The organism is Clostridium sp. CM038 (genome assembly GCF_055081105.1).
The window spans coordinates 2,771,317-2,886,659 of sequence record NZ_CM143651.1; the positions used below are offsets into that span (position 1 = coordinate 2,771,317).

Below are 115,343 nucleotides of genomic sequence, written 5' to 3' on the forward strand. Positions count from 1 at the left end.
CGGTAGTTTAAACAAATCTATACATACTGCCTTAGTTTTTGATTTTGCATTTTCTATATTAATAGCAGCTTTAGTATTTATTTTTTCACCTTTTATTAGTACATATATAATAAAAGATCAAAGAACATTATACTCCCTTTGGGTTATTTGCCCGGCTTTAATCTTTGTTGCTCTTTCATCTATATATAAGGGTTATTTCTACGGTATTTCCAATGTTAAAGTACCTGCAATCATAGATATTGTTGAAAAGACCGTAAGAATGGGCATAATACTTGGAATTATAAATTTTTTCGCATTAAAAAATGTAACTACTACCGTAACTGCTACATATATCGCCTTATCCATTGGGGAACTTATAAGTTTTATTCTACTCTTTATCTTCTATGAAAAAAGTAAAACCAAATTTAAGAATTACAATAAAAAAACTGAAGGAAGGGCCCAACTTTTATTTAATGTCCTTGTTGTTTCATTCCCATTATGTTTAAATGGCTTTTTAAACACTGTAATTTCCGCGCTATCAACATTGATTGTCCCTGGGCGACTAGTTTCTGCAGGCATAGAGTATACGCAGAGTTTATCCTTAATAGGTAAATTTTCAGGTATGGCTATGAGCATTGTGTTCTTTCCTTTTATTATTGTAATATCCATGTCAACCATCTTAACTCCAGATATTTCTAAAAGTATTAGTAAAAATGATTATAACGGTTTGGAGCGTAGAGTCCGCGAAGTTATAAAAGTTTCGTTTTTACTAGGACTTTCAACTATGATAATATGTTTATGTACTGGAGACTCCCTTGGAAAATTATTTTTCGACAGATATGACTTAGGTGTTTACATACGGCTTGCTTCCTTAAGTGCGCCATTCATGTATATGTCTGGTTCAACCTTTGGAATTTTAAACGGACTTGGCAAACAAAAATCTCTTTTAATAAATTCTATAGTAACCTCTATTCTTGAACTTGTTTTACTATATGTATTATTAGGTATCCCAAAATTAAACATTCTAGGTTACGGCATAGCTCTCATTATAAGCTCTATTATAAGCTTTATATTAAATATTATTGCAATAAAAAAAAGCTGCTATATACAGTTTTCAGTAGGCGAAATTTTAACTGATGTCTGTCTTAGCATACTCTTATACTTTGTATTAAAAATTTTAAATACTACGTTGCCAAATTCTATCTTTGTTACTAAAAACATAATAATTATTGCTACTGGCTTCTCCCTTTTACTATTTTCTATCCTGCTTACAAAAAAAAGAAAATAATGCAGATATTTTTTTGTGTATTGAGAGATGAATGAAAAAAAGTATATATTACGTATAATGCATTAAATCATCTCCTGCGGAGCTGCAATATCAACGACTTCAGAAGGAGATTTAGAACTTCTCATCGAAGTGAATGCATTAATAGTAATATATACTTTATTATTTAATTCTTTGTAAAATATACTTAGGTATAAGTTTCTTAATCTTTCTTGGAAATACATCCAAATCATCTTTAGTTACTCCACCTATAATCACTAATGCGAATAAATAAGTTAACATTGCTAAGCACATAGTAGATAATATAGCCATAGCATTAGCAAAATATCCTTGTTTAATATAACTGAATATAAAATTAAAGATAGTATACATGAACCCTGCAACTACAGCCATAACCCCTGATGCTATTATGGGTTTTATTGCATGACTAGATAGTTTAACTTTTGTCCCTAGCGCTTTGTTCATAGTATTATAGTTCAACATCAAAATTATAGCAAAGCTTACTCCATTGGCCATAACAGCACCTAATATATTAAAGCTTGGAATTGCTACAAAAATATAATTAACAATTATTTTTCCTATTAAACCAAAAACTGCATAAATCGTAACTAAGTAAAGTTTTCCAAGTCCTTGAAGAATTGAAGTTTGAATACTAACCACGGCCATAAGTACTATTACAACTGATCCATATATTAGTAATCTTGAAACCTCTGAATCATATTGGATAAAATATATTATTGGTTTGGCTAAAACTGCAAGTCCAACTGCAGACGGTACCGCCACTAAAAAGCATAACCTAAAAGCATAATTCACTTTATCTCTTACAGCTTTTTTGTCCTTAAGTGCCATTAAACTAGAAATAGACGGCAGAATAGTTATAGCTAATGATGAAATAATAGCTATAGGCACATTTATTAATGTTGTATATTGAAATAATACACCCCATAAAATAGTAACTTGTTTTTCAATAATCCCAGAAGCTAGCATTCTTGATTGAACAAGTCCTAAATCAATTAATAAACCTGCTTGTTGTATTCCTAAGCAAATTGTCATTGGCACTGCAACACCTAATAGCTTTTTTATTATTTTTTTAGTAGTAAATCTTTTTATATTTAACTTACTATATCCTTTTGGAACTATAAAAATTCTATTTTTTTTATAAGCATAAATCATATATATTACTGCAACTAGTGCTCCTACAGATGTTCCTATTGTTCCACCCGCCGCACCTGCTGCTACTCCATATTTTATAAAATATGCTGCAAAAACTAAACTAAATATAGTATTTGCAATTTGTTCTAATACCTGTGATACAGCAGTGGGGGTCATATTCCCTCTTCCTTGGAAATAACCTCTATAAGCTGATAACACAGAAGATAATAGAATAGTTGGAGCAAGAGCCATAATTGCTAATCTTGCAGTATCACTATTAGTTCTATTAGCTATAGGTACTGCAAAAATAAGCATTAAAAGTGACATAATTATACCTAATATCAAAAGCGAAAATCTAGCTATTTTAAAAGTCTTTACAGCATCCTTATAATTTCCTACTGCTATAAGCTCCGATACCATCTTAGAAATAGCCACAGGAATACCAGCATTTGTCAAGATATACATGTATACAAATATAGGATATGCAGAAGCATATACACCATACCCTTCAGCTCCTAATATCTTTCTTAAAAAAGGTACATAGAGCAAAGATAAGAACTTAACCATAAAACTTGCTGCAGATAATATGGCAAAACCTTTTGTTGTAGATTGTTTATTTGAATTTGCTTGTTCACTCATTAAATCATCTCCTGGGTCGTTAAATCATCACCTGCGGTGCTGCAACATCTTCACAGAAGATGCATTGACGACTTCAGAAGGAGATTTATACTCCCCCTGAAGTTTTCTATTTGTTAGGGCAAGTAACGCCTACTTATAGTAGGTAACTCTCACTTATAGAAGTGGGAGACTTTCCTTCTGAAATGTCGTTAAACTCATCCTCTAAAATTTAAATACATCCTTTTTAATCTTTTTTAATATTGGTGGTAAACTCTCTGCAATAGTTTTATTCTCCATATAAGATAAATCATCCGGGCAATTCTTAAACATTGCCTTATACGCATATAAATATTGGTAATCTAAACCATATTTGTTGTTAAAGAAACTATTCATTTTTTTATCTCCATATTTTGAATCACCAACAATAGAATTACCCAAATGGCTTAAATGCGCTCTAAGTTGATGGCTTCTTCCTGTTAAAAGATTAATATCTATTAAAGAAAATGTACCACAACTTTGCAACGTTTTAACTTCCATTGCTATTTTTTTTGTATCTGGCATCTCGGTGTCAAATACCTGTGATATATTTGCATCCTCATTTTTATATATATATCCCTCGTAAACCCCATCTTTAATTCTGTTTCTTACTAAAGCCATATAATATTTTTCAACATTTCTTTCTCTTACCATTTCATTTAAAAGTTTAAGAGATTTAAAGTTCTTACCAAACATAACTATACCTGAAGTATTTCTATCTAATCTATTACAAGGTGCTGGTTTAAATGTTATTTCATTTTCTGGCTGATAATCTCCCTTATCATATAAATAAGAAAGCACATAATCTATTAAAGTAGCTTCGCCATCTTTTTTATCAGAATGAACTAAAACTCCCGGCCATTTTTCAACCATTAATATATTAGCATCCTCAAATGTAATTTTTAAATTGTTTTCAATTCTTTTAAACTCTTCTTTTTTAAACTCACTTGTAATATATTTTGTTTCAACAATATCTCCTTGTACTAAAGAATGTTTTTCCTTGATTTTGTTACCATTAACCCTAATATCACCTTTTCTAAAAGCTTTATATATTTTACTTAACGGCACATCACCAAGTACTTTTCTCATGAATTTATCCGTTCTTTGTCCCGCTTCATTCGCTCCAATTTCTATCCTCATATAATCCTCCTATTTCTTTTATCTCTTGTTATCTATTGACGAATTCTATATATAATCTAATTTATTTTATAAAAAATCACCCTTTTATTTTGTAATAAATTATAATACATTTAAAAAAATCACATCAAATATCAATTATATACTAATATGTGTTATGAATTCAATAAAAATTCATAAGCTAATGTACATTGCATAGCTACACCTATTGATATACAACTCTCATCTATATCAAATAAACTACCATGAGCCGGGTTTACTATACCTTTTTCTTTATTACCACTTCCTAAAAAATAAAATAGTGCTGGCCTTTCCATAGAGAAATAAGCAAAACTTTCCACCCCCATAGTAGGCTGATCTAATTTATAAACATTACTCTCAGAAATAACTTGACTTGCTTTACTTTCAAACATCTCTGCAAGCTTATCATTATTATAAAGACAAGGATAACTTTCCTCAATACTAATTTCACATTCCCCTCTCATAGCGGTAACGATGCCTTCCACTACCTGAACTAATCTGGTCTTTATATATTCTCTATGTTCACTCTTCATAGTTCTAATAATTCCCGATATTGTAACCTCTTCGGGTATAATATTTTGAGCTGTACCTCCATGAATTGATCCTATAGTAATTACTGCAGGATCTGTAGGTGGAATTTCGCGGCTTACAATGTTTTGAAGTGAAATAATAACATTGCTAGCTATTACAATGGGATCAACCGTCATATGTGGGCTTGCACCATGTCCTCCTTTACCTACTACTTTTATAGTAAATGGATTTGATGCTGCATAAGCTACGCCTCTTTTTAAACCAACGGTTCCAGCCTCTAAAAATTCTTCTACATGAAGCCCAATAATAGCATCCACATTAGGATTTTCTAGTACTCCTTCTTTAATCATTAAAGGTGAACCACCAGTTGTTTCTTCTGCTGGTTCAAATAAAAGTTTAACATTTCCTGGAATTTTATCCTTCATGCTATTTAATATCTTAGCTGCACCCAAAAGTATAGTGGTATGAGCATCATGTCCACAAGCATGCATTTTACCATTAATTTTAGAGGAGTAATCACATATTTTCTTATCTTGCAATGGAAGTGCATCCATATCTGCCCTTAAAGCAATAGTTTTTTCACCTTTGCCTCTAATAATAGCACAGATTCCCGTTTGTGCTACCTCATAAAACTCAATGCCTTCCTTTAATAAAAAATCTTTTACCTTCTGGGAGGTTTTAAATAAATCAAACCCTAATTCAGGGTTTTCATGAAAGCCTCTTCTTATGTCTATTAATTCACTTTCAATATTTTTTGCCATATCTAAAAAATTCACTATATACACCCCTTTACGCTATTTTTCCCAATATATTTCAATTACATTCCTATTATTCCCATCACTGTAAATTAAATTATTAAGCTCATATTCATAGAATATGAGCTTAATAAAATTATATTGTAACATTCAATAAAACTACTGTAATAACTTAATTACACCGGAACTTTCTGATACATAAGGTAATTTTTTTATAATAGTATAAATGTATTTTGGTTTTGATTTATCATCTTTTAAAGCCTGTTCCAATGATAATTCATTATAGTACAATAGCTTGCACCAAAAATCCACGAAGTCATCTCTTGTAATAAAAATTATATTACCTCTCTCTTTAACTGTAAATCCACAGTTAAATCTCTCCACAATTTCTATATCTGAGTGCTTTCCATTTGACAAAATTAACCTTACATCATCCCACATTTGCTTAAAGGCAACCATTAAATACCCTCCTTAATACACAATTCATTTTTCAGTATACCATATTTACATACTTTGTCAATTGTTGTTATGTATTGCATTACATTTGCTATACTTTTGAAATTAAAGAGTTATTATACAATACATTGACGTCAAATTTTCTTATAATTTCTCCCTCAAACTTAATCTCTAACTCTTTACTAGTAATTGCAATTACGACTCCACTCCCAAAACTTTTATGCATCACCGCGTCGCCTTCTTTAAAAGGCAAATCCGAATCGCTTGATCCTAAAATATTGCACTCTCTAATAAATCGTGAGGTTTCTTTCGCTTTTCCTTTTACACTTTTACTAATGCAAAGCCAAACATTGTTTATAGCTCTTGTAATTCCAACATAAAATAGTCTTCTTTCTTCCTCTAGGTTATTATCTATACTATTTACATGGGGGATATTTTCCTCATTGCAATTTATTAAGTATACATTTTCAAACTCCATACCTTTAACACCGTGAATTGTACTAAGTATTACTGCATCCTCATCTATATTTTTCTTATGCTTACTAATTTCCTCTTTAACCTGGTCCACATGGGCTAGAAAAGTTATTATAGAGTTATATCCTTCTGCTGATTGTCTAAACTCGTCAATAACATCCTCCATCTCACCTAAATCTATCTTAAATTTAGTGCAATACCCTTTAATATAATCATGATATCCTATACTTAAGACTAAATTATCTATAGCGTTTTCTAATGAAATTTTATTTAAAAAATGTATATCCTTTTTTAACTTATCTAGCATCTTCATTTGAAATACCGGTATTTCTTCAATATCTTTTAGCATTTCAAAACAGTCTTCTTTTACGGGATTTCTTTTTAATTTATCTAAGTTTAGTTTACTTATATATCTAAAGGGCTTATTAATTATTCTGACAAAACTCTCTCTATCACTTTTATCAATACTTAATTTAAAATATGCAATTATATCTTTACAAATGAAATGTTGAAAAAAGTCATACTCCTTGTCTAAAAGCTTAAAAGGTATTCTTTTTTTGATAAAGACATCTATTAGACTTCTGCACTCTACGTTTGTTCTGTACAATATGGCATTATCTCTATAATTTTTTTCATTATTTTTCTTATATTTTTGAATAATACAGCTAATTTCCTCTGCCTGTGAGTTCTCATTCACATTGTTAAGTACTGCAACGATGCCATCATACTGCTTAAATGCTGTTATATCCTTTTCATTTCTCAAGTCGTTATTTTTTATAATGTTCATGGATATTTCTACTATATTCTTTGGACATCTATAGTTAGTAGACAAGGGTAATTTCCCTCCACCTACAAAATGCTCTGAAAACTTAACCATGCACTCAGGATTCGACCCTCTAAAACCATAAATACATTGGTCCTCGTCTCCTACTGCAAAAATAGAATTTTCTTCATTTAAAAGCTTTAGTATCTCAACTTGCATAGAATCACAATCTTGAAATTCATCTACTAAAATATGTTTAAATAAACTTCTATACCCCTTAAGTATTGTGTAATTTTTTATAAACAGATCTCTGCACCCTATTTGAAGATCATCAAAATCAAATAAGTTTTTTTCTTTTCTATACTGCTCATAAATGTTATAGGCCGCTATAAAGATTCCTTTATCAATACTTGGAGAGAAATTTTCCATTAGCTTTCCACTTGTTTTGAATACTGAAATATTATTTATAACTTCCTTTACTTTTTCATCACCTACCTCATCCAAATATGACATAAGTACATTTTTTATGAGTTTATATACCTCTAGTGTATCTACTATGTTTATCTGTCCGTAATAGTTCTTAAGAATCTTATATAACAAACCATGAAATGTTCCAAAAAACGGAACCCTCTCCTTTCCATTAATAGCAACATATCTACTTTTCATATTAATAGCCGCAGCTCTTGTAAAAGTAATGACAATAATGTTTTTTGGTTTAACATTTTTCTCATTTATTAAATGAACAATCCTATTAACAATAACTACTGTTTTACCACTACCCGGTCCTGCTGTTACTAATAAATTTCTGTTAACAGAATAAACAGCATCCTTTTGCTCTTTACTTAATTTCGAATTTATTTTCTTGCTTACTATTTTATTATCCATATTATGTTTTGTCTCCACTTTCATCCACCTACTTTAAATTGCTCATATATTATGCTTATACCCAATTTACTATTTTAATAATCTTATCTAAACATTAATATATAATTATGTTATAATTTCATTATATACTTTTATTAAATTTCAAAGGGGAAAAATTATGAAACACTCAAAAGATTTTAATGTGAGGAACGAAAGAAACCTAACAATGCTGGTAGACTTTTACGAATTAACTATGGCAAACGGTTATTTAGATAATAATGTTCAAGATAAAATTGCCTACTTTGATATGTTTTTTAGACGAATACCTGACGGTGGTGGATATTGTATTATGGCCGGGGTACAACAATTACTTGAATATCTTTCTAATTTGAAATTTTCAAATGATGATATATCCTATCTAAAAAGCAAAAATGATTTTTCAGATGATTTTATAGATTATTTAAAGGATTTTAAATTTTCTTGTGATGTCTGGGCGGTGCCAGAAGGTTATCCTGTTTTTCCTGGTGAACCCTTGGTTATAGTTAAAGGACCTATTATACAAGCTCAATTTGTTGAGACAATGATACTACTCACAATAAATCATCAAACTTTAATAGCTACAAAAGCGAGTAGAATATGTAGAGCCGCAAAGGGTAGACCTGTTATGGAATTTGGTTCTAGGCGTGCTCAAGGCTATGATGGCGCTATATATGGAGCACGTGCCGCCGTTATTGGTGGTTGTGTTGGTACTGCTTGCACTATCGCTGAAGAAATGTTTGATATCCCAGCCATTGGAACTATGGCTCATAGTTGGGTACAGCTTTTTGATACTGAATATGATGCCTTTAAATCTTGGACTATAACCTACCCCGATAACTGTGTACTTCTTATAGATACTTATAACGTACTACGCTCTGGGATTCTAAATGCCATAAAAGTATTTAATGATGTACTTAAACCTATGGGTAAAAGACCTAAAGGAATACGAATTGATAGTGGTGATATTACCTATCTAACTAAAAAAGTTAGAGTAATTTTAGATGAAGCTGGATACTCAGATGTAAAGATTACGGTTTCTAACTCACTGGATGAATATATTATAAGCGGTGTTTTGGAAAATGGGGCACAAATTGATAACTTTGGTGTTGGTGAGAGACTTATTACTGCAAGATCGGAACCAGTGTTTGGCGGTGTTTATAAACTCGTTGCAGTTGAGAATGATGGAGAAATAATACCAAAAATTAAGATTAGTGAGAATGCAGAAAAAATCATCAATCCTGCTTTTAAAAAATTATATAGAATTTTCGATAAAACATCACACAAGGCCATTGCAGATTTTATTACCTTACATGATGAGAAAATCGATGAAAGTAGACCACTTGAAATATTTAATCCAGTTTATACCTGGAAAAAGAAAAATCTTAAACATTACTATGTAAAAGAACTTATGGTTAAACTATTTGAAAATGGACAGCAGATTTATGAATCTCCGTCTGTTATGGAAATAAAAGCATTTTCTGAACAAGAAGTATCTAAGTTATGGACAGAAGTTTTAAGATTTGATAATCCTCATGCATATTATGTGGATCTTTCTTGGAATTTATGGAACCTAAAGCAAGGTCTATTAACTCATTATTCTGAAACCCTCGAGGAGTAACAGAAATATATTTGTTATCCCTAAGAGTTATACTAGGAGGACTTATGGCACAACCTTTAAAAATCAAGCTTTCAAAAATTGCTCTTGATAATCTTATGGAAATGATTAAACTTGACGATGCTTATGATAGTGTGCGATTTGTATACGTCAGCGGTTGTTGCAAAACTGCAAAAGTTGATATTTACTTAGATAATTTTAAAACTGGAGACATAAAAAATAATATTGATAATTTACCAATATTATATGATGAAACTCTTTTAGAAAACATAAATGAACTCACAGTAGCCTATAAAGATTCTAGATTTTGGATTAAGACATTATTGCCGAAAGATGCCAAGAGCCATTGTTCTAGTGCTGGCAAACAATCCTGTAATGGTTGCGGTGGACATTGTGGTTCTCATTAACCACATGTAATATGTGATTAATATGGAAATACTTAAAAAGGCTAGCCAATATTATTGGTTAGCCTTTTAGTTAAAATTATACATTTATTGATAGACCATCTGTTTTTGAAAACAAATCAACAGTTCCCTTATACTGATCTTGGTATGTAAGCTTTTGAAGGCTCGCAAGCTCCGGAAACCATAACGCAATCTCATGTTCTGCACTTTCAATGCTATCAGAGGCGTGAACTAAATTTTTAGTTTTATCCAAAGTGAATTTCCCTCTTATACTGCCAAGTTCCGCTTTTACAGGATCCTTATCTCCATTGATTTTACGCACTACATCAACAGCTTTTTCACCCATTAAAATAATTGCACATATTTTACCTTCAGTAATATAATTTATTAACGCATCAAAAAATTTCTTTCCTGCGTGTTCACTATAATGTTTTTTAGCAATGTCCTTTGTAGCAGTAATCATTTTGAGCGACACAATTTCTAATGATTTCTCTTCATATTGATTAAGAATTTTCCCAATAAGTCCTCGTTTAACTCCATCTGGTTTAATTAAAACCAAAGTTCTTTCCATTTAAATTCACTCCCCCGCATTGTATATTTATAAACTAAATTATATCCTATTATTAGATATTATACACAAACTTTCATTAATATTCCTACTAGTATTCTTTGTATAGTAATCTAAGTGGTGAAGTTTTATCATCACTAAATAAATCATAATCAGAAATATTTTTAATATCAAATGGTTTATAATTTCTCAATTCATCAAACGGGCATTTCCCTCCATTATCTACCCATTTATGTAATGCACACTCCTTAAAGCAGTCTACTTCTTCTTCTATAGTTGTCAGAAAATCACACTGTAACATTTCATCACCTCGTCCCATATTTTGTTATTTAAGTAACATCATTACTCTCATAACATTATAAGACATTCTAGTGATAATTTGAAGTGCTTTTTTAAATTTTACATATAAATATATAGACAAAAATATACAAATTATCTTCCCTTCTGAGATGTCATTAAATCATCACCTGCGGTGCTGAAATATCGTTAAAAACCGAAGTCCTCACCAATTACAACTACAGTAATATCAGTTCTCATAGGCTTTCTTTTAATTACAGAATAGATCCTACAGATTCTAGTATCTGTTTTGCAGTCATTGCAAACTCCCGTCTTAGTACAAGGATTGGGCATATTTAGTCTCATATTATTCTTTGGTGCCGCAATTTGTTCTATTCGTTCAAAAGCTGAAGCTTCATTTTTACAAATTTTATTAACCCCTACTACAACAATGACTTTTTTAGGTCCAAAGCTCATTGCTGCCACTCTATTTCCTGCCCCATCAACGTTAACAAGCTCTCCATCTAAAGTTACAGCATTAGAACTACATAAATAAACATCACTAAGGAGCTCACCCCTCATAGTCTCCACTTTTTCGTAAGGTGTTAAAGTTGGATCACCATGATCTAACACAACTCCTCCCATGGCCTTTACCTTTTCTTGTATACCAAGTTCACTTATAGTCATTGATCCTCCAAAACCTACTCTGTCACCCTTGTGTACATTACTCATTATAAATTCTGAGGCTTCCTCACCTTTTTCTAAATAAACTGCTGAAAAACCATTTTTTTTAAGAACCTCTACTACTTTTGACCCAATAGTCTCTTTATGCCATGTATGAATTTCTTTCATTTCTTTCCCTCCTTTTTTAAGGAGGATTATATCATTGTATATAAAATATATCAATGATATAATTGTATATACCAAAGGTTTTTTAATCAAGTACTCACTTATAAGTTACTTAGTATACTAAGAACTGTTACCACTCGAACTAACACTAGGAGGTATTATGAGCGATAAAATTATGAAAATAAATAATAAAGAATATAGTTGTGCCATAGAGTTAACACTAGATATAATAGGTGGTAAGTGGAAGCCAATTATTCTTTGGAAATTAGCCCAAAACGGTGTATTAAGATTTAGCGAATTGAAACGCTCCATGGGTGGAATAACACAAAAAATGTTAACACAACAGCTTAGAGAATTAGAATCATATGAAATGGTTCATAGAAAAGTTTATGCAGAAGTTCCTCCTAAGGTAGAATACTCTTTAACAAAACAAGGCAAAAGTGTAATGCCTATATTAGACGTTATGTGTAAGTGGGGAACTGATTATTATGAAGGCATCGTCTCTGACAACAAAGAATAGTGATTTTTAAAGGGTGGACTTTTCCACTCTTTTTTTGATATGTTCAAATTAAGTATGCTAATCATCAGCTAACTAAACATATTTTTTAACTTTTAGGGCATATTAATTGCTAAAAGGAGTGATTTTTTTGAATGTAACCAGTACTTCATTATCATATATGTTTTTTGCAATTTCTATAGTATCATTTATATTTTTCTTGTATTACAAATTTCTAGTAATTAACACAGGTGATAAAAGTAAAAGACGAGATAAAATCATTGGATCAATGAAAGACCCTGAGCATTGGAGACACGGAAATAATATCATGGCTTTTATTTCTCTATTTTGGGCCTTAATATCGCAAAGTGCGTTTATTTATCTAAAATTTTTCTATAAATCAGGATTAGTTTCAATTATATATGTTTTTATCTATTTGGTTCTTATCTCACTAAGTGTTTTATTATTCATTAAGAAAAACAAAGTCGCACGCAGTAAATAATATAACTACAAAACAGTAATAATCTATTTCTTATTACTGTTTTGTAAAATTTCAATAAAACTTTTAATAATCTGCCCTGTAAAACCCCATATCTTATAGTTATTATATTCATAAAAATGCTCATCTAGATACCCTTTTCTAAACTTATAGTCTTTTCCTCCATTTATTAAATGAAAAGGAAAACCCTCTTGGTTTATGGGACCTATCTCCATTCTATAAAGCAGTGGTTCATTTTCCAAAAAGAATTTTAGTGGAACTTTAAAAACGTGATCTACTTCATCCTCATTAGGATTTATTTCACCATATTTTAGTTTGCCTACAAAAGCATATAGCAAGTTACCATAAGGGCTTATATAATAATCCATATCCCCTATAATTTCAATTTGATCGATTTTCAAATTTAATTCTTCCATAGTTTCTCTTATAGAAGTTTCCCTTGGATTTTCATCTAGTTCCACCTTTCCACCTGGAAGACAAACATCGCCTGGCTGGCTTCTTAATTTGTGTGCACGCACTTCAAATACAATAGATAATCCCTCTGCATCCTCCGTAAGTAATATCATAACTGCACTCTCTTTAAATTCTCCAATAACCTTAGAATCTCTATTTTTAAATATTTTTTCTAGCTTATTTACCATACCTATTACCTCCTGATTCAACCTACTTATATAATATACCAAGATACTCAAATAATAAACCAAACCTTTCATTATTTTGGTTCTCACATATCAAACATAAATATATTGTATTAACTTCATCCTAAATACATCTTCATTAATCAATGTACCTTGTTCTTAATATCTTAAAATGATATACTTGCTTTATAATTATCAATAGATAAAGATAAAATTCAATACAAATGGAGAGATGAAAATTGAAAAGAAAAAATCGGCTTTTATTATTTACACTAGTGTTTACTTTAATATTTTCTACAACTGTTTTAGCTGCTGTTAACCCACCAGAATTAATTGGTAAAGCTGCCATTTCTGTAGATATGGATACTAACGAAATTATTTACACCAAAAACATTGATAATAAGATGTACCCAGCAAGTATTACAAAGCTTATTACAGCTTTACTACTAGCTGAAAATAAAAAATCAACAGATAATTTAAATTATACAAAAACTGCAAAAGAACAACCATCTTACTCTTATAATCTAAATGTACAGCCTGTAGCAATTGGAGATACAATGTCCGCTGACAACGTAATGGATGGACTTCTTCTTTATTCGGGAAATGATATAGCCTATATGATTGCCGATAACGTTGGTCAAAATCCAACTAATTTTGCTAAAATGATGAATGACAAGGCTACGAATCTAGGAATGAAAGGCTCTCATTTTATCACACCTAATGGTTTGGATGATAAAAATGATCAACATTATACAACTGCTTATGACCTAACTCTTTTAGGTAGAGCTGCTTATAAAAATGATTGGGTAAAAAAGTCTATGGGTAAAAAAACAAGTATAATAAAATCTGCTAATGGGGTCGAAGCTACTGTTCAGAATAGAAATAAACTTCTTGGCATAGAAGGCAACATAGGTGGTAAAACTGGCTATACAGAAAAGGCTGGAAGATGCTTAGTTTCTATATATGAACGTAACGGTCGCCATATCATAGGCGTTGTTATGAATTCTGAGAATGATGCAAAAGATACAAAGGTATTTGAAGATATGAAAAAACTAATTGACTTTAGTTATGACGCTAAAAAAGAAGTGCTTAATAAAAAAGCTACTGAAATCAAAACAATTTCTGTACCCTATAAGGTTATTCCATTCATAGGACCAGAAAAAACAATTGATGTGCCATTAGAGTCAAAGGAAGATGTGACTTTTTATAAAAATGATGTCGCACCACAAACTTCCTCTAAAGTTTCCCTCACGAATGCATGGAAACTTAATAAAAAGACTTCTGTTGGGACATTACTTTTCAAACAAAAAGATGCTGAAAAAAGCTATAAATTATATCCAATGATTTCAAAATCTGCTCTTATTAAAGATAATATAATTATCTATGCTGCAGCTGCCATTGTACTAATCGTAGTTTTAGCATTAATTGTATTATTAATTTCTTCTATCAATCGACGTAAAAATCGTCATAGTAGAGGAATGAGATTCAAATAGGTATTTGCGAGTTTAAGGACTATATTAATTCAAAAATTAATATAGTCCTTTTTTAGGCTTTTCAAATAATTTTTTTGCGAGTATATTGACATTTATATCGTAATATACTAATATAAGAATATTAATATATTATAAGTTGTTATATTTTTCATTACATATAATGTATAAAACAAATCTAAGATAAAATTTATTGATTTTTAAAAGGAGATTTTTTATGAATGCGAATTTTGAACAATATACAGAAATTGCTGATTTATTAAAAGCTATTGCTCACCCTGCACGAATATGTATTATTAGAGGACTTATGAACAAAGGACGCTGCAATGTTAGCTATATGCAGAACTGTTTAAACCTTCCTCAATCCACCGTCTCTCAGCATCTTCAAAAACTAAAATCTTTTGGAATTATCAAAGGTGAAAGAAATGGTCTACAAATTAATTATAAAATTTGTAATGAAACCATCATAAACGTTATAAATGCGATATTTCCTGATGAACATTAGTTGTCTTTTCAAAAAATTAGCGCTATGCGCTTTTTCTAATAGTAGGTTATAATAATTACCCCTACATAATTTCATAAGTATTTATAGTTATAACTTTATAATTCCCTTTAAAACTACTACAAACAATGTTGTAAATCATCCAAGAAAATACTGCTCCAAGAGTCATCAAGTCTCCTATTCTCAAATATAAAATATAGTGTTACTCCAAAGAGACCACCCAAGGCAAATTTAAACTTCTCCTCTTTTAAAACTTTTTCCTTATGGAATTTCACTTTTAATGTTATAAATAAAATTATTGCAGCTAACATAACTCTATAAAATGCCGATAATGTTGGCTCTACCTCTTCTGATATAACCTTTATGCTTAAATATGATAAGCTCCACATAAACATTAAGATAGTTGCCAATATCTAGTTACTCTAATATATTATTATTATAAAGCACATTTTAAAAATAACAATTCAGTATCCTAGTATGTCTATATCCCTATATATTTTCATGTGCATAATATATTAAAATATGATTTATGCAATTTAGGTGTTGTTAATATTTCATTTTTGCAGTATTATATTATAGTATTCAAGTTTCAACCGCCACTTATGAAATGTTTTTTTATATTAATTTCATTTCGTTAAAACGCAAAAATTATCTACTCACATATGGAGGTGCCAATTTGAAAAAAGAATTTTCTTTAAGTAACGATAAAGTAATGATAAATTTCACTGCAAAATACTGTAATAGTCCTGAAACCCTATTAGAAAGTGCTGGCTTTCGACGGGTTTTCAACGCATATCTCAAAAAAATAAAAAAGAAAAAATCGAATATATATAAATATTTAATCCAAAATGCACACACAGACAATGAGAATTTAGATGTCTTCATTGTACATTTATTTAAACTCTTATCTGTATTAAATGTACATGAGATTACAAATTTAAACACTAAATATAGTTCCCTTATAAGTAGCAAGGATACTTTTATTGATTTTATAGAAGATTTCTATGGCTTTTGGAGAAAACTTGAAAGATACACTGTAATTCACAACAATAAAATCAATGATGGCCTTGAGAAAACAAGCTTTGTTGAAGCTAACAATGATTTTTCAATGCTTATACTTAATTTATACAGAAAAATTGAAGAGAATGTTGTTGGCTATAAACCTAAGGTTTACAGGCAACTGCCCGCAGGTGGCAATGCTGGTCTAATTGTTAATAATTCATATTGGCCAATGCCTTCTGGATATGAGCTATTAAAAGACGTTCCATTTATTGATTCAATAATATTAGATTTACCTTATATAAGCTACCCTAAAAAGAATACTCGTAATGGAATTTTTAATGAATGCTTTGAAAACCCATTGAAAAATTGTACTATAAGCACAGACCATTGGTTTTGTTATCCAGCTAAAGTAGGCACTTTACTTGCATTCATTTATATTCACAGAGATTTTATGGCCCATGCAATAACGCTATGTAACCTCTTTGAAATGGCAAGTGAAAGCGAATATAGGGGCATTAAGCCAGATATAGTTTTTGTTTTTGGTGGTAAAGATTCTTCTAATATTAAAAATTCCTCTTCTAAAGGCAGCACAGTATTTTATGATGATGTAGCAAATAATATCATGCTTGGCTATATAAGTTATGGCGATGAAATTGATTATTTCGGATATGTAAAAAAGATGACCTTAACACTTCATAACTTAATAATGATTAAACGCGGTTCTCTGCCAATTCATGGCGCAATGGTAAACATTATTATGAATAATGGTAACAGCGCAAATATTGTTATCATGGGTGATAGCGGTGCGGGTAAGTCTGAATGCTTAGAAGCCTTTAGAAGTTTAAGTGAAGATTATATCAGTGACATGACCATAGTCTTTGATGACATGGGCGTTCTTACTCTAAACGAAGGTGCTAAACCATTAGCCTTTGGAACTGAAATTGGTGCTTTCGTAAGACTCGATGATTTAGATGCAGGTTATGCCTTTAAAGAAATTGATAGAAGCATATTTATGAATCCTGATAAAATTAATGCAAGACTTGTTATGCCAGTAGCAAGCTATAAAGATATTATTAAGGGTTATCCCATAGATTTATTTCTCTATGCAAATAATTATGAAGAAGTAACCTGTGATATTGAAGAAATTAATTTCTTTACGAATCCTGCGGACGCTATTGATGTTTGCAAAAGAGGGTCAAGGATGGCAAAAGGTACTACTACTGAATTAGGTCTTGTAACCTCTTATTTTGCAAACCCTTTTGGTCCTGTTCAAAAACAAGAACTAGTAGATGTACTTCTAGTGAACTATTTTGACGAATTCTTCAAAACAGGGGTAAAAGTTGGACAAATCAGAACTTCCTTGGGTGTAAAAGGACAAGAAAAAGATGGTCCTAAAAAGGCAGCTAAAAAACTATTTGAATTAATTATAAAATAAGAGTGCAATCCGTATGAAGTTTCTCCTGCGTGACTCCAAATAAGAGCTTGAAAAGTGAAGTTCCATACTATTGTGCATCTCCATATTCAAAGATGGAGCTCTTGCGCGACCATGGAAGAGAACGGTCTGGCGGCTAACAACGATAGGTGGGACAGACCCGCGACCTATCGGAAAAGGCCACTGAAATATGTATAAATATTTCAGTGGCCTTTTCATTATTGCTTGAATTCTTTTTCAATAACATCGGTTAATTTTTTACATGGGATAACCTTTAATTTCTTAAATTTAACCCCTGCTTTTAAACAATTTTGAGGTATATAAGCCTTTTTAAACCCCATCCTGTCTACTTCTTTTAGTCTTTGCTCTAAAGATGGGACTTTTTTTAATTCACCAGTAAGACCCAGTTCTCCAATAAATACTGTATCTGTAGCTATCCCATGATTAAGCGTAGAAGATGCGATGCTCATAACTACAGCAAGATTCACCGATGTTTCAGTTAATTTAAGACCCCCTGTTGCTTTTATAATAACATTCTTATCATAAAGCCCTATCCCTCCCCTTTCTTCAAGAATAGAAATAAGGGTTCCCAGTTGTTCCTTCCTTGAAAAACACTCACTTAACCTACTCGGGTAAGGAGTAAAAGATTTAGATACAAGACTTTCTATTTCTATAACAATGGGTCTTGTTCCATCCTTTATAACAGCTAAGGCACTTCCTGGAACCAACTCATTTCTTTTGGTCATAAAAAACTCAGAAGGATCAGTAATCTCTTCCATTCCTATGTCCGAAAGCCTAAACATACCACTCTCTTCCGTATTTCCGAAACGATTCTTCTTACTTACCAAGTGTTTTAGCTCTTCTCCATCTTCTCCTTCAATATATAATACAGTGTCTACTAAATGCTCTAATATGCGCGGTCCTGCCATCTCGTCTGCCTTTGTCATTTGCCCAACCAGAAAAACAGCTCTTGGCCTCTCTGGATTTTTTGCTTTATCCTTTAAAGCTGTGGCGCATTCAATTACTTGAGTAGGAGAACCAGCCCTCGAACTTGAATATTCCTCCAAAGTGAATGTTTGAATACTGTCAAGTATTATCAAATCAGCATCGACAGCTTCTATATGTTGTAATATTTCATCTAACTTTGTATCTGAAACAACCCAAAAATTATCAGCGATCTCTTTTACTGTTCTGTCAGCTCTATTTTTAATTTGGCTATTACTTTCCTCTCCAGACGCATATAAAACTTTATATCCTTTTAATGACAGTGAATTTGCGAGTTGTAGCAAAAGTGTAGACTTTCCCGCCCCTGGGGGAGCAGATATAATAGTCACACTATCTCTAACTATTCCTCCACCCATAACCCTATCAAACTCTGAAACTCCAGTAATTATTCTATCACTGTTCGCCTGTACAACCGCCTTTAGTTTTGTAGGTTTAGTTGTTGTTCCCATACTATTTAAAGTATTTGATTTAGCAGAGCCCGCCTTAACCACTTTCTCTTCATATGAATTCCATGCACCGCAATCATTACATTTACCCATCCATTTTGGAGCATGTGACCCACACTCTTTACAAACATAGATTATTTTATCTTTTGCCAATTAGAGCCATCTCCCTTTAATTATAATATCAGTGAAATTCAGAAAAAAGATAAGCAGAAGATATATTTTACGTTCTGCTTATCTTTTCTATTATTCCACCTTAGCTTTTGAATTTTTGTAAAACCCACTTACCATATCAAAATTGTTTTTAAGCCTTTGTCCATTATTCAGTTTAAGTACCCTATCATTATTTTTAATAATATAATTTTCAAGCTTTTCCATGTACAAATCTCCAGCTATTTCTTTTTGAGTAACCATGGTTAATCCTTTTTCCCAACTAGCTGTTAACTCTGGATTTAAAAGCGTGGGGATAGAATTTTTCACCACATCATAGATAATTTCTCCAAGTAGAGTAGGCATAACTACTTGTGTTTTATTATTAGATTTAATGTATTCTATTTTTTCAAGCTTCGTTAAAATCCCTGAACGAGTGGCACTTGTACCAATACCTGACCCTTTTATATGTTCTCTTAGTTCTTCATCTTCAATTAGCTTACCTGCATTTTCCATAGCTATAATAATTGAACCTGTGGTAAACCTTTTAGGGGGAGAAGTTTTACCTTCTTTTACAACTAAATCTTCAATTTCTACACTTTGACCTTTTTTTAATGTACTCAAAAATTTCATATTTGTGCTTTCACTATCATTGCTATCCCTATCCGGTTTTAAAACCTCCAAATATCCAAGTTCAACGCACACCTTGTCTGAGGTGAAAAATCTTTCTTTGTCAATCTTTGTTATAACAGAGACCTTACTATACACAGCAGGCGGATAAAAAATCGCCAAAAACCGTCGTAACACTAAGTCATAAATTTTCTTTTGTATATCCTTTAATGATGAATAGTTTTGAAGCCCTTCACCTGTTGGAATAATAGCATAATGATCTGTTACCTTGCTATCATCAACATATTTTGTTTTAGCTATATTACTATACCATTTTTTCCCTAAAATAGTCTGAGCTATATTATTTATCTCAGCATTTCCATTTAACTTCGTTAATTTTTTTATATTCTCATCTATTTCTTTTGCTATCGCTGTAGTCAATACCCTAGCATCCGTTCTTGGATATGTAAGCATTTTCTTCTCATATAATGCTTGAATGTGACTAAGCGTTTGCTCTGGATTTATTTTAAATTTCTTAGAACACTCATTTTGTATTTCTGCTAAATTAAAAAGCAGCGGAGCATTTTTGTTTTCTTTTTTCTTAGTAATATTTTCAACGAAAACTTTACCATCTATACTTGAATCCCTTAGTTCTCCCATCAACTTTTCCGCCGTTTCCTTGGTTTTGAACCCACCCTCATTATAAAGCATAGGTGAATCAAAATACTTAGAACCTTCTACGGCTTTCCATTCTCCCTCATAATTACAACCTTCATCTACCTTAAAACTGACCATAATCTTATAAAAAGGAGTAACAACAAACTCGCGAACTTCTCTTTCCCTTTGAACTACCATTCCAAGCACACAAGACATTACTCGTCCCACAGCAATAACTATATAATTTTTTCCAAGATAATTGCTTACAGTTTTTCCATATACTAAACTTAAAAGCCTTGAGAAATTAATTCCCATTAGATAATCCTCTTTTGCTCTTAAATAGGCCGCTTCAGATAAATTATCATATTCACTCAAATCCTTTGCTTCTTTAACTCCTCGAATAATCTCAGCTTCCGTTTGTGAATCTATCCACACTCTTCGTTTTTGCTTATTAGGAGTCGCCGCCATTTCATCTACTAATCTATATATGTACTCCCCTTCTCGCCCCGAATCTGTACAAACATAAATTCTATCAATATCTTCACGTATTAGTTGGCTTTTAACTATATTAAATTGTTTTTTCACTCCATCTATAACTTCATATTTATACTTTTTAGGTAAAAATGGCAAAGTATCTAAAGACCACTTTTTAAGTTTTGCATCATATTTTTCTGGGTAACTCATAGTAACAAGATGTCCCACGCACCATGTAACAACAGCTTTATCAGACTCTATATATCCATCAAACTTTCTACCATTTATTTTTAAGACTTTGGCAAATTCCGCAGCAACACTTGGTTTCTCTGTAATAAATAACGCCTTACTAATAATTACCACTTCACTTTCCATTAAATCATCTCCTGCGGAGCTGAAGTATTAACAAACTCTATAATACATGCTCTAATAATTGTATTAAGCAATCTATTATACCATTTTTTACGCACCTATTTCAAAGGAAATGCACTTATAGTTCTTTTAGATATTTTTTCAAATCTCCCCCTGTGCTTTTTTCAAACTTACCCTTGTCTAATTTGAAATATTGTGCCTGCTTCTCTAGATCATTTATTAACTCTACTAAAGTTGCATGACAGGTAAGTACAAAAATCTGATGAGTTTTTGAAAGCTGTACTAATGCCTTAACTGTATTTTTCGTATGTGCAATATCAAAGTTAACAAAGGAATCGTCTAAAATCACTGGTAAACTTGGCTTAATTTCTTTTATTCTGCTTATACGAACTGCCAAAAATAATTGTTCTTTTGTGCCCCTGCTTAACTCTCTTGAACTCTCCTTAACACTCTCATCTCGTAATACAGTTTTAAAGTCTCCCTGCATTAAATCTTCCATAGGCACAATATCTTTGTATTCCCCAGAGGTTATTTCACTTAGAATATCACTAGCTCCTTTTAATAACTTATCCTTAGTACTTTCTAAAAACTTTTCTCTGATTTTTTCGAGTAATAAAGCTGCTGTATTATAAACAGCATATTTTTCTGCAAGGGGCCGCAAGTGGCCTCTTGCCTGTCTAATTTCTTTATCGTATTGCACTAACATCTCATCAGAATTTAAGGCTAGGAGTTCATCTTTTAAAGTTTGTTTTTCATTCTTTAAAATATCCAATTGCCCTATCAATTCTTTAATTTCAGCATTTAATCCCTCATATTCATAAGTGAGTTCATCTATATTGATATACTCCCTATATAAATTTTCAAGGATTTTTAATAGATTTGCATCATCACTGGGCGCAGCTTCTACTTTCCCATCATATAATATTTTTTTTATACGCTGGCTTTTTACCGATTGCAATAACTTCTCCTGAATAATTTTTAATTCGTTCTGCATATTTAAATATTTTATATACTTTTCTATATTTAATATTATATCCTCTAAGTAATTGCTTCCAAGGAGCCCCAATATTTCATGCTCTACCATGTTTAATTTTAAGTAACTTTCATGGGCTTTTTCCACCAGTATCAAATACTTATATAACTCCTCTAACTTTAGCAGTATGTCGCTACAAATATTTTCAATATTATCTAAATTTATTTCCTCTGGATTTTTAGACTTAAACTCAGTAAATCTTTTAAGCACCTCATCAATACCACTTAAAGATTCATTAAGGGTATTAAAGTGACTGCTTAGTTTTTTCTTTAATAAATAGTACTCCGATATTTCATCCTTTAAATAAGACACGGTTTTAAAATAATCCTTGATACCTTCTACTGAGACTCTTCCATCAAGCTTTAGAATGTCCCTATACTCGTCCATTATGTTGTTTAGTTCTCTTAAATCCTCATCTAAGCTTATTATTTCCTGGGAATTATTACTGATATCACCTGATCTATTGTCTATCTGAGTTTTAATTTCTATATTTCTATTTATAATTAGTTTGCTATTTGAGTAATTTATAAACAAATATAGGGCTGATCCTATTGCCCCAATTATTATTAGTGAACACCCAATCAATTTATCAATAAAAAATAATGCCAAGCCTAAAATCATAAAAGATATTGTAAGATAAAAATACTTTTTCATATAAGTTGCAGAATCGCAGGTTACTATTTGTTTTTCTAAGATCTCCCTTTGGATTTTGAGGTCTCCACTTCTTTTATCACAAAGTACTCTATCGTATTCTGCCTTTTTAAATTTTTCAATATTCTGTATTAAAATGCATTGTTGCACCTCATCACAATTAATCTCTGAAATATCTTTAAAACTAGACCAGTTATCATTTGATTTTTTAATTTTATTCATTAATAACTGTGTTTTCTCATAATACTCATTTTTTTCACTTAGTAGGTTCTTGTTCATTTCCTTAATGCCTGATATTCCATTATAAAAATCACTAATTAAATCCTTGCTACCTAAAAGTAATTCTTTCATAGGTTTCTCTGTGATTATTTCCCTTTGAAATTCATTGTTGTCATTATTGTACTGTTCTAACTCTTTAATATATTGAGTTTTTAGAGTCTTTGCTTTTTCTATATTATATTCCTTTATATGGCTATGACTAAAAAAATATGTTTGAAGCTCACCCTCAATATTTTTTCTGTCTTGGTTAAGCTCATAATTGTGCCTTAAAATGTCTAATTTAATTATATTATTATTGCTAATCTCAAGCTGCTTCTCCTTTGAAATTATGGTAGCCTGAAGACGGGACAATCTATTTTTTTTTTCAGCAAAAGTATCTAACATGGATATGGATTTTTCCCTTCCCTCTACGCCTTTTTTAATATTCTCCGTGAAGGGCTTAAACATTTTAGTTGATGGATTTCCACGAGTTCCACCGATTGTATTAGCTTTTTCCCTTAACTCTTTAGCAACTCCAGGAATTTTTGCAATATGCTTAAAACCTGCACCCAGTAGCATAGACTGTAGGTTACTATCTTCCTTGCCAGAGCTTTTATTGAGTTCATCAAGACTTATGGTAAAGAGTTCTCTGTAGGCTGATTTATCTATATTATATAACCCTTTATTAGCTTTATTGTCTGTAGCATTATTATAAACTATCTCCGGATTACTAAATCCTTTTAAAAGTACATTTACGCCATTTCCATCATCTAATAATAAATCACATCGTACATTGTATTGGAATTTAGCTGGGGGTATACCGCTATTCTTTGAAAACCCAAAGGGGATATTTCTAAGTACCTGCATTAAGGTAGTTTTACCAGATCTATTTGCACCACCAATAACTATTATGCCGCTACCCAAGTCTTCCAGTTTTTCACCTTGAAACACGCCAAAATCTCTAATATCTAGCTGTGTTATTTTCAAATTCTCACCACCCCTACATTATTTCTAAAGCTTCTGCCAATTTTTCAATAAGCAATTCTCTAGCTTGTGATATAATATCCTGCATAATCTCTTCATCAAAATCAAATTTATCTTCATCTATATTTTCTGTATAAATTTGTTTTTTCCAAATGGATCCCCAATTTTTCGCAAGTTGGTTTTTATGCTCAGGGTCCTCAGTATATAAGCTAATTATTTCATCTAAATCCTTAAAAATAGAGTTTTGCATTTTTAGACTTTCAAAATCCTGCATAAGTGGTTTGGTTCTAAATATTATGGAATCTATCCACAGAAAATATTTTTGGGCGACCAGTTCTTCATTTATATCCTCTATAAACTGCTTATAATCATCTTCCGTCATGTTATTTATATCACCGTGCATATCTGTTCTTCCTTTTATTATAAGCTTCACAATATAGCCTTTAAATTCATCCAATAGATCTTCGTTTAAAGGCGTACTTTCCTTAGAATATGTATCTTCATTTAAAGGAACAATCTCGCTATAAATTTCAGGAAGGCTATATGTTAAACTACTTATCTTATCGTAAATTACTCGAAGTAAATCACTATAATTTTCTATTTCATTCTCATCACCTATTATTACTTCTACCCTTTTATACATAACTGTTGCTACAGGTATGAATTCCATATGGGCAATTTCTTTCTTGCATGCTGTAACTAAGAAAACTCCCCCTACTCCCTGTTCCCCCATATCACGCCCTTGAGGAATCCCTGGGAAAGCTATAATAGGTTTCATAGTGCTTAAAATACTTAGTTTATGAATATGACCTAGAGCCCAATAATCTATATTAGGCACCACCTTAAGTTCCTCCAAAGTGCAAGGAACATAATTTTTATTATCCCCTTCTAAAGCAGTATGTAGCATTGCAATATTAAAAACATCATTATCCAATAAATAATTCTCATATATTTTTTCTCTTTCGGATCGATGCTTATAAGATTTCCCAATAATTTTTGCTATAACTTTCCCTTCTTTGTATACCACAAAACTCTCTGCTTTATCAGCGCTTAATATATGAACATTTTGTGGCATAGCAAATAATTCCTGTGCATCATTTATAGCATCGTGATTACCGTAAATAGCATATACACTTATATCTTTTTCATTTAGTCTTTCGCATTGATTAATAAAAAAACTATTTCCTCTTACTGATCTTAAATAGCTATCATAAACGTCTCCACAAAGTAATATAAAATCTACCTTGTATGAAATAGCTTTATTACATATCCTTTCAAAGGCATCATAGACAGCGTCTTTACACAAGCCTTGAATTTCCTCCTGTGGTTTCCCATTTATATTAAGAAAGGAACCTAAATGCAAGTCTGCAGCATGAATAAATCGAAATGTTCCACTCATTACTTTACCACCCCCTAATATAGATTTTACCATAAAAACCAAAAGTAATATTACTACTACTCCATTAAGATTTTATTATTCCCTACAATATAAAAAAATTTAAGTTATAATAGTATCTATAAATATTTTAGGGAGGTTATTAAAATGAAATTTATAGATTTAAGAAGTGATACAGTAACGCAGCCTACACAAAATATGAGACAAGCTATGTTCACAGCTGAAGTTGGAGATGATGTTTATGGAGATGATCCAACTGTAAAAACACTAGAAGAGTATGCTGCTAAACTTGTTGGCAAAGAAGCTGCGCTATTTGTACCAAGTGGTACAATGGGTAATCAACTAGCACTTTTTACTCATTGCACTAGGGGTAATGAAGTAATTCTTGGTGATGATTGCCATATAGTAATGCATGAAGTTGCTGGTGCATCAATAATTGCTGGGGTTCAGCTTAGAACTCTAATGAGCAATAAGGGTGAATTAGATCCTAAAGAAATTGAATCTAAAATCAGAAAAGAGGAAGAAGACATTCATTATCCTAGTACAGGCCTTATATGCATAGAAAATGCTCATTCCTTCGGTACAGTAATACCTCTAAGTACAATGAAAAAAATTTACACCTTGGCAAAAGGGCATGAAGTACCTGTTCACTTAGATGGAGCAAGGCTTTTTAATGCTTCTGCTTACTTAGATGTGGATGCAAAAGAAATTACTAAGTATTGTGATTCTGTTATGTTTTGCCTATCCAAAGCTCTTTGTGCACCTATAGGTTCTATGCTTGCGGGCAGTAAAATTTTTATTGATAAGGCAAGAAAGAAAAGAAAAGTTTTAGGTGGAGGTTTAAGGCAATCCGGTATTCTAGCTGCAGCAGGCCTTGTAGCACTTTGTGAGATGATTCCACAACTTAAAATAGATCATAAAAATGCTATAGTTCTAGGCGAAGAATTGTCAAAAATCCCTGGCATAGTAGTCAATAAGGAATATATCCATATTAATATGGTATTCTTTGATATGAGGAGTACTGGATTTAGTAGCGATAAATTAGTAGAGAAATTCTACAATAGAGGAATAAAAATTAATGGAGAAGAAGATGGATTAATGCGTTTTGTTACTCACAATTGGGTTTCTGATAAAGATGTTGAATTTGTTATATCCTCTCTGAAAGAAATTCTTACTCTTGGCTAATTTTTATAATTTTTTTATTATGCCTTATAGTATAATAAATAAAAAAAAGCATACAATAATCTTAGTAGATGATTTATTATGGTTGAGTCTAGAGTGCTCGTAGGCTGGAAATGGCTTTAGAGTATTCGGCCAAAGGTGTATGCGAGATCTGCTAAGGTTTTGTATATGCTGGAGGGAAGATTATTATGGGTTCTTAACAGCTGGATATGTGCCTAACCGTATATATATGGTTCTCCCGGATGTGTAATATTCGAGCTAAGATGATATAGGTTGCCGCAGGTTTTATTAACTTATAACTAGGGGTTATTCTTAATCGAGAGATTGTTTTTGGCTCCCAAGGTGTTCTATATTGTCGAGCAAAGATGTATATATGTGCTGTAATGCTTGTATGTTGTTGAAAGATTACAAATAGGTGTGTAGGTATGTATATGGGTTGTAGCGAAGACTGTTCTAAGTTGTCAAATAATCCCTAGGGTTAAAAGGCAAGTTATTAGGTACATGAAAATAAATAACAAGTCAAATAGGCTAGCATATTGACTTGTTATTTGTTTAAATGTATTTATAATAAACTTGCCTTTTTGTTTTTCAGTAATCTATAAATCTGAAACCTTGTGGGTATTATTTTTTTATCATTTCTTTATTTTCACTCATAGGTTTACTAACATCATAATGGCCTTTGATAGTATCTACCTTTTTCCCGTCAACAAGAAATTGAACCTTTGTTATTCCTAATTCCTTATCTAAAACCAATGTGTTTATTATTGAAAATAAAGCCATTCCCTCACCTGCAGAGCCACCCTGCATTTTCTCACTTAAGTTACCTTTAAAATCAACATAAGCTATATGTTCTTTAATCTGCACATCTAGTACTTGTGCTCTAACAGGCAATGTTGCATACAATTTTCCTGCTCCTTCGCTCATTGCACTAGGTCCTTTTACTAATTCCTCTACGATAGATTTAGCTGTAGGCTTTGTTATATTTCTTTTCTCTCCTACTAAGTACATAGCTTGATCATCACTAAAATACAGCAGCACTTCACTACTTTTCACTTCTTCTTTAGGCTCTGATTTAGTTTCTTCTTTAGTTTCTGATTTAGTTTCTACTTTAGTAACTGCTTTTGGCTCCTCTTTTTTTACCTCAGATTTCCCACAAGCGACCAATGTAAATATTACCACACTACATAATATTACTGAAAGAATCCTCTTCATTTTTGTCACCTTCCTATTTACATCTCATGTAGCACATGCTACACGTATTGATTTTGATATTATATTAATCGTTGACAAAATATAAAAACATCTTAATTTCGTTAGCAATTATTTCTAATTATATCATAAATTATGATGTTATGTGACAATCTTTTTTAAAAATTAAGTTTCTCTAATTGTACATACCATTTAGAATATGCATTTCCATATCCATCTCTATAAGTGCCTTTTGAATCCTTCACCATAACTATTGCTCTTTTATTTATTTTATAAATGAACCCACTATATTTTTTACCTGCATTCACAAAACTCACCTTTTGTCCTGTTATTAAACCGTATTTTTGTGAAATTATCTCCTTTTGACTTGGCAATTGGTGATACACATCCGTATGGGCAAATAAGTTATTAACCATAGTTTTAAACCTAAGTTTTTTACAACTAGATTCTTTATAAATATGTAGTTCAATTAAATGGCATAATTCATGTTCTAATACTATTTGGAATGCCTCTAAGGAATCTTTTGTATTTATACCAGATACTATTTTGTCTCTGTCTACCTTATAATACTGAAAAAAGAATTTTATTCCCATCCTGATTTCATAACTTTCTTCTGCTTCCTGCAATAGTTTTATCTTTCTACTATACATAGTTTTTCCTGCAGCAGAAGTCATCCTAGTGGATAATGAAAAAATTAAGCTCCCTTTGAATCTTTTACTAAAGTAACCATAAAAAAATTCTTCATCATACAAATAGAATAAAATTTTCAAATCCTCATTTGACATGCATTGTATATTTCCATTTTTTACATTAATAGATCTTACTATAAATTTCTTTCTTATGCTATTTCTTTTTTCAATTATTTCTGACCTGCCATACTCTAAATCTTTTATATTTTCATTTATCATTGCCTTACTTCCTTATTCTTAGGTTGATTCATAAAAATAAGTAGTCAGTATATCCTGACTACTTATTTATTTCCATGTGCCTAATACTTAAAAACTCTAGTGAATTTTAAACAGTTTTTAAAATAGCGGTGTCAATTATAAAATTAAGTGTGTCTTTAGGCTCATTAGAACTTTCCCTTAACCTATTAATAAATTCATCTTGCATTTCAATTACATCAACATTCTGCAATTCAAATTTTTCTTTGATTTCATTAATTTTCTTATCAATATTTTCTTTGTGAAAAGATAGTGCTATATTCTTTTTAATAGCCAGTTTAAAAACTAACAATAAATTTAGGTATTCTTCTTTGTTTATTTCTAAATCATTCTTTCCTAATGCTCCATTTAAAAATTCTATAGATTTATTTAATTGATTAGTATACTTCTTAGTGTCTTCGCGGCCTATGATAAATGCTAATATAGCTTTTACAGTGTATTTTATATTTTTTTCTAATTTATCTTCCACATTAATACCAAAAGCTCCGCTGGCAAATTGGTTCGACGCCAAAATCCTTAATAACTCATTTCTTTGAAAATTAGAATATTTATCATTGCCTTCTTTTAGTTTTAATAAATCTTTATAATAAAATGCTGTTGATTCAGAGTCTTCATCTAAACTTTCACAGGAAATCCCTAATTTTTTCGTTGTTTTAACTGGTAAAATCTCTCTTATTCTTATTCCTATTATTGGATCTTCCATCTCTTCATAAAGAATAAAAGAAGTTTCTTTGCAAATTATACCAACCTTTTTAGAAATTTCAACAATTTTATTGCTCATTGCATCACGAAGTTCCCCTCGTTCATACTTGACTCTGTGTTGAAGAGATTCTATACGTTTTTTGTACCACATTTTTTCAATTAAATTCACATTTTCTTCTAGTTCAAGTTCATTAAGCATAATTATTCTTTGAATTCTATTGTTACCAACTTTTCCTTTTAAAGTTACAACACCGCCCACTTCTCCTTTAATTTTAGCAAAAATTGAAAATGGTTCTTTATCATACATATATTCAATAGTTCTTGGGAATGTTGTTTCCACATTCATTTTACCCCAATCAATTTCAATGTCAGTAATTTGAGGATTTTTGATTCTATTAAATTGTCTAAGCACCTTATCTTCAATTCTCTCATCTGAGGAAATAACTTCTGCAGCACCATAGCTAATACGAGCTAATTTATTTATGAAATAACTGTTTACTGAAGTATCTATTCCAAAAGTAAATATTCGGCTTTCTTTAATGTTCTCTTCCACAAAATTCAATATTTCTTTTTCATTTTCAACCACATCATCTGTAAATAAGAATATTATATTTTCTTCTTTTTCACTTTTCCCAAGTAGTGCATATTTTATTGCATCAAAAATTGCTGCATCTTTTTCTGTTGTAAGTTCTTCAATCCACTTGCTAGCACTGCTTAAATTTTCTTCGTTAAACTCAACCCTCATCTCTTTAGAGAAGTAATTAAGCTTATCTCCAAACGCTGCAATATTAAAGGTATCTCCTAGTGTTAAATTTCTTAAACATAGTTGAAGCGCATTTTTACCTTCTATTAACTTATCTTCATCCATTGATATATCCAACAGCAATATATAATTTTCTCCAGTCGGTTTTTGTTCTATTTCAATCTCTGGTATAAACCTTAAATATAAAATCCCCTTATCATCTCTCGGATAATCATATATCATTCCTGTAGTTTCTAATTTTTCTTGCTCTTCTAGTATTATTTCTAAATCTTGATCCATTTTTTGATTTTTTCCATCTAACGTTACTTTATATAAATTATTTTCTTCATATTCAACCTTGAGTTTATGCGAAGAACATTTAAATTTTAATTTTGTTAAGGATTCAACTAATAGGCTTAAAGTGAACTTATAATTTTCATTGGTGCTACTATCTTTATTAGATAGTAAATTATTATTAGTAGAAAGATTTATTGGAGTTATTATAGTTGGAATAATTAATTTTAAGTTTCTATTTTCATAACTAAGTTCTTCTATATAAGACACTTTAATTTTCACAACTTCATTAGGAATTATCTTGCCAATAAATATTCTAACTATATTATCTTTAAATTCTTCCAGCATAAAAGTGTTATTATCTTTTCCCTTAAGATTTTCGTATAGTTTATTTGCTTCTTCCTTATCTTGTATTAATCCCTTTATAGTCCTACCGCCAAGCACTGCTTCAAAACCAGATATTACAGCTCCATCTGGAATTGGGAAAGTATAAATTGCTTCTACATTATTGCTTCCTTTATTCTCATATACATGGTCAATAGTATACTCCGCAAATTCCCCACATAAATTTCCTCTTATATTAACTTCTTTTAAAATTATATTATTTTTCAATTCTTTTTTATGTTTATTTTTATTAATCGACATTGTATCCCTCCTGATTTTAATACCAAAAACTTCACAGAATTTTTAAAATATTATATATATATTTTATCATTAATTTCAAAATTAGTCTTCGAATTTTTGCAACAATTTTATTATTAAACGAAACTTCTAATAGTTCTATAGATTTTCGTCTTTTTTTTTAACATCACCTGTTACGCTATAATACTGGCTTGTTATTTGTTTTTATGTGCATTATAATAAATAGGTATGTGCTATAAGAACATACTATTAATTTAAGTTCTATTGAAAGGGGAGATTCTCTAATGAAAAATTGTATCGTAGCGCAATCAGGAGGTCCAACTTCCGTAATAAATGCTAGTGCTATAGGATTACTAGACGCAAATATAAATTCTCACTATTATGATAATGTTTATGCTGGTATATATGGAATACAAGGTATTTTAGACAACCACATTGTAAACCTATCCACCATTAACTATGATGATGTTAAAGGATTAAAATACACGCCTTCCTCTGGTCTTGGTTCTTGCAGATATAAATTAAAACCATTTGAAAAAAGCACCGAGGAATACATAAAACTCTTTGAAATATTAGAAGAATATGAAATAAAAACATTCTTCTATATCGGGGGGAATGATTCACAAGATACTGTTCATAAATTTAGCGTTTACGCAACTGAGCATAATAAGGATATAAAATTTATTGGCATTCCTAAAACAATAGATAATGATCTACCAATTATGGATCATACCCCAGGCTTTGGAAGCGCAGCTAAACTAATTGCCACTCAAGTTCTTGAAAACTTCCTAGATGCCAGTGTTTATCCTGCAAAAGGGGTTTTCATACTTGAAACTATGGGACGTGATACTGGGTGGCTCGCTGCTAGTGCTTGCCTTGCAACTATTAACGGTAAACCTGCCGCGGATTTTATATATCTACCAGAAGTAGCTTTTGATGTAGAGAAATTTTTGAAAGATGTCAGTAAAAAACTTACTGAAAAAAATCATGTTTTCGTAGTAGTATCTGAGGGCATCCGAACTAAAGAAGGTAAATTCTTAGGTGAAATGGGAGCAACATGCCTCGATAAATTTGGTCATGTTCAATTAGGTGGTGTTTGTGCCTACCTTAAGGATTTAATTTTAACTACGAGTACCGCTGAAAAAGTTAGAGTTTTAGAACTTTCTACAACTCAACGTTGTTCAATGCACTGTGCATCTCAAACAGATATTGATGAAGCATATGAAGTAGGAAAAGCCGCTGCTATTTATTCTATAGATGGAATAAGCGGAAATATGATAGGTATAAGAAGACTTTCAAACGATCCTTACACCTCTGCAACTTTTGCGCTCGATACTGTACATGTTGCAAATAACATAAAATACTTCCCTTTGGAATGGATAAATTCGGAAGGTAATAATGTTACGCGCGACGCATACGAATACACCTTGCCATTAATAATGGGGGAACCAAAAATATCAATAGAAAATGGTCTTCCTAAATATACATTTTTAGAAGAATCCTTTAAATTTTAAAACAAAACCGTAACAAGGTTAGTTTAATATTTCCTAAAGGTAATAAAAAAGGTAGATATTTTTGCTGTTGCAGAAATATCTACCTTTTTAGCTTTTAACTATCCTATGATAACGGGTTCTCATTACCATATTTAAAATAAATTAATGAATTTAAAAATCTCTGGTATTTATTAATTTCAGAACTAACTTCGCGTCCTCTAAATATTACTATTGAAATAACTTCCCATAAAAATACCCAGCCGCCTATGTTAAATCCTTGTTGCAATGTTTCTAAGATTATGTTTTCACCAACTATTGTACCTAAAAAAATAGACATTGCTAGTAAACTAAATGATGAAACTAAATATTTGAATAACCTACTATAATTCCCCTTTAAAACTCTAATTTCTTGATGCAAATAAAAGGAATAATAAGTTTTAATACCTGCAATTAACAATTCTTCTCTGGTTACATCTTTTCCCTCTTTAGGTAAGTAGAAACATATATCTACTCCATGTTTAGCCGGAATATCTTCAAAACAGTTTTCAAGAAAAAGTGCTAAATCCGGATCCATATCTCTTTTTCTAAAAGGAGCACGATCCCATTCATTAAATATGTCAGTGTATTTATCTATAGCTACCTGTATAACATAATTTCCTGTACTAGTATTTTTCTCGTAAATTTTTTGAAGATAATCACTTTTTTTAGCTTTCATGGGTTTTTCCTTTCCTCTATTATTCATGTTCTGCAAAATGTTTTGCATATTATCAACCTTCCATAACCGATTCAGTTATGACTTATTATACAACTTTTATTCACAAGAGCCAAAGGTCGCCATTCTAGGTAGTTTAGCGATTACCTAAACTATTCGAGTAATCCTCTAGTTTTCATTAAAGTCCTTATGTTTAGACTGTCATTTGCAAATATTTGAAATTTTACAGTTAATTATAAAATTAAATTCAAGTACCAGTTTAAAATTTTATCACCCCAAATTATCATTAAAAAAGCGGCTATTATAATAGATGGAGCAAAGGGCATTTCTGCTCTACCATTCTTTTTCTTGAATCTCATTAAATAAACACCAATGATTCCCCCAATTATAAAAGAAAAGAACATCATCGCAATGGTTAGTTTAAACCCTAAAAACAAACCACAAAGCCCGCAAATCTCTGCATCTCCCCAACCCATACCCTCTGTCCCAAGAATAAGTTTTGACAATAATATAATAAAGGTAATTGTACCTGCTCCGAGTATCCCTCCATAAATGTAGGTAACTATTGATTGTCCCATGTAGATATTCACTCCTAGTAAAACAATACCCATAGCAACAGCCAACCATGTTGTAGTGGTATATACTTCCATAGTATCATAATCTATCATAGCTATAACTATTAAAAAAGGTATAAGTATTAAATACCGTGCTAGATAAATACTGGCTCCATATTGAAAATAAGTTAATAAAAAAAATATAGCTGTTGTAATTTCTACCAGTGCATATCTGCTAGATATCCTCTCTCCGCAATTTCTACATTTGCCCCTTAAAAAAATCCAACTGAATACTGGTATAAGATCATAAGGTTTAATATCACTGCCACAAGAAGTACAGTGCGATGCTGGGTATGCTATATTTTCTCCTTTTGGAATTCTATATATACATACATTTAAAAAACTTCCTATTAATAATCCTAAGATAAAAATAATTATTCCGAAAATACTTTCCATAGGTAGAACCTCCTTGAATTTGCTTTTATATTTAAATACAAAGAAGCATTTATATTAATCTATTTTAATATAAGTTTTTAACTCTATTGTATTTATTTTCATTATTACTTTAACATATATAAGCAAATAATAACATTCAAAATATAAATTAATGATAATTAAATCCACAAAATAAGATGTTTTAGGAGGATTACTTTAATATAAAGTTTTTTCAAATATTAATGCAACGTAATCTTGTGAATGTCTAATAATTCAAAGTCCAAAGTCATTAAAACTTTGGACAAATAAATAAGACTACAGATATGCTTATTATTTTGCGGGAGGATAAACTCCCTTTTGTTTAGGATACAACTGGGCGCCGCCAACTGTAACAAAAACATTGTCATTACCATCGATTTCAACAAAAAACTCACCATCAGTAACTGCCTTAACATCAGGCTCTACTTGAAGATAATCCGTTATTTCTTTGCCTAAATGACTTGGTTTAAAGTAAGTTGCTTTTGTTATGCCATCCTTAGCAATAAGAGTATTTGTGGCATCACCAATAACCTTTGCGCTAGCTACATCAACTTTTGCTTTAGCATCCTTTTGTACCCCACTAAACTTAGGCACCGCAATTGCCGCTAAAATCCCAATAATTGAAATTACAATTATTAGTTCAATTAGGGTAAATCCTTTTTTCTTTTTAACATTTTTCATCATTCTTTGTTTCCCCTTTTGTTATCTTTTTATTTTAACTCCTTTTGAGAGCTAATAACTTTTAATTGAGTTGAGTTTTACATGTGAGACCCGCTTTATAGGACTCTGTATTTCTTCCATAAATAAGTAGCCAATTTATAGAAGAACTATAAACTGACTACCATGGTTATATTCACAATGTTATCCTTATTTATTATTTATATACATATTTGCATACATCAGTTTCTGCTCACATTAGTTAAGTAAAAGAAATCTAGATGCTATTAAAAAAATAGGAACGCTATGGACTGCTATTTCAACCCATGGCTTTCCTACACTACATCAAATCCATATTTTTTATCAACTATTTTACTATTAAAGTCATACCTTATTAGCTTAAAAGACATATACAAGTCCCCTGAAGCTCCTAGTAAATTAATCAGGAATATTATACCTCCCAGCCAAATAGGTAGCAATAATGTTATAATAGACAGTACTGTTAAAGGTGCCATAAGGATGATTAGAAATTTAGTGCGATCTATAGGTAGCTCAGATATTTCCTGGGTATATGCATAAATGCCTTTGAATCCATACCTAACTTTACCACCAAAAGCTAAAAATGCTAATCCATGTATACTCTCATGGACAATTGATATAGGAATCATAAGAAGCAACACATATATGTAAAAATTAATGATTAAGTTTGACGTTGGGTAAAAAATAAAAGGTTTTAGAAAGAAATTATCTAGTATGTTATTTGCGCTACTCCCCAGGAGCTTTACGGTTATAAATGTTATTAAAATGCATATTACATGCGTTTTCCACGTAATTTTAAAAGACATGCCATCACCTCTTTTGAAAGTGTTGACATGTCTTTAAATTGTTAAACTATTTTTATTATTTATTACTTTAATTATTTGCATAATATATAGTTGGTGTACTGGCGCTAGGTAACACAACCGTACTTATGTTATCAAGTACAACTTCATATGTTACACTATAATTTTGTCCGTTAGCATTATTTGTTACTTTATACTTTAGCATCCCCTTATCCGTAGCAGTCAAAAAAGATAAATCTGTTAGCATATCACCTATGGTTATTTCACTGACTAAAGTTTCATCACTATTTTTCCTTACTTGCTTTACTAAGTGATTACCTGTGTATGCTAATACATAATAATTAACATTCACATTTTGTTCTTTAACAATTGTTTTGTCACTATTTATTATTTTAGCACTTCTAATATCTTTTTTAATATAATCTCCAACTAGTCTAACAACTTGTTGATTATTCATTTGTATATTAGTTTTTTTGAAATATCTATTTCCAAAATCTCCAATAGAAAAAATTAAAGCTATAGCCATTATCATTATTGGAATTGTTACAACCAATTCCAATAGTGTAAATCCCTTTTTATGAAAGCCCTTATTTTGATTCATTTAATATTACTCTCCTCTAAGCACTTCATCCAACGGAACAAAGGTAGATAGCGTTGTTTGGTTGTCGCCACTTTTATCAAAAGTAAACACCGTACCTTTAATGCTTCCAGGTGTTAGTATCATTATGCCCTCAGAATTTTTCAACGTCATTGGAATCATCTTGCTTGTTTGAACTACACCTGTAGTCGAATTACCTTTTATTGCATTCCCAATTATATTTTCAGCAGAAGAAACATTTATAGTCCTATTACCATTAACATGAATGTTTTTTAAGCTACCTGTAATAACTGGTAAAAATGTAACTAATACTATTGAAATTATTGCAAGCGAAGCGATTTCTTCTACTAATGTAACCCCGCTTTGTTTTGAAACAGTTTTCATAAACTCACTTCCTAAAAATAATTTTTTTTATTTCCAATACGAGATTTCGTATCTATCTGAATTAACAGATAAAGGTGGCAGATCGCTAGGTAACTTTATTACAAATCCGCTATTAGTGACGGTAACTGTATTTCCAATAACAGCGCCTGTAATCTTTCCACTATTTAAAGTAATATCTGCATTAGGTGCATATAAAATTTGTGAACCTAAAAAGCTTCCACCATCAAAAAGAATGGATGTTCCTATGGAGGTTAAATTTCCTATAATCACACCTGATCCAGTTAATATAATCTCCCCTGTGCCCCATGTTACAGAACCATAAATATGAGTTTCAGCATCCATAGTAAATGGAGTAGTATTGTTACAATAAAATTGTAATTTGTTTTTATCTCCATTTGATTTTCCATCGCTGTTAACATATCCTTTTAGGTTAGTACAATAGTCCACATATATATTAACTTTATTACCTCCAGTAATTACAATTTTACCTTGTTTCATGTTTAAATTTTTTATTCTTATATTTCTATCCCCTGTACTTGTATTAATAGTTAGAGTAGTGTCATCTAATATTTCAATTTTTTCATAACATCCATCAGTGCTAATATTTACGCTACTAGCACCATTAATCGTAATATTACCCATATTTGCAAGACCATTTGGGAATCTTGGCATAACTGGCGTTGGGTAATTTCCAACAACAGTGTTAGGTGAATTCTCTACGGGTACAAGTTTAATCCAATTTCCTTGCTTTTTAACTACTGCACCTTCTAATTCACCATTGTTCCCAGTATTAGGAATTATAATTTTATGACCGCTAGTAATTACATCCTTATAATACTTAATTGAATTAGCAGCTATAGAGTTGGTCCCAATATCTCCATCCACACTACCGCCATTAAGAATAATACTACTATTAGCAAAAATAGCTGTTGTAATGATTGTAGGTGATATAGTATTTTTAAGAACAACTGTAACTGTATCTGTAATATATTTTGGACTTCCACCGGAGTCTTTACCATTATTAACTTTACCTGTTGATTTAATTAGTAATTTTCCATTTGTTATAGTCGGTATTGTTATGTTGAAATTACCATTACCAAAAATAGTATTATCAGAATGGAGTGGAAGTTGAGATACCAATGTACTCACATCCTTACTGTTCATAGATTCTATATATTTAGCCGCGGCTTCCGCCCCCGCTCTTGCTATATAATATGCTTGTGTCTTTTTTTCTTGATTTCTTGCATTGTTAGCTTCCCAAACTACACTAGTTCCTAAAGCCGAACACAAGATAAGTAAAACACCAACTATAGCAATTACCAGTAATAAAGAAGATCCCTTGTGCTTTTGTAACTTTATATCTCTGCTCCTAGACACTAATATCAAACCCCTTAATTAAACAAATTGCTTTTCCCAACATTGTCATCCTTAAAATCATAGCTTGGTTTGTTTTTAATAGTACCTTCAGTAGAATAGTAGTTCAAAACAATAGTTGCTTGTGGCCCCTTGCTTTCTCCCTGTGCTGAAGACATACTTATATCAACTATCTCAGCCAATCTACTATCCCCTTCTATGTCACTAATGAAACTTAAAACAGATGAATAATCACCGCTAATTATAACAGTTACTGGTACAAACATTAATTTCTGATTAGTACTGTCAATAGAACTATCTACTTCATTGGCATTTGCAGTGATGTTCGCAGAATTATTCACACTACTTTTGGAAGAATAATTTACACTTTGCCCAAAGGCAACAGAAATTAGTTTAATTTTATTCTTAGTGGCAAAAGAATTTATGCTATAAGATATCTCAGGATTTCTTTCATTTTCAGGAAGCACCTTTACTGATTCATTATATATATTTTTAATATCTTCTAGCTTTTCAGTATTACTTATATTTGAACCATTAAATTTTTCAATCGAATCACATTCTATCTTTTTATCACTTATGCTTTGATTTACAATCTTTATTTTTTGACTTATTGGTTTTAGAAAAAGATTGTAATATGGATACAAGATTACTAAAATGGTTCCTACTATAACCAGAAGTTTCTCTCTCTTACTAAAATTGCTCAATAAAATCACCTCAAAATTCTAAATATTTCTATTCACTTATCTCTATAGTAAATGTATACCCTTTTGTCTTAATATCAGAGTTATTTATGTTACCAATTTTAGCTATTGGATACTCAACTGACATTTGAAGATTTGCAGCAAAAGTGCTAATTGAAGCATAATTTGTTGAAGCTCCACCTATCATTATTGTTCCCTTTGAATAATTAATATCTGTAAGTGATACATCAACCGGAATATATTTTTCAAGATTTTTAATTTTGTTTGTGACACTTACCTTTTGCTTTATTAATAAATCTACTTCATTATTATATAAGTTATAGTTTTTAATATCTGACAAAATCTTTTTGTTTTCTTGAACGACTTCGTAATTGTCAGCAATTTCAGTTTTAAAATCCGATTCATCTGAAATAAGCTTATTCAAATAAAGCTTCGGGACATATACAATTGTAAAGAGTATTGCAAGAACTATAATTCCCATGGAAATATAGTTCTTGCTTTTTAATTTCCTCTCTCTTTTAACCTTTAGTTCGTAGGGTATTAAATTTAATTCAGACATGAGTTACTCCTTTCTAAGTAAAAGGCCTAGGGTGCCAATAAAATGTTTTATATTGCATTCAGTAGGAATTATTGTCTTCACTCCAATACTCTTAGCATCATCTAAAATATATACAGAGCAGTTAAAATAATTACTAACGTATTCACTTAAACCATTAATTACACAACCTCCGCCAATTAAATATATACTATCCAAATTACCCTTAGTTTTACCTATTGTAAAGAAAGTGACTATTTTTTCTAAAGATAATAAAACATTATTAAAAAGTGCTTTTATTCTGCCTTCAAGTTCATTATCATCTTTATTTTCTATAAAATTAATATTTTTTTCTAAATATTCAAATGCACTAATGTGCTCAATGTTTTCTTTTTTAATAATTTCCTTGAGTATATTATTTACACCAAATGGAATTTCTCTTTCAATAAAAAGTTTTCCTTTATCTAATATTATTATATTGGTATTGTTACTACCAATATCTATAACACCAATATTCTCTGATGAAGTACTCTTTTTTGAAGCATCTTTAAACACTCTTCGTGCACAGTTAGAAGAAATATCTATTGCTACAATCTCTAAATTTAACATTTGAGAAATTTTAACTAATTGGTTGATTTTTTCTTTAGGTACAGCCGAAACTAAAAGTCTTAATGCTTTTTTTTCTGAGGTATCTATTTTCTCTATAATTTCATAATCGATAGTGTATTCGCTTATATCTCTTGGGAGATACTGATTCATTTCCCATTCAAGTGAAGTTTTTATTCCTCTATCATCCATTATTGGCATTTCTGTATGTCTTGATATAACCTCTTGTCCATGGATAGTAAAGGCAATCTCCTTTGTTCTAATGTTGTTCTTCTTTAAAAACACTCCAAGTGAATCCTTGATTTCTTCAAGATTCACTATTTTATCATCTTTAATGCTACCCTCTGAGGTTTTTATAGTTTCAAATAACTTAACTTCTTTTTTATTACCTATCATTATTTTCATACTGGTAGAACCTAAGTCTAGAGCAATTCTATCCTTTTCAAACACTTAATTCACCTCATGTTTAGTAATAAAATTTCATTCAATAATAAGCTTAACCAAAGCATTGAATCACCTTGATTAAGCTAAAAACCTTAAATTATTAGTTAGATGTTACCATTCCATTACTATCAAGAATTATATGATCTTTGCCAGCAGCTGCAATCACCTTTAATTGTGCTAATGTTGTCACCTCAGAAAATTCACTAGGTTTTACCTCTATAACTTTTCCAGTTCCAGTTCCTATAATTGCATCTAATCCAAGTTTAAAAGTACCTGTATCTGCAATTTGTGCAGTTTCATGATCAGCATTGTAGGCTGCTGCTGCATTCACTATAATTTTAGCATCCGATATAGCCTTAGCTTTCTTAGCACTGTCGGAATAGCCTGTAATTTTTGGCACCAAAATAGCACCTAGTATAGCAAGTATTGCTATAACTGCAATAAGCTCGATAAGTGTAAATCCTTTTTTCTTCTTTTTAATAATCGTTTCAATCATTTTATAATTCCTCCCTTTTCATATAATATTTATATTCATCAAAGTATTAGCTTTGATAATTATCAAATTTAGACCCTTTAGACCCCTACTGCATCATACATGCCAAAGATAGGTAGTATTATTGATACCACTATAAATCCGACTACCATTGCTAATCCTATTATTATAAGGGGTTCTATTAAAGCAGTCATTTGTGCTGTAGCGTTCGCTACCTCATCATCATAAAAATCAGCCGTTTTCTTTAAGACCTCATCCATATTACCAGATTCTTCACCTATTTTAATCATTTGAGTAAGCATCAGTGGAAAGATTTCCCTAGTTGACAAAGCATCACCAAGACCTATCCCTTTTTTAACTTCTTCTTTAATAGAAAAAAGTATATCACTAATTGTTCTACTATTAAGGACCTTCGCGCAGGTTTCTAAACTTTCAATCATTGGTACTCCACTAGATAAAAGTATTCCAAATGTTCTAGCAAATCTAGCTGTTACAATCTTCAAATATAGCTTCCCAAATATAGGCATTTTCATAGTATATCTATCATTTCTCAATTTTCTCTTACCCTTATTGCCCAAAATTTTAAACAATAGAAAAGTAAATAACATAATTAAAGTTACAGCTATTATATTTTCTCTAAAAAAATTACTGATGCCCATAACAATTTTAGTAGGAAGTGGAATTTTTCCTCCTGCGTCTATAATCATATTTGTAAATGTAGGCACCACAAAGATTACAATCCCAGTTACAACAATAAATGAAAAAATAACAATAACCTTTGGATATGTTATGGCCTGCTTTATTTTTTGCTGTAGTTTATGCTCATTCTCATAATACTTAGCTAATGTTCCCAAAATTGTGTCCAAATTCCCGCTAGTTTCTCCAACCTCAACCATATTTACTAGCATATCTGGAATATCTTTGTGTTCTCTAAGGGATATTGAAAAAGTTTTACCCTTTTGTATCTCTTCGCTCACAACATATAAAACTTTTTTAAGCTTTGGATTTTCTGTCTGTTCTTTAACTATATCTACAGCCTTAACTATACTGATTCCCGCAGAAACTATAACTGAAAACTGTCTGCAAAATATTGATATATCCTTTGTACTAACCATTTTAAGAGAGCTTAAATCTACATTTAAGGATTTCTTATATTCTTTTATTCTAACAGGATAATAGCTTTTCTCTCTAAGCATCATAGTTACAGCTCTTTCATTTGAGGCCTCCATTTTACCTTTTAATGAAACACCTTGAACGTTTTTTGCCTCATATACGAAAACCGGCACTCGTACACCCCCTTTATAGTTAGCACGACTGCTAACTATCCTTTGAAAAAGCTATTTTTATTAATTCATCTATTGTAGTTTCACCACTATAAACCAGCTCCTCACAGGACTTTTTAAGGGTTTTCATTCCATTTCTAATGCTTATATCTTTAATTTGATCTATGCTTTTGTTAAGTAGAATGCTTTCCCTTATTTCTCTAGTAATTTCCATAATCTCATAGACACCTGTTCTGCCCGAAAACCCACTGTTATTACAGTAGGTACAACCCTCGCCCTTATAAAGCTTTAGCGTCTCTTGCTCTTCTAATCCTAATATTGTTTTTTCATAACTACTAGCTTCGAAAGAAGTTTTACAGTGCTTACATATCCTCCGCACAAGTCTTTGTGAAATAACTCCACTTACCGAAGTTGCCACTAGGTATGGTTCTATTCCCATGTCCGAAAGTCTTACTACTGCTGAGGCCGCATCGTTGGTATGAATAGTGCTTAAAACCAAATGTCCTGTAATAGCGGACCTAATCGCTATTTCTGCTGTTTCACTATCTCTGATTTCACCTATCATTATTATATCTGGATCTTGTCTTAAAATAGATCTAAGGCCTGACGCAAAGGTTAGTCCCGCCTTAATATTCACATTAACTTGATTTATATCATCTATTAAGTATTCTACTGGGTCTTCTACAGTTATAATATTAGTATTTTCCTTATTCAAATCACTTAAAATACTATATAACGTGGTAGACTTACCACTTCCTGTAGGCCCCGTTACTAAAATAATACCGTAAGGGCTTTTAATTATACCCTCTACCTTTTCTAAGTCATCTTTACTTAATCCTAGTTGCTTCTTAGATTTAAGAAAGTTTTCTCTGTCAAGCACTCTAATAACCACTTTCTCTCCATAAACCGTAGGAAGAATAGATACGCGAAGATCGTAATCTTTTTTCTCTATATTCATTAGTATTCTTCCATCTTGAGGAAGTCTTTTCTCTGCTATATTCATGTTACCAAGTATTTTTATTCTTGTTACCAATGCAGCTAAGGTTTCCTTGGGAGACTTCAATACTTCATGAAGCTCACCATCGATTCTATATCTAACCCTAACATACTCATCAAATGGTTCTATGTGAATGTCACTAGCCCTGCTTTTTACTGCATTTTTAACTAGAGAATCTACAAGCCTTACCGCAGGAGCATTCTTAATGTTTTCAAGACTATCAGATTCCTCCACGCTAAGTCCCTTTATATCACTTTGAGTTTGAGATTTTACTAGTTCATTTGCTGCCTTTTGAACATATTGCGACGAGTAATATCTATCTATAGACTTTTTAATGGCTGTTTGAGTTGTAATTAAAGGTTCTACCTCGTAACCTGATGATATGCCCACATCATCGATTGCAAACACATTTAATGGGTCTGCCATAGCAACTTTGATTTTATTGTCTTCTATATCTATAGGAATCAAATTGTATCTAAGAGCTAGACTTTCAGATATACATTTAACTGCTTCCATATTTACAACAGTTCTTTCTAAATCTACTCTCATAATTCCTAGTTGTATTTCAAGTACATCTATTATTACATCTTCCGTTAAAATATTGTCCTCTATAAGTTGTTCTCCAAGTCTTTTCCCAGATATTCTTTGTTTTTTCAAAACTGATCTCAACTGTTCTTCAGTTATTTTCTTGGTTTGAACAAGTATATATCCTAATTTCTGTTTATTTTGAAGACTCATATTTCCCCACTCCTAATCATGTTTTCACTGTTATTAAATTTCTCATTAATAGCTTCATAACACATTATATAATATTTAGTACGCTAAATTTAAATACCACTCTGTCAGTATATGTACTCATATTAAAAATATTTACGGATTTTTTATTTTTTTTAAATCCAATCACAATACCCGCCATCAGTGCATTCCTTATTTTGCAAATTATATGCATAGTTTTTTATGAATATTCAACATAATTATAAAGAAAACGTTAATTTTGGGGGATAAATTAATATCCCTATATCTCCTTTTCATAAATATACTTTATTAATTAATATGTTCATCATTTAGAAATGGGTTTAAAAAAAATCTTACAATAATATTAATTATTATTGTAAGATTTTTATTTCCGCTATTATTCGACAATAAGCTTTATAAATGCATGCTTATTATAGTCAAACAATCCTCGAGTAGTAATTTTAACTTCAGGTATTACTGGAAGCGCCATAAAAGATAAGCTTACAAAAGGGTCATATTCCTCTCGTACTCCAAAGCCTCTGGCAATTCTACTAAGCCTATTTAGGTGCTCTGACACCATATATGGGGACTCAAAGGTCATTAGCCCCGCAATTGGCAAGCTTAGCTGAGCAATAACTTTCCCCTCAGACACCATAGCTATACCTCCACCAATCGAAACAAGAGTATTAACTGCCACCTCCATGTCCTTATCATTATCTCCAATGACTATAAGGTTGTGAGAATCATGGACTATTGTTTGTGCTATGGAGCAATGCTTTAATCCTAATCCTTCTATAAATCCAACAAAATGCTTACCTGTATTATGATGTCTTTCAATTACTGCTATTTTTAATACATCTCTTTCTGCCACTCTCTTTATATAACCAAGTTCACTTTCTGTTTTCCTCTGCACCAATTTAGTTCGCAAGGAATTCGGAATTAATTTTATCACATTTACAGCTTTAGCATTACTTTTAACTTTGAAAATTTCACTATCTATAAAATCCATATGCATGGACGATTTTATTTTTAAGTCTACATGTTTTGTGCCCGGTAATTCTTTATACTCTTTACCATTTTTTATAACTTTCATTATATTTACGCCCTTTAAGTCTTCAAATAGCACTAAATCTGCTTTATATCCTGGTGCTATAGCTCCTCTATCCAACAAACCATAACATTTAGCTGCATTAAATGAGGCCATTATAAACGCATTTATAGGATTAATTCCCTGCTTTATAGAAATTCTAATACAGTTATCTATGGAGCCACTCTCTAGTAAATCGTCTACATGTCTATCATCCGTGCAAAATAAAAATCTTCCGAAGTTATTCTTGGTAACAGCGGGAAGAATGTCCTTTAAATTTCTTGCAGCTGATCCTTCTCGCAGCATTACGTACATTCCCCTACTAACTTTTAGTAAGGCTTCTTTGGCATTTTCGCTTTCATGATCTGTTCTTACACCGCAGCTTAAGTATGCATTTAACTCCCTAGGCGATATATTAGGACAGTGACCATCTATATGTTTGTGCTTTGCTATATCTATTTTTTTTAATATATTTTCATCCTTATTTGTAACTGCGGTCACATCCATTACTTCACCGAGACCTAAAACTAGCTTATTATTGATTAATTTATCAAAATTATTAGCATTAAGAACGAATCCACTATCCTCAAAGTTTGTTGCCGGAACACAAGAAGGTAGCATAAAAAAAACATCTATAGGTGCTTTTTTACTATTATTTATCATAAAGTTAATACCGTTCATTCCTTCTACATTAGCTATTTCATGTGGATCTGCTATTATTGTAGTTACACCTTTTTTAATTATCACCTCCGCAAACTGCTTGGGCATAATCATGGAGGATTCTATGTGTACATGCGAATCAATGAATCCCGGCGAAACATATAAATCTGAGCAATCAATTTCAGCGGTTCCATCGTATTCACCAATTCCTATAATAGTATCGCCTAGTATAGCAATATCCCCTCTATCTATATTTTCAGTAAACACATTTATAAAATTCGCATTCTTTAGCACTAAATCTGCTTTAACCCTTCCCATCGCTGCATCAATGTTTCTCCGAGTCTGCTCCATATGCTTCCCTCCTCTAATAATTTTAAAACACCCTTCTATTAAATTATTATGGAAATGCTTACAGTATTCCTCATTACTAAGTTAATCTAAAATTTTTTAGCAAATAAAAAAACACAGCTATTGATGTGCTATGCTTTCCTCAGTTTTTAACTGTATTTTATTGTACCAATCAACATATATATAAAATAAACTAACAACATCTTGTTGATTATATAATAATATTTTTTCTTTTTTTTCTTTAGGCATTCTATTTATATACTCAGCATCTTTTACTATTTTACCAAAGGTTTTAGCTAAATTAGAGCCACTAATTACCTCACTTTCGCGATCAATCTCAAATATCTTTTCTAGAGCTTTAAGCCCAATACATGTTCCTTCAGCTTTTTCATAACATTTCTGCAAATCTACTTCGCCAAAATACCCTTCTAGTATAAAATCTATTTTATGAGCTTTTAACAAATAGTTTATAACTGTAAAATCATTATTCCCTGAAAATGTAACGATGAATTTTTTATTATACTTCATCTTCATTTCTTCAAAATAATTTTTAGCTAAAGATAATATTTCTATAGCATCTTTTTTATTTTCCGCCATATATTGGGTAACCTTTAACTCATTTGAAATTTCATCATAATAGCAGCACCCAAAAACTCCTATACATATGGGCTTTTTATAAATGTAATGTTCTAAATCAAAAAACAATGCATCTTTAAAGAGTTGCTTATTTCCGTCTATAGTAAGGGCCCCTTCCACTGAAATTTCCCCTACCTTAATACTACTAAGTTTTGTAATCACAATATCACTCTTTTCTACTAAGTTTTCTAAAAAGCAAAACCGTAAATTTGCACATGTCTAATTTAAACCTCTGCTCTATTTATATGTTATCACATTTCCACTATTTTATAAAATCATTTTTAAAATTTAATGATTTTTCTTGTTACTTCATATTGACACTAATAGATAAACATGTTAAAATTACAATTGAGAATTGTTTTCATTAAGGAGTGATTATTATAAGTATTTACGATTTAAAGCCAGGAGATAAAGCGCTCATTGACTCCGTTTGCGGGGATGATAAATTTGCTAAAAGATTACTCGCATTAGGCTTCATAGAAGGTACTGAAGTTAAATTAGTAGCTACCGCACCTCTAGGGGATCCTATAATTATAAATTTACGCGGTTTCAATTTAGCCATTAGAAAAAATGACGCTAAAAATATATCTATAAAAATTGCATAATTATTATAGCGAGATATAATAAGGAGGATTTGAATGATTACTGCTGCTTTACTAGGTAATCCTAATGTTGGCAAAACAACTCTATTTAATGCACTTACAGGTTCTAACCAATACGTAGGTAATTGGGCTGGAGTGACCGTAGAAAAAAAAGAAGGCTTTATAGCTAATAAAATTAAAATTGTTGACTTGCCTGGTATTTATGCCATGGACACTTATTCAAACGAAGAAAAAGTTTCCAAGGAATTTTTGCAAAGCAGTAACGTAGATGTAATTGTAAATATTGTTGATGCATCGAGCCTTGATAGAAATTTATACCTTACAACTCAATTAAAACAATTTAACAAACCGATAATTTTAGTATTAAACATGATAGACGTAGCAATATCTAAGGGAATAGACATTAATTTAAAACTTTTAGAACAAAAACTAGGGGTAAAAATAATACCTATAGTAGCTTCAAAAGGTAAAGGTATTTCTGATGTTCGCGATTGCCTCCTCAAAAAGGATTACATTACCACTTCTACAAACAGTCTAAAATTTAAAGATGAAAAAGAAACTTATGATTACATTGAATGTTTATTAAAATCAATTACTAATAAAAACACTGATAATAAAGCTTCTATTACAGAAAAAATAGATAAAATTGTGCTTAATAGAATACTTGCTTATCCGCTATTTTTCGGAAGTTTATTTTTAATTTTTATGTTTACATTTACCTGGGTTGGACAACCTTTAGCTGATCTTCTAGATAGTTTGCTTAATGATTTTTTCGTTCCATTTTTACGTATTGTACTTGCGAGTAACAGCGCTTGGTTTTCTTCTCTACTAATTGATGGTATCGTAGGCGGAGTTGGTTCCGTAATAGTATTTTTACCGGTTATATTGACATTATTCTTAGGTATCTCATTTTTAGAAGACAGTGGATACATGGCAAGAGCTGCTTTTATAATGGATAAGTTAATGAGAAAAATGGGCTTATCAGGTAAAGCTTTTATTCCTTTAATTGTTGGTTTCGGTTGCTCTGTTCCAGCTATAATGTCTGCTAGAACTCTAGAGAGTGATAAAGACAGAAAATTAACAGCACTTTTAGTTCCTCTTATGTCCTGCAATGCCAGGCTTCCAGTTTATGCATTGTTTGCATCAATATTTTTTCCTGGAAGAGAAACCTTCATGGTATTTTCATTATACTTACTAGGTATTGGTTTAGCCTTTGGAATTGGCCTACTATTTAAAAATACTTTATTCAAAAAGGATGAAGAACCTTTTATTATAGAATTACCTGTATATAAATTACCAGAACCAAAAAGCTTATTAATACACACTTGGCAAAAAGGTAAAGGCTTCTTAAAGAAAGCCGGCACTATAATTTTCTCAATTTCCGTAATAATATGGTTTTTATCAAATTTCAATACTACAGGTATGGTTGATATAAACATTAGCTTTTTAGCTTCAATAGGAAAATTTATAAATCCAGTATTTATACCACTTGGATTTGCTTCATGGCAAAATTCGGTAGCACTTTTAACTGGTCTTATGGCTAAGGAAGTAGTTGTAGGTACAATGGGTGTTATATATGGAGGTAATTTAAAACATATTTTAGCTAATTATTTTACGCCACTATCGGCTTATAGTTTCTTAGTTTTCGTATTATTATATACTCCCTGTGTATCGGTAATCGCAACTATGAAAAAGGAATATGGAAATAAAATGGCAATTTTTTCTTTAACATATCAATTGCTATTAGCTTGGATAGTTTCTTTTATAATATTTAATGTAGGTAGTATTATAATTGGATAATAAAAAATTTATAGCATAAAATATATAGTATAAAATATAAAGAGGTGATGCTAGCGTGGAATTTATTATTGTTGGTGTGATTATAGTTGTAGCTGGATATATCTTGTATTCTAATATAAAAAAGCAAGCAAGTGGTGATTGTGGTTGTGGAAATGGCTGTAAAGGCTGTAGCCATAGTTGTGAGATAAAGCCCCCCAATAAAATTCAATAAAAAAAGCAGTGGTATAGTACATTTTTGTACTATACCACTGTTTTTTTTAATCTTAACTATGCACTATTTTGCTAATATAGATAACCTGGTACTCACCATTTTTAGTGGTTCATTAGTTGTTCTATTACTTTTCAAAAAAGCCATTTGTTTTTTAGCTAATTTTTCTTTTCTCTTAAGATCCAAATCATTTTCAATAATATCAACTACATTGAAAATTTTAGGCAAATTCACAACATCCTCATAATTATGAAGCATAAGAATTTCCTTAGACTTTTCATCATGTTTTACTAGGTATTCATTATATAGTTCAACCCACATAGCCCCATTTATTTCATCTTTTCTGTTAATACCAGTGAACTGCTCTACACTTTTTAAACTGCAATTTTTAATTCCCATTTTTTTATGAAAAGGTCTTATAATCCTAAATAAATCTATATGTTCCCTTGGCATTCTAAACCCAAGATTATATCTGTACATCTTTCTAATTATGAAGGGCTCATCAAAGGCTGTTCCATTATAAGAACACCATCTTTTAAAATTACCCATCGCTTTCTTAAGTTCTTTCAAAAGACTCTCCTCGTCGCTTGGCGCCTCCGCAAAATATTGAACGATTTCAAATTCATCTTTGTTTAAGTAATACCCTAAAGATATCAATACTATTTTATCATATTCCATATCGAACCCTGTAGCTTCAATATCTAAATACGCAATAGTGTCCATCTTATATTTGGTGAAAATTTCGTTAGGCAAAATAACCTTAATTTTGTATTTTTTGATAAACATAGTTCCCCCTAATCTATAAAAAAAGAAAAGTATCTATTACAACAAATGTGTTTTTTATTTGCTAAATAATTCTAAACAAGTTTTACATTTTTCTATAATCTAATAATACATTAAAAACAGCGTTATTGCAAATAATTGCAATAACGCAAATCCAAAGGAATACCGAGTATATGCTACATTCTGTCTACAACTTCTATCCCTATAAGGTTTAACGCGTTCTTGATTACTTGGCAAGTAGATTCTACCATTTTAATTTTTGCTTTTTTATTCGATTCATCTTCTAAATTTGATATATTGTGCTGATTATAAAATTTATTAAATGCCTTTGCTACCTCAATAACATATCTTGTAACCATAGATGGTTCTAATTTATCAATAGCAGCCATAATTGCACTTTGGAAACCTTCTAACTGCTTAACAAGTTCAAATTCTTCTTTAGAATTTAATTTATTATAATCAGGTTCTACATTAGTTCTAACTTCATTAGTTTCAGGTTTATTGCTATTTTCTCCAACTTTTCTTAATATGCTTTTTGCTCTTGCATAAGTATATTGCACATAAGGACCTGTTTCCCCATCAAAGCTAAGCATTTCTTCCCAATTGAAGACAATATCTCTTTCTCTATGATTTTTTAAATAAGTGAATACAATAGCACCTATTCCTACTTTTTTAGCTACATCTTCTTTGTTTTCAAGCTCTGGATTTTTTTCATTTATTACTTCAAGAGTTTTAACCACTGCTTGATCTAATAATTCATCTAAGAAAATAACATCGCCTTTTCTTGTAGATAATTTTTTATCTGCAAATCTTACTGTGCCAAAAGGTACATGCACACAATCATCTGCCCACTTATTGCCCATAAGCTTTAAAGTAGTAAATACTTGTTTAAAATGAAGAGCTTGATCTTTTCCAACTACATAAATATTTTTATGAAAATCATAAGTCTTCTTTCTGTAAGTTGCTGCAGCTAAATCACGAGTAGCATAAATTGTAGCACCGTCTGATTTTTTAATTATGCAAGGTGGTATATTGTATTCATCGAGCATTACAACTTTAGCTCCATTACTGTCTACAAGTAGGCCCTTTGAATCTATGTCTTTTATTATGTCATCCATTTTATCACAGTAAAAACTTTCCCCAGCATAAGAATCAAATTCAACATTTAAAGTTTTGTAAAGTTTCTTAAACTCTACTAGGCTTAAGTCTCTAAATTTAGTCCAAAGCTTAACTTCATCAACGCAACCGTCTTCTAATTTCCTAAAATACATTTTTGCTTCATCATTAAGTGTTGGGTCAATATCAGCCTCTTCATGGAATTTCACATAAATTCTTAATAATTCATTAATAGGCTCTTTTTCTAATGCATCTTCGTCTACCCAGTTTTTATAGGCGTAAATAAGCTTACCAAATTGTGTTCCCCAATCCCCAAGATGATTAATTCCAGTACAATTATATCCTTCAAAAGAAAGTATCTTATATAAAGAGTTACCTATAACTGTAGTGAATAAATGTCCTACGTGAAATGGCTTTGCTATATTAGGTGATGAATACTCTACTATCATATTCTTACCTTCACCTATTTTAGATGAACCATAGCTTTCTCCCTCTTCTAATATTTTTTCTATAGTATTTTTAATAAATACTCCTTTGTCTAGAAAGAAATTTAAGTAAGGACCAAAGCACTCTATTTTTTCAAAACCCTCATTTTCAATTTTTCCTTTTAGGTCATTAGCTATCATATTAGGCGCTTTTTTCATAGTTTTTCCTAATTGAAAACACGGAAAAGCAAACTCTCCCATTTCAGGTCTTGGGGGTATTTCAATTAACTTCTCTATTGTTTCTATATCGAGCTCCACCAATTGTTTAATTCTTTCTGCAACTATTTTTTTATAATCCATAAAAATTCCCTCCTGTATTGCTCTGCGGTAGATAACAATTGTTATCCCTCCTGCGCTGCATTTCACTTGATACACTTATTAATTGTAATCCTAATTTCAAAATCCATATATATTGTAATATAACAAAAACCCATCTCTAAATAAAGAGACGGGTTATACTTCCGCTGTACCACTCTAGTTGACTATAAAGTCCACTCAATGTGTTAACGCTACTCGCGGCTTACCCTATAAGAGTCAAAAATACTTTTAACTAGTTCAGGCAGCTTCTCCAAGGTTCTCTTCCTAAAATTAATTTAATACTAATTTTGTTAAATAGTTGCCCACTTAACTTCCTATACCTTACAAGGCTTACACTCTACCCTTGCTCGCTTTAAGATTAATAAGAAAGTACTGTCCTTTTCATGGAATTTAATGATTATATAATTATATAATTACTCAATAATAGCTTAAATTATATCACTACAGTACATATTTGTCAATTTTTTTACAATTTGTTTTGCATATTAATAAATCTTAATATACTCAGAGAATTTTTTCAAATCAGTAATTGGCTCTTTGCAAGTAAAATTCTCACAAATATAGGCAGTAGTCTTTCCCTGCAAAGGTTTATGTGCTCTTAACTCATTATTAATGGAATTTAACCTTTCATCGCCAGTGTTTATTACTACTGTAGCAAATGGGAGGTAATTACTATTAATCTCTTTAATCATAGCTTTAGTAACACTACCCTGCCCCTCTCCTGCGATAATAATATCCTTTCCTGGTATATTGCTATATAATAGTGCCGTCATAAAATAAGCATGAGCACTTTCTATAGTTTTAACCTTTGAAGCAAAAGCCTCAAATTGCCCGTATGCCTCATTTTCTAATTCACTATTACCACTTAATCTAGCAAGCCTTAACATATTTAAAGTAGCCACTGAATTACCTGATGGCATAGCACCATCATATATATCTTTTGGCCTAACAATTAGTTCTTCTCCGTCAACTCCATATAAAAACAATCCACCTTGCTCTTCATCTTTAAACAACTTAAGCATATTTTTATTAAACTCTATTGCTCTAGCTAAGTATTTTACATTAAAAGTAGCTTCATATAACTCAATTAAAGCATGCACAAGGAATGCGTAATCTTCTAAATAGCCTAAATGGGCTATTTCGCCTTCTCTGTACCTAGCCATTAATCTTCCTTTTTCATTAATCATGTTACTTAAAATAAAATCCATAGCCTTTTCTGCCTGGGTAATATAATCGCTATTTTCAAAAATTCTTCCACCATAAGCGAGCGCCGCAATCATAAGTCCATTCCAGGAAGTTAATATCTTGTCATCCTTATAAGGATGAATTCTTTTTTCCCTATATTCAAATAACTTTTGTCTCATTTCTTCTAATTTGCGTTCTATTTTTTCATCTATCTTAGAGCTACTTTTTTTGCCAATAAGATTTGGAATATTCCTACCTTCAAAATTACCTTCAACCGTTATATTATAGCGTTTACAATAGGTTTCATAAAGCTCCTCACCTAAAACTAAACCTATTTCCTTTAATGTTAATAAATAATATGTGCCTTCTTCTCCCTCACTATCTGCATCCTCTGCTGAGTAAAAGCCACCCTCTGGAGAGGTCATATCCCTTAAGATATAAATAAATATTTTTTCAGCTACTTGTTTGTAGAATACTTTGCCTGTAGCTTCAAAAGCCTCAATATATACTGTAGCTAAAAGTGCATTGTCATATAACATTTTTTCGAAGTGAGGTATGAGCCATCTCCCATCTGTGGAATACCTTGAGAATCCAAACCCTATATGGTCGAAAATCCCGCCCTCATACATAGCTTCCAAAGTTTTTTCTACCATCTCTAATGCTTTAGGCTCATTATAATTTCTCCAGTATTTCAATAAAAATTGCAAGTTATGAGGCGCTGGAAATTTTGGAGACCTTCCAAATCCACCATAATCACAATCAAATACACCCTTGAAGCTATTATATGCATTATGTATTTCATCCTCGCCTATTTCTTCTCCTAGTTCTACTAGATTAACCTTTTTATCAATGTTTTTTATATGCTCTACTATTTTTTCACTAGATGCTATAATATTCTCTCTTTCTTCATTCCACTGCTGTGCTATAGAATTCAGTACATCCTTTATGCCTGGCATTCTATGTCTACTTTCCCTTGGAAAATACGTACCAGCATAAAATGGCTTTTTATCTGGTGTCATAAAAATAGTTAAGGGCCATCCACCACTTCCAGTTAAAGTTTGGCATACGGTCATATAAATACTGTCTATATCTGGGCGTTCCTCTCTATCTACCTTTATTGATACAAAATATTTATTTAAAATAGCTGCTACTTCTTCATTTTCAAAAGATTCTTTCTCCATGACATGACACCAATGGCAAGTTGAATAACCGATTGAAAGGAAGATTGGTTTATCTTCTGCTTTTGCTTTGGTAAAGGCGTCTTCACCCCAGGGATTCCAACTTACTGGGTTATATGCATGTTGCAGAAGGTATGGAGACTTTTCATTAATTAATCTGTTAGGTTTTCTGTTTTGTTTAATAGTGTCTAGTTTAGTCATAGCTACAACAACTCCTATCAAATATGTATTAACGATATTATGCCCAATGTAACTACTTTAAGTCCATAAAAATAAAGAATAACATTTTATCCAAGTGTTTAATTTTGTGTTGCATACCTATATCAATACAAAAACACTTGTGTCGTCCGTAAAGAAAGTTTTATCTTATTTCATAATTTCTAATGCAAAAGCCCGATTAACATCATTTTATCAGTCAGATATAACCAGCCTTCCATAAAAATAACCTAGTATCATTCTTTAATCCAAGATACTAAGTTATTTTTTTATATTCAATTTTCTTTATCAGTGCTTCCAAGGAAGCGACGGAAGTGGTTCTCCTGTTTCTAATAGAGTTTTTATTCCACAAAGAATAAAAGTCCATCCAGCAGCAGCTTGCTGGAATTTTGCATCTTCAGCATTTATATCTTGCAAAATTGTTAATTTTGTTAAGGGTCCCATCTCTTGTATTTCGAAAACCACTGTTGTGATCTTTTCTTCAGTATTTTCTTGAAACTTTTTCCAAGTATAGGAAAGTCTTTTGTTTGGGTTATATTCAATAACTTCGCCTCTCACTTCCTCTTTTCCTTCGGGTGTAATAACTGATACAGAGGAACCAACATTCCATTTAGAAATTACACTGCGTCCGAACCAATATTTTTTTGTATATTCAGGTTTAATAAGAGCTTCCCATACTTTCTCCGCACTGGTCGATATAACTATTTGATACATAAATCCTTCCATAATATCCTCCTTAGTTTATTTTTCAAGATTTCCTTTCAATTCCATCAAGTCTTCAATTCTTATTTCATCAAACTTATTTATCCACCTCAAAGAAATTAGCCTTAATGGAACAGTATTAATATAATGAATCTTCTCTCTCCCCCTCCATATGGGTACTATAATATCGGCGTTTTCTAGTATTAAAAGATGTTTTGATACTGCCTGTCTTGACATTTCAAGCCGGGAACATAGTTCAGAAAGAGATTGACCATTCTTTTCATAAAGCAGATCTAATAAGTAACGACGTGACTTGTCAGCAAGAGCACTAAATATTTTATCCATAGTTTTATATTAGCAACCATTTAGTTGCATGTCAAGTTTTTTTCAAATTACTACTAATGTCATCCATTGTGCCTCAAATTTTCTTTTATTCATGTAATAATACTCCTCGTCTTCATAGGAGTATTATTACATTATTTTAGGTGACGGGTTATTTGTCGCTTACATATATATAACATACACAGCTTTAGTTAATAGTAATTGTTCTGTAACTATATTATTTAATAACAATTTAAAAAGGCATAAAAAAACAATACCTACAATTAAGTTAGTGCTTATATAGGAATTGAAGTTGAAGTTTTAGTGCAAAAGCATCTTAATACATTGATTTTAAATGGTTTCTTCTTTGTCATAAATTGCAGTCTTTAGGTTACATGACACCAATGGCAAGTTGAATAACCGATTGAAAGGAAGATTGGTTTATCTTTTGCTTTGGTAAGGGCGTACTCACCCGAGGGATTCCAACTTACTGGGTTATATGCATGTTGCAGAAGGTATGGAGACTTTTCATTAATTAATCTGTTAGGTTTTTTGTTTTGTTTAATAGTGCCTAGTTTAGTCATAGCTACAACAACTCCTATCAAATATGTATTAACGATATTATGCCCAATGTAACTACTTTAAGTCCAATCGAGTAGGAGGCTAATCATTATTTGATTAGCCGACCTCTCACACCACCCTGCATACCGTTCGGTACAAGGCGGTTCTATAAGAACTAACAAGTTCTAAGATAATATTTCGTTATACTGATTAGACCTAGACTTTCTAGGTCTTTATCTTTATATGCAATATTCATAATTGGACTCTTGGATATTCTCCAATAACTTCTTCGTGTATTTGCATATTCCCAAGACTTTTGTTTTGATAGCCCTCTCTTTTTAAGTTCCTTGAATCTCGTTCTGACCCTTTTCCATTGTTTCCATATACAGAGGCGTATCCTTCTCCTTAACCATCGGTCTAGCTCTTTTGCTATAGTTTTCATATTAGCTATTCTGAAATAATTTATCCATCCTCGAAGTTTCTGATTCAGTTTTTGGAATCTCCATTCTAGGCTTTTCCCATTACTTCTTGAAGTTACTTCTTTGATGTTTTTCTTAAGTTTTTCTATAGCTTTCGGGTGTACACGTACTTGAATTCCACCTTTGCCATTGTAAAATGAAAAACTTAAGTATTTCAGTTTCCATGGCCTAGCTACCTTACTTTTGTTTAGATTTATTTTCAGTTTCAGTTCTTCCTCCAGAAATTTTGTAACTGACCTCATTACTCTTTCCGCAGATCGTTTGCTCTTAACGTAGATATTGCAATCATCTGCAAAACGACAGAACCTTAATCCACGCCTTTCCAGTTCTTTATCCAATTCATTTAGATAAATATTACTGAGTAGCGGACTACATGGACCACCCTGCGGGCATCCGAGGTCTGTTTCTGCGACCACTCCGTTTATCATTACACCTGATTGTAAATATTTCCTTATTAATCTTAATACCTTTTTGTCATCTAAATCCTTGGATAGGATGGACATGAGTTTATCATGATTTACAGTATCAAAATACTTAGATATGTCAATGTCAACGACCCATTTATAACCGTCGTTGATGTGTTCTTTACATTTTTCAATCGCTTGGTGTTGACTTCTTCCTGGTCGGAATCCAAAACTTGTTTCTGAAAACTTTTCCTCGTAGATTGGTGTTAACACTTGGGCTATCGCCTGTTGTACTACCCTGTCTACTACCGTAGGTATTCCTAGAAGTCTTTTCCCACCGTCGGGTTTATCTATTTCTACCCTACGGACTGGCATTGGGGTATAACTTTCTTCTATTAAATCCTTTTGAAGTTGGCTGTTGTTACGTTTTAGGTATTCTAGTAGTTCATCTACTGTCATTCCATCCACGCCACTACTTCCTTTATTTTTCTTCACCTTTTTGTATGCTTTGTTCAAATTGCCACGATGAAGAATTTGCTCCATTAGGTTATTAGTATCTCGTTTCTTGTCGTCTCTTCCATTCCTTGACGCCGAAGAAATACTCATCACTTCTATGTTATCTTGGATTTCCAACCCTACCTCGCATAGATAGTCTTCATTATGAAGTTTTCTGATTTCTACATATTTCTTTGAGTTCTTCAAAATTTTCAAAACCTCCTATAGTTCAGCCCTTCCCAAAATATTTATAAATATTTTGGTACTATGGCGTCGGCTGACTGCTCATGATAAATCTTATTTCAACCATGTATCGAAATACATCTTAACATGTCCATGAGCTCTCCCCGGGTAAGAACGCAATCTTTCTCTCCATGTATCTGCTACATTTACACAGTATATTTTTTTGAATAGTTTTGGGCTTCAATTTGTTTAGCAATTTTACCCAGTATACCATGCCTTATATGTAATTTCTGTTCGTCAGACTGGAAATTTGTCTACACCTGCCTTCAGATTCCTCGTCGCCGAGGACACCCTTGGTGTTCAACTATGTGCTTGGCACTATCAACCCGCACTCGGGACTTTCACCCGTTAGATTACGCCCATGCCGGGCACACTAAAAATAAAGAAGCAACATAATCTTGTTACTTCTTTATATAATCCCTTAAATTTGACTCTTACATAACAATCTTAAATAGAACTTCGCCATATTGAATCATTGATAGATTTCTAACACATATTTCACTAACATATCCACATACACAAGATTTTATTTGAATAAACAAGTTTAGATATTCTATAACGCACAATAAATCACCTACTTCAACCATTTGTCCTAGAGTAACAAATGGTTGATGGCTTTCATTATCTATGATTTTTACAATTCCAACGTACTTTGATTTTATTAAATAAATATCTTTATTTTTTATAGCGCATGCAATTTCGTCATTTATGTTATGTTTTTTTTTGCATTGCAAGTTTTAAACTTATGTTACTATCTTTATATTCTAAATATGAAATTGATGACTGTTCCATTTGATTAATAATTTTTTTTAATATATTAATGTCCATTTTGATTTAACTCCTGTTATAAAAACGTATGACCAGGTCGCATATGCCCTTCATGAATTTAAAAACTGCTTTAATAAATTACATGAGAGCAAGATGTTATTTTAACATATGGATAGTTACTTTACTATTTTGTTTTCCATAGATTTGTATTTTATTAATATTAATTTCTGGATTTTGTGTTATTTGATTAATAATGTCATAAAATGAATTAATAAATTGAACAATAGTTTCATCTTTAAATAAATCAGTATCATATTCAAATTCAAATTTAAATCCATCATCTAACGTATAAATTGTTAATAATAAATCATATTGTGATGTAGATGTATTAACATCTTTTAAAGTATATCTTATCCCTTGAACTTCAGGATACATAAAATTCTGATAAACAAATGCTATATTAAATAAGGGCGTTGTACTAGAATCCGTCTTAATTCCTAACTTTTTAATTAACATATCAAAAGGATATTCTCCCTTATCAAGTGCATTTATTACGTTATTTGATACAATTTTTAACAATTCACTAAATTTCACTTCATCATTAAAATTATTACGTATTGGAACCATATTTATAAACACACCTAACATATCTTGAATTTCATTTAAATGTCTCCCCGCCACAGGTGTTCCAATTACAATATCATTTTCTCCAGTATAAAGATTTATAAAAATATTATATATAGATAAAAATGTCATAAATTCAGTTACATTATATTTATTTCCTATATTTAATACCTCTGTTATAATTTCTTTATCTAACTGAAAGCTTATTCTTTTACCATTATACCTTTTAACTTTTAATCTATCAAAATCCTCCGGTAAATATACTGGTGATACCTCTGTGTTAAATTGTTCAATCCAATATTTTTCCATTTTTTGAATTTTTAAATCATATTCCGAACTATTTTGATAATCTACATAATCTTTAAATTGGAATCTTGGTGGCTGAAGTTCTCCTCCATAATATATATTTAAAAATTCATTTAAAAAAAGTGAAATAGTTGTACCATCGCTAATAATATGATGCATATCTATTAAAATAATCGTATCATTTTCGACATTATTTATTTCTAAACGCATTAAAGGAGATTCTGTTAAGTTAAATGGTCTTACAAATGTTTCAATAACGAGCTTTAACTCTTCTTCATCTATTTCCCTATACCCAACATTTATCTCAACGTTATTGTGCACCTTTTGCATAGGAGATAAATTCACAAGTTCTATGCTAGTACGTAAAATTTCATACTTTTGAACTAACATATTAATAATATTTTGAGCCTTTACTGGATCAATCAAACAATTGTATATCCTTGCAGCTATAGGAATATTATACACAGTATTATTTTCTGCAAGACATGCACTAATATAAATTCTAAGTTGTTCTTTACTTAATGGATAATACTCTTCTTTAGGATTATTCTTCAATGTAAAATTATTTTCACTATTCATTTTATCTATAATAACAGATAAACTTTCTATAGTAGGATTTTTAAATATTACAGATGCAGCGATCGTCTTATTTAATCTTTCTTTTATTAACCCAACCATAGCAATAACTTTAATAGAATTTCCACCTAATAAAAAGAAATTATCACCAACTCCATACTTATCATTTTTCAAAACATCACACCATATATTAAAAAGTATCTCTTCTGTTCCAGTTTTAGGACTTTTTAAATATTTAGATCCGCAATCTATAGTATTAATTTGTTGCTTTATTTGGTTAAATTCACCTTTTTTATAATCCTCTGCTAATTTGTAACGTTGTTTCTTACCACTTAGTGTTTTAGGTATACTACTCACTGGTAAAATATCATCAATTATTAAACCATAGTTTAATGCCATATATGCTTTTATTCGGAGTGCCATAATTTTAAATTGATCAAATGTTATATCACTTTCAATAAATATAACTGCTCTGTCTCGCTGTGAGATAGAATCAAAAGCTGCCACAGCTACTACCTGTAATTCTATACATTCTCCTGAGTCTTCTACATATTTCTCAACATCATGACAGTAGATATTTTTTCCATTAACAATTATTAAATCCTTTTCACGGCCTATAATAGTTAATCTACCCTTATTTAAAAAACCAATATCTCCAGTCTTTAACCAGTCATCATCAGTATAAAGATTTTTCGTAGCCTCTTCTAACTCGTAATATCCTGGAGTCAAAGCGTCTCCCCTCAACTGAATTTCACCCGCCACTCCTTCTTCTACTAAAACTTTATTGTTATCGCAGATTCTAATTTGTATTCCATTCAAAGGATATCCAACATCTACCAGACAGATATCATTACTTTGTTCATCACCTAACTCAACCTTTTTTCCACCAATTAAACTTTCACGTTTATAATATCCTGCATAAATATGTTCATTAACAGGGGATATAGTTACGCAAACCGTTGCTTCTGACATTCCATACACAGAAATAATTGAATTATGTGATAACTGTAACGGTTTTAATATATTTACAAAACTTTCGCATGCCTCAAAAGAAATTTGCTCTCCACCATTAAAAATAACTTTTAATGATGATAAATCGAATTTAGGAAGTCCTAGCTTTTGAATTGCTTGTAATACATACTTAAATGCAAAGTTTGGTGTTGCAGAAAAAGTTATTTTGTGCTCATCAATTTTTTGTAACCAATTAAGTGGATTTTGTAAAAACATTGATGTTTGCATTATATGAGTGTTAACTTTATATACTAAAGGCAGTACCACAAAAGGTATTAACGCTAAATTATGTGTTAATGGTGTCCATGTTAATATTTCACTTTCTTTTGTACCGCCAACGGCTTCATAAATGCCTGATACATTTGAAATCAGCGCTTTATGTGTCACTTGAACTCCTTTTGGTAGACTAGTTGAACCTGATGAATATTGTATTAAGCAAATATCATCTTCTTTAGGGTTGCAAATTTTTTGTGATTCATTAAATTCAGTATAATTTTCGTATCTAATGGCTTGTTTTTCAAATTTTTCTATCAATGCACTATCATCTGTATGTTCAATAATTTGTAAGACACTATTTAATACATAATCACTTGTAATAATCCATGAATTAGGCATCTTTTGTAATATCCCTTTAATTCTTTCTATGTTAAATTTATTTTGTATTCTATCAATAGGCACAGGAATAATTCCACCTATAATACACGCTATAAATGTAACTACGAATTGTTCATTATCGTCGAACTGAAAAATTAGTGTATCTCCTTTAACTAATCCGTTCTTCTGTATCATGTGTAAAACTTGCTTACCTTTTCCTAAAATATCTGAATACTTAACTTTATATTCATCATTATGGAGAATAAAGGTTATTGACTCTTCTCTACATTTATCAAGATCAAGTATGGCTTCCGTAATTGTTTTATAATTCATATTCACGCTCCTTATATACATTAAAAGATGATGTTATGCTCGTTAATATACTATTTTGCTCGTTCATAGGAACATTTTTTAACATTAAACATTTTTTTAATAACTCAACACACTTTTCCTCTATATTTTCATGACTTAAACTATTGGACTGTTCTAAATTATTACGAATTAACTCAAGTTTTTTATAATTTTCATTTAACCCTCTATGTGCTTCAACTATATAATTTTCAAATTTTGTTCCTGTTACTTCAGCTAAACATAAATTTACTATATATAATAATGATACTGATTTATTCTTATTAAATTTAATTAAGTCATTAAGCTGCTTTCTATCAGCATATTCATCCATTGCATATGCTGATATCTCATTGTAATTTTGAATAGCTATCCTCGTTAATACATTCCCCGCCCCAAATTCTATGGCATTCTCTATGCCTCTCCTTCTCAAAGTTTTCATACATTGAGTAAAATTTACTGGCTTGTATATTTGCTGTATAAGTCTTTTTTTAATTAATTCTTCCTTATGTACTTCCGCTGTTACATTAGATATTACATGAAACTCTGGCTCTGAAAATTTACATTTATTTATATACTCTTCAAATTTAATTGCAACACCCTGCATAATTTCAGTATGAAACGGTTGAGATGTCTTTAATCTTTTTGTGTTCCCACCTAATATTTCAATTTCTTTTTCAAATTTTCCAATAATATCTGCCTTAGCAGATATAACAACTTGAGTTGGAGAGTTATAATTGGATATATATATTTTTTCATTCATTTTTGCTATTACTTTTTCAAGATTTTCATAACTAACATTAACTACTGCAGTCATAGCATAGCCATTGTCTACAGTACTCATTAATTTACCTCTCATGCTCACAAGTTCCAATGCATCTTCAAAACTTATACACCCTGCACATGTCAATGCTGAAAACTCTCCCAAGCTATGTCCTAATGCTATATCTGGTACGTCCCCTCCAAGTTCTCTATAAAGCTTGTACATAATATAACTTACAGTTAATATAATTGGCTGTGCAAATTCAGTTTTGAAAATATCCTTATTTTCTTCATTACACATTTTCTTTATATCAATATTTAATTTATTCGATGCTTGTTCTAATATTAAGTTTACACATTTATTGTCTGCAAACTTATTACACATTCCAATATATTGTGAACCTTGTCCTGGAAACAGTGCTGCTATCTTTTTATTATTCATTCGTTACAACTCCATCTCTATGGTTAATAATCCGTCCATCACGCATTCTAATTATTCTATTTCCATATTCTGCAGATTCATTTGAGTGAGTAACTTGAATTATCGTAACTTTTTGTTCATCATTTATCCTTTTAAAAAGTTTCATTACTTCGTTTCCAGATACACTATCTAAATTTCCAATTGGTTCGTCTGCTAGAAGTACACTAGGATTTGTTATAAGTGCACGTGCAATTGCTGTTCTTTGTTGCTGTCCTCCTGAAAGCTGATGAGGACGAAGCTTTTTTTTATCTGTCAAGTTAACTATTTTAAGTAATTCCTCTAACTTTTCCTTCACATCCGCTCTCTTTTCTCTTGCCATTACTACTGGAAGTAATATATTTTCCTCTACAGTTAATCCTGGGACAAGATTATAAAATTGAAATACAAAACCTAGTTCTGAGCAACGTAATCTACTCTTTTTAGAATTAGATAATTTATTAATATCTTGATTATTTAATATAACGTTCCCTTCGGAAGGTTTATCTAATCCTCCTAATAAATATAGTAATGTACTCTTTCCACACCCTGATGGGCCCATAATTGAAATGAATTCTCCTTTTTCAACTTCTAAATTCACATCATTTAATATATTGGTATTTTCTTTTCCTATAGTAACTGTTTTAAATAAATTTTCAGTTTTTAATATTATGTCTTTCATTCACTCCATCTCCTACATATATTATTCTATTCATATTTCAATTCATCAATAATTTTCATACGTATTAATCCTAGTGAAGTTATTATAGTACCCAAAATCATTAGTATAAATAATACAATTGCTACAATACCAAATACTTTCCATGAATACAAAAATTTAAATGCAAGCCCTGTTCCCCAAAGCATTTTAGGAAGCATAATGCAAATTGTATAACTTAATATGCAACTAGAACCTAAAGAAATTATAAACAATGCTATAGTTTCTAAAAAAAACATACAAGTAATTTGAAGATTACTCATTGCAACAGAACTTAAAACTGCAATTTGACGTTTTCTCTGCAAGAAACTAATAAACAAATTATTAACAACTCCGAATCCAACTAAAACAAAAACTAGGGCCATTAATACGCTTAAAACCGAAATCAATCCATCTACTCCTTGCATACTATCATTTATACTTTGATTAATTGTTTTAACAACAGCAGGAGTGTCTATAAGTTCATCAGTAATATCACTTGTTGCCTTTTTCTTCTTATCATCTGATAATTTCACAAGTATTTGATATGGTATTTTAGTTACGCTTCTCTTCATATTATCAAGGCTTATAATTGCTGCATCCCTTGTTGTTGCAAACCCAGAAGAGTCTAGAAAACCTATGATCTCATATTTACTTTTTCGTTTTGTTAGTTTTTCAGAATCATAAGTAACCAATAATTTATCTCTAATTTTTAAATTGTTTTTATCTGCAAAGAAAGAATCAACCATTATATAATCGCCATCTTGTAATTTTTCAGCCAACTTCTTATCATACTTTACTCCATTCTTATGAAAATCACTAAATTGTTGATCTTTTGACATTCCAATTAAACTTAAATTTCCGAGAGTTTGTGTACCTGCTTCAGCTGCTTCAGCTTTAGGAAATGCTAAATATTCATAATACATTTTATTAACACCATCTATTTTACTGATCCTGTCGTAAGTTTTAATATCTGAACTAATGCTAGTAATAGATACGTCAAAATCATTCTGATTAAGCATTGACACCATTGACGATTGAACACTCGTAATTACTATGGATATAGTTAATATCATCGTTATCATAACAGTTATTAGTGTTATATTTCCTTGTAAAAATTTATCCGTTTCCAAATTCTTCATTGCCAAATTCAGTGTGCCACTAAACTTACCTAATGTCTTTGATACAAGCAATGTGAAAATATTAACTACAATTGAGGAAATTAAAATTCCCCCTATTATTAAAAATAAAAAGCTTATTGCACCTATAATACTATTGTAGTTTTTGTTGTAAAAATACAATCCTGCACTTACGCCAAAACTTATTATTCCAAAAGCTACATGAGCAATGCTTACATCTTTTGTTAGCTTTAATGTATTTATTATTTGATTTTTCACTTGAATTTTATTAATATTGAAAGTTATAGTTAAACTACTAATCAAAGATATCCCTACAGCAACAGCAAAAGCTATTAGTATATTAACTGGTTCCATTATAGGAATAGCATTTGTATTACTTGTCTGAAATTGATTTAGCATAGAATATATATTTGATAGTGTAAAATTACTTACCCCTATCCCTAATATAAATCCTAAAATTCCATAAATTAAACTTTCACCAATAAACAATAGGCTTATCTCACCTTTAGTTGCTCCTACACTTTGAAAAGTCCCAATTACGCTTATTCGTTCTGCTCCCATTACCTTAAATAGAAATGAAATTAAATATACACTTATAAATATTGTAATTACCAATACAAATAATAAAGCTAATGATATAGAGTCAGTTTGAGTTTTATAATCCTCAATTGAATGTGTAGCCTGTGCATCTATACCGCTGTTATCATTCTCTATATTTTTCATAACATTATTTATATCTTTACCATCCTTTACAGCTACATATATGTTGTTTATTTTATTTTCCGAATGATAAAATTGTTCTACAATTTTTTTAGGTAATACCATAGTAATGTTATTTTCATCATCCTTAGCAAGCACTCCACTGTTATCAGCTACGTTTACTACAGTATTCCTATATTTTTGTCCCAGCACATCCAATTCAAGTTCTGATCCTATATTGACCCCTAAATAGTTTAATGCCTTTTTAGATATTACAATTCCGTTATTATTATCATTTTCCTCATTATCAATAACTTTTAATTTCTTAAGTTCATTTGTATCTGCACCAATAATATTTATCTTTATATTTTTCCCAGCTTTATTTTTAATTTTTCCGAGTCCACCAAATATTTCTGAACTATTTTTAACATCGCTGCTATTAAGTTTTATACTACCTTGCTTAATTAATTCATCACTATTTTTTGATGCACTTATAACAATATCTATATTTCCTAATAAATACTTAACATTTGTATCATATGTGGCCATGAAATAATTATTTATACCTAAATTAGCCATTACCAACAATGTTGTAATCATTATAGAAAAGATAATGATAAAAGATCTTAACTTTTTATTCCATATGTTGTATAAAAAATATTTTAATATAAGTTTCATTTTCCCCTCCTAATTATTCACCATTTATTGAATATTTACTGACTTTCTAAAACTATTGAAATCTTTACTAAATACCGATATTAAGATTGCCATTAAAATTGATACTGCTGACACTACGATTACTATTATTGAATTAAAGTTTTGTAGAAGTTGTCCATAAATAACAACCCCTAGTGGACCAGAAATACTCAATGCTGTTGTCGCTATTCCAAAAATCCTGCCTCTCATATTCTCCGGAACATTTAATTGAAGATAAGTATAGGTTGGAACAATTATCATTGTGTATAGTACACCCATAAAAAACATTATTACAGAAAAAATTATAGTAGTGTTCCAAGTATTCCATCCACTTAAAATACCTTGAATAAAATTTGGTACGTTTAAAATAGTTTGTTGATTCTTAATTGCATACTCTATTCTAACTGGTATAACCCACGCAATTACACTAATACCTAAAAGCAAAAATAAAATTGGTAATTTTCTTAGGACTGAGTTAGTATTTTTTATTATACCTACTAAAATTGCACCTGCAATTACTCCTATACCTAATGCTGCAAGTATAAACGATAACTGATATTCTGATGATACTATCTCAATTCTCATAATATATTGAATTGCGACCATTGTAAGTGGAGAATACACGAATGTTAATATTGCTAATATAATCATAAAAAACTTTATACCAGTTGTTTCTTTAACATATTTGAATACAAATTTTAAATTATCGATAAATTTATCAGTCTCATGTTCGTTATAATTTCTATTGCTTGTAAATACTAATGAAAATGTAAGAATAGCTCCTATAATATAAGAAACTCCATCTATACACATTATTAGTTTAATTCCTATTACCTTATAAAGCAGTGCACTAATTACTGGGCCTAGAATTGTTATAATAGCACCCATACCTTGAAAAAATGAATTTGCTTTTGGAAGCTTGTCCTCTTCTACAATGTTCGCTAGACAGGAATTAATACCCAAATTCAAAAATGATTGAACTACACTTACACTAACAACGCATATTCCTAGAATGAAAATATTATTTCCTATCATTTCTAATGATATAAACATACTCAAAACTAAAATACTGCTAATAATATCTGCCCAAAGTATTATCTTTTTCTTGTCATATTTATCTATAATTGTTCCAGCAATTATACTAATTAATATCCCTGGCATCATACTCAGTGTCAAAATAAGTGAATATATTGCTGGTGATCCTGTAGCGTCTAAAATATAAAGACTTAATGCAAATTTAAATACGGCTGATCCCAAATCACTAATAAATCTACTTAAAAACAAAATAGGTATGTTTTTTTTCGGAAATTTTTTAATATAAATTTCATTTGAAACAGTTTTATTTACCATATTTAATCTCCTTGCACTCTTTAATATTTTCTATATTGCTTTTAAAAAACTCAATTATTGTATTATCTTGCGTATCAAATGGAATATTTATATCCACTTGTATTTTATTATTTGAATATCTAGTCATAAAGTGTATATTTACTGATTCCTCCATATTTAGCTCATGCATTAATCTTTCATATAATACGTCTTCAAATAATTTCATTTCTTTTTCTTCAAGCTTGCCTTGAAAATTAAACACTATAGATGATTTTTCATTTGTTTCTGTAACAAATCGGCATATCTTAGGTGTCCTTACTTGTTGTGACTTATTAGTTGCTAAATTTGAAAAATTAATATTATGGGTTTCAGAAAGAGCTATTGCATCTTGAGTTACCTGTACCATATTAGAAAGCTCTAATTTTCCATCAATAAATACTGGTATCATATCAATAAATTCTCCAACTGTGTCGAAATACCCCTTATTCTCATAATTACGTCCATAATAATAAAACATTATCGGAAGATTCTTCACTCCCATATAATCTTGAATAAATATATTAAGTACTTCAAATGCAACCTCCCATGCATTATCCTCACTTACACCCTCTTGTTTTTCAATTTCAAACTTTATATAAGTACTTTTATCACGATTATATTTATTTATCTTTTCATTTAGCAAATTAGTGTATTGTACATATTTACCAACTTCTAATTTTTTAACTAACTCTTCGTCACTTATATTTACAGGTCCTTTTCTTATCTGTTCAATAAAATTCTGATATTGGTTACTATTTTCCATTCCAATTACTTCACCGTCTAAAATTCTATTATAAAATTCATTAATACTGCCCTTAACAATTTCTCCACTCATCGCATCAAATATTGCATGATTTACTGGTAAAAATAAATAGAAGTCTCTTTCAGTTGATTTAACAAGCAAAGTTCTATATAACAAACTATTTTCATCGTTACTGTTTGCTGTATTATGCACACATCTAGAAATTTGTTCATAACTTTTAAAATAATAGTCACTTGCAATATTTCTCATGAGATTTACTTTACTTTCTTTTGTTACATTACTGATATCTATATAGGGAGCTTGTACATTATTTATTAATTCGTGTTGACTCCAAAACAATATATCATTTCTCTTTACTAGTGTTGATCTAAAAATACCTTGATTAATAAGTAGTGCCTGTATTGCTTTATTAAATATATCGATATTTAATACATCATCAAAATGTAACAGTGTGCCCGAGTATCTTTCACTATCTAAGAAAAAATATTGAATTGGTGCTAATCTATATTCTTTTTCTACCTCACCAATTAATACAGCCTTTTCAAACTCTTTATGTTTATTATTAATTTCATTTATTATAGTCTCGCAATTAATTTTCAGCATATGTAAATTCGACTCAAAATCATTTAGATTAATATTTATTATCCTTTCCCCTTCAAAACTATCAATACCTAATGCTAATGCTTTATCGCTAGAAATAATATAATGAGGATAAATTTCCTTATCTACATATTTATTTAAGGCTTCTAAAAGTTTTTGTTTATTGTCCTCGCTATAATCATCAACACAATAAATTATGTACTGTTCATTATCTATAATTGTCTCTACAATGTTTATATTTAAATTTAATGTCTCAAATATTTTTTTCTTTACTTCCGTACCATTGCTAATTAGATTTTTCTTTACTAAGGAATTTAAATAATATTCTAAATCTAAAATGGTGTTATGACTAAATACATTATTGATAATAATATCTATATTAAATTTTTTCATATCTGCAATAAACATTATTACCTTCATAGAATTACCACCAAGCTCAAAAAAGTTATCGTCAACACTTACTTCATCTACTTCTAAAACTCTTTTCCATGAGTCAACCAATAATTTTTGTAATTTATTATTAGGTGGTAAAATTGATTTCTTATTTATTTCTTCCCCCTCTACTTTCATACTTTTTAAAACTTTCAAATCCAATTTTCCATTTGGTGTATGTGGTAAACTATTTAATGTGATAAATTTATTAGGAATCATATAATTTGGTAACTTATTTGATACGTAATCTCTAATCTCTTTTGAGGAAACTTTAAAGTTTTCTACATAATATGCCAGAATATAATCTTTATCATCAGTTACAACACCAACTTCTTTTATAGCTCCATGTTGTGCAATGCAACTCTGTATCTCGCCTAGTTCTATTCGATAGCCATTAATTTTAAACATATTATCATTTCTACCTAAAACTTCAATTTCACCATCATTACGCCATCTTGCAGTATCCCCTGTTTTATACATCATTCCGAAACTATGAGAATCCATATGTATAAACCGATCTTTATTTAATTGTGATCTATTGTGATAACCCTTTGAAATTCCATCTCCGCCAATAATTAGTTCTCCAACTGAACCAATAGGTACTAATTTATTCTTCGTATCTACTATGCAACAACTTGTGTTTGCTATTGGCTTTCCAACTGTAATATAATCCAGGTTTGTTAGTTCTTTAACTGTTGACCATACAGTTGTTTCAGTAGGTCCGTACATATTGTATATTCTTAATTTATCATATTTATTTAATTTTTTTAACAGTTCTAAAGGAAATGCCTCTCCGCCAATTAAAATAGTTCTAAGTTTTCTAAATGCTGTTGAATTCTCTTCATTTAAAATTAATTTCATTCTTAGAGGAGTCGCCTGTAAAATATTAACATCATTTTTATCAATAAGCTGACATAGTAATTGAGGACTATTTATTTGTTCATCAGATGCTAACACAATAGTGGCACCTTTTGACAACATTAAAAAGCTTTCTAATACAAAAATATCAAAACCAAAAGTTGTAACACTCAATATTTTGTTATTTTCATTAATGTCTATAATCCGTGTAATACCATTAATAAAATTATTTACGTTCTTATGTGTCAATATTACACCTTTAGGTACGCCTGTTGAACCTGATGTATATATCATATACATTGGACTATTTTCATCAATACTAACATTTGGAGAATTGAAATTATTGGAATAATTGTTTTCTTTTGAAAGATCTATGGAATTAGCAAAATTAATAATAATACTCTTATCACTGCAATAATGTAATACACTTGTAGCTCCACTATCCTTAATCATAAATTCTATTCTTTTTTTAGGATAGTATGGATCTATTGGAACATATGCTGCCCCAATTTTTATAATAGCTAACAACGCAACGATCATCTCAATGGATCGTTCTGCCACTATGGCGATAAACCCTGATTTATCAACACCTCTTAATAAAAGTTCATTTCCAAGAGAATTAGCTCTTTCATTTAACTCTATGTAACTTATTTTTTCGTCGTTGATGATTAATGCTACCTTATTTGGTGTAAGATTTACTTGTGTTTCTATTAGCCTGTCTATTGTTAAAGTCTCATTATAACTTGTCATGCAAGTTCCAAACACTTTTAATTCTTTTAATTCCTCTTTAGTAAGCATATCTAGTTTATCAATAGTTGTTTCGGGTTTTTTCGCCATCTCATCTAATATGTTGAATAAATTTCCCATCATTCTCTCTATTGTTTTTCTTTCAAATAAAGCTGTAGAAAATTCAATTTCTAAATTTATAATATCGCTTTTCTCAATAGCATTTACTGTAATGTCTACTTTAGAAACTTTATTTTCAAAAGCATATGGTGAAATTGTTAATTCTTTTATATCCATTGAAGCTTGTGAAAAATTTTGCATTGAAAACATTACATCAAATATCTGATTTCTGCTTAAATCCCTAGGTAAATCTAATAATTCTACCATTTTATCAAAGGGAAATTCTTGGTTTTCATATACACTTATAGTATTATTTTTTATTTTATTAATTAAATCTAATACTGTATCTTCACCTACAACCTCATTACGCATAACTACGGTATTTACAAACAATCCAATTATATTGTTAAGTTGTGAATCATTTCTACCTGACACAGGTGAACCAATTATAATATCATCTTGATCTGTGTATTTTTTAATCATTATATTTAATGCTGCAAATAACACATTATAGGTTGTTGTTAAATTATTTTTTGCTAAATCCTTAATTGATTCAGTAAGTTCTTTTGACAAATCCTTTGATATTCTTAACCCCTCAAATTGTTGTACTTGTGGACGAATTTTAGTATTTGGCATATTTAGCCTTGTTATTTTTCCTGATAATTGCTTTTTCCAGAATTCTTCTTGTTTCTTATAATCTCCTGTTTCATTTTTCTTATTAAGAGCTATTGCATAATCACTATATTTTAATTTAGTTGCCCTTTCATTGTCTCCAATATAAAACTTCATTAATTCTTCAATTAATATAGTTATTGACATTCCATCACAAATAATGTGATGAATATCGAATAATAGTAAATGTTTATTTTCAAATACCTTTATTATTCCATTTCTTAATAAAGGTGCTTTATTAAAACCAAATGGTTTAATGAACTCTTCAATTGCACTATCATAATCACCATTATTACACTCAATAATTTCCAAAGAGAAGTCAACATTGTTATGTATTTTAGCAAATACTTGTCCATTATTTTCATTAAATGATGTTCTAAGGCTTTCCTGAGAAGCAATAAGCTTTTTGAATGAATTTTCAAGCTTATTAATATCAATCTTACCTTCAATTATCATAACAGTAGGCATATTATATGCTTTAGAATCACTGTCCATAAGATTAATTAAAAATAACCTTTCTTGCTGCGGAGTCAATTTATATTCATTAATTGAACTATGTTCATTAATTTTGTTATGAGAAATCACGCCTATGTTTTTATTATCAAACTTGCTTTCCATTGTTTTTGCAAGAGTTATAAAATCGCCGCTTCCCATTATATCTTTTATTTCCACTTTCTCACCAATAAGATTTTTTAAAATATTAAAGACCTTCATTGCAAAAATGGAGTCTCCTCCAAGTTTGAATAAATTATCATTTACATTTACTTCATCAATTCCTAATACATTTCCCCAAGTATTTGCCACTATTGAAACAACTTCTTCTGATACACCAGAATAATTACCAATAACCAGTATATTCTTTTCTGATTTCTCATATATTTCTTTTCTAACTTTACTTATATCCTTATCAACATATGGTATTTCAATTACGCATTTCTTCATATCAAATGGATAAGGTGGTAGATGAACTCTACTAGGTTTTTCATATAGCTTATCCCAATTTATTTCTATACCTGTACAATACTTTTTAGCTAAATCACTAAGCATATTCTTTTTTATATCATCAGTAGCTTGTAAAATATCTTCATCAATTAATTCTTTTTTATACTTTGTTTGATCTTCTATTCCATAGTAAATCTGTTCTCCTTGTGTTACTAAATCCTTTTCCATTTCTAGATAATTTATTTTTTTAGCTGCGTCCATGCAACTATCAGCCACAATTGCTACCCGATATGTATAATGCCCTCTACAACAATTCGTTGTATAACATATATCATTAAAATTCTCTTGTGTTTCCTCAAGAAATATTCTCATACTTCCTAGATATTTCTTTAATGAAAATTCACTTTTTGCTGATAACACTAATACTGAAATCCCAATGTTATTATAGTTTTGTTTTTTAGGAGCCTCCTCTAATACTAAATGAACATTAGTTCCACTTAATCCAAATGAATTTATACCACATCTTAGAGGTGTTTCACCACACTCCCATTCTCTAAGTTTTGTATTAACATAAAATGGTGAGTTAATAAAGTTAATTATCCTATTTGGTGATTTAAAGTTACATGTAGGTGGTAATTTTCTTTTTTTTAAGGCTAACGCAACTTTTATTATAGATGCAATCCCAGATGCATGATCCAAATGCCCAATATTTGTTTTTACAGAACCTATAGCGCAAAATTGTTTTTTATCTGTATACTTTAAAAATGATTTTGTTAAACCCTGAATCTCTATTGGGTCTCCTATCTTTGTACCTGTTCCATGAGCCTCTATGTACGATATAGTATCCCCCTTAACTCCTGCATTTTCCCAAGCACCTAAAATAGCTTTTTCTTGAGCTAATGGGTTTGGAGCAGTAAGTCCTATTGAATTTCCATCATGATTACTCACCCCGCCCTTAATCACAGCATAAATGTCATCGCCATCTTTAATGGCCTTTTTTAAAGGTTTAATAAAAATTGCACCAACACCTTCACCAACACCCGTTCCATCTGCACTGTCATCAAAAGCTTTAGTTTTCCAATCTCCTGCCTCTACACCCAACTTTTCGCCTATCACTATAGGTAACATACTTAACTTTACACTACCTACAACTGCTGATTGACATTGATTGCTTTGTATACACATACATGCCATATGAACGGCAAGCAATGCTGATGAACAAGCTGTATCTATAACCATTGCCGGTCCATGAAAATCTAAGATATGGGATATTCTACTAGCAATCGCAGGTACTATATTCCCTGCAAGTGCCAGTGTTAATGCTTCAGGTGATACATCAGAAATAATCTGACGATACTCATTTACTGTAGAATTATCATATCCTACAAATACGCCAACATTTTTTCCTGACAATACCTTATTACCATACCCTGCATCTTCCAAACAATTGAAAGCCTCTTGCAAAAATAACCTTTGATTTGGATCCATTAATTTTGCTTCAGCAGGAGTAATTCCAAAAAACGAATAATCAAAGTTTTCTATGCCTTCAAGGTACCCCCCTTTTGCAAAAATTACGTCATCATCAAAGCCTATATAGTTAAGATATTTTTTTGCAAAATCCATTCTATCTTTTGGAAAGTCTACTATACAATCCGTAGAGTTAGCTATAACATCCCAAAATTTATTCTTATCCTCTGCTCTTGGCATATTCGCGCTAATTCCTACAATTGCAAATTGTTCATTTTTTTCACTTGATGCACTACTCATTATAGATATTATTTTAGCTACCATTCGTTTATCTAAGATGTTTTTAGAAGCACACTGAATTAAATATTTTATCTCCTCTTTCATATTCTTCTCCTTTTCACTCTATTTTAAGCTCATAATTTTATTAACCATCTCATCAGTATCCATATTCTCTTCATTTAATAACATATCCATAATTGTACTTTCCATATCTACTTTTTCATCAATATTACTCTCTAATCGATACTGGTCCTCTTCTTTTTCTTTATTAAACAAATATTCGCATGTTTTTTTAATTGTAGAATAAGAAAATAAATCTGCCAACTCCATTGTTCCTGGATATACCTTATCTATTTTAGAGTGTAATGACATAACTTTTAATGAGTTACCACCAATATCAAAAAAGTTATCATTGATTCCAAAATCATCATGACTTAATACCTCTTTCCATATGTCCCACATTTGTTTTTCTTGTAATGTTTCTGGCTTTAACCGTTCAATTGCAATGCCTTTTTCTATTTCAGGCAAATTTTTGTAGTCTATCTTCCCATTACTTGTTAAAGGCATTTCATTGATTTTCATTATATTTTTAGGCACCATATATTCTGGTAGATATTTTCTTGTTTTTTCTTTTATATTACTCTCTGACATTATTGAATCACTTGTGTAATAGCCACATAATTCACCATTTATTAACTTTATTGCCACAGTTTTTATTCCATCTATTGTTTCTAATATATTCTCTATTTCTTGTGGCTCAATTCTATACCCTCTTATTTTTACCTGATTATCTATTCTTCCCAAAAATTCTATTTCTCCATTACTTAACCATCTACCTTTATCACCTGTTTTGTACATTTTTCCCTTGGAGTATGGATTTTGCACAAACTTCTCTTTAGTTAGTTCTTCTCTATTTAAATATCCTACGGCAACTCCATTTCCACCAATTACAATTTCCCCAGCTATACCTTCCGGGTTTAAATTTCCATCTTTATCCATTACATATACCATTGTTCCTACTATTGGCTTTCCAATTGAGCTATATTCGCAATCCTGTGCATTTCTCTTAGCAGTAGCTACTATACTACATTCTGTTGGTCCATACTCATTTATTAATTCAGTATTACTATTTACTTTCCTTACATTCTTTATTACATCTACTATTAACTTATCACCAGCTGTTGTTATCATTCTTACAGTTTCAGCTTCCTCTTTTGTAATATCTTCATATATTGCTAAACACAATGCTGGTACTGCTATAAAGTGAGTTATTTTAGTTTCTTTTATTATTTTTCTTAAAGCTACTACATCTTTTGCGTTTTCCTCTGTTACTAACACCACTGTTGAGCCAGATACTATTGGTGTGAAAAAGCTTGTCATAAAACCATCGAACCCGTATGCGAATAGCTGCATAACATTATCACTTGCATCTAACTTATATTCCTCTTTTCTCCACTTTATTGATGAACCTAAGTTATTATGTGATACTAATACACCTTTTGGTTTCCCTGTACTTCCAGATGTATAAATAATATATGCATTTTGCCCTACTTCTCCCACCATATCTTCTTTAGCTTCTATACTGTCAATTTCTATTACTTTAACTCCAAGTTTCTTTGCTTTTTCTAAATTGTTTTTATCTGCAACTACTAACTTAACCTTACTATCGTCAAACATAAATTGTATTCTGTCACTTGGAAGTTTTGTATCTATTGGGATATACACAGCACCAGATTTCATTATGCCTATTACTCCTACAGCCATATTTAATGACCTGTCGCACATAAATGCCACTGTTTCTCCAATTTCTATTCCACTTTTAATAATAGAATCACTTACCCCATTTGATAGTGCATTCAACTCCCCGTAGCTTATTTTACTTTCCTCAAAACTTACCGCTTCCGCTAATGGATAGTTTTTCACCTGTTCGCTGAATAAATCTATTACATTTTCATTATTTGATTTTACTTTTTGGTTAAAAACTTGCAGTATTTTTTCTTCTCCTTTTTTATCCATTATTGATATTCTATTTATTGGTGCTTTAGGTGCCTTCACTACCGTCTCAACTAGATACATATAATACTCCCCAATGTTTTTAATGCTGTTACCATCAAATGCATTCTTATTATATGTTATATTAATTTTCAACTTATTACCTGGAGTAAATACTACACCAAATTGATAATTAGTATGTTCTCTCATAACAATATCTTTAATTTCGAATCCACAAACTTCCTTTTTAAATTCATTTTTCATTAACTCATTAACAGGATAATTTTCAAATGCTACAACATGATTTATTAAGTTATCCTTTAACTCAGAACAATGTTGAATTTCATAAAGTGCATAATAGCCAAACTCCTCTGATTTAACTAACTGTCCTTGGAATGAGCTTATTAAATCTGTAAAACTATCATTCTCCATAGTCTCTACACGAACCGGGATAGAATTAATAAACATACCAACTATTTTTTCTGCATTTTTTAAATCTTTTGGTCTACCAGATATAACTGTACCAAAGACTGCATCTTTAGTATTGTTTATTTTTTGAAGTATAATTCCCCATAGTACTTGCACAACAGTACTAAATGTTACATTATTTTTACTAGCTAGTTCTTTTAATCTAGTAGTTTGTTGTTCATTTAAATAAAAATCCATTTCTTCTAAATCATATTCACTTGACACTTTCTCATTTGGAATTGTAACTGCTGTATTATATCCATTAAAAACATCACTCCAATATTCTTTTGCAAGTTCCTTATCCTTGTTTCCAAGCCATGAAAGTAATTCAACATAATTTCCTTCTGAATTACTCTCAATAACAATACCTTTACGCTGCTTAATATAATATTGGAATAACTCCTCAAGGACAATTGCAACTGACCAACCGTCTAATATTATATGATGGAAGTTCCATATATATTTATACTTCTCATTACCTAACTTAACCAATGTAATATTACTTAATTTTGCATTTTCAAAATCAAATCTGCTTAAATAATCTTTTTCAAACTCACTATAGTTACCCTCACTGTAATCAAAATAATTAAAGCTACTTGGTACTTCCTTTAAAACCATTTGAATCGGACTACTTAATCCATTATTAATTATAGCTGTTCTAAAAATCTCATATTTTCTAGTTACAGCATCAACTGAATTTTTAAATAATTCCAAATCAATTTCGCCTTCTAAATCCATCACCATTTTTTCACAATACGCATCCGAATCTGTATTAAGTAATGCATGAAATAACATTCCTTGCTGCATTGGTGTTAATGGGTATATATTCTCTATATTTTTCAGTCTATTACTTACAATTGTATTAAACTCATTAATAGAAATATCTAATCCATAATCTGAAGGAGTTTTTTTTATTTCTTTAACTGAAGCGCAGTGATTTATTAATCGTTCAAGTGCTTGTACGTAATTTTCAGATAATTTATTAATAACTTCATCATTAAATAAGTGCGCTGAATAATCAAATGCAATCTTAAATACTGAGTTCTCAATTTTACAACTAATATCTAAAGCATATTTACGTGCAATTTTTCCATTTACCGCTTCTCCTATAGCCATATCTGATAGTGTTATTTCCTCACCTTTAAGTTTTTCTATTTGTCCTAAATAATTAAAGCTTATTTGAGAAACTTTATTTAACTGTTCTTCATATGGATTTAAATATTTCAAAATGGAATAATCAATACCCTTGTTAGGTATTTTCCTCATACTTTCTTTAATTGTACAAATTGATTTTTCAATTGTTTCTTCCATATTTAAAACAACTGGATATATTGACGTAAACCAACCTAATGTTCTTGATACATCACTATGCTCGAATAGTTTTTCACGTCCATGACCCTCAATATCAATTCCTATTGTTTTTATATTCATAGTATGATGAAAAGCTTCAATTAAAGCTGTTAAAAGAATTTCTTCAACTTTTGTATTATATGGTATGTTCGCAACAGTTAATAATTTTTTAGTATTCTCTTCTTCAATTTCTGCTTTTACTGTATTAGTCTGCTCATATGTTCCAAAACGGTGCTTTTCTTCAATAAACTCACTATTATTTATTGTTTGAACTTCAGACCAATATTTTAACTTTGATTTCCCATTTTTAGATTGTGCATACCTATTGATACCTTCTGACCATTCTTTAAATGATAATGTTTTATCTAATAATTCTACTTTTTTGCCATCTCTTATAGATTTATAAACTTGTACTAAATCCTCTGATAGAATTCTCCAAGATACTCCGTCTATAATCATATGGTGTATAACAAATAATAAGTGATCGCCTTTATTAGTTTTGAATAATGTAACATTGTATAATTTCTTAGAAAACAATGTAATATCTTTCTGTGCTTCATTGGCATATTGTAATATTTTTGCTTCCAAATCTTTTTCTGATGTTAGATCTATATAATTAATTTCACATATATCCTGAATATCTTCTATAGTTTGATACGTCTGCACAATACCATCGTTACATCTCTCAAACCGAATTCTAAGTGAATCGTGATAAGAAACAATTTCTCTTATAGTTTCTTTTAGAGCATTTACATCGAACCCCTTGGCATTAAAAAACATAACTGCCTGATTGTAGTTATATATCTCAGCTCCATCTGTTTCTAAAAGCCATTTTTGTATTGCTGTCAATTTAACATTCCCATAAACTTCATCTTGTGAATAAGTTTCAATATTAAATTTTACTCTTTCACTTATTTTTTCAATAGTTGGATATTTAAATAAATCTTTAATTTCAAATTGAATACCTAAAGCATTTAATCTTGAATATATCTGTATTGCCTTTATGGAGTCTCCTCCACTAACAAAATAATTATCATTTATTCCAATTTTGTCTAAACCCAGAACTTGAGACCATACATTAGCTATTTTTTCTTGACACTCATTTTTAGGAGCTACATATTCATTTGTACTAACTTGACTATCTGAATTTGGTAATGCTTTAATGTCTGTTTTACCACTTGATGTTATTGGTACTTTCTCAATTTTAATAATATATGCTGGTATCATATATTGAGGTAAAAATGTTGATAAAAATCCTCTTAGCTTTTCTATATCTAGACTTTTTTCTGATACATAGTATGCAATTAGGTTATTAGTACCTAACTTGTCTTTTTTAATAGTAACTACCGAATCATTTATGTATTCATGCTTAAGCATTGCTTCCTTAATTTCACCTAGTTCTATTCTGTATCCACGAATTTTAACCTGTTCATCAATTCTTCCTAAATATTCAAGTTCTCCATTAGGAAGATATTTTGCCAAATCTCCACTTCTATATGTTCTAGTTCCAACTTTTTCGTATGTATGAGAAATAAATTTTTCCAAGTTAAGTTCATCACGGTTAATGTATCCTCTTCCAACTCCTTCACCACTTACAATCATCTCTCCTGGCATACCTATAGGTAATAATTTCATGTTTCTATCTACTATGTTTACCCTAAGCGTGGGTATTGGAACTCCAATATTACATATATTGTTATCTATTTCATATTGGCCAATTTCTTTATAAGACACATGAACTGTAGTCTCGGTAATTCCATACATATTTATTAACTTTACATTAATATACATTTTGTGGAAACTATTAAGCAGCGTGGTTTGTAATGCTTCACCACCAAAAATAATATATCTTAAATTTAATCCAATGTTATTAGTTAATATAACTTGCTCTGAAAAAGCATTAAATGCTGTAGGAGTTTGATTTAACACTGTAATTTTTTCTTTTTCTACTAATTTTACAAATGAAATAGTATTTCTAGCTATATTACGTGGTACTACAATTAGCTTTCCTCCAAACAATAATGCGCCATACATTTCCCAAACTGAGAAATCAAAACAAAACGAATGGAACATTGTCCAGATATCATTCTTGTTAAAATCATATAAGTTATTATCATTAATCATCAAACGCACAACATTTTTATGTTCAATCATTACTCCCTTAGGCTTACCGGTTGTACCTGATGTATAAATTACATAAGCCATATCCGATGGTTTTATATAAACATTTAAATTCTCAACTGACTCTTCTAGATTATCTAATGTTACGTCAACGAATATACGCTCTGATTTAACCCCATATTTATCACCTTTAAAAAGAACTGCTTTTGCATTACTATCCTCAATCATAAATTCTAATCGCTCTACTGGATAGTATCTGTCTAGTGGCATATATGCTGCACCTGCTTTTAAAACCCCTAATGCAGATATTACAATATACTCTGTTTGTTCCATAAGCAGTCCAACTATATCGTTAGACTTAACACCTGTGTTTACAAGTTTTCTAGCAATAGCACTTGAAATGTTATTAACTTCATTATAAGTAAATTCTCTATCTTCGCATTTAATTGCCATTCTATTACCATTCTTCTCTACCTGCTCCATAAATAAATCTATAATAGTTTTGTTATGAGGATACCCCACAGATGGTTGATTAAATTCAGTTAGCATCTTTGAATAATCGAATTTATCTAAAATATCTATTTCATCTAAATAAACATCAAAATTGTTTGAAACTCTTTCCAAAGCATTCAAATAATGCCTAGAGAGTTGATTAATAAACCATTCTTCATATTCATTTGAGTTATATACAAAGTCTATTATAATCTCATCACTAGGTACAATTATTATATTTAAGTCATAATTTGTTTGCTCAAACGCATCAATATCCTTTATAACAGGCAAAAGATTGTTTTCCCCCATACTATCCATAACTTGCTTCATAGGGTGGTTCTCAAACACAAATATATGTGATAATAAATTATCACCAAGAATCGATAAAGCTTGTATTGATGCTAATGGATAATAACTAAACTCTTCCATGTCAATAAAATCGCTCTGAACGTTTTTAACAACTTCTTCAAATTTTATATTTTCATTTACATTAACTCTTACTGGTAGTGTATTAATAAATAATCCTATCATATCTTCGATTCCATCTATAGCAGATGAACGTCCAGAAACTACAGTTCCAAATACTACATCATTTGTATTGCAATAACGCATTAAAACAAGTGCCCACACTGACTGCATAGCTGAATTTAGAGTAACTCCACAATCTTCCGCAGTTTTTATTAACATACTCGATATTTCTTTTGATAATTTAATCCTATGTTTCTTTTGTTTATATGTACTATACTTTTTATCTGAACCCTTTAAATTTGAACTGGTGTCACATGTTTGAATTTTATCCTTCCAAAAATTCATTGCCGCTTCTTCATCTTGATCTAATACCCAATCAATGTATTTATTGTATTGATTCAGATGTTTTTCATTTAAAATATTACCATTAATTATTGATTCATAATTTTCAAAAATTTCTTTAAATACAATAGACATACTCCAGCCATCCATTAATATATGATGATCACTCAATATAAGACGGTAAGATATTTCATCAAGTTTAAATAATTTCATCCTTATAAGAGGCCCTACTTGTAAATTAAAACCTTCTTTTTTATCTTTTATACAATACTCATCAACTATCCTATTTTTTTCATCAAAAGTGTTATCAGTTGAAATATCTTCAAATTTAAAATTTATTTGTGTATTTTCGTAATTTTTTACAATTTGACGTGGCTCTTGTAGATTTTCATACATAAATACTGTTCTAAAAATATCACAATTTTTAATAAGCATACAATATGCCTTTTTTAATGCTTCAACATCAATTTCCCCCTGAAGAGTTATATAATTTTGCTCAAAGTAACTTTTAGATTCATTATCTAAAAGTGAATGAAAAAGCATACCTGACTGCATAGGTGATAGTTTATATATCCTTTCAATATCCTGACCTACATTTTCATATATTTTATCAAGTTCATTAAAATTTAAAGAACTATCCCCAAAATCTGATGGAGTTTTAACTATATTTGTTTCTTCTTCACAATGTTGAACAATAGCTTCACATACATCCTTATAGGAATTTGCTAAATCATTAATAATGACTTTGTTGTATTTTGATTTTGAATAATCAAAAGAGATCATAAGCTTATCATTGTAAAATTTAACATTAATATCTAACATATATTTCGTCTTCATTGATGGTGAAATCATGCTTCCTGCGGGATAATCAGATAATTTTGTACCAATATCGCTTTGTGTTTCAAAATCTACTTCTCCTAAATAATTAAAACTAATGCTACTATCTAAGGCTCCTTTAAGCTTATGTGTATAATATCTCAAGACTTGATATCCTAATCCGTTTTCAGGTACACATCTTAAGTTATCTTTAACTAAACATATTGTTTTACCTATATTGTTTTCAGCTATTTCTATATTTACAGGATAAATCGCTGTAAACCATCCTACTGTTTGGGCATAATCAAACCCTTGTCCTGGTAGTACCCTACCTATACTTTCAAGATCAACTAATAAATTTTTACTACTATCTATCTTATTAAAAGCAAGTGCTAATGCAGATAACAGTATGTCATTTGGTTGTGTATTATAAATCTTATTAACATCTTTTAATAATTTTTTAGATACTTGAGGATTAATTTCCATGGTAATATGTTCTCTATCGCCGAATAGAACCTCTTCTTTAATATCTACATTATTTTTAGAATTAATATTTTCCCAATATCTCACCTGTTTATTTAGTTTTTCATTATTTGAATACCTTTTTAGATATTCAACATATTCTTTATATGATTTTGATTTATTATCTACTTCATATACAATTCCTTTACAAATGTTCTCATATGCCTCTATGAAATTTTTAAGTATTATACGCCAAGACACGCCGTCTACAATCAAATGATGCATAGCTATCATTAAATGATCGCCTCTCTTGGTTTTTATTACAGCAAGACGTATTAACTCTGATGATAAATTAATCTTTTGATGAATACTTTCAACAATTTCACCTATAAGTTGTTCCTCATTAACTTCATCAAATACTTTAAACTCTTCTATTATAAAATAATCATCTTCAACTTCTCCAATAACTTGCTTAACGCCTTCATTGCATGTTGAAAATCTTGCTCTCAACATATCATGTTGACTCACTATATATTTAAATGATTTTCTTACTAAATCTAATTTAAAGCCTTCTTCTCGGAAAACCATAATAGCTTGATTAAAGTACAATCTTGAATCATAAGTATCAAAGAAACGTTTTTGAACTGGTGATAAATCTACCTCTCCAGTTACAACATCATATTTTTTTTGATTAACATATGTAACTTTTTTAGCAAGTTGTGCAATAGTTGGATTACTAAATAACTGTTGCATCGTAAATTCTAAACCAGCTTTCTTTAAGTGTGATGCTATCTGTAAAGCCTTAATAGAATCACCACCTATTGCGAAAAAATTATCGTTTATTCCTACGCCCTTAAGATTTAATACATCTTTCCATGCAATAGCTAATAATTTTTCTTCTTTAGTTTTAGGTAATATAATCTCCCTATCAAGAATATCAAATTGAGGTTTAGGCAATCTTTTTCTATCCACTTTTCCTGACATTGTTATATATATTTCATCAAGCTTAATAATAAATGTTGGTATCATATAATTGGGTAGTTGACTTACTAAGTAGCTTCTAACATCCTCTTGTCCAATGTCTTCTTTAGCAGTAAAATATCCACAAAGGTACTTATCTCCCTCATCACTTTCATAGTCAATTACAGTGCATTGATTAACGCCTTCAAGTTTTAAAACTTTATCTTCTATTTCTTGAGTCTCAATTCTAAAGCCTCTTATTTTCACCTGATAATCACGTCTTCCGAGAAAATAAATATCCCAATTCTCTCCCCATTTTGCAACATCACCTGTTTTATATAAATATTCACTATCAATTTCACTAAATGAATTTTTTATAAAAACTTTACTTGTCTTCTCATTATCCTTATAATATCCATCTGCTAAACATATTCCCGCTATATAAATTTCACCTATAACACCTCTTGGAACTGGTTGCATATTGTCATCAAGTAATAAAATATTAACATTGCTAATTGGTTTTCCGATAGGAATCACACCATTTTCTTCTTTAGAAATAACCTTATATACACAACCTATACTTGCCTCTGTTGGGCCATATAAATTAATGCATTGAGTATCTGGAAATAACTTCATAAAATCATGAACAGAGTTTTGTTTTATTTCTTCTCCACCAATTATTATCCAATTTAAACTATCTAATGTTTCTAATGAATGTTTTGACTCTTTCATTTCACTAACAATTACATTGAATACTGATGGAACAAAATCAGTTATTGTGATTTTTTCATCTGCGATAACTTTTGTTATATATTCAGCAGACATAATTGCATTAGGAACAGGTATAACTGTTTTACCACCATTTATCAATGGCCAAAACATTTGCCACACTGAACTATCATATACATAATTTGTAGTATTTAATACACTATTACTTCCATTTATACCTAATCTCTCGTTCATCCACATCAAACGGTTAATAATTCCGCTATACGGAACTACCACACCTTTAGGCTTACCTGTTGATCCAGAAGTATATATGATATAAACTACGTCACTACTTAAAATCTCAACATGAGGATTTTCACTTTTTGTACCTATATCTTTAAGCGTAACTTCCCATTTTTCAACTGATACCTCTTCTAAAACTTTACTTTGAGTGCTAGTTATAACAAATCCAGCGCCAATTTCAGCAATAATCATATTTATTCTTGCTGATGGCCAGCTAGGATCAAGAGGACAAAATGTTGCTCCTGACTTCATTATTGCAATTTCAATTATTAGCATTTCAAAGCTTCTATCAGCTATAATTGGTACTACACAACCCCTTGATATATTTGAATCCAATAATTTATACGCCAAATTATTGGCACGGTCATTTACCTCTTTATATGTTAAACCTTCTCCATTAAATGAAACAGCTATTGAATTTGGTTTTAAAATCACTTGTCTCTCGAAAAGTTCTTTAATATTTGAGTTTTTGTATTTGTATTCTACGTGTGTATTATTATTCTGTATCACTATCTGATCATATTCTTCTATTGATAACATATTAAGTTTGTATATCGGATCTTTAGGTGAACTCGTTGTTTCTTCAATTAAATTTATAAAGTGTTTAATAAATTTTTCCATTGTTTCAAGTTTAAAAAGATTGCTGTTATACCTAAGTTGAAAATTCATAATCTTATTTTCTTCTTGTGCATCAAGTGTAATATCAAACTTAGAACTATTTTGTTCTATTTTCACTTTACTTAATCTCAAGCCATGGATTTTATGCTCATTTATTGGTATATCGTGTAATGCAAACATTGTTGAAAACAATGGATTTGTACCGCTTTCGGATGTTAACCCCAGCCCTGATACAATTTTTTCTATGGAACATCCCTCATTAGTTAGTGCTAGCGGAACATCATCCTTAATTTCATTTAATAATTCTATAAAATTTTTCTCTGATTTAGGATAAACTCTAACTGGTAAACTATTAACAAACATACCTACCATTTTTTCAAACTGTTCCGAGTATCTACCATAACTTGGTAAACCTATAGTGACATCGTTTTGTCCGGTATACTTTCCTAACAATATACTATACACTCCTAAAAGCATCATATATGGAGTAACTGCATTTTGAGAGCAAAATTTATTCACCTTATCTGTTAGTTCAACACCAATGTCAAAATTCAGTGTTTTACCCTTCAATCTAATTATTGAATCACGTGGGAAATCTGTAGTAATATTACTTATACCATTCCAGTCTTTAAATCGTTCAATCCAGTAGTTCATATTGTTTTTAACTAAACTTTGTCCTTCCTTGCCATTCTGCCAAACTGAATAATCAATAAATTCTATATCCTGCACTTCAAGTTCCTTTCCCTCATACAGTGCACAGAACTCATCATATAAAATTGACATAGATATTCCATCAACAGCAATATGGTGTGAGTCAAACATAATATACTTTATATTATTACATTCAACAATTTGCATTCTTAATAATGGTGCTTTTTCAAAGCTAAAAGCACGTAAAAATTTTGTAAATTCCTCTTCAATAGACTTGTTACTTTTTACAAAATCAACTGAAATACTTATATTCTCTTTAACTTGCTGATGTATTCCCTCATTTGTACGTATATAAACTGTACGTAAAATTTTATGACGGTTTAATAACTTTTGTGCTACCTTTTGTACCCTCGATATATCTAATGCTCCTTCAACTTTCATTACCAATGGCACATTATATCCAATTCCTGTATCATCAAATTCACAGCTCATATATATCCCTTGTTGTAATGCTGTCAATTCATAAGTATCTTGTGCATCTGCTTTTTTTATTTTTACAACTTCGTTACTACTTAACTTTTCAACAGCACAAACAAATAATTTAATAGAATCATTATTCATTAATAATGGTAATGTTACCTTTTTACCACTTCTTTGTGAAACCTTAGATGCCATAATTATACCTTTTAATGAGTTACCGCCAATCTCAAAAAATTTATCATTAGTCCCAAAATCATCATTACCCAACACTTCTTTCCATATATCCCACATTTGTTTTTCTTGTAATGTTTCTGGCTTAATGCGTTCAGATATAATGTTTTTTTCTATTTCAGGCAAATTTTCATAGTCTATCTTACCATTACTTGTTAAAGGCATTTCATTGATTTTTATAATGTTTTTAGGAACCATATATTCTGGTAGATTCTTTCTTATTCCTTCAATAATATTATCTTCGAGCATTATTGAATCACTTGTATAATAACCACATAATTCGCCATTTACTAGCTTTATTGCCGCAGTCTTTATTCCATCTATTGTTTCTAATATATTTTCTATTTCCTGAAGCTCAATTCTATACCCTCTTATTTTCACCTGATTATCTATTCTTCCCAAAAATTCTATTTCTCCATTACTTAACCATCTACCCTTATCTCCCGTTTTATACATTCTCCCCTTATTGTATGGATTTTGCACAAACTTCTCTTTAGTTAGGTCTTCTCTATTTAAATATCCTACTGCAACTCCATTCCCACCAATTACAATCTCTCCCGCTACATTTTCTGGCAATAGATTCCCATATTGGTCCATTATATATATGGATGCTCCTATTATTGGTTTCCCAATTGAACTATTCCCACAATCGTTTGCATTTCTCTTAGCCGTTGCTACTATACTACATTCTGTCGGTCCATATTCATTTATCAATTCTGTATTTTTATTTACTTCCTTTATTTTTTTTATTACCTCTATTATTAACTTATCACCAGCTGTTGTTATCATTCTTACGGTTTCAGCTTCCTCTTTTGTAATATCTTCATAAATTGCTAAACATAAAGCTGGGACTGCTATAAAGTGAGTTATTTTGGTTTCTTTTATAATTTTTCTTAAGGCTACTACATCTTTTACATTTTCCTCTGTTACTAACACCACCGTTGATCCAGATACTATTGGTGTGAAGAAGCTTGTCATAAATCCATCAAAACCATATGAGAATAACTGCATAACATTATCACTTGCATCTAACTTATATTCCTCTTTTCTCCACTTTATTGATGAACCTAAGTTATTATGTGATACTAATACGCCTTTTGGTTTTCCCGTACTTCCTGATGTATAAATAATATATGCATTTTCTCCTACTTCTCCTATTGTGTTTTCAGCAGCTTCTATACTATCAATTTCTATTACTTTAACTCCAATTTCCTTTGCTTTTTTTAAATTATTTTTATCTGCTATTACTAATTTAACGTCACTGTCTTCAAACATAAATTTCATTCTGTCACTTGGAAGTTTTGTATCTATTGGGATATACACAGCACCGGATTTCATTATCCCTATTACTCCTACAGCCATGTTTAATGATCTGTCGCACATAAATGCCACTGTTTGTCCAGCTTTTATTCCATTTTTTATAATAGAATCACTTACCCCATTTGATAGTGCATTCAACTCCTCATAGCTTATTTTACTTTCCTCAAATCTTACAGCTTCTGCTGATGGATAATTTTTCACCTGTTCACTGAATAGACCTATTACATTTTCATTATTATGTTCTATTTCCCGGTTGTAAACTTGCAGTATTTCTTCTTCTTGTTTTTTACCTATAATCGATATTCTATTTATTTCTAATTGAGGTATCTTAACTACTGTTTCAAAAACTGCCATTATACTCTTGCCTATTACCTCAATATCATATTCACTATATATGTTGCTATTATAATAAATTTCAAAATTATATTTATTGACTTTAAAAATACAGTTGCACTTTGTTTCTTCTAGATTAACACTTTTATCATACTCTTGTGATGTTATTCCTATTTCAAAGAGTTCATCAATACAACTTACTTTTAATCCTAATTTACGTGAAATACTCTTTATGTTAAAATTTTGATGCTTATCTGCCATTATATAATCATCTTCAACTTGCCTTACAAGTGTTACAAATGGTGTGTTATTTTCAAAGTCTGCAAATACAGGGACATATCTACCAGTGTTAGATTTAACTCCTATAAAAACATTAGAATTATTGTACTTATTTAATACAATTGAAACTATAGCTGAAAAAAAACTTAATATATTACCCATACCCTCAAATTTTTCATTTGGATTTAGTACATTTAAATAATTATTGGGGAATGTTTTTTTTTCTAAAGTCATACTTCCTTTGCTTTTAATATTTTTGAAAACAGACTTGTTTTCAAATTTTTTTAATGTATCAACCCACTTTTCTCTGCTCTCTACTATATTTATCATTGACATATCCCCTTTTAAATTTTTATAAAATATATTATTTCTTAAGAACTTGTTTATAAAATCCAACTACTGTTTTTGCTATATCTTTATATTTTTTGTGATGAATATAATGGTCACAATCACTATAAACAACCTTGCTTTTCAGACTAAAATAGCTCTCTAAATCACTTTGAACAGCCTCCCAATTTTCATATCCGTTATTTACAGAACTAAAACTGATTAAATCAATTTCTGTAGGTCTTATACCTGATTTAATTTTCTCTCCATTTCTATTCAACATATCAAGTTCTCTTTTCATTTCATTGCTTCCAGCATTTTCATTTGCCATTTGTATTTTTATATCCTGTACTTCTTTTGGTAATCCATCTATATCTACAAAAATTTTATTTGCTAAAGATGTATAACGCATTTTTTTCATTAAATCTGAAGTAATGCACCTATTAATTAAATTGCTGCCTAATTTTTGAATAAAACTCCTCTTAAAGTTCTTAGCATATATTGGGCTAATGCCATCAATTGTTGCTACAAACATAACCTCATTTGGATATAATTGCGAGAATCTAATACTCTCTAATGATCCCATTGAATGCCCAATAAATATATATGGAGGTGTAATCGATGCTTTTTTTAAAAGACTTCTCAATTGCTCTACAACTGTATCTATGTCTCTTATTGAATTAGTTGTTCCACTAAACCCATATCCTGGTCTTTCATAAACGCATGTACTAATACTTTTCGATAATTCATCTAGCAGTTGATAAAAGTCTGCATATGGAGAAGTAGTTCCACTTCCTGAAATAAGAATCGCAGTTCCTACACTCTTTCTATTAACTAAATATAAATGCATTTTACACCCATCAACTTCGTATATATTTCCAGGTACTGTTATTTTTTTTAACATTACAGTATCCTCCTCCTAAGTACACTATAGTTATAAATTTCTGCTACATAATTAACTTTTTAAATATGTACTAGTAAAAATTATTAATGTACTGAATTAATTTAAAATATGCCATATATTTTAATTCATTTTGGAAAGTAAAGTATTATTTATATCTTCTATGACATCGTCTTCATAATCGTTTATAAAAAAATGACCGCTGTTAAATTTTTTCAATCTAAAATTGGAAGTTACAAGTTCTTCCCATGCGTTGGCTTCATCTATACTCATACTCTCATCCTTAGTTCCTACCAATACTGTCATATCACTCTCTATTTTTTTTTCTTTTTTTATATAATTATATGTATCTCCGATTTTAAAATCTGCCCTTAAAATAGGAAGAAAAAAATCCATAACTTCATTATTTATAAAAATTTCATTTGATGTAGTTAGTCCATATTTTAATATTAATTGTTTAAATTTATCTAATGGTAGTTTATAACTATCCCTGTTTTCTATTCTTAACTGTGGCGCTTTAGATCCAGATATAAAAATATGTACTGGCCTTTTATAATTAGACTTCATTAATTTGTAATAAAGTTCATATGCAATCAAGCCTCCCATACTATGTCCTAAAATAGCATATTCCGAATATTCATCAATTTCTTGCGATACTTCTTTAAATACTTCTTCAACAATGTCATCAATGTTTGTACATAGTTGTTCATTAGCTTTTAATCCTCTTCCTGGTAATTCTACTGCATGAACCTCAATATTTTTATTTAATTGTTTTTTCCACTTTAAATATACAGTTGCTGACGCTCCTGCATATGGAATACAAAATAACTTTACCTTCATATTCTTCTCCCCCTTAATTTACATCAAAATCCATCGGTTAATTTACAATCTAATAAACTCACTGAAAAGTTCAGCAACCTTAATTATTTTTATTTCGTTTGGAAATATTTTCATAGGAGTAGCTATTGATATTGTATATTCATTATGAAACTTACATATTTTAAAATAATATATGTTATTAGGATTATCAGAATTAATCCATAAGTCCTTTTCAAGCTTGTCTTTTGATATCTCAAAACTATCTAGCGGAATAGATAAACCTCTTCCAAGCGCTTTAATAAAACTTTCCTTTAGTGTCCATATCTCATAAAATCTACTTATACTACTATTCTTATTTCCAAAATACACATATTCTTTCTCGTTTTTTGTAAAACATGCATCTACAATATCCACTTGTAAATCTAAATTTATTTCAATATCTATACCGATTTCATAATTTGAAAATACCCCTACAACCCATTCTCCTGAATGAGATATATTAAAATATATATTTTTGTTATTTATTATGTATGGCTTACCATAATTATTTTTAAAAAACTTAAGGTCTTTATTGGAAATACCTAATATACTACACATTTTTGTTCTTGTTAGCATTTCTCCAATTGAAGTTCTAAATAAATCTTCTTTATATTTAAAGCTACGTTTTAAGTCTTGTCCATAATTATCCAGTCTTTCTGTTATTTTTTCTATATTAATATCTAAAAATTCATCTTTAATATTAACCGCAAAACCCTCTATCATTAATATATATCTCCTCACTTATTAACACTCTTTCTTTTATAATGAGTGATATTATGACTGAACCTAAAAGTCTATTTCTAATCTAAATCTTATGTAACTTATGTTTTTTAGAAAATTCTCATCTGATTACACTTTTATGTTTCGACCTAATAATTCTATTAATTGCAAATTATAAACTTCTTTCTAAGAATATAACATATTATATCAAAATTTGCAAATTAAATTGAATATAATACATATTTGCCTATAATTATACATAAGCATCAGCAACCATACCTTTTTTATTCCTTATACATGAATTATGCAATCGATGTTTTGAAGTTATGGAAGATATTTAGCATATGATACTGATCCAGCTTCAATTTTTTTGATTACCTCAAAAAAATAAAGAGTGGATTTTAACCCTAAATATAGGATAAAATCCACTCTTAATAAAAGAAGTATAATAATTTTTTAATATGTAATTAGTTTGCAAATCTACACGCTTATTTTTCTTATAGCTTTCGAACTTCTGTGCCTGCACTAAGCTACTAACAGCAGAGATGCTTTTTTTTTATAAAAATCGTATGTAAACAATACAGTTATAACCAATATACCCGATAAAATCTTTATTACCACAACTTTAAAATCATCCATATTACTTGATAAAATCATTGTATTAAACATTCCATGCATGATAGCCGCTGCAAATATAGATTCTGACTTTTCACGAATATAAGTAATAATTATAGATATAACAAACATTTGTATAAAATTAATAATTGCTCCTTTAATCGGATTATTGGGATACTTATACCATATGCTAACAGGAGTATGCCACACTGCCCATATAAAGCCTATAAGTAATGATGATTTAATCATACCTATATGTTTCAACTCATTAAACAAAAAACCTCTCCACGCTAATTCTTCTATTAATGCTGAAACAGCTGAAATAGACAGACCAATTATTATATTTATTATAAATGTTTTTTTTGAAAAAATTATGTTGTTAAACTGGATAATACTAATTACATTAATAACCAATGCCATTAACATAGGTAATAATATTGAAAATAAAAACCAAGAATTAGGTCTAAAAGAAATGCCAAGACAACCTTTTAATTTCTGTTTGAAGATAAATTTTTGCACAATAATAACTGAGATAAAAGGTAGAATCATTGGTACTCCTAATAAATCGACAGCAATCGGACTTGATTTCCCTCCAATAACCTGAAGCATTAAATAAAATAAAAGTGTAATAATATATGTCAACATTACAAAGTACAATACTTTTTTAGTCCTCCTACTCATTGACAACACCTCCTTCTATGTTTGGATAGTGTAAACACTATCTTTGTTTTATATATTTAAATCCTTGCTATTCTTCACACTAATCTACACTTGCGAAGCAACTCTTATGAAGATTATAACATTATTTTACCACGGGCTTTTACTTTTAGTATCGTTTTTAATCAATCTACGTATTATATACTAAATAATCTAAGGAGCGATGTTATGCCAAATATAGAAACAAAGTATCATCCTGAAGATTGGTGTGTCGAAAAAGACGATTGTGAAGACCAGTGTGATTTTGAAGAAAAACATGATGATATAGTCGACGTTAAAGACCAGTGTGATTTCGAAAAAAAACTTGATGACAATATCGATAATAAAGATCATTGTGATTTCGAAAAAAAACTTAATGACAATATCGATGATAAAGATCATTGTGATTTCGAAAAAAAACTTAATGACAATATCGATGATAAAGATCATTGTGATTCCGAAAAAAAACAATTTCATGTCCATGAGTTTGAAGGTAGCACTACAATAGCCGAATTAGAGGAAACACCTCCTAATCATAGATTTGCTGGAGTATCCAGTCCTGCAATATCTGTTTCAGGTGGACATATTCATAAAGTTAAGTCAAGAACAGATTGTTTTGATCACTTACATTATTTCGAAGCAACTTCTGGCCTTCAGATACCTGTTGGTAATGGAAAACATGTTCATTTAGTAAAAATCACTACATCCGTAAATGATTTCCATTCCCATAAATTAATATTTGTTACACTTATAGACTCCCCAATACTCGAAGAAAAAAATAGTATAAATACTCCTTTTTAGTCACAAAATACTAGAAATGCGATACTATGTATTGAGCAATAAAAAGCTTAAATTAAAAATAAGGAGTCTTTATATATGGCAGCACTAACTTTAGATTTTGGAAGCCCTAAAACTGCTTCTGTTCAAGAAATACAGCTTACTGGTAAGATTGGTACTGATTCTCCAACCTATGCAGTAACTATAACTTTGGATGTTCTAGATAATATTACTACTCCGCTTACGCCTACTCATAGATATTTTTATGTAACAAAGGAGTATCTTGCTGGTGCAGACTTCTCGACTACACCCGACGAAGTATATATGGCAATTACCCCCAGACTAACAGCTAATGAGCTTTTATCAACACCAAAGCCAGTGACATTATTAATCTCTGGAGATGGTGGAGCTTTTGAAGGAGCTATGATTCCAATAGCATAATAATAAACACAAACAAAGCCTTGGCAGGCTTTGTTTGTGTTATAAGATAAGGAGTGTAACAAAAGTGGAAAGTATTATAATACCATCAACTAAAAGTCTTACATTAACAAATAAAATTCCTACTGGAAACATAAATAAAGATTATATAACCGTAGGAAATGATGGAGTATATACTTATTCAAGCCTTTTATTTTTTGATATCTCCACAATACCAAATAATGCTGAAATAACCAATGCAGAAATTGTATTATTTAAAACTGATAACTTTTATAAAAATAAAAAAAAATGTATTAATATATATCCGCTTTTTGATTATTTTAGCAATTACACTACCTATAAAAATCCTCCGAAAGTTAACCATCTTATTGAAGGTAGCATATATCCCATAACTTCTAAAATATCAGTTACAGCGAATCTCACTAAGATTGTTTCGCTATGGTTCAAGAATTCAAATTCAAACAAGGGTATAATTCTTTGTAAAAAAAATAATGATTTTATCACTAACTTTGGTTCGGCCATGTGTAATGATAACAATTTAATTCCATTTATAAAAGTAATTTATTGTATAAAAAATACTATCGTAATACAAGAAAGACATACTAGTTGTAAAGATGAATGTAATCATAATATCGAAAATCATACTTCAATGAAGGTAATATATTATCCTTGTCCCTGCAATTGCAATTCTAATCCAAATCCTGGAATACCAACAACAAGACAGGTTAAAGTTACCGGAATAGTTGCACCAATGGCAATATATGAAGCAATTGTAAAACTGGCGGTAACTAGAAACGGTACTGGTCATGCTGATAATTATTATATTACTGATGAATACGATAATTCTTCAAGCAATACTCCACTTGCAATAGACAAAATTTATAATATTCCTGTTCTTCCAAAAGCAAATCCAGGAGATACTGAAAATGTAGATTTTTATGGAGCTTATAAAGGAAATTCAGAACTATTTCTGTGAACTACCACCACTTATAGAAGTGGTAGTAGCTCACAAATAATCCATTTCTAGATGATGTCAGCTATTAAACTAACAATTACATATTAACAATATATATGTAAATCGTGTACAGTAATACCTATTTACAACCTTTATTGTCCTTTATTGTCCTTTATTGTCCTTTATTCGTTCCTTTCCCTTTTCAGTAACTGCAGTTTTTCTTTTCATTGTCTTTATATTATTAACATGACGGAAACGCATTGCTGACCAATCATCATCAATAGATACTTGAGATACTGGTTCAAATTCATATGGACTAAATATATCCCATGATTTTGTTCTATTAATATCTGATTTATACTTTTTAGAAGCTCCCTTTGGATAGCATAAGTTATGTTTTGTGTCGTGACTTAATTGTAACAGGAGATTGCATAGATGTTTTTCTTTTTTTTGTTATTTTGAAATTAATGTAATAATTTTTGTTCATTCATAGTATGATAAATATATATAGTTTATATGTACATTTAAGTGAATTCCTTACAACACAGTTGTAGCAGTAACCCACATTGCTTAGATGTATAGAAATAATGGATGGCTAAGTATGTGTTAGTAGATGTGTAATTGATCCAACCTTTTGTGCATAGAGCTATGACAAAAGTACAAAAGAATTTAAATGCATAACTAGAAAGTATAAATTTTAGACAACTAGTAGATGAAGAAGATTAGGTATGCAATAAAAATTAGTTATGCATACCTAATCTTACTAATAAAACTATACCGAAAAGATATACTATGGGCCGTGTACGCGAAAATAGATATTTCGTACGCTAATAAAAATATACCCCCATAAATTTAACGACATTTCAGCTCCGTAGGAGATGATTTAACCGAGACATTATAAGTTTATATATCAAGCTATTAGTGAAAGGGGATAATTTCATGAACAAAGTTATGGATTTAGATGAAGTAATGGAAAAGGTTCACGATGGAGCGACAATTATGTTTGGTGGCTTTCTAGGGGTGGGTGCACCGCTTAAAGCAATTGACAAATTAGTAGAAAAAGGTGTTAAAGAGTTAACTATAATATCAGTAGTTAACTCTTATCCCGGTCAGGATTTTGACATTGCACGATTGTACAAAAACAAGCAAGTTAAAAAATTAATAACTGCCCATTCTAGCACTTGCCAGCTTGCGTTGGAGCAATTTAAAAACGGAGATATTGAAATTGAATACTTTCCAATGGGTAGTCTTGTTGAAAAAATTAGAGCAGCTGGTTCTGGGTTAGGTGGTGTTCTTACCCCTACCGGTGTAGGTACATTAGTTGAATACGGTAAACAAAAACTTATAATAGAGGATAAAATGTATTTAATTGAATTGCCGCTGAAGGCTGATTTTGCATTTATTAAAGGCTATAAAGGCGATAGATTAGGAAATATACAATATCGCGGCTTAGCCATTAATACCAATCCAATTATGGCAATGGGTGCAGACTATACAGTAGCCGAAGTGAATGAAATAGTTGATGTTGGTGGTATTGAACCTGAATGCGTAGGTACACCAAGTGTATTTGTACAAGCCGTTGTACAAGGCCATTCATTTGATGAACATAAACAAGTATATACTAATTTGTGGGTTCGTTCTAATCAATTAAAATAATTGTTTTTTATAAATCAAAGGAGGTAATTAAGTATGGAAGCAAGAGAAATAATTGCTCGGAGGGCAGCTAAGGAACTAAGTAATGATCAAGTAGTGAACTTAGGGTTTGGAATGCCTACAGCAGTTGCCAATTATTTAGCTGAGGGTGTGGAAGTAATATTGCAATCCGAAAACGGTTGCTTAATGTTTGGCCCTACTCCAAAACTAGGCAAGGAAGATCCGGATATTGCAAACTCTGGTGGTCAACCTATTAGCTTACTAGCCGGAGCTGCGGTTTTTGATTTGGCTACATCATTTTGCATTATTCGTGGAGGGCATGTTGACGCCACAGTACTGGGCGCACTTGAAGTAGATCAAGAGGGTAGCATTGCAAACTGGGCTATGCCACTTGCTCCAGGAAAATTTGCACCAGGCATGGGGGGGGCTATGGATTTAGTAAATGGTGCTCGCAAAGTTGTTGCTACATTGAAACATTCTAGTAAGAGTGGATCTAAGATACTAAAAAAATGCCTTCTTCCAATTACAGGTAAAGGTGTAGTCGATGTTATCGTTACTGAAAAAGCAGTATTTGAGGTAACGCCTACTGGACTGGTACTTACTGAAATATTTGAAGGCCTAAATGTTGAGGACATTCGTAGTATTACAGAAGCTGATTTTACAGTTTCTGATAAGGTAGCTGTATATCAGTTGTAGATGTTTGTTTTCAAAATTGTTTATATACTAGAATTAAATCATCTTCTGCGAAACTGCTCATCTTCTAAAACAAAACTCCCACTTTTATAAGAGGCCGCTGAAAAAAGCACTCTTTATTTAGTAGAGTTTTCAAGCTTGAATAGAAAAAGCATGAGATGTCCATATTTTGGATATATCATGCTTTTTATTTTATAATTAAGTTTTAAAAGCCCTATTTCCTGCTTTTCAACTTAATTATTCTCTTTAGATTCACAGTGAAGATTGATAATGCACCTTGCATTTGCATGCTAATTAAGCCTGACGATATTGCTACATCATAGCTATGTTGGTGCTTAAGTTCACTGTTTTTAGCCTCTATCATATAACGTTCCCTAGCTCGTTTTTTAAAATATTCACTTTTTTCGAACTCTATTTGATCTTTGTGAGTATTTGACTTTATTGAAACTGAATAAGTTTTAGATTTAGCGCCTTCTTTATAACACCCATCTTTATGAACACAATTTTTACACTTTTCTACATTAAAATAGTAGGTTAGCACTTGATTTTTACCAACATTCTTCTTTCCCTGTTTTGCTTTTTTAATAGCCATATGACCTGCCGGACATACAAATAAACCAGCATCTTTATTAAACTCAAATTCATCTTCTTTTTTTCGCATTCCTTGTGAAATTACAGGATTTAGTCTTGAAATTAATGCAATTTTATTTTCTTTTGTATATTCTAGGTTTTTCTTTTCAGAATAAGCTGTATCTCCAATTACTTCATTTACATCTATACCAGCCTCACGGCTTTTTTCTATTAAGGTTATGAGCTCCTTTCCATCACTTTTTTCGCCAGTTGTAATAACAGCTGCTGTAATTAAACGTTCTTCACTCATAGCAAGGTGTGATTTATATCCAAAAAAAGAACTATCCTCAGTTTTATGCCCCACTTTTGCATCCTCATCTTTTGATATTTTTAGATTTTCTAAGTCATCATTAATAGCTTCCATTAAGTAGTTTAATTTAGTTTTCACAGCTGGATTTGCTGCAGTTTCTGGCTTCTCGTTTATGGTATCAATTAATAATTTGCAGTACTCAAGAATATCTTCAAGTACTCCAGTTGTAACTTTATTAGGTAACTCTTCTTTAATACCAGGATGTACTCCGTACAATGTTTTTCTTAAGTTTTTTGCACGTTTCAATAATTCCTCGCTTGCTGACTTTTGGTTATAACGTGACTTGGTATGCGTAGCATCAACTATTATTGCTTTACTTTTTAAAACTCCCTCTTTTATAGCAAGTTCTACAGTCTTGTTTATTAATAAATCCAATAAATTCATGTCTTTAAGGCGAAGCTTTCTAAATTTAGTTAGTGTACTTGAGTTTATTAAATTTGTTTCTTCTGGGGCTAAATTTAGAAAATATTTAAAGGACATGTCATAAAGAGTTCTTTCAACAACATCTTCATCAGACAATTCATATATTACTTTCAAAAGTAAATATTTAAATAGCATTATGGGGTTAATAGCACCTCTACCCATAGATGAACTATAGTTAATCATCAATTCGTCATAAACAAATGAAAAGTCAACAAGGTCATTAATTTGCTTTAAAATGTTATCTTTCGGAATAATTAACGAATATAAGCTATGGTATGTATTTATTTTTATTTCCAATTGTCCTTTTAGCATAATAGTTTAGCCCCTTTTATTTTATTCTACTATACTAATTCGACATATCTTTTAAAATTCCTTTTTGTTTTTTAGTCTTTTATATAAAAAAATCGCCATCTTTAATTAGATGACGATTTTTCATATAGTTTTTCAGTGGCCTCTTTTATAAGTAGGAGTTTTGTTTTATTAAAAAATACTTGGGTATTTTCATATTTAAATTTAATTGTGATTTATATTTTTCTCATGAATTTTATCTTAATGGCTTAAACCCTTTTAATCGTAAAGCATTTGTTAATACTGAAACTGAACTTAAGCTCATTGCAAGTGCTGCAATAATAGGATTTAGAAGCGGACCTCCAAATAAATGCAGTGCTCCCATCGCAACTGGGATTCCTAATGCATTATAACCAAAAGCCCAGAATAAATTTTCCTTTATATTTGTTATAGTTTTCTTACTTAACTGTAGCGCTGTAGGTACATCCATTAAATCACTTCTCATAAGTACTATATCTGCGGATTCCATTGCAACGTCTGTTCCAGAACCTATAGCTATACCAATATCAGCCTGTGCAAGTGCAGGAGCATCGTTTATTCCATCTCCAACCATAGCAACCTTTTTACCTTCTGATTGAAGTTTTTTAACTTCATTTGCTTTATCCTCTGGCAGAACTTCTGCGTATATTCTATCAATACCAACTTGCTTTCCAATAGCTGCTGCAGTCCTTTTATTATCACCAGTTATCATGGCAACTTCTATTCCCATACTATGGAGTCTCTCTATAGCTTTTTTACTATTTTCTTTAACAGTGTCAGCAACTGCAATTATTCCACTTAACTTATTTTCTATGGCAATATACATTGGAGTCTTACCTTCTTCAGCTAGTTTGTTTGAAACATCTTCTAATTTTTCTAAAGAAATTTCACTTTCTATCATAAGTTTTCTATTTCCTAATATTATTTTATTACCATCTATACTAACTTCTATTCCATAACCAGGTATAGCTTTAAAGCTTTCTACTTTTTTAAATTCTAATAATTTTTCTTCTGCGTCTTTAACTATAGCCTCACCTAGTGGGTGTTCAGATCCTTTTTCAGCAGAGGCTGCTATTTGAAGTAAGAATTCCGCGGAAGCACCCTCCACTGTAACTATATCAGTTACCTTTGGTTTTCCTTGCGTAAGTGTTCCAGTCTTATCAAATACTATAGTTTGAATTTTATGTGCAGTTTCGAGCGCTGTACCACTTTTTATAAGCACTCCATACTCTGCGCCTTTTCCTGTTCCAACCATTATTGCTGTAGGTGTTGCAAGGCCCAGAGCACAAGGGCACGCTATTACAAGCACCGAAATGAATATTGTTAGAGAAAACACTGCCGTTTCTCCAGATAAAAACCAAGCTAATGACGAAACTAGAGCAAGTCCTATAACCACAGGTACAAAGTAACCTGATATAACATCTGCCATTTCAGCTATTGGAGCTTTTGAGCCTTGAGCAATTTCAACTAAGGTTATTATTTGTGATAGTGCCGTATCTTTACCAACTTTAGTTGCTTTATATTTAATAGATCCATTTTTATTTATACTTGCACCAATTATATTATGTCCAATACTTTTTTCAACTGGTATACTCTCACCTGTAAGCATTGACTCATCTACTGATGTAGTTCCGTCTATTACCTCGCCATCCACAGGCATTTTCTCGCCAGGCCTCACTACTACTATATCTCCAACTTCTACTTCATCAATTGGAATCACTATTTCTTTATTACTGCGAATTATCATTGCAGTTTTTGGAGCAAGCCCCATAAGCTTTTTAATTGCCTCGGAGGTTTTCCCCTTAGTTACTGATTCTAAATACTTCCCAAGAGTTATAAGTGTCAAAATTACTCCTGCTGACTCAAAATACATTTCATAATCCATATTTCCCATAATCGTTATTTCAAATACAGCAAATAAACTATATAAAAATGCCGCAGAGGTTCCAATAGATATAAGTGAATCCATATTTGGACTTAATCTAAATAATGATTTGAAGCCAACTATAAAATATTTTTTACCTGTATACATTATTGGTAGAACAAGTATCAATTGTAAAATAGCATAAGTCTCCATATGCATCATCGGGTTAATAGCTTCAGGTAATGTAATAATCATAGGTAGCATTGCAATTAGTAACAATGGAACTCCAAATATTGCAGACATTAAAAATCTATTCCATAAAGACTTTATCTCTTTTTCTTTTTTTTCTTTATCAGCGTCTACATTACTTTCATCCTCTAGAGCCTTATATCCTGATTTTTCGATTGCCTTCTTTATATCTACTGTCCTTACTAATGATGGTTCAAAAGAAACAGTTAATTTTTCTGTGGCAAAGTTTACATTTGATTCCACAACTCCATTAAGCTTTCTAGTTATTCTTTCTATATTCTTAGCGCAGGCCGAACAAGTCATTCCTTCAATCTTAAAGGTTTTATTAGTTGTTTGCACTACTATTTTGTACCCAGCTTTTTCAACTGCTCTTTGAATATCTAATAATTTAATTTTTGACTCTTCATAATTTATATTTAATTTTTCTGTAGCAAAGTTTGCACTTGCATCATAAACCCCTGGTAATTTTTTTGAAACCCTTTCTATAGTCTTAGCACATGCTGAACAGGTCATTCCTTCAATTTTCAATGATTTTGTTTCCAATTTATATTGCCTCCTATAACTTTATTATTTATCCATAATCTTTGAGAGTAAATCAATTATCTCTTCAATCTTCTCATCCCCATTATCACTAAGTACAGCATCCTTAACACAATGACTTAAATGCTGTTTTAATATTAATAAATTAGCTTTCTTTAAAAGAGATTGAGCTGCAATTATTTGGTTAGATATATCTACACAATATCTTCCGCCTTCTAACATCTTTATAATCCCTTCAATTTGTCCTTTTGAAGTTTTCAACGATTGTAATGCCCTTACTTTTTCTTGATTCATTTAAACATCTCCTTACCCCTCCCATAGGGGGTGCTATCTAGTTGTATTGTACACCATAAATTATATAATATAAACATAATTTATAACTAATTGATCATTAATATCATAATTTTGTTGGCATTTTTAATATTTAAACAGCTCCTTTTCATTTCTATAACCACATAATACCTAATTATTATGTAGATTTTATGAAGAACCCTATTTTAAAAATCTATTTTACATAAGCACATAAAATCTCCACATCTTTTTAGTATAATGTTTATAGTTATGATTTTTTTCATAGAAAGGAATTTTTATTATTTCGTATTTTACGTTGAAGCTCAATAACCTATTTGATTTATTAACTCATTTTTTTAATACTAAATTGGAGGTGTTTTACTTTTGAATGACATATCAATATTACTAGCTTTCTCTGCAGGTCTTCTATCATTTTTATCTCCTTGCGTCCTTCCACTAGTTCCTGCATATATAAGCTATTTAACTGGTTCTTCCATAGAAGAATTAAAGGATGGCAAAGCTAAACTTTCTGTTTTATATAAATCCTTTGGATTTGTATTAGGCTTTTCTATTATTTTTATTTTAATGGGAGTTTCTATAACATCCCTTGGTAAATTACTAATTACCCATAAAAATTTCTTTAGAAAAGTAGGAGGAACTCTTATTGTTGTTTTTGGTCTTCATACTATTGGATTATTTAAAATAAAATTGTTTTATCGTGAGAAAAGATTTTTATATTTCGATAAAATCAAGGGTCCTTTTAGCTCAGTGATAATGGGAATGGCTTTTGCCACAGGTTGGACACCTTGCATTGGTCCTATATTATCCTCAATACTCATCTATGCTACAAGTATGAACTCTATAGGTAAAGGGGTTTTACTTTTGATAATGTATTCCCTAGGACTTGCTGTTCCATTTATTTTAACTGCCATGGCCATAGGTAGCTTTATTAAACAATTTAGAAAGTTTTCAATATATCTTCCTATAATCTCTATAATAAGTGGCGTTTTAATGATAATAATGGGGGTTATGATTTTCACGAATAAATTAGCCATATTAAGTCAATACATGAATTTTATTAATTTCTAGTTGAAGGAGAGAATTAATATGAAAAAATTACTAATACTAATTATAGCTGCTATCATTGTAGGTGTCTCTGTCCATACTTTAAACACCTATAATGCATCAAGTTCTAACTCTAACTTATCTGTGGAAAATACAGACAAAAGTAGTCCCACTCAAAATAATGCTCCTACTAAGCCCATTGGAATAAATCCTAAGGTTGTTAAAACCAAGGCCACGGATTTCAAATTAAAGGATCTAGAGGGTAAGGAATTATCTTTAAGTGACTTAAAAGGTAAAAAGGTTTTTCTTAATTTTTGGGCAACTTGGTGTCCACCTTGCAGATCAGAAATGCCTGAAATCGAAAAATTATATCAAGAAACAAAAGATAGCGACTTGGTTATAGTAGCTATAGAAATTGGTGAACCTTTAGATACTGTTAAATCCTTTATTGATAGTAATAATTATAATTTTAAAGTTCTTTCAGACCCTGATCAGATTGTTGCCGCTCAATATAATATAGCATCAATTCCTACTTCATATTTCATTGATGTAGACGGGAATATCATTTCTAAACACTCTGGTGCTATGAATATTGATCAGATGAAAGAATATATTAAAACTCTAGATAAATAATCTAACTCAACATTAAATCCAGATAAGTAACTTATCTGGATTTAATTATTTTTTAAAACCTATCAGCTATATTTCTTTATTTTTAAAGCACTAATATCTTTATAAAATCTACACATCTTTTTTATATAATTTAAATAATAAGTTTATATTCATTGAATACAACATTAAATATTATATTAAGAACTTTTAGGAGGTAATAATGTGAGCATTAAAAAGGAAAAAATAAAAGTCTTCGATATGACGTGTACATCATGTGAATCAAAAGTAGAAAGAGCCGTTACAAAATTATATGGTGTGAAAAAAGCTCTAGCAAGCTTTAGTAGTCAATCTGTAACAATAGAATACGATACAGACCTGTGTAATTCTGAAGAAATTAGAACTGCCATAAAAGCAGCTGGTTATAGCATAGAAGGTTCAAATAACCACAAAATAGTAGGTATATTTATAATTGTAGCGACAATTATATTAATCGGAAATTCATCAGGTGGAATTGACATGACCTCTAGACTCAATGGCGCTACATATTTTGTTCTATTCATTGTTGGAGTCCTTACTTCAATACATTGCGTAGGAATGTGTGGTGGAATAATGCTATCCCAAAGTATAAATAAAGATAGCAAAAGTAAATTCGATTCCATCAAACCTGCACTTCTATATAATGCAGGTAGAGTTCTAGCATATACAGTAATTGGCGGGATAGTAGGTGCTCTAGGTTCCGTGCTTTCACTCTCTCTATCCGCAAAGGCTGGGCTCCAAATATTTGCCGGTGTCTTTATGATAATAATGGGACTTAATATGAGTGGATATAGCCTATTTAGAAGGTTTAACATAAAGCTTCCGAGGCCTGCTTGCTCAGTTAAGAAGAAACCAAAAACTCCTTTTTTAGTTGGTGTTTTAAATGGACTTATGCCCTGTGGGCCCCTTCAGACAATGCAACTATATGCTTTAGGAACTGGAAGTGCTTTTAATGGAGCCTTATCTATGCTAATATTTTCTCTCGGTACAGTACCTTTAATGTTAACATTTGGCGCATTATCAGGTCTCATTACTAAAGGATATACAAAAACCCTTTTAAAATTTAGTGGAATACTAGTTGTAGTTTTAGGTATTCTAATGGGAAGTAGAGGACTAGCTTTAGCTGGTGTAAATGTGCCTTCTACATCTTCATTAGCTTCTAGTTTATCTGGTAATAAAACATTGGCATCAGCTGCACCAGCTGCTAAGCCAACTATAGAGAATGGAGTGCAGATAGTTAAGATGACCGCAGATGGCGCAGGTTATACACCAAATGGTTTATATATACAGAAAAACATGCCTGTAAAATGGATAATTGATGGTAAATCATTAAACTCCTGTAACGGACAAATAATTATTCCATCCTTAAACATTCAGAAAACTTTGAAGCCCGGTGAGAATGTTATTGAATTTACACCAAATGATAAAGATATAAACTTCAGTTGCGGAATGGGCATGATTAGGGGTATATTTAAGGTAGTTGATAATGTGGAAGCTGTGGACACTTCAAAACCTGATCCTTCTGTGCCAGCTCCATCTAGTGGAATGCCTGGTTGTAATATGGGTAGCACAACTGACGCACCTGCTACCCCTGAAAAACCAAGTATTTATGGTACGGATTTGAGTAAAGTTGAAACCAGTAGATTGATCCAAAAAGCTGTGATTTCAGGAAGCAACCAGGCTCTTTCAATTAAAGGTACAGGATATGAATTTGAACCCTTGATTGTAGTTGCGGCTAAAAATGTTAATACAATTTTAAGCTTTGATTTAAATGGATTTGACAATCCGGATGGAACCTTTGAAATTGCTGCACCAGACACTGGTAACAACATAACTACTTTTAAAGGTAAAAAAGGAACTGTTAAAGTAACTACCACCTTTAGTGGAAGCGGTATCTATTTGATTATAAAAGATGGCAGTATTGTAGGTGGCGTGGTTATTGTAGATGATTTAAAAAATGCGAATTTAGAAAAGATTAGAAAAGATTATATAGGTGGTTAATTTTTATGATATACACTAACTAATTCATCATTACTATAACTAAAACTTTTTCCTTTAAGTTAACAACGTAAAGGAAAAAGTTTTTATGTATCCATAGGTAATTTCACTATAAATTGACTGCCTTGGTTTATTGTACTTTCTACGCTTATAGTATCCTCATGAGCTTCAATAATTTAGTTCAATGAAACATATTCTAATGATGTTACCCTGCTGCGAGCTAAATAAAAACCAAGATTAAGACATTCAATCATCTTTTTCCACCCTATTGAATGTCTCTAAATTATTGATTGATTACATCCCAGTGCTTTGACTTAAACAACCACACCGTGCAGTGATGGTAGTTTCATAATCCTAAATATCAGTACCATTTGTAAAAGGTAGAAAGCTGTGAATTAGTATATTTTATTAACTGTATATCCAGCATTGTTTAATTCATTTATAATGGTATTCACATGATCGTGACCATTTGCTTCTACAGTAATTTCAAGCTGAACTTGCATAAAACGATCATTAGTTTTAAATTGATTATGATCAAGCTTCACTACATTGGCATTTGCGTTTGCCAAGATTGATGAGACTTTGACAAGCTCTCCTGGTATATCTGACAGTTCTATACTAAAGCAGAATAGTCTTCCCCTTGAAACCAAACCTCTATTTATCATAGAGGAAATTGTAACAACGTCAATATTTCCGCCGCTTAAAACGCAGGCCACCTTTTTACCTTTTTCTTGTATTTTCTTGAGTCCTGCAAATGACAATGCACCAGAAGCTTCTGCAATAAGCTTGTGTTTTTCTAAAAGAATAAGAAATGACTCCATTATATCAAAATCTGAAACTGTTACAATTTCATCTACATAATTTTTTATGATTTCAAAGGTTAGATTCCCAGGTTTTTTTACAGCCACACCATCAGCTATAGTACGAACTGTTTCAAGGTTTACAATTTTTTTATTGTCCATAGATTCCTTCATTGCCTTTGCACCTTCGGGCTCAACACCTATTATTTTAATTTTAGGATTTAAGGCTTTTGCTGCAAGGGCAATTCCGGCGATTAATCCCCCACCACCAACAGGTACAAGGATACAATCTATATCTTTAATTTCCTCAAAAATTTCGCAAGCTATAGTACCTTGACCATACATTACATCCAAATCATCAAAGGGATGTACAAAAACATAATTATGTTCTTGTTCTAATCTTTTAGCTTCTGTATAAGCTTCATCGTAACAGTCTCCTATTAGAATCACATTTGCACCATAGCTTTTCGTGGCCTCAACTTTGATAAGAGGCGTTGTTTTAGGCATTACAATGGTAGCCGCAATCCCTAATTTTTCAGCTGAATATGCAACCCCTTGGGCGTGATTTCCAGCGGAAGATGCAATCACACCTCTTTTCCTTTGCGAAGGGGTTAAGGTACAAAGCTTATTATAAGCCCCACGAATTTTAAAGGCACCAGTAATCTGCAAATTCTCAGGTTTAATATAAATGGAATTTCCACATTCATTACTGAAAACATCACTGTATATAAGAGCTGTTTTTATAGACACATCTTTTAGGTTTGCCTGTGCCCCTTGAATTTTTGAAAGATGATATTCTAATGTCTGATTTGATAACGATTTTAATTCTGATTTTTGCATATTTAAAACCTCCTATTTTTTAAATTGTGTTATTGTTTTACAAAAAAAATCGCCCTTGGAAATAAATCCAAGGACGAGTATTAATCGCGGTACCACCTTAATTGTGTCTTTTAAAAGACACCTCTCTTTTCGGTTCGTTAAAACCTATGCCTTTTATCGGGGCTCACCGGCTTATCTTACTTTATTCGGACAAGCAGCTCAGGAGTGATTTGTATCTTTTACCTAGTATCGACTTTCAGCAAACATCGACTCTCTGTAACTAAAGTTTATAAAATAACATTCTCCGTCTTCGCATTAACAATATACTTATTTTAAGGAGAATTTTAACATTAAATATTCACAATGTCAATTAAAAAAATAAAAATTTCAATTTTTTTATTTTCTATTATGCCATCATCCTAACACTACTTCCGCTTTAGTCTGAAGTACTATAATGAAGTTATTTTTCTATAATTGAAGGATAAAATTAAATTAATATAGAATTACAATAATGGTATATTTTATAGAGATTTATGAATATTAACAAAATAGCTCAAGTATTTGCGTAATTTTTAATAGGTAGAGGTGCTTTTATGGAAAATTGGATTATATTAAATAAATTAATTTTACTAATTTATGTGAGTAGTCTGTTAGTAAAGGGCAATTTCGATTATCCTTGCAGCAACTATATAGTTATTATATCATTACTTTTTTATGTGATTATTAATGTAAGTAAATCATTGATTTCAAATAATAAATGCAAACTCATATTTTTAAGCATATCAATTCTTGAGCTTTTGATTTGCATTTTTTTTGTCACCCCTATATTTTTTATATTGTTACCATTAAACTTTTTCGAAATATTTATTGGTAAAATAAAACTCATTTTTATTTTGTTTGTTTTACTAATATCTATTTTTATTATTAATAAACATTTTATAGTATGCGAATACTCATTCGCTTCCTTGTTTAGCCTCGTAGCATACTATTTCATTTTAATCATTGAAAATAAACTGAAAAAACTTACTATTAAAAATGATGAGCTTAAAGAGAAAAACTATAGATTATTGATGAGTTTAAATAATCAAATGGAATACAAAAATCAAATAATATATACTTCACAGTTGCAAGAGAGAAATAATATTGCTCAGGAAATACATGATAAATTAGGCCATAGTATCTCAGGAAGTTTAATGCAACTAGAGGCTGCGAAACTTATTATGGACAAGGATAGTAATCAAAGCAAAGCTATTATTCAAACTACAATAAATGTACTTAGAGATGGAATGGAAAGTATAAGATATACATTGAAGAACATTAAACCTGAAGCAGAACAGTTAGGTATGAACAAAATAAAGCTACTTGTAGATGAGTTTAACAATAAAACTAAAATCAATGCAAATTTATATTACAGCAATAATTTGGAGAGGATTTCTTATATTGAATGGAAAGTTATATGCGATAACATAAAAGAAACTTTCACCAATATAATTAAATATTCTAAAGCCAAGAATGTCAAAGTAAATGTGGAAGTGCTTAACACTTTACTTAAAGTAGAAATAAAGGACGATGGCATAGGCTGTATTAAAATAACAAAAAATCTTGGATTATCTGGAATAGAAGAAAGAACTATGAATTTAAATGGAAAAGTTATTTTTGATGGTTCTAGTGGTTTTTCAGTAATTATTTTACTTCCTATTTAGGAATTAATTGAAACTTAGTAAAGGGGTGGGGTTAAATTGCCGATTAAGATTTTGATTGCTGACGATGATTCACTTATTCGAGAAGGTCTAAAAATAATAATTGGCTTAGACGAAGAATTTATTGTGATGGCTTGCGTTGAAAATGGATTCGATGCAATAGAATATTGTTTAAACAACTCAGTAGATGTTGCACTTTTGGATATAAGAATGCCAGTATTAAATGGCGTGGAGGCCATAAAGGAAATTGCTATAAAGACTTCAACAAAATGCCTCATTCTGACTACCTTTGATGAGGACGAATATATAAATGCGGCGATTCGTTATGGAGCAAAGGGGTATATTCTTAAAAATAATACTCCAGATAAGATTAAAGCTGCAATAAAGGTAGTATACAGTGGGAATATGGTTATGCAGGAAGGTATAATTGATAAAGTGTTAAAAGGAATAGATAGTGATAATAATAGTAAATTAAATAGGGATTTGTTTACTGGGAGAGAGATAGAGATAATGCAGGCAATAGCTGATGGATTATCAAATAGAAAGATTTCGGCAAGATTGTTTATATCAGAGGGTACTGTGAAAAACTACATTACTTCAATTTTAAGTAAAACAGGCCTCGAACATAGAACACAGATTGCTATTTATTATTTAAAAGGTGGTAATAAATAGAATGTGACCTTTGTCATGTTGTAAAAGTGACTTTCTGCACTCACAGTAGAAGTCTTTTTTTTATATAATAAAAGCATAGAAATTACTAAAAACAAAAAAGTTTTAGGGGGTATTATTTTGGATATTGTTAAAATAAAAGGATTAACTAAAAAATTTGGAGACTTTACTGCAGTTGATAATATAGATTTTTCCATTAAAGAGGGAGAAATTTATGGCTTACTTGGGCCTAATGGAGCAGGTAAGAGTACCATTATAAATATGATTTGTGGGTTAATTACAACGACAAAAGGTTCTATTGAAATACTTGGAAAAGATAATCAGAAAAATTCGAATAATGCAAAGAGAAACATTGGTGTAGTTCCTCAAGACATAGCAGTATACGAAGATTTAACTTGCCTCGAAAACGTAAAGTTTTTTGCAAGTCTCTATGGTCTTAAAGGGGAAGAATTAAAAAAGAAAGCCCAAGAAGCTCTAGAATTTGTTGGTCTTAGTGATAAAGCTAAGAGTATGCCAGCTAGTTTCTCTGGAGGAATGAAAAGAAGATTAAATATAGCATGCGCAATTACCCATACCCCTAAGCTTTTAATAATGGATGAGCCTACAGTAGGTATCGATCCACAATCAAGAAATCATATACTTGACTCTGTGAAGAAATTAAATGAAAGAGGATGTACCATTATTTATACAACTCATTACATGGAAGAAGTAGAAGCAATCTCAACGATGATAAGTATTATTGATCATGGGAAGGTTATTGTAACAGGTACCAAGGAAGAACTCAAAGCTATTGTTACAGATAAAAATACTGTTGAGGTTACGGTTATCGATGGTACGGTAATTAATGAAGAACAATTAAAGGAACTAAAGGGAGTTACGAATGTCCTCATTAATGAAAACAAAGTTAAAATTGACAGTTTAAAGGAAATTAACAATTTAGATAAGATAATTTTATATTTCACGGATAATGGAATTCCAATTAAAAATATTGAGAACAAAGTACCAGATCTTGAAACTGTATTTTTAACACTTACCGGTAGAAAATTAAGGGATTAGAGGTGAAAAAATGAACATTATTTCTATAATTATAAAGGAAGTAAAACATACTTTCCGAGATAGAAAATCAATGGCAATGATGATATTATTTCCAATAGCGCTAATAGTTGTGATTAGTGCAGCATTTAAATCAGAGTTTACTAACACTATTGATATTGGTACACCTAAAGTTTTATATAGCATTGAAGCTACAGGTGTTGTTTCGGATAATTTTAAAACTAGTTTTATTGAAAAAGGTAAAGATTTTAAAATAGAATTTACAAAAACTAAGGATATGGATTCTGCTAAGAAAAAATTAATTTCTAAAGAGTACGATGCAATCATAGAAATGAAAAGTAATAATAAGATAGAATTTTACAAGAGCAATGTAGAAAGCCTTAAGGCTGGTGTGGTTGAAACTATTCTATCTACCTATGTACAAGAATTTAATGTAATTGTAGATATTAGCAAAGTAAATCCACATATAATAAATAGTTTGCTAAGTGATAGCAATGACAACTATTCTACAATTAATTCTCTTAATAAAGCAATCCAGCCCTCCTCTTTAGATTATTATACAATTGCAGAAATAGCTCTAATAATTATGTATTCAGGAATGACAGGTCTCTTTGGAATTGCAAGTGAGAAAAATTTAAAAACTAGAGATAGGATTTTGATAAGTCCTGTTAAAAAATATGAGTTTCTTATTGGAAAAACAATAGGTGGAGTTATAGGTACAATTATTCAGATTGCTATTGTTATTTTGTTTAGTAAATATGTGCTTCATGCAAATTGGGGGAATGATATTTTTACTGTATTACTAATATTTACATCTCAAATAATCATGGCAATAAGCATAGGTGTTGGGCTTGGATTTATTTTCAAAAATGAAAATGTGGCAAATGGAGTTTTAAATTTTATAATACCTGTAATGGTATTCCTTGGAGGAAGTTATATGCCTGTAGATGGTTTTGGAAGCAAAACTTTTCAATCAATAACCTATTACCCCTTGAGAAAGACATTGAATAGTACCTCCATGATTGGTTACAAAATTAAGACTATTTTAATTGATTCAGACCCACACCAGAAAACGGAAAATAATGAAGGTGTTTTAAGTTGATCAAGATCTCCATTTTTTTCTACTTACTGATATAAATTAAATCGCTTTGTTATAATATTGGACTTTAACTTATAGGGGTGGGAGACTTCCCCTCTGAAATGCCGTTAAACAAGTAAACTATTATTCCACTGCATATGAGCCCTAAAAGTACGCCCCCTAAAACATCTGTAGGATAATGAACATATAAATATAATCTTGAAAAAGCTATTAAAGCAGCTAAACTAAAAATCTCAAGTGCATAATTTTTAAAATGTTTTGCTAATACACCTGCAACCGCAAATGAAGACGTAGTGTGCCCTGAAGGAAATGAATAGGATAAAGGCTTTACAATTAAAAGGTCAACTGCTGGTATATCTGCTGATGGTCTTATACGTTGAACTACGTTTTTTAATATTACTTCTCCTAAAATTGCGCTTAGCAATAACGCTAATAAAGCCATGAAACCTATTTTCCTATATTTTTTGTTAACCATCAATGCAATTGCCATTATAATCCATATAGCTCCATTATCACCTAATGATGTAATAGCGACCATTACTTTATCCATAATAGTTCCATGCATATTGCCTTTTATATACAATAATATGGAACTATCAAATTTCTGCATTAAAGATATTATTTTCATCATTTTCAGCATTTCTCCTTGTTTCTCTATTTTCTTTTATGAACGCTATAACTCCAGGCAATAAAAAAATTATTATTATCGCCATTAGTACATAAGAAAAATGATTTTTTATAAAAGGCATTATTCCATTTATAATATTCATTAAAACACTCATATTTTTCCCCTCTCATTATATAACTGTGCACTCTCGGAAACTCTTAAGGTACTGCTAACTCTTGATTCATTTTGCTCAAAAATCAACTTCACCTCAAAAATTCGTGGTGCCTCATATTGTACGAATAACCTAGAAAATTTAAGCTATTCGTATTACTTTTAATCTTTTTTACTTAAACATTGTGAAATAAGACTTGACAGCTAGTAAAAATTCGCAAAATTAAATATGTATATTTTTTTACATTATTTCATTTGCGAGGAGTGTTTTTATGTTAACTGTTAAGGTTTCTCATTCTCAATATCAATATTTTCTTGAAACATTTTTAGAAAAATTCTATATTCAAACCAATCAACAAATCACTTTGTTTGAGCGTAGTTCACAAATAACTAAAATCTGGTCTACCGACCTAACCGGAATTGTCCCTCTAATAGAAAGTACTTACTCTAAATCTAATCAAGGGGCTCCGCCCAAAGATGCGGTAGCATTACTCAGGTCACTTATTATCATGGCTTATTGTAAAGAAATTGGTGTAGGTACTTTTTATGATTTTATGGATAGGCTGATTCATAAGGATAAGATCCTTAATAAATCCAAACTGCGTAAAATTAAACGTAAACCACGTAAAAAACAAAAGAAAAACCAAAAGATGAATAACTCCAAGTCTGGTGTAGTTGACCGTTTAGTTAAAAGAATCTTAAAATATGATAATTCAAAGCTCCTTGACAGAAGCGAATCCAAAATGAACAACATACTTAAAGAATTATTTGTTATTCCTTCTTTATCAATGGGTATTTTGGGCGATCCTTCTAAACTAAATATTGCTGGCGACGAAACCTGTATGCCAACACAGGCTTCGCCTTACGGTAAAAAAGTTTGTGATTGCAAACTTAAACCAGGAGAACATTGTGACTGTTATCGAAAGTTTACCGACCCCAGTGCTAGCTGGGGTTGGGATAGCTTTAATGAACATTATTACTATGGTCATACCTATCACGGATTTACTGCCTGTGATAGCTTTTACAGCCTACCTATCCATATTAAATTTGTTAGCGCGGCACGCCATGATGCTGTTACTGGCGTTTATGCACTTAAAGAACTTGTGGATTTATATCCTGAAATTAAATTTCATTCTGTAGCCTTAGATTCTGCTTATGATGCTAATGCTTTTTATCTTTTATGCATGCATTATGGAATAAATCCTATTATTGATTTAAATTCACGTTCTTCAAAACCTTCATCAAATAGTGAATTTGTTAAACTTGATAAGAATGCTATTCCACACGGAACTGTTTGTGGACATCAGCTTCGTAATTGGGGAATTATTAGTAAACAATATAGACATAAATGGTTATTCCCAGTTCAATGTGAAAACTGTGAAAAATGTCCTATGAAAAGCAATAAATCTTATTACACTAAAACATTAGACAACCCAAGGTATTTCACTCCAATATTAAGAGGTTCAAAACAATGGGAATCTCTTTATAAAAGACGTTCAACTACTGAAAGATGTTGGGATAGAATAAATAACAATTTTCATGCTGAAAATGCAATTATTTATTCTGTTGGGTGTAGAATAACAAGGGTATTTCTTGGTGCATTTTGCTGTTTCATAGATGCTTGGGTATCAGAAAGATTAATAGCCCTTGCCGATATTTTCCCAACTCTTAAAAATATAGCTGCGTAATTTAAAATAAATTTCAATTCAATAACCAGCCTACGGCTTTTTTAAAATAGTGTATAAAAAAGTCTTTTTGTCATGTCCGTAATTAATTCAAATATAACTTTCCATTCAAATAAGCACTTTTAAT

At 30.6% G+C, this 115,343-nt stretch carries 82 protein-coding genes, 1 pseudogene and 1 other annotated feature (1 of these 84 running past the window's edge); of the genes and pseudogenes, 26 read left to right on the top strand and 57 right to left on the bottom strand.

All coding sequences use genetic code 11. The features are described 5' to 3' along the window. A protein-coding gene (gene spoVB, locus ACWJKS_RS12875; protein WP_462959716.1) for a stage V sporulation protein B crosses the window boundary here: on the top strand, nt 1-1,267 show its 3' portion. 233 nt of this gene lie to the left of the window's left edge; 1,267 of the gene's 1,500 nt are visible here — the last part of the coding sequence; its start codon lies off the left edge, out of view; the stop codon is at nt 1,265-1,267. A 159-nt stretch (nt 1,268-1,426) separates the two neighbouring features. Here spoVB and ACWJKS_RS12880 read toward each other — a convergent pair whose 3' ends face one another. The 5 genes from ACWJKS_RS12880 to ACWJKS_RS12900 form a co-directional block, all read right to left on the bottom strand. After that, nucleotides 1,427-3,055: a putative polysaccharide biosynthesis protein gene (locus ACWJKS_RS12880; RefSeq protein ID WP_462959717.1), complete on the bottom strand. Its 1,629-nt coding sequence runs from the start codon at nt 3,053-3,055 to the stop codon at nt 1,427-1,429. 201 nt (nt 3,056-3,256) lie between these two features. Further along, a complete protein-coding gene (locus ACWJKS_RS12885) occupies nt 3,257-4,210 on the bottom strand; it encodes an RluA family pseudouridine synthase (RefSeq protein WP_216301717.1) in 954 nt (317 codons plus the stop codon). Nucleotides 4,211-4,362: 152 nt separating this feature from the next. Continuing rightward, nucleotides 4,363-5,520 carry a M20 metallopeptidase family protein gene (locus tag ACWJKS_RS12890; protein WP_253198063.1) on the bottom strand — a complete coding sequence of 386 codons (1,158 nt, stop codon included), beginning with the start codon at nt 5,518-5,520 and terminating at the stop codon, nt 4,363-4,365. Nucleotides 5,521-5,673: 153 nt separating this feature from the next. Continuing rightward, a complete protein-coding gene (locus tag ACWJKS_RS12895; protein WP_165411963.1) occupies nt 5,674-5,973 on the bottom strand; it encodes a hypothetical protein in 300 nt (99 codons plus the stop codon). A gap of 88 nt (nt 5,974-6,061) precedes the next feature. Continuing rightward, a complete protein-coding gene (locus tag ACWJKS_RS12900; protein WP_462959718.1) occupies nt 6,062-8,092 on the bottom strand; it encodes an ATP-dependent helicase in 2,031 nt (676 codons plus the stop codon). 157 nt (nt 8,093-8,249) lie between these two features. On the opposite strand from ACWJKS_RS12900, the gene ACWJKS_RS12905 reads away from it, so the two are divergent. Both ACWJKS_RS12905 and ACWJKS_RS12910 read left to right on the top strand, forming a co-directional pair. Beyond that, nucleotides 8,250-9,728, top strand: a complete 1,479-nt coding sequence (locus ACWJKS_RS12905; RefSeq protein WP_165411964.1) for a nicotinate phosphoribosyltransferase — start codon at nt 8,250-8,252, stop codon at nt 9,726-9,728. A 44-nt stretch (nt 9,729-9,772) separates the two neighbouring features. Beyond that, the gene (locus ACWJKS_RS12910) at nt 9,773-10,132 is read left to right on the top strand and encodes a hypothetical protein (RefSeq protein WP_165411965.1); all 360 of its coding nucleotides are present in this window, start codon (nt 9,773-9,775) and stop codon (nt 10,130-10,132) included. Between the two features lie 76 nt (nt 10,133-10,208). Here the strand turns inward: ACWJKS_RS12910 and ndk are convergent, their stop codons facing one another. The 3 genes from ndk to ACWJKS_RS12925 all read right to left on the bottom strand — a co-directional run bounded on the left by ndk (nt 10,209) and on the right by ACWJKS_RS12925 (nt 11,825). Then, nucleotides 10,209-10,700 carry a nucleoside-diphosphate kinase gene (ndk, locus tag ACWJKS_RS12915; RefSeq protein ID WP_216301715.1) on the bottom strand — a complete coding sequence of 164 codons (492 nt, stop codon included), beginning with the start codon at nt 10,698-10,700 and terminating at the stop codon, nt 10,209-10,211. An 88-nt stretch (nt 10,701-10,788) separates the two neighbouring features. Beyond that, nucleotides 10,789-10,998 (bottom strand): hypothetical protein, encoded by a 210-nt coding sequence (locus tag ACWJKS_RS12920; protein WP_165411967.1) that lies wholly within the window; start codon nt 10,996-10,998, stop codon nt 10,789-10,791. Nucleotides 10,999-11,183: 185 nt separating this feature from the next. After that, complete coding sequence (locus tag ACWJKS_RS12925) at nt 11,184-11,825, bottom strand: lactate utilization protein (protein WP_216301714.1); 642 nt, start codon at nt 11,823-11,825, stop codon at nt 11,184-11,186. A gap of 157 nt (nt 11,826-11,982) precedes the next feature. Here ACWJKS_RS12925 and ACWJKS_RS12930 point away from each other — a divergent pair, with 157 nt between their 5' ends. Then, entirely contained in the window at nt 11,983-12,342 is a 360-nt protein-coding gene (locus tag ACWJKS_RS12930; protein ID WP_165411969.1) for a winged helix-turn-helix transcriptional regulator, read from the top strand. A gap of 127 nt (nt 12,343-12,469) precedes the next feature. Further along, nucleotides 12,470-12,820: a hypothetical protein gene (locus ACWJKS_RS12935; protein ID WP_216301713.1), complete on the top strand. Its 351-nt coding sequence runs from the start codon at nt 12,470-12,472 to the stop codon at nt 12,818-12,820. A gap of 23 nt (nt 12,821-12,843) precedes the next feature. Here ACWJKS_RS12935 and ACWJKS_RS12940 read toward each other — a convergent pair whose 3' ends face one another. Continuing rightward, nucleotides 12,844-13,458 (bottom strand): NUDIX hydrolase, encoded by a 615-nt coding sequence (locus ACWJKS_RS12940; protein ID WP_216301712.1) that lies wholly within the window; start codon nt 13,456-13,458, stop codon nt 12,844-12,846. Between the two features lie 236 nt (nt 13,459-13,694). On the opposite strand from ACWJKS_RS12940, the gene ACWJKS_RS12945 reads away from it, so the two are divergent. Beyond that, the gene (locus ACWJKS_RS12945) at nt 13,695-14,948 is read left to right on the top strand and encodes a D-alanyl-D-alanine carboxypeptidase family protein (RefSeq protein ID WP_216301711.1); all 1,254 of its coding nucleotides are present in this window, start codon (nt 13,695-13,697) and stop codon (nt 14,946-14,948) included. Nucleotides 14,949-15,162: 214 nt separating this feature from the next. Further along, on the top strand, nt 15,163-15,450 hold the full coding sequence (locus ACWJKS_RS12950; protein WP_165411973.1) for an ArsR/SmtB family transcription factor: 288 nt from the start codon (nt 15,163-15,165) through the stop codon (nt 15,448-15,450). A gap of 116 nt (nt 15,451-15,566) precedes the next feature. Here ACWJKS_RS12950 and ACWJKS_RS12955 read toward each other — a convergent pair whose 3' ends face one another. Next, a complete protein-coding gene (locus tag ACWJKS_RS12955) occupies nt 15,567-15,857 on the bottom strand; it encodes an EamA family transporter (RefSeq protein ID WP_462959719.1) in 291 nt (96 codons plus the stop codon). 266 nt (nt 15,858-16,123) lie between these two features. Between ACWJKS_RS12955 and ACWJKS_RS12960 the strand changes: the two genes are divergently transcribed. Further along, the gene (locus ACWJKS_RS12960) at nt 16,124-17,884 is read left to right on the top strand and encodes a phosphoenolpyruvate carboxykinase (RefSeq protein ID WP_462959720.1); all 1,761 of its coding nucleotides are present in this window, start codon (nt 16,124-16,126) and stop codon (nt 17,882-17,884) included. A 215-nt stretch (nt 17,885-18,099) separates the two neighbouring features. Here the strand turns inward: ACWJKS_RS12960 and radA are convergent, their stop codons facing one another. The 4 genes from radA to ACWJKS_RS12980 form a co-directional block, all read right to left on the bottom strand. Further along, on the bottom strand, nt 18,100-19,485 hold the full coding sequence (gene radA / locus ACWJKS_RS12965; protein WP_462959721.1) for a DNA repair protein RadA: 1,386 nt from the start codon (nt 19,483-19,485) through the stop codon (nt 18,100-18,102). A gap of 90 nt (nt 19,486-19,575) precedes the next feature. After that, nucleotides 19,576-21,573 carry a DNA topoisomerase gene (locus tag ACWJKS_RS12970; RefSeq protein ID WP_462961079.1) on the bottom strand — a complete coding sequence of 666 codons (1,998 nt, stop codon included), beginning with the start codon at nt 21,571-21,573 and terminating at the stop codon, nt 19,576-19,578. 136 nt (nt 21,574-21,709) lie between these two features. After that, nucleotides 21,710-24,520: an ATP-binding protein gene (locus ACWJKS_RS12975; protein WP_462959722.1), complete on the bottom strand. Its 2,811-nt coding sequence runs from the start codon at nt 24,518-24,520 to the stop codon at nt 21,710-21,712. Nucleotides 24,521-24,533: 13 nt separating this feature from the next. After that, entirely contained in the window at nt 24,534-25,916 is a 1,383-nt protein-coding gene (locus ACWJKS_RS12980; RefSeq protein ID WP_462953708.1) for a metallophosphoesterase family protein, read from the bottom strand. 144 nt (nt 25,917-26,060) lie between these two features. Here ACWJKS_RS12980 and ltaE point away from each other — a divergent pair, with 144 nt between their 5' ends. Further along, nucleotides 26,061-27,098: a low-specificity L-threonine aldolase gene (gene ltaE, locus ACWJKS_RS12985; protein WP_165411979.1), complete on the top strand. Its 1,038-nt coding sequence runs from the start codon at nt 26,061-26,063 to the stop codon at nt 27,096-27,098. Nucleotides 27,099-27,716: 618 nt separating this feature from the next. Here the strand turns inward: ltaE and ACWJKS_RS12990 are convergent. The 3 genes from ACWJKS_RS12990 to ACWJKS_RS13000 form a co-directional block, all read right to left on the bottom strand. Beyond that, complete coding sequence (locus tag ACWJKS_RS12990) at nt 27,717-28,307, bottom strand: GerMN domain-containing protein (protein ID WP_462959723.1); 591 nt, start codon at nt 28,305-28,307, stop codon at nt 27,717-27,719. 155 nt (nt 28,308-28,462) lie between these two features. After that, on the bottom strand, nt 28,463-29,212 hold the full coding sequence (locus ACWJKS_RS12995; protein WP_462959724.1) for a hypothetical protein: 750 nt from the start codon (nt 29,210-29,212) through the stop codon (nt 28,463-28,465). Between the two features lie 106 nt (nt 29,213-29,318). Then, nucleotides 29,319-31,631 (bottom strand): VIT and vWA domain-containing protein, encoded by a 2,313-nt coding sequence (locus ACWJKS_RS13000; RefSeq protein ID WP_462959725.1) that lies wholly within the window; start codon nt 31,629-31,631, stop codon nt 29,319-29,321. 281 nt (nt 31,632-31,912) lie between these two features. On the opposite strand from ACWJKS_RS13000, the gene ACWJKS_RS13005 reads away from it, so the two are divergent. Beyond that, complete coding sequence (locus tag ACWJKS_RS13005; protein WP_216301702.1) at nt 31,913-33,142, top strand: 6-phosphofructokinase; 1,230 nt, start codon at nt 31,913-31,915, stop codon at nt 33,140-33,142. Nucleotides 33,143-33,245: 103 nt separating this feature from the next. On the opposite strand, the gene ACWJKS_RS13010 is transcribed toward ACWJKS_RS13005, so the two are convergent. The 15 genes from ACWJKS_RS13010 to ACWJKS_RS13080 form a co-directional block, all read right to left on the bottom strand. After that, nucleotides 33,246-33,884, bottom strand: a complete 639-nt coding sequence (locus tag ACWJKS_RS13010; RefSeq protein WP_165411984.1) for a hypothetical protein — start codon at nt 33,882-33,884, stop codon at nt 33,246-33,248. 182 nt (nt 33,885-34,066) lie between these two features. After that, nucleotides 34,067-34,843 (bottom strand): prepilin peptidase, encoded by a 777-nt coding sequence (locus ACWJKS_RS13015; protein WP_462959726.1) that lies wholly within the window; start codon nt 34,841-34,843, stop codon nt 34,067-34,069. Between the two features lie 309 nt (nt 34,844-35,152). Then, complete coding sequence (locus tag ACWJKS_RS13020; protein WP_290441233.1) at nt 35,153-35,545, bottom strand: prepilin-type N-terminal cleavage/methylation domain-containing protein; 393 nt, start codon at nt 35,543-35,545, stop codon at nt 35,153-35,155. A gap of 308 nt (nt 35,546-35,853) precedes the next feature. Further along, complete coding sequence (locus ACWJKS_RS13025) at nt 35,854-36,363, bottom strand: DUF3267 domain-containing protein (protein WP_220320153.1); 510 nt, start codon at nt 36,361-36,363, stop codon at nt 35,854-35,856. A 67-nt stretch (nt 36,364-36,430) separates the two neighbouring features. After that, nucleotides 36,431-36,961 (bottom strand): PulJ/GspJ family protein, encoded by a 531-nt coding sequence (locus ACWJKS_RS13030; RefSeq protein ID WP_165411987.1) that lies wholly within the window; start codon nt 36,959-36,961, stop codon nt 36,431-36,433. A gap of 6 nt (nt 36,962-36,967) precedes the next feature. Further along, nucleotides 36,968-37,342 (bottom strand): type II secretion system protein, encoded by a 375-nt coding sequence (locus ACWJKS_RS13035; protein ID WP_462959727.1) that lies wholly within the window; start codon nt 37,340-37,342, stop codon nt 36,968-36,970. A 27-nt stretch (nt 37,343-37,369) separates the two neighbouring features. After that, a complete protein-coding gene (locus ACWJKS_RS13040) occupies nt 37,370-38,719 on the bottom strand; it encodes a hypothetical protein (RefSeq protein ID WP_462959728.1) in 1,350 nt (449 codons plus the stop codon). 14 nt (nt 38,720-38,733) lie between these two features. Continuing rightward, entirely contained in the window at nt 38,734-39,420 is a 687-nt protein-coding gene (locus ACWJKS_RS13045) for a hypothetical protein (RefSeq protein WP_462959729.1), read from the bottom strand. A gap of 28 nt (nt 39,421-39,448) precedes the next feature. Then, nucleotides 39,449-39,976 carry a PilN domain-containing protein gene (locus tag ACWJKS_RS13050; RefSeq protein ID WP_462959730.1) on the bottom strand — a complete coding sequence of 176 codons (528 nt, stop codon included), beginning with the start codon at nt 39,974-39,976 and terminating at the stop codon, nt 39,449-39,451. 3 nt (nt 39,977-39,979) lie between these two features. Further along, a complete protein-coding gene (gene pilM / locus ACWJKS_RS13055; RefSeq protein ID WP_462959731.1) occupies nt 39,980-41,008 on the bottom strand; it encodes a type IV pilus assembly protein PilM in 1,029 nt (342 codons plus the stop codon). A gap of 94 nt (nt 41,009-41,102) precedes the next feature. Beyond that, on the bottom strand, nt 41,103-41,498 hold the full coding sequence (locus ACWJKS_RS13060) for a type II secretion system protein (RefSeq protein ID WP_220286010.1): 396 nt from the start codon (nt 41,496-41,498) through the stop codon (nt 41,103-41,105). Nucleotides 41,499-41,575: 77 nt separating this feature from the next. Next, nucleotides 41,576-42,781, bottom strand: a complete 1,206-nt coding sequence (locus ACWJKS_RS13065) for a type II secretion system F family protein (protein WP_462959732.1) — start codon at nt 42,779-42,781, stop codon at nt 41,576-41,578. A 31-nt stretch (nt 42,782-42,812) separates the two neighbouring features. Beyond that, nucleotides 42,813-44,513: a GspE/PulE family protein gene (locus tag ACWJKS_RS13070; protein WP_462952863.1), complete on the bottom strand. Its 1,701-nt coding sequence runs from the start codon at nt 44,511-44,513 to the stop codon at nt 42,813-42,815. A gap of 394 nt (nt 44,514-44,907) precedes the next feature. Continuing rightward, entirely contained in the window at nt 44,908-46,608 is a 1,701-nt protein-coding gene (ade, locus tag ACWJKS_RS13075) for an adenine deaminase (protein ID WP_462959733.1), read from the bottom strand. Nucleotides 46,609-46,725: 117 nt separating this feature from the next. Next, nucleotides 46,726-47,403 carry a ribonuclease H-like domain-containing protein gene (locus ACWJKS_RS13080; protein ID WP_216301689.1) on the bottom strand — a complete coding sequence of 226 codons (678 nt, stop codon included), beginning with the start codon at nt 47,401-47,403 and terminating at the stop codon, nt 46,726-46,728. A gap of 218 nt (nt 47,404-47,621) precedes the next feature. On the opposite strand from ACWJKS_RS13080, the gene ACWJKS_RS13085 reads away from it, so the two are divergent. The 3 genes from ACWJKS_RS13085 to ACWJKS_RS13095 are packed head-to-tail and all read left to right on the top strand — an operon-like array spanning nt 47,622 to nt 49,854. Then, nucleotides 47,622-47,846 carry a FeoA family protein gene (locus ACWJKS_RS13085; protein WP_165414912.1) on the top strand — a complete coding sequence of 75 codons (225 nt, stop codon included), beginning with the start codon at nt 47,622-47,624 and terminating at the stop codon, nt 47,844-47,846. A gap of 33 nt (nt 47,847-47,879) precedes the next feature. Next, nucleotides 47,880-49,643 carry a ferrous iron transport protein B gene (feoB, locus tag ACWJKS_RS13090; protein WP_165414911.1) on the top strand — a complete coding sequence of 588 codons (1,764 nt, stop codon included), beginning with the start codon at nt 47,880-47,882 and terminating at the stop codon, nt 49,641-49,643. Between the two features lie 55 nt (nt 49,644-49,698). Then, entirely contained in the window at nt 49,699-49,854 is a 156-nt protein-coding gene (locus ACWJKS_RS13095; protein ID WP_165414910.1) for a FeoB-associated Cys-rich membrane protein, read from the top strand. A 63-nt stretch (nt 49,855-49,917) separates the two neighbouring features. On the opposite strand, the gene ACWJKS_RS13100 is transcribed toward ACWJKS_RS13095, so the two are convergent. From ACWJKS_RS13100 to ACWJKS_RS13190, 19 genes and pseudogenes are all read right to left on the bottom strand, one after another. After that, a complete protein-coding gene (locus ACWJKS_RS13100; protein ID WP_165414909.1) occupies nt 49,918-50,637 on the bottom strand; it encodes a ribonuclease H-like domain-containing protein in 720 nt (239 codons plus the stop codon). Between the two features lie 173 nt (nt 50,638-50,810). Then, nucleotides 50,811-52,535 (bottom strand): arginine--tRNA ligase, encoded by a 1,725-nt coding sequence (gene argS / locus ACWJKS_RS13105; protein WP_462959734.1) that lies wholly within the window; start codon nt 52,533-52,535, stop codon nt 50,811-50,813. A gap of 503 nt (nt 52,536-53,038) precedes the next feature. Beyond that, nucleotides 53,039-55,117: a thioredoxin domain-containing protein gene (locus ACWJKS_RS13110; protein ID WP_462959735.1), complete on the bottom strand. Its 2,079-nt coding sequence runs from the start codon at nt 55,115-55,117 to the stop codon at nt 53,039-53,041. A 303-nt stretch (nt 55,118-55,420) separates the two neighbouring features. Then, a complete protein-coding gene (locus ACWJKS_RS13115) occupies nt 55,421-55,858 on the bottom strand; it encodes an SRPBCC domain-containing protein (RefSeq protein WP_216301685.1) in 438 nt (145 codons plus the stop codon). Between the two features lie 15 nt (nt 55,859-55,873). Continuing rightward, nucleotides 55,874-56,179, bottom strand: coding sequence for an ArsR/SmtB family transcription factor (locus ACWJKS_RS13120; protein WP_216301684.1), 306 nt, complete (start codon nt 56,177-56,179; stop codon nt 55,874-55,876). Between the two features lie 368 nt (nt 56,180-56,547). Further along, nucleotides 56,548-56,739 (bottom strand): annotated as a pseudogene (locus ACWJKS_RS13125) (DUF255 domain-containing protein); the annotation flags it as partial. A 152-nt stretch (nt 56,740-56,891) separates the two neighbouring features. Further along, nucleotides 56,892-58,301, bottom strand: coding sequence for a group II intron reverse transcriptase/maturase (gene ltrA / locus ACWJKS_RS13130; protein ID WP_165415056.1), 1,410 nt, complete (start codon nt 58,299-58,301; stop codon nt 56,892-56,894). A gap of 470 nt (nt 58,302-58,771) precedes the next feature. Continuing rightward, nucleotides 58,772-59,071: an acetyl-CoA carboxylase biotin carboxyl carrier protein gene (locus tag ACWJKS_RS13135; RefSeq protein ID WP_462959736.1), complete on the bottom strand. Its 300-nt coding sequence runs from the start codon at nt 59,069-59,071 to the stop codon at nt 58,772-58,774. A gap of 190 nt (nt 59,072-59,261) precedes the next feature. After that, the gene (locus tag ACWJKS_RS13140; protein WP_462959737.1) at nt 59,262-62,549 is read right to left on the bottom strand and encodes a condensation domain-containing protein; all 3,288 of its coding nucleotides are present in this window, start codon (nt 62,547-62,549) and stop codon (nt 59,262-59,264) included. Next, nucleotides 62,539-63,768, bottom strand: coding sequence for an ACP S-malonyltransferase (fabD, locus tag ACWJKS_RS13145; RefSeq protein WP_462959738.1), 1,230 nt, complete (start codon nt 63,766-63,768; stop codon nt 62,539-62,541). Before fabD ends, ACWJKS_RS13140 begins: the two co-directional genes overlap by 11 nt. After that, nucleotides 63,761-64,465 (bottom strand): ABC transporter ATP-binding protein, encoded by a 705-nt coding sequence (locus ACWJKS_RS13150; RefSeq protein WP_216301680.1) that lies wholly within the window; start codon nt 64,463-64,465, stop codon nt 63,761-63,763. The genes fabD and ACWJKS_RS13150 overlap by 8 nt, the downstream gene beginning before the upstream one ends. Before the next feature lie 26 nt (nt 64,466-64,491). Next, nucleotides 64,492-66,996: an ABC transporter permease gene (locus ACWJKS_RS13155; RefSeq protein WP_462959739.1), complete on the bottom strand. Its 2,505-nt coding sequence runs from the start codon at nt 66,994-66,996 to the stop codon at nt 64,492-64,494. Nucleotides 66,997-67,020: 24 nt separating this feature from the next. Beyond that, on the bottom strand, nt 67,021-68,364 hold the full coding sequence (locus tag ACWJKS_RS13160; protein ID WP_216301678.1) for an MFS transporter: 1,344 nt from the start codon (nt 68,362-68,364) through the stop codon (nt 67,021-67,023). After that, nucleotides 68,354-75,346 carry an amino acid adenylation domain-containing protein gene (locus ACWJKS_RS13165; protein WP_462959740.1) on the bottom strand — a complete coding sequence of 2,331 codons (6,993 nt, stop codon included), beginning with the start codon at nt 75,344-75,346 and terminating at the stop codon, nt 68,354-68,356. Before ACWJKS_RS13165 ends, ACWJKS_RS13160 begins: the two co-directional genes overlap by 11 nt. An 18-nt stretch (nt 75,347-75,364) precedes the next feature. Continuing rightward, entirely contained in the window at nt 75,365-89,965 is a 14,601-nt protein-coding gene (locus ACWJKS_RS13170) for an amino acid adenylation domain-containing protein (RefSeq protein WP_462959741.1), read from the bottom strand. Between the two features lie 34 nt (nt 89,966-89,999). Then, nucleotides 90,000-90,866 (bottom strand): alpha/beta fold hydrolase, encoded by an 867-nt coding sequence (locus tag ACWJKS_RS13175; protein ID WP_216301675.1) that lies wholly within the window; start codon nt 90,864-90,866, stop codon nt 90,000-90,002. A gap of 120 nt (nt 90,867-90,986) precedes the next feature. Then, nucleotides 90,987-91,703 (bottom strand): thioesterase II family protein, encoded by a 717-nt coding sequence (locus tag ACWJKS_RS13180; RefSeq protein ID WP_462959742.1) that lies wholly within the window; start codon nt 91,701-91,703, stop codon nt 90,987-90,989. 42 nt (nt 91,704-91,745) lie between these two features. Next, nucleotides 91,746-92,444 carry a 4'-phosphopantetheinyl transferase family protein gene (locus ACWJKS_RS13185; protein WP_216301673.1) on the bottom strand — a complete coding sequence of 233 codons (699 nt, stop codon included), beginning with the start codon at nt 92,442-92,444 and terminating at the stop codon, nt 91,746-91,748. Nucleotides 92,445-92,966: 522 nt separating this feature from the next. Further along, nucleotides 92,967-93,737, bottom strand: coding sequence for a CPBP family intramembrane glutamic endopeptidase (locus ACWJKS_RS13190; protein ID WP_462959743.1), 771 nt, complete (start codon nt 93,735-93,737; stop codon nt 92,967-92,969). A 447-nt stretch (nt 93,738-94,184) separates the two neighbouring features. On the opposite strand from ACWJKS_RS13190, the gene ACWJKS_RS13195 reads away from it, so the two are divergent. The 5 genes from ACWJKS_RS13195 (at nt 94,185) to ACWJKS_RS13215 (ending at nt 98,271) form a co-directional block, all read left to right on the top strand. Beyond that, the gene (locus ACWJKS_RS13195) at nt 94,185-94,553 is read left to right on the top strand and encodes a YmaF family protein (protein ID WP_258280786.1); all 369 of its coding nucleotides are present in this window, start codon (nt 94,185-94,187) and stop codon (nt 94,551-94,553) included. A 75-nt stretch (nt 94,554-94,628) separates the two neighbouring features. Then, nucleotides 94,629-94,970 (top strand): hypothetical protein, encoded by a 342-nt coding sequence (locus tag ACWJKS_RS13200; RefSeq protein WP_216301670.1) that lies wholly within the window; start codon nt 94,629-94,631, stop codon nt 94,968-94,970. A gap of 64 nt (nt 94,971-95,034) precedes the next feature. After that, nucleotides 95,035-95,943 carry a DNRLRE domain-containing protein gene (locus ACWJKS_RS13205; RefSeq protein WP_462959744.1) on the top strand — a complete coding sequence of 303 codons (909 nt, stop codon included), beginning with the start codon at nt 95,035-95,037 and terminating at the stop codon, nt 95,941-95,943. Between the two features lie 918 nt (nt 95,944-96,861). Beyond that, nucleotides 96,862-97,578, top strand: a complete 717-nt coding sequence (locus ACWJKS_RS13210) for a CoA transferase subunit A (protein WP_462953696.1) — start codon at nt 96,862-96,864, stop codon at nt 97,576-97,578. Between the two features lie 33 nt (nt 97,579-97,611). Continuing rightward, complete coding sequence (locus ACWJKS_RS13215; RefSeq protein WP_462959745.1) at nt 97,612-98,271, top strand: 3-oxoacid CoA-transferase subunit B; 660 nt, start codon at nt 97,612-97,614, stop codon at nt 98,269-98,271. A gap of 211 nt (nt 98,272-98,482) precedes the next feature. Here the strand turns inward: ACWJKS_RS13215 and ACWJKS_RS13220 are convergent, their stop codons facing one another. From ACWJKS_RS13220 to ACWJKS_RS13230, 3 genes are all read right to left on the bottom strand, one after another. Next, complete coding sequence (locus tag ACWJKS_RS13220; RefSeq protein WP_462959746.1) at nt 98,483-99,943, bottom strand: IS1182 family transposase; 1,461 nt, start codon at nt 99,941-99,943, stop codon at nt 98,483-98,485. Between the two features lie 232 nt (nt 99,944-100,175). Continuing rightward, the gene (locus ACWJKS_RS13225) at nt 100,176-102,614 is read right to left on the bottom strand and encodes a heavy metal translocating P-type ATPase (protein ID WP_462959747.1); all 2,439 of its coding nucleotides are present in this window, start codon (nt 102,612-102,614) and stop codon (nt 100,176-100,178) included. A gap of 24 nt (nt 102,615-102,638) precedes the next feature. Then, nucleotides 102,639-102,905: a metal-sensing transcriptional repressor gene (locus ACWJKS_RS13230; protein WP_165414088.1), complete on the bottom strand. Its 267-nt coding sequence runs from the start codon at nt 102,903-102,905 to the stop codon at nt 102,639-102,641. 381 nt (nt 102,906-103,286) lie between these two features. On the opposite strand from ACWJKS_RS13230, the gene ACWJKS_RS13235 reads away from it, so the two are divergent. The 3 genes from ACWJKS_RS13235 to ACWJKS_RS13245 all read left to right on the top strand — a co-directional run bounded on the left by ACWJKS_RS13235 (nt 103,287) and on the right by ACWJKS_RS13245 (nt 106,616). Then, nucleotides 103,287-103,991: a cytochrome c biogenesis CcdA family protein gene (locus tag ACWJKS_RS13235; protein ID WP_462959748.1), complete on the top strand. Its 705-nt coding sequence runs from the start codon at nt 103,287-103,289 to the stop codon at nt 103,989-103,991. 18 nt (nt 103,992-104,009) lie between these two features. Next, nucleotides 104,010-104,600 carry a TlpA family protein disulfide reductase gene (locus ACWJKS_RS13240; RefSeq protein WP_462959749.1) on the top strand — a complete coding sequence of 197 codons (591 nt, stop codon included), beginning with the start codon at nt 104,010-104,012 and terminating at the stop codon, nt 104,598-104,600. Nucleotides 104,601-104,801: 201 nt separating this feature from the next. Beyond that, the gene (locus ACWJKS_RS13245; protein WP_462959750.1) at nt 104,802-106,616 is read left to right on the top strand and encodes an urease accessory protein UreH domain-containing protein; all 1,815 of its coding nucleotides are present in this window, start codon (nt 104,802-104,804) and stop codon (nt 106,614-106,616) included. A gap of 392 nt (nt 106,617-107,008) precedes the next feature. On the opposite strand, the gene ilvA is transcribed toward ACWJKS_RS13245, so the two are convergent. After that, on the bottom strand, nt 107,009-108,253 hold the full coding sequence (gene ilvA, locus ACWJKS_RS13250; protein WP_462959751.1) for a threonine ammonia-lyase: 1,245 nt from the start codon (nt 108,251-108,253) through the stop codon (nt 107,009-107,011). 66 nt (nt 108,254-108,319) lie between these two features. Continuing rightward, nucleotides 108,320-108,552 (bottom strand) — a binding site (T-box leader). A 768-nt stretch (nt 108,553-109,320) separates the two neighbouring features. On the opposite strand from ilvA, the gene ACWJKS_RS13255 reads away from it, so the two are divergent. The 4 genes from ACWJKS_RS13255 (at nt 109,321) to ACWJKS_RS13270 (ending at nt 112,756) form a co-directional block, all read left to right on the top strand. Next, nucleotides 109,321-109,935 carry a sensor histidine kinase gene (locus tag ACWJKS_RS13255; protein WP_462959752.1) on the top strand — a complete coding sequence of 205 codons (615 nt, stop codon included), beginning with the start codon at nt 109,321-109,323 and terminating at the stop codon, nt 109,933-109,935. Nucleotides 109,936-109,971: 36 nt separating this feature from the next. Beyond that, nucleotides 109,972-110,604 carry a response regulator transcription factor gene (locus tag ACWJKS_RS13260; protein WP_462959753.1) on the top strand — a complete coding sequence of 211 codons (633 nt, stop codon included), beginning with the start codon at nt 109,972-109,974 and terminating at the stop codon, nt 110,602-110,604. Between the two features lie 117 nt (nt 110,605-110,721). After that, nucleotides 110,722-111,657, top strand: coding sequence for an ABC transporter ATP-binding protein (locus tag ACWJKS_RS13265; protein WP_462959754.1), 936 nt, complete (start codon nt 110,722-110,724; stop codon nt 111,655-111,657). A gap of 10 nt (nt 111,658-111,667) precedes the next feature. After that, nucleotides 111,668-112,756 carry an ABC transporter permease gene (locus ACWJKS_RS13270; RefSeq protein WP_462959755.1) on the top strand — a complete coding sequence of 363 codons (1,089 nt, stop codon included), beginning with the start codon at nt 111,668-111,670 and terminating at the stop codon, nt 112,754-112,756. 64 nt (nt 112,757-112,820) lie between these two features. Here the strand turns inward: ACWJKS_RS13270 and ACWJKS_RS13275 are convergent, their stop codons facing one another. Beyond that, nucleotides 112,821-113,381, bottom strand: coding sequence for a phosphatase PAP2 family protein (locus ACWJKS_RS13275; protein WP_411955898.1), 561 nt, complete (start codon nt 113,379-113,381; stop codon nt 112,821-112,823). Then, nucleotides 113,350-113,535, bottom strand: coding sequence for a hypothetical protein (locus ACWJKS_RS13280; RefSeq protein ID WP_462959756.1), 186 nt, complete (start codon nt 113,533-113,535; stop codon nt 113,350-113,352). Before ACWJKS_RS13280 ends, ACWJKS_RS13275 begins: the two co-directional genes overlap by 32 nt. Before the next feature lie 268 nt (nt 113,536-113,803). On the opposite strand from ACWJKS_RS13280, the gene ACWJKS_RS13285 reads away from it, so the two are divergent. Further along, nucleotides 113,804-115,219 (top strand): transposase, encoded by a 1,416-nt coding sequence (locus tag ACWJKS_RS13285; protein WP_462959757.1) that lies wholly within the window; start codon nt 113,804-113,806, stop codon nt 115,217-115,219. Nucleotides 115,220-115,343 lie beyond the last annotated feature (124 nt).

Excerpts from the sequence above, each read along its gene's own strand:
- ACWJKS_RS13270 (WP_462959755.1), top strand. The coding sequence starts at position 111,668 with ATGAACATTATTTCTATAATTATAAAGGAAGTAAAACATACTTTCCGA.
- feoB (WP_165414911.1), top strand. The coding sequence starts at position 47,880 with ATGATTACTGCTGCTTTACTAGGTAATCCTAATGTTGGCAAAACAACT.
- ACWJKS_RS12925 (WP_216301714.1), bottom strand. The coding sequence starts at position 11,825 with ATGAAAGAAATTCATACATGGCATAAAGAGACTATTGGGTCAAAAGTA.
- ACWJKS_RS13030 (WP_165411987.1), bottom strand. The coding sequence starts at position 36,961 with ATGAATCAAAATAAGGGCTTTCATAAAAAGGGATTTACACTATTGGAA.
- ACWJKS_RS12980 (WP_462953708.1), bottom strand. The coding sequence starts at position 25,916 with ATGAGTGGAACATTTCGATTTATTCATGCTGCAGACTTGCATTTAGGT.
- ACWJKS_RS13005 (WP_216301702.1), top strand. The coding sequence starts at position 31,913 with ATGAAAAATTGTATCGTAGCGCAATCAGGAGGTCCAACTTCCGTAATA.
- ACWJKS_RS12890 (WP_253198063.1), bottom strand. The coding sequence starts at position 5,520 with ATGGCAAAAAATATTGAAAGTGAATTAATAGACATAAGAAGAGGCTTT.
- ACWJKS_RS13015 (WP_462959726.1), bottom strand. The coding sequence starts at position 34,843 with ATGGAAAGTATTTTCGGAATAATTATTTTTATCTTAGGATTATTAATA.
- ACWJKS_RS13275 (WP_411955898.1), bottom strand. The coding sequence starts at position 113,381 with ATGAAAATAATATCTTTAATGCAGAAATTTGATAGTTCCATATTATTG.
- ACWJKS_RS13210 (WP_462953696.1), top strand. The coding sequence starts at position 96,862 with ATGAACAAAGTTATGGATTTAGATGAAGTAATGGAAAAGGTTCACGAT.
- ACWJKS_RS13220 (WP_462959746.1), bottom strand. The coding sequence starts at position 99,943 with ATGCTAAAAGGACAATTGGAAATAAAAATAAATACATACCATAGCTTA.
- fabD (WP_462959738.1), bottom strand. The coding sequence starts at position 63,768 with ATGAATAATAAAAAGATAGCAGCACTGTTTCCAGGACAAGGTTCACAA.
- ACWJKS_RS12990 (WP_462959723.1), bottom strand. The coding sequence starts at position 28,307 with ATGAAGAGGATTCTTTCAGTAATATTATGTAGTGTGGTAATATTTACA.
- argS (WP_462959734.1), bottom strand. The coding sequence starts at position 52,535 with ATGGATTATAAAAAAATAGTTGCAGAAAGAATTAAACAATTGGTGGAG.
- ACWJKS_RS12895 (WP_165411963.1), bottom strand. The coding sequence starts at position 5,973 with ATGGTTGCCTTTAAGCAAATGTGGGATGATGTAAGGTTAATTTTGTCA.
- ACWJKS_RS13175 (WP_216301675.1), bottom strand. The coding sequence starts at position 90,866 with ATGTTAAAAAAAATAACAGTACCTGGAAATATATACGAAGTTGATGGG.
- ACWJKS_RS12905 (WP_165411964.1), top strand. The coding sequence starts at position 8,250 with ATGAAACACTCAAAAGATTTTAATGTGAGGAACGAAAGAAACCTAACA.
- ACWJKS_RS13280 (WP_462959756.1), bottom strand. The coding sequence starts at position 113,535 with ATGAGTGTTTTAATGAATATTATAAATGGAATAATGCCTTTTATAAAA.
- ACWJKS_RS13190 (WP_462959743.1), bottom strand. The coding sequence starts at position 93,737 with ATGAGTAGGAGGACTAAAAAAGTATTGTACTTTGTAATGTTGACATAT.
- ACWJKS_RS13140 (WP_462959737.1), bottom strand. The coding sequence starts at position 62,549 with ATGAATTATAAAACAATTACGGAAGCCATACTTGATCTTGATAAATGT.
- ACWJKS_RS13035 (WP_462959727.1), bottom strand. The coding sequence starts at position 37,342 with ATGAAAACTGTTTCAAAACAAAGCGGGGTTACATTAGTAGAAGAAATC.
- ACWJKS_RS13240 (WP_462959749.1), top strand. The coding sequence starts at position 104,010 with ATGAAAAAATTACTAATACTAATTATAGCTGCTATCATTGTAGGTGTC.
- ACWJKS_RS13230 (WP_165414088.1), bottom strand. The coding sequence starts at position 102,905 with ATGAATCAAGAAAAAGTAAGGGCATTACAATCGTTGAAAACTTCAAAA.
- ACWJKS_RS13120 (WP_216301684.1), bottom strand. The coding sequence starts at position 56,179 with ATGGATAAAATATTTAGTGCTCTTGCTGACAAGTCACGTCGTTACTTA.
- ACWJKS_RS13060 (WP_220286010.1), bottom strand. The coding sequence starts at position 41,498 with ATGATTGAAACGATTATTAAAAAGAAGAAAAAAGGATTTACACTTATC.
- ACWJKS_RS13215 (WP_462959745.1), top strand. The coding sequence starts at position 97,612 with ATGGAAGCAAGAGAAATAATTGCTCGGAGGGCAGCTAAGGAACTAAGT.
- ACWJKS_RS13165 (WP_462959740.1), bottom strand. The coding sequence starts at position 75,346 with ATGAAAGAGGAGATAAAATATTTAATTCAGTGTGCTTCTAAAAACATC.
- ACWJKS_RS13185 (WP_216301673.1), bottom strand. The coding sequence starts at position 92,444 with ATGATAGAGGGTTTTGCGGTTAATATTAAAGATGAATTTTTAGATATT.
- ilvA (WP_462959751.1), bottom strand. The coding sequence starts at position 108,253 with ATGCAAAAATCAGAATTAAAATCGTTATCAAATCAGACATTAGAATAT.
- ACWJKS_RS13155 (WP_462959739.1), bottom strand. The coding sequence starts at position 66,996 with ATGAAACTTATATTAAAATATTTTTTATACAACATATGGAATAAAAAG.
- ACWJKS_RS12950 (WP_165411973.1), top strand. The coding sequence starts at position 15,163 with ATGAATGCGAATTTTGAACAATATACAGAAATTGCTGATTTATTAAAA.
- ACWJKS_RS13070 (WP_462952863.1), bottom strand. The coding sequence starts at position 44,513 with ATGAGTCTTCAAAATAAACAGAAATTAGGATATATACTTGTTCAAACC.
- ACWJKS_RS13010 (WP_165411984.1), bottom strand. The coding sequence starts at position 33,884 with ATGCAAAACATTTTGCAGAACATGAATAATAGAGGAAAGGAAAAACCC.
- ACWJKS_RS12920 (WP_165411967.1), bottom strand. The coding sequence starts at position 10,998 with ATGTTACAGTGTGATTTTCTGACAACTATAGAAGAAGAAGTAGACTGC.
- ACWJKS_RS12900 (WP_462959718.1), bottom strand. The coding sequence starts at position 8,092 with ATGGATAATAAAATAGTAAGCAAGAAAATAAATTCGAAATTAAGTAAA.
- ltaE (WP_165411979.1), top strand. The coding sequence starts at position 26,061 with ATGAAATTTATAGATTTAAGAAGTGATACAGTAACGCAGCCTACACAA.
- ACWJKS_RS13160 (WP_216301678.1), bottom strand. The coding sequence starts at position 68,364 with ATGGTAAATAAAACTGTTTCAAATGAAATTTATATTAAAAAATTTCCG.
- ACWJKS_RS13180 (WP_462959742.1), bottom strand. The coding sequence starts at position 91,703 with ATGAAGGTAAAGTTATTTTGTATTCCATATGCAGGAGCGTCAGCAACT.
- ACWJKS_RS13000 (WP_462959725.1), bottom strand. The coding sequence starts at position 31,631 with ATGTCGATTAATAAAAATAAACATAAAAAAGAATTGAAAAATAATATA.
- ACWJKS_RS13115 (WP_216301685.1), bottom strand. The coding sequence starts at position 55,858 with ATGGAAGGATTTATGTATCAAATAGTTATATCGACCAGTGCGGAGAAA.
- ACWJKS_RS13020 (WP_290441233.1), bottom strand. The coding sequence starts at position 35,545 with ATGATGAAAAATGTTAAAAAGAAAAAAGGATTTACCCTAATTGAACTA.
- ACWJKS_RS12995 (WP_462959724.1), bottom strand. The coding sequence starts at position 29,212 with ATGATAAATGAAAATATAAAAGATTTAGAGTATGGCAGGTCAGAAATA.
- ndk (WP_216301715.1), bottom strand. The coding sequence starts at position 10,700 with ATGGAAAGAACTTTGGTTTTAATTAAACCAGATGGAGTTAAACGAGGA.
- ACWJKS_RS12880 (WP_462959717.1), bottom strand. The coding sequence starts at position 3,055 with ATGAGTGAACAAGCAAATTCAAATAAACAATCTACAACAAAAGGTTTT.
- ade (WP_462959733.1), bottom strand. The coding sequence starts at position 46,608 with ATGGAGCAGACTCGGAGAAACATTGATGCAGCGATGGGAAGGGTTAAA.
- ACWJKS_RS12940 (WP_216301712.1), bottom strand. The coding sequence starts at position 13,458 with ATGGTAAATAAGCTAGAAAAAATATTTAAAAATAGAGATTCTAAGGTT.
- ACWJKS_RS13050 (WP_462959730.1), bottom strand. The coding sequence starts at position 39,976 with ATGTCTGAATTAAATTTAATACCCTACGAACTAAAGGTTAAAAGAGAG.
- ACWJKS_RS12930 (WP_165411969.1), top strand. The coding sequence starts at position 11,983 with ATGAGCGATAAAATTATGAAAATAAATAATAAAGAATATAGTTGTGCC.
- ACWJKS_RS13150 (WP_216301680.1), bottom strand. The coding sequence starts at position 64,465 with ATGAAAGACATAATATTAAAAACTGAAAATTTATTTAAAACAGTTACT.
- ACWJKS_RS13025 (WP_220320153.1), bottom strand. The coding sequence starts at position 36,363 with ATGTCTTTTAAAATTACGTGGAAAACGCATGTAATATGCATTTTAATA.
- ACWJKS_RS12885 (WP_216301717.1), bottom strand. The coding sequence starts at position 4,210 with ATGAGGATAGAAATTGGAGCGAATGAAGCGGGACAAAGAACGGATAAA.
- ACWJKS_RS13110 (WP_462959735.1), bottom strand. The coding sequence starts at position 55,117 with ATGACTAAACTAGACACTATTAAACAAAACAGAAAACCTAACAGATTA.
- ACWJKS_RS13285 (WP_462959757.1), top strand. The coding sequence starts at position 113,804 with ATGTTAACTGTTAAGGTTTCTCATTCTCAATATCAATATTTTCTTGAA.
- ACWJKS_RS13255 (WP_462959752.1), top strand. The coding sequence starts at position 109,321 with ATGGAATACAAAAATCAAATAATATATACTTCACAGTTGCAAGAGAGA.
- ACWJKS_RS13170 (WP_462959741.1), bottom strand. The coding sequence starts at position 89,965 with ATGATAAATATAGTAGAGAGCAGAGAAAAGTGGGTTGATACATTAAAA.
- ACWJKS_RS13200 (WP_216301670.1), top strand. The coding sequence starts at position 94,629 with ATGGCAGCACTAACTTTAGATTTTGGAAGCCCTAAAACTGCTTCTGTT.
- ACWJKS_RS12910 (WP_165411965.1), top strand. The coding sequence starts at position 9,773 with ATGGCACAACCTTTAAAAATCAAGCTTTCAAAAATTGCTCTTGATAAT.
- ACWJKS_RS13100 (WP_165414909.1), bottom strand. The coding sequence starts at position 50,637 with ATGTTTATCAAAAAATACAAAATTAAGGTTATTTTGCCTAACGAAATT.